Here is a 115,343-nt window from a genome sequence, read left to right on the forward strand (position 1 = left end):
GGCTCGTCCGAGGACGAGGTGCAGGGCGAGGTCGACCGCTATTGCTCCTGGCCGGGCCAGGCCTGCGGCTACAAGGTGGGCCACACCGCGATCAACCGCCTGCGGACGCAGGCCAAGACGGCGCTGGGCGACAAGTTCGACTTCCGCGCGTTCAACGACGCGCTGCTGCTCGGCGGCAATGTGCCGATGACGGTGCTCGGCCATGTGATCGACCGGCATATCGCGCAGCGGAGAGGTTGAGGCGCTCCACTCCAACCGTCATCCCGGCGCAAGCCGGGATCCATTGGGGTCGCCGTCACGGCTCTTGCTGAAAGGGAGAGGCGAATGGATCCCGGCTTGCGCCGGGATGACGTCAGCGGGTGTGACTGGGGTTCCACCCGTCAGGCGTGGCGCCAGCGCCAGAGCAGCATCGGCCGGGCGAGTGCCAGGCCTAGCAGGAAGCCGCCGATATGCGCCCAGATGGCGACCGTCACGCCACCCTGCAGGAACGCGAAGCCCATCAGCAGGTTCACGCCGACCCAGGCGGCGGCCAGCCAGGCGACGTGGACGACCTGCGCGGGGATCGCCCCGATCGCCTTGGCGCGCTGGCGCCCGTAGAGCAGCGAATAAGCGCCGACCACCGCCGAGCTCGCGCCGCTCGCCCCGATCATCGGCGCGGTCGACATCGGCCCGGCGAGCCACTGCGCGCCGCACGCGGCATAGGCGCCGATCAGGTAGAGGGCAACGATCCCCTTGGCGCCGATCGCCCGCTCGGCCTCGCGCCCGGTAAAGCCAAGCATCAGCATGTTCATGCCGAGATGGGCAAGGCCGCCATGGATCAGCGCCGAACTGAGCGGCGTCAGCCACGCCGGCACCACCAGGCCGGACAGGATGAGCCCGCCGGAAAGCCGCGCCGGGATGAAGCCCGCCGCATATTGGATCTGCACCGCATTGGGCGCGAAATTGGCGATCAGGCTCACCGCCACCGTGACGGCGACGATCACCGTCGTGGCGCTAAGCTTGGGCATCGCTGGCCTCAGATGAATTCGACCTTCGATACCAGATAATAGCGATCGCCCGCCGGCACCGAAACCTCGACCTCTTCATCGACCTTGCGGCCGATCAGCGCACGGCCGATCGGCGAATTGTACGAGATGCGCCCCTTGCTCGCATCTGCCTCGGTCTGGCCGACGATCTGGTACTTCACCGGCTTCTCGTCCTCGTCGAGCAGCGTCACCGTCGCGCCGAACACGATCTTGTCGCCCGAGAGCTCCTTGGGATCGATGATCTGGGCGCGGCTCAGCTTGTCTTCGATGTCGTTGATCGTGGCTTCGACCTGACCCTGCCGCTCCTTGGCGGCATGATATTCGGCGTTTTCGGAAAGGTCGCCGTGCGCGCGCGCTTCCTCGATCGCGTCCACGATCAATGGCCGCTCGGCCTTCAGCCGCTTCAGCTCCTCGCTGAGCTTCTGATAGCCTTCCGCCAGCATCGGCATCTTCTCGACGGTCGCCATACGCCCTAGTCCTTCAATACGCCCCCGGGACCGACCGTCGTCCAGGAACGACGTCCGCACATTCACATCGGTTGGGGAAATCCATTGTGCGAACGCGAATAGTAAGATGCGGGGCGAAAAACATCAAGGCGGGGGGAGGAAAACGCAAGATTTGGTTTGCGGATCAACCTTCAGCCCCTCCTCCTGGGAGGAGGGGTTGGGGGTGGAGGGATTCCAGAACCTTGGTTGGTCCCGGTGAGACACTGCCCCACCCCAACCCCGCATCAGGTGAACAGCGCCCCGCGCTGTTCAGGCGCTGCTGGGAGCAGCGCCGACCTGATGCGCCTGAAGGGGAGGGGCTTAGAAGCAAACCTCACCCGCGCGAGGCGAAATACGCCTGGATCGGCTGCACCTCGAAGGCCTGCGCCCGCATTGCCGCGATCGCGCGCGCCGCCGCGACGCTGCCCGGTGCCGTGGTAAAATACGGCACCTTCTGCGCCAGCGCCGAGGCGCGGATACTCATCGAGTCCTTCAGCGACTGCCAGCCCTCGGTGGTGTTGAAGATCAGCGCGACATCGCCGTCCTGGATGCGATCGACGATGTGCGGGCGGCCCTGCGCCACCTTGTTCACCGTCTCCACGTCGATCCCCTCGGCGGCGAGGAACTCCGCCGTGCCGCTGGTCGCGATGATCTTGAAGCCGAGATCGGCAAGGATCTTCACACCCGGCAGCACCACCGCCTTGTCGCCCTGCTTGACGCTGACGAACACCGTGCCGCCGTCCGGCAGGATCGTGCCGGCACCAAGCTGCGACTTGGCGAACGCCGTCGCGAAGTCCTTGTCGATGCCCATCACCTCGCCGGTCGACTTCATCTCCGGCGACAGCACCGGATCGACGCCGGGGAAGCGCGCCCAGGGGAACACCGCTTCCTTCACCGCGATATAATCGATGTCGCGATCGATCTTGGGCAGGTTGGCCAGCTTCTCGCCCGCCATCACCCGGCTGGCGATCTTGGCGATCGGCGCACCGATCGCCTTGGCGACGAAGGGCACGGTGCGGCTGGCGCGCGGGTTGACCTCGATCAGGTAGACCTCGCCGTCCTTGACCGCGAACTGGATGTTCATCAGCCCCTTGACCTTGAGCGCGCGCGCCAGCGCCACGGTCTGGCGCTCGATCTCGGCGATGATCTCGGCGGGCAGGCTGTAGGGCGGGATCGAGCAGGCGCTGTCGCCCGAATGGACGCCGGCTTCCTCGATATGCTGGAGCACGCCCGCGACGACCACATCCGTGCCGTCGGCGATCGCGTCCACATCGACCTCGATCGCGTCGCGCAGATACTGGTCGATCAGCACCGGCGAGTCGCCCGAGACCTGCACCGCGGTCTGGATATAGTCGTCGAGCTGCTGGAGGCTGTCGACGATCTCCATCGCCCGGCCGCCGAGCACATAGCTCGGGCGCATCAGCACCGGATAGCCGATCCGCTCGGCAACGCGCACCGCTTCGTCGCGGCTGCGGGCGATGCCGTTGGCGGGCTGCTTGAGACCCAGCTTGGCGACGAGATCGGCGAAGCGTTCGCGGTCCTCGGCCAGGTCGATCGCGTCGGGGCTGGTGCCGAGGATCGGGATGCCCGAATCCTCCAGCGCCTTGGCGAGGTTGAGCGGGGTCTGGCCGCCGAACTGGACGATCACGCCGACCAGCTCGCCCTTCGACTTCTCGACCTCGAGGATCTCGAGCACGTCCTCGGCGGTCAGCGGTTCGAAATAGAGCCGGTCCGAGGTGTCATAGTCGGTGCTCACCGTCTCCGGATTGCAGTTGACCATGATCGTCTCATAGCCCGCATCGGCCAGCGCGAAGCAGGCGTGGCAGCAGCAATAGTCGAACTCGATGCCCTGCCCGATCCGGTTCGGCCCGCCGCCGAGGATCACGATCTTGCGGCGGTCGCTCGGCTCGGCCTCGTTCTCGGGCTCGCCGAAGGTCGGTGCCTCATAGGTCGAGTACATGTACGGCGTCTTCGCCTCGAACTCGGCCGCGCAGGTGTCGATCCGCTTGAACACCGGGCGCACGCCCAACCGGTGGCGCAGCTTGCGCACCTCGGCCTCGGTCACCCCGCCGGAAATGGCGTTGGCGATCTCGCCGATCAGGCCCGAGCTGCGCGCCATGGCTTCGCTGCCGGCGCGCAGATTGACCGACTTGAGCGCGAGATACGCCAGCCGCTTGTCGCTGAAGCCCATCGCCTTGAGGCGGCGCATGCCCACCGCGTCCTGCGGCAGGCCGTTGGTCGCGACATCCTTCTCGGCGTCGAGGATCTCGGCGATCCGCTCGAGGAACCAGGGGTCGTAGCTGGTGAAGCGCTGCACGTCCTTGACGCTGAAGCCCTCGCGCATCGCCTGCGCCGCGATCAGCAGCCGGTCGGGCGAGCGGACGGTCAGCGCCGCCTCGATCACGTCGCGCGGCGCGCCGACCAGCCGGTCGACATCGTTGAAGCCGCTCAGGCCGGTTTCCAGCCCACGCAGCGCCTTCTGCAGCGATTCGTGGATCGAACGGCCGATCGCCATTACTTCGCCGACCGACTTCATCGCCGTGCCCAGCACCGCCTCGGCGCCCTTGAACTTCTCGAAGGCGAAGCGCGGGATCTTGGTGACGACGTAATCGATCGTCGGCTCGAAGCTCGCCGGGGTGGCACCCGTGATGTCGTTGTCGATCTCGTCGAGCGTGTAGCCCACCGCCAGCTTGGCCGCGACCTTGGCGATCGGGAAGCCGGTCGCCTTGGAGGCGAGCGCCGAGGAACGGCTGACGCGCGGGTTCATCTCGATCACGATCAGGCGGCCATCCTTCGGATTGACCGCGAACTGCACGTTCGAACCACCTGTTTCAACACCGATTTCCCGGAGACACGCGATCGATGCGTTGCGCATGATCTGGTATTCCTTGTCGGTCAGCGTCAGCGCCGGCGCGACGGTGATCGAATCGCCGGTGTGCGTGCCCATCGGATCGATATTCTCGATCGAGCAGACGATGATGGCATTGTCGTTCCGATCCCGGACGACCTCCATCTCATATTCCTTCCAGCCGAGCAGCGACTCCTCGATCAGCACCTCGGTGGTCGGCGACAGGTCCAACCCCGAGCGCACGATCGCGATGAATTCCTCGCGATTATAGGCGATGCCGCCGCCCGAGCCGCCCATGGTGAAGCTGGGCCGGATGATCGCCGGCAGCCCGACATAGTCGAGCCCGGCCAGCGCCTCGGCCTCGGTGTGCGCAATCGCCGAGCGGGCGCTTTCGAGCCCGATCTTGGTCATCGCGTCCTTGAACTTCAGCCGGTCCTCGGCCTTGTCGATCGCATCGGCATCGGCGCCGATCATCGTGACGCCGAACTTCTCCAGCGTGCCGTCGCGGAACAGCGCCAGCGCGGTGTTGAGCGCGGTCTGGCCGCCCATCGTCGGCAAAACGGCGTCGGGCCGCTCCTTCTCGATGATCTTGGCGACGACGGCGGGCGTGATCGGCTCGATATAGGTCGCGTCGGCCAGCTCGGGATCGGTCATGATCGTCGCCGGGTTCGAATTGACCAGGACGATGCGATAGCCCTCTTCCTTCAGGGCCTTGATCGCCTGCGTGCCCGAATAATCGAACTCGCACGCCTGACCGATGACGATCGGCCCCGCGCCGATGACGAGGATGGAGGAGATGTCGGTGCGCTTGGGCATCAGTGTTTCATTCCAGTTTCTGCGACGCAGCCCCAGCCGTCATATTCCAGGCCGAAATACGCCTCTATCCGCAGGCAGGTCTCGGTTAGAGCGCGTATCGATGCTTCGTCGGTGCGTTGTTCACGTTCAAGGAAGAGCCAAAGGCTTCCGTCTTTGCTTCGTTCGTCGCCGAGGACGGTGAAACCCAGGTCTTCCGCAGCCTCTTCGAGCGCGGCAAGCGCCTTGCCCGAGCCGTGGAAACTGACGTCCACGGGGCGGGCAATCGCCGGGTTGTCACCGTTGGCAGCGAGATTCTGCAGCACGTCCTGATCCTTCTCCCACTCTTCGTCGAAGCGGGCGGGATCGAACGGCGGCAGGTTCACGCCATCATCCCCACGAACCGCTCGAACAGATAGAGGCTGTCCTGCGGGCCCGGGCTGGCCTCGGGGTGGTATTGCACGCTGAACGCCGGGCGGTCGGTGAGTTCGATGCCGGCGTTGGAGCCGTCGAACAGCGACACATGCGTCTCGCGGGCATTGGCCGGCAGGCTCTCGCGCTCGACGGCGAAGCCGTGGTTCATGCTGGTGATCTCGACCGCGCCGTCTTCCAGCCGCTTGACGGGATGGTTGGCGCCGCGATGGCCCTGGAACATCTTGGTGGTCTGCGCACCCACCGCGAGGCCGAGCAGTTGGTGGCCGAGGCAGATGCCGAACAGCGGCTTGCCGGTCTCGAGCAGCTGGCGGATCACCGGCACGGCATATGCGCCGGTCGCCGCGGGATCGCCCGGGCCGTTTGAGAGGAAGAAGCCGTCCGGATTGAACGCCATCACCTGCTCGAAGGTCGCGGTGGCGGGCAGCACGGTCACGTCCGCGCCGGCCTGGACCAGGTTGCGGAAGATGTTGCGCTTCGAACCATAGTCGATCGCGACGACCTGCGGGCGCTTGCTCTCGCCGCGGGTGTCGTCATAGCCGGCGCCGAGCTTCCACACGCCGCCTTCCCAGCCGAAATGCGTCTCGCACGACACGGTGATGGCGAGGTCCATGCCCTCCAGCCCCGGCCAGCCGCGCGCCTTTTCCAGCAGCGCGTCGAGGTCGAACTTGCCCTCCTTCGAGTGCGCGATCACGCCGTTCGGCGCGCCGCCCAGGCGGATACGGCGGGTGAGCGCGCGGGTATCGATGCCCGACAGGCCGATGCGGCTGTGCTTCGCCATCCAGCTATCCAGATGCTCGGTGCTGCGGAAGTTCGACGGCTCGGTCACGTCCTCGCGGACGATCATGCCCAGCGCATGCGGGTCATCGGCTTCGATGTCGTCGGGGTTGGCACCGACATTGCCGATATGCGGGAAGGTGAAATTGATGATCTGACCGGCGAAGCTCGGGTCGGTCATGATCTCCTGATAGCCGGTCATCGCGGTGTGGAAGCAGACCTCGCCGACGGCATCGCCTTCGGCACCGAATCCTCGACCCCACAATATCTCCCCGCTCGCCAGAACCAGAACGCCCGTGGCTCCAACGGGCATGGACAAGGGTTTGGCGTCGGCCATTTGGGGCGGGCACTCCTGCTTTGGGTTTGCGATGTTGCTAAGGGCCGCCCGCTAGACCCCGATGGCCGCAGCGTCAATCTGTTAAGTTTTGCGTGCGTCCGCTATGGTTCCCGGCTTCCCGTAAAAAGATCGAGAGAAACGATGATTCGCGACGACATCAAGGCTGCGCTGGTGACTGCCATGAAGGGCGGCGACAAGGCGTCGACCGCCACGATCCGCCTGATCCAGAGCGCGATCAAGAACCGCGACATCGAGGCCCGCACCGGCAAGGCGCCCGAGGACGACGACGTGCTGGTCGTCGAGGTGCTGCAGAAGATGGTCAAGCAGCGCCGCGAATCGATCGACATGTACGTGAAGGGCAACCGCCAGGAGCTCGCCGACAACGAAGCGGCGGAGATCGTGGTGATCGAACGTTTCCTGCCGACGCAGATGAGCGAAGCGGAAACCACATCCGCAATCGAGGCGATCAAGGTTGAACTGGGCGCGGCCGGCATGAAGGACATGGGCCGGGTGATGGCCGAACTGAAGGCGCGCCACGCAGCGCAGCTCGACATGAGCAAGGCGAGCGCGCTGGTGAAGGCGGCGCTGAGCTGAGCTGATGAAGCGCCCCGCCCCGGGTTTTCGGCGGCGGGGCTGCGATTTTTACCCGATCCTTGCAGCCAGCCCTGCAACGCCGCGAAGCTCGCCAGAGTTCCGCAATTGGCGAAAAAATATCTAACAGAACATAAACTTACGTGGTCAATTGTTGACGGCGACTCGCGCCAACAGGGGACTAAAGCATGAAACACATCGCACTTTTTACAGCTGCGGCTGCCATCGGCCTTGGGATTTCCGCCCCCGCATCTGCGGATCCGTTCCAGTTCGTGATCACCGGCAACTACAGCGCGTCGTTCGTGCTGGATTCCAATCCTTCGCCGGACGCGGCCTTTACCGGTTCCTATTTCACGCTGTGGGACGTTTCAGGTTTCCCGGATGCTGTTGCGGGTGTCGCCGACGTCAGCTTCTTCAACGCATTCAATGGCGGCGGGCTGGCGATCGAGGACTTTTACGGCTTCAACCTCCTGCTCCTCACCGATGGGCCCCAGCTCTATTCGGGTACCGAAGCCAATCCATTCTTTAAGACGGGTACCTTCGCCCTTTCCGAATATCAGGGCACGGGCAGCTATTCGCTGACCATCTCGGCCGTGCCGGAGCCGGTCTCCTGGGGCCTGATGATCACGGGCTTCGGCCTGGCGGGCGCAGCACTTCGCCGGCGTTCGTACAAGCAGGGCAAGATCAGCGTCGCCTACGCGGCCTGACCTGACGCTCGCTCGCGGCGGGGAACGGCTTTCCCGCCGCGAGTAAGGCCCCTACAACGGGATGGATGTATCCAGCGATCCGTTCTGACCCCGACTTCCCGCATTCCCACGGTGGGTACTCCGCGTGAGCCTTACCCCCGCCTTTCTCGACGAACTCCGCGCCCGCACCACGCTCTCCACGCTGATCGCGAAATCGGTGAAGCTGCAGCGCGCGGGCAAGGAGTTCCGGGCCTGCTGCCCGTTCCACAACGAGAAGACCCCCAGCTTCTACGTCAACGACGACAAGGGCTTCTACCATTGCTTCGGCTGCGGCGCGCACGGCGATGCGATCCGCTGGATGACCGACCAGCGCGGCCTGCCGTTCATCGATGCCGTGAAGGAACTGGCGCAGGCCGCCGGGCTCGACATGCCCGAGCAGGACCGTCGCGCCGCCGAAAAGGCCGAGCGCGCCAAGGGCCTGCACGAGGCGATGGGCGACGCTGCGCAGTGGTTCACCGATCGGCTGAACGGCATCGAGGGCGCCGAGGCCCGCGCCGTGCTCCAGCGCCGCGGCATCACCCCCGAGATCGCCCGCAGCTTCGGCCTCGGCTTCGCGCCCGATTCGCGCGGCAAGCTCAAGGAAGCGCTCAAATCCTATGGCGACGCGATGCTGGTCGAATCCGGCATGCTGATCGCCGTCGAGGGCAAGGAGCCCTATGATCGCTTCCGCGGCCGGCTGATGATCCCGATCCGGGACGTGCGCGGCCGGACGATCGCGTTCGGCGGCCGCATCATCGGCGAGGGTGAGCCGAAATATCTGAACTCGCCCGAGACCCCGCTCTTCGACAAGGGCCGCACGCTCTACAATCTCGATCGCGCCCAGGCCGCCGCGCGCAAGGCCGATCGGGTGATCGCGGTCGAGGGCTATATGGACGTGATCGCGCTCGCCCAGGCCGGGTTCGGCGAGGTCGTCGCGCCGCTCGGTACCGCGCTGACCGAGCATCAGCTCGAACGGCTGTGGCGGCTGTCCGAAGTGCCCCTGCTCTGCTTCGACGGAGACAGCGCCGGGCAGAAGGCCGCGCTGCGCGCCGCCCACCGCGCGCTGCCGATGCTGGCGCCGGGCCGCAGCCTCGCCTTCGTGACGCTGCCGCAAGGGCTCGACCCCGACGATCTCGTCCGCGCCCAGGGCCCGGCCGCGTTCGAAGCGCTGCTCGGCCGGCCCGAGCCGCTAGTCGATCGGCTCTGGGCGAGCGAGGTAGCCGCCGGCCCGCTCGACACGCCGGAGCAACGCGCGGGCCTCAAGCGCCGCCTCACCGAACTTGCCGAGCAGATACAAGATTCGAACGTAAAGCACGAATATCTAGCAGAATTTCGTGCGCGCGCCGACCAGCAGTTCGGCCGTGGCCCCCGCGAGTTCCGCAAGGACCAACGCGGCCCCGCCCCTGCCCGCCAGCAGCGCGGCACCCGCAATGCGCGCGGCGTCTGGCAACCGCCCGAGCCGCCACCCTCGCAGCTGATCCGCGACGTGCAGGCGAGCGGGCTCGATCCCATATTGGCACGCGCGGTGCTCGCCGGGCTGATCCGCCACCCGGTGGAAATCGCACGGCACATGGAAATTCTCGGCAGCCTCCGCAGCGCTTCGGGTGCGCTGGGGCGACTGTTCGAAGCGGTGGTGGAGGTCGCCCTCACCAATCCTGCTTCCCGTCAACTTGATAGCGAGGATTTCCTCACCATATTGGTGCGGTCCGGTTTCGATTCAGTGGCAAGCGAGTTGCTTCGCACAGACACGCTCCCCTTCTCCTTCACGCGGCCTGCGGCCGACGTGACGAAGGCGCGCGAGGATCTGGGCGAGGCGATCGCGGTGATGGCGGCGCAGCCCGCCGTCGATGTGGCGCTCGCGGAGGCGACCGCCGCCCTGATGCGCGACGGAACGGAGGAAGCGTTCGCCCGCCAGGTGGCGCTTTCGCGGCAACGGCAGGAGCTTCAGGATCGGCTTGCCAATCTGATGCTTGCGGAAGACGGCGTTTTTGAGGAATAGAGGCGGTGTAAAATTGCCGCCATCTGAGTTTCGAGGATTTTGATGGCGAAGGCGAACATGGCAGACGTCACTGACACGACCGACACGAGTGACGCGCCGCTGATCGATCTGAACGAAGGTTCGATCAAGAAGCTGGTCGCGCGTGCGAAAAAGCGCGGCTACATCACCGTCGACCAGCTCAACGAGATGCTGCCGCAGGACCAGATGTCCTCGGAGCAGATCGAGGACGTGATGGCCGCGCTCAACGACATGGGCATCAACGTCGTCGAGAATGAGGACGCGGGCGAAGATTCGGAGGCCGAGGACGATTCGGCCGACGACGCCGAGACGGCGGACAGCAGCGACGATTCCGCTCCCGCCTTCGAGATCGCGAAGAAGAAGGAAACCGTCGATCGCACCGACGATCCGGTGCGCATGTACCTGCGCGAGATGGGCGCCGTCGAGCTGCTCAGCCGCGAGGGCGAAATCGCGATCGCCAAGCGCATCGAGGCCGGCCGCGACACGATGATCCTGGGGCTCTGCGAGTCGCCGATCACGTTCAACGCGATCATCGGCTGGTCGACCGCGCTCAACGAAGGCACGATGCAGCTGCGCGAGATCCTCGATCTCGATGCGATGCTGTCCAAGGGTCCGTCGGCCGAGCAGGTCGAAGGCGCCGAGGACGACAATGGCGAGATCAGCGAATCGAGCACCGGCCCGACCTTCAAGGAAGAGGAAGAGCCCGAGGAAGTCGCGTCGGACGAGGACGACGAGATGACCGAGCGCCGTGCGCGCCGTCCGTCGGACGAAGAGGAGGAGGACAACACCCTCTCGCTCGCCCAGATGGAAGAGCAGCTCAAGCCGCAGGCGCTCGAGAAGTTCGCCAACATCACGTCGATCTACAAGAAGTTCGGCAAGGTGCAGCAGCAGCGGCTCGACACCATGTCGGCCGGCGGCGAGTTCCCGGCTTCCGAGGAGAAGAAGTACAACAAGCTCCGCGAGGAACTGACCGCCGAGGTGGAGAGCGTCCAGTTCCACCAGGCGAAGATCGAGTATCTTGTCGACCAGCTCTACAGCTTCAACCGGCGCCTTACCGCGCTGGGCGGGCAGATGCTGCGTCTTGCCGAGCGCCACAAGGTGAGCCGCAAGGACTTCCTCGACCGCTATGTCGATCACGAGCTGGACGAGAACTGGCTGCCGACGGTCGTCGGCGTCGACAAGAAGTGGAAGGCGTTCGTCGAGAACGAAGGTAGCGCCGTCGACCGCATCCGCACCGAGATGAGCGAGATCGCCCAGCAGACGGGCATGACGCTCACCGAGTTCCGCCGCATCGTCAACATGGTGCAGAAGGGCGAGCGCGAGGCCCGCATCGCGAAGAAGGAGATGGTCGAGGCCAATCTCCGCCTCGTGATCTCGATCGCCAAGAAGTACACCAATCGCGGCCTGCAGTTCCTGGATCTCATCCAGGAGGGCAATATCGGCCTGATGAAGGCGGTGGATAAGTTCGAATATCGCCGCGGCTACAAGTTCAGCACCTATGCGACCTGGTGGATCCGCCAGGCTATCACCCGCAGCATCGCCGATCAGGCGCGCACCATCCGCATCCCGGTGCACATGATCGAGACGATCAACAAGCTGGTGCGCACCAGCCGCCAGTTCCTCCACGAGCAGGGCCGCGAGCCCACGCCCGAGGAAATGGCCGAGCGCCTGAGCATGCCGCTCGAAAAGGTGCGCAAGGTGATGAAGATCGCGAAGGAGCCGATCTCCCTCGAAACGCCGATCGGCGACGAGGAAGACAGCCATCTGGGCGACTTCATCGAGGACAAGAACGCGATCATTCCGGTCGACGCGGCGATCCAGGCGAACCTCAAGGAAACGGTCACCCGCGTCCTGGCGAGCCTCACCCCGCGCGAGGAGCGCGTGCTGCGCATGCGCTTCGGCATCGGCATGAACACCGATCACACGCTGGAAGAAGTCGGCCAGCAATTCTCGGTGACGCGCGAGCGCATCCGCCAGATCGAGGCAAAGGCGCTTCGCAAGCTGAAGCACCCGAGCCGCAGCCGCAAGATGCGCAGCTTCCTCGACCAGTAAGCAGCTTCCGCTCCGAAATGAAGAACGGCTCCGGCATCCGCCGGGGCCGTTTTTATTTGGGACGATGCGCGATGGAGAGCCGAAATCCTGTCTTTCAAGATTAATTTCGGCGTAACCATCTTTCTACGCGCTTCGGTATGTTCGCTATGCGATCTCCTTCTGGCCGGCCGATGACGGACGGCGCTGTCCAGATGAGGAAGGTCATGCTCTTGGATACCGCACCGATCGAGCATTTGTCGGGCGCTTGGGGCCCGATGGGGGCGCTGGCGGGATCCGACGGCAGCGCCCAGCATCTCCATCTGCGCGCGCTCCGCACCGCCGCCCTGCCCCGCCGCGACCTGGCGGATGCCGTGCATCATGTCGCGCGGCTGCATGGCCGCCATCCCGGGCTGATCGACTATGCAGCCGGCCATGCGCAGCGCCCGGTCGAATGCGAGTGGCTCGAAGCCGCCGCGGAAGCCTTTGTGGTGGAGCGCGCCTATCTGGTCCGCCTGGTGGCCGCGGCAGGCCCCCTGCCCAGCACGCCCGGCCATGCCGAGAGCGAAGCGGCCGCGGCGGCCCAGCGCCATGCGCTCGACATGCTGGCCCAGTCCGATCGCGCCGGCTGCGCGACCGGCGCCGCCATTGCGCTGGCGATCGACTGGATCGCCATCCGCGCCGTGCTGGATCGCGCCGCCGCCAGCTTCGGAGTCGAGCCCGTCGCCGCCCGCCTCCCCATCCCCGAAGAGACGGTCAGCGTGGTCGATGCGCTGGCTCGCGAAGCCGCGCACGAGCGCGCGATGCTGTTCGGCGCGCAGCAGGTCTTTGCCCAGCATCGCGGCCTGTGGGACCTGCTCGAAGCCCGCGCGAGCGCCCGCAGCCGCAGCTGACCTGTCCCCCGAGGTGGGTTGCATCCCGCCACCTTTCGGCCCACCTTTCTGGCATGCGCTTCGAAGGCACCCAGAGCTATGTCGCGACCGCCGACCTGAAGGTCGCGGTCAATGCCGCCGTCACGCTGCGGCGCCCGCTGCTGGTCAAGGGCGAGCCGGGCACCGGCAAGACCGTGCTCGCCACCGAGATCGCCAAGGCGGTCGGCGCGCCGTTGATCGAGTGGAACGTCAAGTCGACGACCAAGGCGCAGCAGGGCCTGTACGAATATGACGCAGTGGCGCGGCTGCGCGACGGGCAGCTCGGCGATCCCCGCGTGCACGAGATCGGCAACTATATCCGCAAGGGCAAGCTGTGGGAGGCGTTCACCAGCCCCACCCTGCCCGTGCTGCTGATCGACGAGATCGACAAGGCGGACATCGAGTTCCCGAACGACCTGCTCCAGGAACTCGATCGCATGGAATTCCATGTCTACGAGACCGGCGAGAATGTCCGCGCCGCCGAGCGCCCGATCGTCGTGATCACCTCCAACAACGAGAAGGAACTGCCCGACGCGTTCCTGCGCCGCTGCTTCTTCCACTATATCAAATTCCCCGATCGCGACACGATGCAGGCGATCGTCGACGTGCACTTCCCCGGCATCCAGAAGCTGCTGGTCAGCCGGGCGATGGATCTGTTCTACGAGATCCGCGAGGTGCCCGGCCTCAAGAAGAAGCCATCGACCAGCGAACTGCTCGACTGGCTCAAGCTGCTGCTCCACGAGGACATGCCGCTGGAGGTGCTCCAGTCACGCGACCCGACCAAGGCGATCCCGCCGCTCCACGGCGCGCTGCTCAAGAACGAGCAGGACGTGATGCTGTTCGAACGCCTCGCCTTCATGGCCCGGCGGCAGAAATAGCGATGCGGCGGACGGGCAGCCTCCGGCGGTCAACGTAATGGACGCGCGCCATCCCGCGGGCCTAGTCTAGGTCCATGTTCCTCGCCTTTCTCGACGAGCTGCGCGCCGCGGGCATTCCCGCCAGCCTCAAGGAACATCTGCTGCTGCTCGAGGCGCTCGACGCGCAGGTGATCGAGCCGACGCCCGAGGCCTTCTACTTCCTTGCCCGCGCCACCTATGTGAAGGACGAAGGGCTGCTCGACCGGTTCGACCAGGTCTTCGCCAAGGTCTTCCGGGGGATCGCGAGCCATTACGGCGTCGCCCCCGCCGAACTCCCCGAGGAATGGCTCCGTGTGATCGCCGAGAAATATCTCACCGGCGAGGAAAAGGCGGCGATCGAGGCGCTCGGCTCGTGGGAAAAGCTGATGGAGACGCTCCAGCAGCGCCTCGCCGAGCAGCAGGAGCGGCATCAGGGCGGCAGCAAATGGATCGGCACCGGCGGCACTTCGCCGTACGGCAATGGCGGCTACAATCCCGAAGGCGTGCGGATCGGCGGCGAAGGCAAGCACCAGCGCGCGGTGAAGGTGTGGGAGGCGCGCGACTTCCGCAATCTCGACTCGACCCGCGAACTGGGCACGCGCAACATCAAGGTGGCGCTGCGCCGCCTGCGCCGCTTCGCCCGTGAAGGTGCGGCGGAAGAGCTCGACATCGACGGCACGATCGCCGGCACCGCAAGGCAAGGCTGGCTGGACGTCAGGATGCGGCCCGAACGCCACAATGCGGTGAGGCTGCTGCTCTTCCTCGACGTCGGCGGTTCGATGGACCCGTTCGTCAAGCTCTGCGAGGAGCTTTTCTCGGCCGCCACCGGCGAGTTCAAGAACCTCGAATTCTTCTACTTCCACAACTGCCTGTACGAAGGCGTGTGGAAGGACAATCGTCGCCGCTTCACCGAACGCACCCGCACCGCCGACATCCTCCACAAATATGGCCACGACTATAAGGTGATCTTCGTCGGCGACGCGTCGATGAGCCCCTATGAAATCACCCATGTCGGCGGCTCGGTCGAGCATATGAACGAGGAGCCGGGTGCCACCTGGCTGCAGCGGGTGGTAGATACCTACCCCGCCACCGTCTGGCTCAACGTGCTGCCCGAGGCGCAATGGAGCTATTCGCACTCGGTGACGATGATCCGCGCGCTGATGCGCGACCGGATGTTTCCCCTCACGATTGCAGGGATCGATGCAGCGATGCGCGAGTTGAGTAGAAAGCGATGACCACGATCCGCGACATGCTCTACCGTTGGCGCCGGCGGCTGTTCGGCAGCTACACGATCGCCGATCCCCGGCCAATGGCCGAGGCTGCGCCCTACACGTTCTTCCTGCCCAGCGAGAACGAGGTGCTGGCGCTGCGCCTGGGCGATCTCGCCAAGCTGATCTTCCAGTCCACGCCCGCGTCGCGCGACTATGCCGCCGAGCGGATGTGGGTGGAGATCACCCGCGCCGAGGGCGACCGGCTGTGGGGCCGGCTGGACAATGTGCCGCTCGACATGCCGCAACTCCGTCCCGGCCGCGAGATCGCCTTCCGCCGCGGCGACGTGATCGACCTGCGCTGGGGCGAGAACCGGCCGGTGCGGCCGCCCTCGGCGCCGGCGCGGCGCCACTATGACGCGCGCTGCCTGGTCGACAGCTGCGTCCTCGAACAGGGTGCTGCGGTCCATTATCTCTACCGCGAACTGCCGCTGCCCCCGGGCATCGGCGACGAACCCGACAGCGGCTGGCGTATCCGCGGCGATTATCGCGGGCTCGAAGACGAGGCGATCGGCGCCCGCGCGATCGAATGCGTCGCGCTCGGCCGCGTGCTCAACATCGACGACAGCTGGGTCCACCTGATCGATGCGCCCACTGGCTCGGCCTATGTGCGGAACTGGGAGAAGGATGTGTTCGAGCCCGAGTCCGCGGCGGCGGACTGACGAAACCGTGAGTCGGCTGTCGCCCAAAAGCGGACATTGCATCTAGCTGTCATAGACGTTCGAGGGGAAACGATGATGGCGCTGTCCTGGGCTACTTTGATAGTTGGCGGAGCAGTCCTTTTTGGCCTGCCCCCTGCGGTCTTTTGGCTGAACACCCGCAGGCGAAACGCAGGATGGTGGGTGCTGCTGGCGGTGATCGCCTTGGTGTTCGTAGGAAACGCTGCCGAGAAACTGACGACCGGAAACTCACCGCTTTTTTGACAACCACAGCTCCCCACCATTGCCGGCCACCCGACTACATGGCCGAATGCCGACGCTAGTCCGCTAGCGCTCCGCTCAGAGCTTCTCGACCGCCTTGTCGATCCGGCGCAGCAGCGCGCCGTCCTGGGCGCTGCGCCGCACCGCCTCCTCGGCAAGCCCCATCAGGCCGGTCGCGCCGAAGCTGCCCGCCAGGCTCTGCAGCCGGAGCGCGGCGCCTGCCCATTGCTCGGCGCCCTTGGACGATTTCATCATGTCCACCGAACGGTTCACGCTCTCAAGGAACGCGTCGCGCAGCTCGGCGATCAGCGCCGGATCGTCGCCCACCGCAGCTGCCAGGCTCGTATCGATTGCACCGGGATCATAGGCCATGGCGCGATCGTAGCGGCATGATCGTTAACCGTTCGTTGCCAACCCGGTATTGGTCCGCGCGGCAAAGCTGGTACAGTGCCCGGATGACTGGGGGCTCCACCGCTGAATCCGCCGTACCGTTCGAAACCCTGCCCGCCGAACCGCCGGTGCTGGCGGAGAGCCTCGTGATCGACGATCCCGCGCCCGACGCGGCGTCGGACGGGGATGCCCCGTCGCAGTTCGGCTGGGTCGCGCCGTTGCTCGCAATCGCCGCCGGAGTGGGGGCCACCTATGGCATGGCGACGCTTGCGCTGCCCGCCTTGCGAGAGCCGATCAGCGACTTCCAGCGCGTCCAGCTGCTCGCCTCGCTCTGCGTGCCGGGGGCGCTCGTCGCGCTCCTTTACCTGATCGTCATGCGCACCAGCACCCGCGAGGCCCGCCGCTTCGCCGACACCGCCCGGGCGATGCGGGCGGAGGCAGAGGCGCTGGAGACCCGCACCGCCGCGCTCATCGATCGGATGGTGGCGCAGCGCCGCGCAATCGCCGAGCAGGAGAGCGGCCTGTCGGTGCTCAGCGACGCCGCCAGCGAACGCCTCGCCCACGCCGCCGCGAGCGCGCAGCGCCAGGCCGAGACGATCGCCGCGAGCACCCAGCAGTTGAGCGCCATGACCAGCGCCGCCGAACACAGCATCGCGGTCGTCCTCGCCTCCTTGCCCCGAGCACATGAGGAAATGCGTGGGCTGGCCGATCGCGTCGACGCCGCGGGCCTGCAGGCGGGGCAGACCGCCGCCGCGCTCGACATCCAGCTGACCGTGCTTGCCGAGCGCGGCCGCGAAGCCGATCGTATCGCAAGCGGCGCCGCCGAGCGGCTGGCAGCCCACATCTCCCGCATGGAAGCGACCAGCGAGGCCGCGAGCAGCCGCCTGGAACAGGTGACCGACCAGATGTCGGCGCAGGTCGACGCCGTGCTCGATCGTGCCGCCGCCGCCGTCGACCAGTCGCGCCAGGGCATTGCCGCGCAGGGCGAGGCGATCCTCGCGATGCTGAGCGCCAACCAGGCCGCGCTCGAACGCGCGAGCGAGGACAGCAGCGCCGCGATGGCCCAGCGCATGGCGCTGATCGAGGATGCGATCATCCGCATCTCGGCGCGACTGAGCGAGGAGCAGCGGCGCAGCGACGCGCTGTTCGCCCGTCTCTCCGAGGGCGCGAGCGAATTCGACCGCGAGCTGGAAGTACTCCACGCCGCCGGCACCCGCCGCACCGAGGCGCTGGCGACCGCCATCCACAGCCTTCACCAGTCGATGGACGGGATGACCCAGTCGATGCGCACCGGCGAATCGACCGCGCGTGGGGCGATCGCCACTTCCGAGGAACTGCTGACCGCGCTCGACGCCGCCGCGCGCGAGATCGACGAGACCATGCCGGCCGCGCTGGAGCGGCTCGACGAGCGGATCGACACCACCCGCAAGCGCATCGCCGCGTCCAAGCCCGAACTGCTCGGCCTGGTCACCGCCGCCGAGGCGACCCATGACGCGGTGGAGGGCATCGCCGCATCGGTCACCCAGCAGCAGGCCGCGCTGGAAAGCGGTCGCGCCGCGCTCGCCGAGACGCTGGCGACCGCCGCCGAGCAGGCGGAGACGCTGAGCCGCGCGGTCGACGGCGCGATCGTCCACGCCAAGAGCTTCACCAGCGACGCCGCCCCTGAGCTGATCGAAACGCTGCTGCGGGTACGCGACAGCGCCAACAAGGCCGCCGACCATGCGCGCGAGGCGATCGACGGCATCGTCCCGGCGGTCAATCGCGTGCTGCAGGACACCACCGACAGCGTGATCGAACGCGCGGTGGAGCTATCCGTGCGCCAGCAGGTCGACATGCTGACCAAGGCCGCCGATGCCGCGATTGGCGCGGCCGCCCGCGCGGCCGAGCATCTCCGCGCGCAGATGACGGTGCTGGAGGACGCCAACCAGCTCGCCGAGGCGCGCATCGCCGAGGCACAGGATGCGCAGGAACGCGCTGACGGCGATGGCTTCGCGCACCGCATGGCGCTGCTGATCGACGCGCTGCACTCGACCTCAATCGATATCGCCAAGACCTTCTCGACCGAGGTGACCGACGGTGCCTGGGGGGCGTACCTGAAGGGCGATCGCGGCGTGTTCACCCGCCGCGCGGTGCGGCTGCTCGCCCCGCACGAGGCGCGCGAGATCCACCGGCTGTACGATCATGACGACGTGTTCCGCGACCATGTGCATCGCTACGTCCATGATTTCGAGACGATGCTGCGCCAGGTGCTCGGCCTGCGCGAAGGCAATCCGCTGGCGGTGACCCTGCTCTCGTCGGATGCGGGCAAGCTCTATGTGGCGCTTGCCCAGGCGATCGAGCGGCTGCGAAGCTGAGGGTTTGGGGGCCTGATACGCCCCCCCCAAAGCCGTCATCCCGTCGAAAGCCGGGATCCAGACGCCATTCGCTTTCCGCAGGAACCGCGCCGGCGACCCCAATGGATTCCGGCTTTCGCCGGAATGACGGTTGTAGAGTCCGGGGCGTTACCGTGCCGGCGGCCGGCGGGTGGAGTCCCGCACGATCAGCGTCGAGGGCAGCACCACCGGCTCGGTCGAGGCAGGCGGGCGGCCCGCGCAGGCGTCGATGATCCGCTCGACCGCCTTCGCCGTGATGTCGGCGATCGGCTGGGACACGGCGGTGAGCGCCGGGCTGGCGAACCGCACGATCGGCGTGTCGTCGAAGCTGACCAGCGACACGTCCTCGGGCACGCTGAGCCCCCGCCCCCGCACCGCCGCCAGCGTCGCCAGCGCCGTCTGGTCGTTGGCGGCGATCACGGCGGTCACGTCGGCGCGGTCGAGCAGGGTCCGCGCCGCGATCAGCCCGGCATCGTAGGAAAAGTCGCCGGTCTCCAGCAGCCCCTCGGACGCAAGCCCGGCCGCCGCCATTGCCGCGCGCCACCCCTCGACGCGCCAGGCGCTCAGCTCGTACGAATCGGGCCCGGCGATGAAGCCGATGCGACGATGGCCGAGCGCCAGCAGATGCTCGGTCGCCAGCCGCGCGCTGCCGCGATCGTCCTGCACCAGCATGTGCCCGGGGCCCGCGGCGACCGAACCGATCCGCGCGATCTCGATCCCCTTCTCGGCGAGCAGACGCAGGATCACCGGGTTCTGCGAATGCGGCGGGGTGAGGATCGCGCCGTCGGGCTGGAGCGCGGCGATGGCGGCGTTGATTTCGCGCTCGATCTGGTCGCTCTGGGTGTCGACCAGCTCGACGATCATCCGATAGCCATGCGCGGCGCAAGCGAGCATGCCGCCGAGCAGCATCTGGTCGACCCAGTCGCGCCCCTCGCGCGCGCGCCAGTCGGCGATGGTCCGCTCGCGATCGTTGAGCGCGAGGATCAGGTACGAACGCGATCCGCTCATCCGCTGCGCCGCCAGAGAAGGGACGTAGCCGAGCTTGGCAATCGACGCCTGCACCCGGTGGAGCATCTCCGGCCGCACGCCGGGCTCCTTGTTGATCACCCGGCTCACCGTCTGCAGCGAGACGCCGGCATCGGCCGCGACATGGCGGATCGTCACGGACTGGCGCCTACGAGACATACGGTTTCCTCACCCCTTCTTCTTCGCTCAGCGGCTCAGCTGCCGCAACAGATAGGCACGCAATTGTCCCGCCGTCTCGGGCGTTAGCGGATCGAGCACGCCCCGCGCCCCGTCCGGGATATGCGCGGTCAACGTCTCGCCGGGTGCGAAGACATAATTGTCGAAAACCTGCCGCCAATGCGCGCGCGCCTCCGCCGGCAGGTCGCGGATCGCGAGCAGCGCCGCGAGCAGCGCGTCGTTCGGCTCGGCGAGCCAGGCAGGGCGGGTCCGCCACCAATAGTTGATCATCACATTGAAGCGATCGAGCGCCTCGACATGGTGCCACCACAGGCTGGGGATGCGCAGCGCGTCGCCCGGCGCCAGCACCACCGTACGAGCGTGACGGAGCGCCTCGCGGAACCGGGGGAAGCGCGCGAAATCCGGCGCATGGAAGTCGACCATGCTGATCGCGCGGCCGCCGGGGGTGTTGTCCAGCGGGCCGAGATAGAGATTGGCGAACTGGTCCGGCGGAAACAGCGTGAAGCGGCGATGGCCGACGGCGGTGCACACCAGATTGTCGGGCTCGTCGAAATGCGCGGCGACGCGCGTGGCGCTGCCGATCCAGATCGTCGCAGCCAGGCCCTCGCGGGGACCCAGCGGCATCGCATTGGCCTCGGCCAGGCCCGGGAAGAAGCGCGGCACGTCGGTGGAGGCGATGTAGCGGAGCGGCGCATCGGCCTGGCCCTCGCCTGCTTCCATTTCCGCGAAGATCGCGGCGATGCGCGCGCGGCGGGTGCGATGGTTCATCGCCATGGTGTCGTCGTAGAAGATTCGCTCGCCGCCGCCGGGTACGCCCTCGGCATAGGTGAAATCGGTGTCGCGGGCGAAGCCGAAGAGATAGGTGCGCGCGCTCGGCGGCCCTTTCGCACCCGCGGCGACGAGCGGCCAGTCGGCGACCAGCCCGCGCACCACGAACGGCTCGGCCGAGGCGGCCAGCGCGTGGTCTAGCGCCCAGCAATCCGCCACGGTGATCGCCGAGACTGGCCGCAGCCCGTCGAACAGGTCGGCAGGATCAGGCATCGGTACCCCGACGCTGCTGCCGCACGATCAGCGACGGCAGGTTGGCGAGCGATGCCAGCGCCATCGTGATCGGCAGCAAATGGTGCTCGCGGTGCAGCTCGCCCAGCGCGTCGCCGTCGAGCGCGGCGAACCGCTCTTCGTGGATGCCGTGAAAGTCGACGATTTGCCGGGCATTGCCGTCGGCATCGTCGAAGCGGATCGAGACGGGCTCGAGCAGGTCGTGCCGCTCCAGCGCGTCGAAGAAAGCAGGGGCAGCGCGGTAACCGCGATCGAGCTCGCCGAGGCCGTCGAGCACGGCGGCGAGATAGGCGCTCGGGCCTCCGTCGGCGTCGAACAGCGGCGAGGCTTCGTCATAGCCGAGATCGCCCGGTACCAGCACGCGCGGGCTCGCGCCGGCCAGATGGAGCTGGGGGACGTCCCCGCCCCTTGCCGGCGGGCCGATCAGGAAGGGCCGGGTCGCCATCGCCAGCGGCAGATAGGGCGCATCCCAGCGATCGCCGTCGAGATACAGGTTCTCGTCCGGCGCGAAGCCGAACAGCGCTGTCGCCTGGAAGCCGTCGCGCGCTGCGGTGCGCTGGAACAGGATCGGATAGGCGTTCTGCACCTGGCGGAACTCATCGGGCACAATGAGGCAAAGCTGGACGGCATCGCCCAGCGCGGCGCCGCGCCGCCGGTCGATACGGACCGCGCGATGATCGTCGATGGTCACGAGCGGATGGTCGGTCATGTCGGTCCCCCTTCCCCGCCGGCGGCGTTCGCACGCCGCGCAGCGGGGCGGAAGGGCCTTGCGGTCGTGCAACCGCAAGGCCCCGGTGTTCAGAAGCGGTAGCGCAGGCCCACCGTGTAGCGGGCATAGCCCGGCGCGGTGACGCCGACATACTGCTCGGTCCGCTGGTGCGTGCGGCGGCCCTCGCCCGTCAGGTTGATGCCTTCGAAGAACAGGCTGGTCCGCGGGCGCACTTCCCAGCTCGCGCTGGCATCGATCTGGCCATAGGCTTCGGTGTAGCTCGGGTTCGATCCCGCGCCCGCCAGGAACTCGGCGCGCCAGTTATAGGCGACGCGCGCCTGAATGCCGTTCTTGTCGTAATAACCGATCACGTTGGCCGTGTCGCTCAGGCCCACCAGCGCGAACTGGTTGACCGTCGCCGGCACGTTGTTCCTGTAATGCACGTCCCCGTCGACGATCGTGTAGTTGAGGATCATCCCCAGACCAGTATCCCAGAAACCGTGCTGGATCGCGAATTCCCAGCCATGGACGTTGGCGGTCTGGCCGTTGTTGACCGGTGTGTTGACGGTGAACAGCACCGCATTATCCTCGGGCAGGCCGAGGATGTCACCGGTATAGGCGCCAGGCGTCCCGCCGGTGATCTTCACCGAACCTGGATAATTGGCGAAGATATACTGGCGGATGTCGTTCGAAGTCGCGCCTGCGCCCAGCGCCGCGAGCGCCGCCTTGTAGCGCGGGCCGTCGGCCGGGTTGGTCAGGCCGAACACCGGCTTCTTCACCTGGCCGGTCCCGATGAAATTCACCACCGACTTGTGGAAATAACCGACCGAGATGTAGCTCTCGGGCTGGTAGTACCACTCGGCCGAGAAATCGAGGTTCTTCGATTTGTACGGCAGCAGCCCCGGATTGCCCTGGCTGCCGGTGCCGCCATCGACGCGGAACAGCGAGTCGATCGTCTGGCCGCCCTGCAGGCTGCCATAATCTGCCCGCGCGATGGTGTGCCCGTACGATGCCCGCAGCTTGACGTTCTTGAGCGGCGAGATGTCGAAGTCGAACGAGGGCAGCCAGTTCTGATACGAACCGCTGAGCGTGGTATAGTCGCTCTTGCCCGAGTAGACGACGTTGAGCTCGTTCGCCGCGACCCACTTGGTCCCCGTGGCAACGGGCACCAGCGCCGAGGAGTCGATCCAGGTCTTCTCGTAGCGGACCCCGGCATAGAGATGCGCCGGGCGGCCGAATGCATCGAACTTCACGTTCGCCTGGAGGAACGGCGCGAGCGTCTTTTCCTGGATGTGGCGATCGACGGTGTACTGCGCCAGGCAGGTATCGGGCGCGAGCGGCGTGCCGCTCTGCGGCTTGGAGCACATCTTGTACAGGCTCTCGAGATTGCCGACCAGGCTCTCGAAATTCTTGGTGTAGATCTGCTGGATCAGCAGGCTGCCGTCGGTCTTCAGGCCCGGATATTTGTCGGGAACCGTCGCCAGCGTGAACAGGCTGTCCGGCAGGTCCGACGCCGGGCCGGCGCCGCCCCAGGTGTTGTTCTGGAGGAAGCCATAGGCCGAGCGGACCTTGTTATCGACATAGGAGATACCGAAGTCGACGCTGTCGAGCAGGCCGCCATGCTCGTACCGGCCCTTGAACTGGGCCTGGTTGATCTCGTCGCGGAACAGGCCGTTGCGGAACGAGTTGCCGGTCGCCTGAATGCGCGACGCGTCGATCAGGTCGATGCCCGGCTGCATCGTGATCGACAGCACCGGCATATAGTGGCTGAAGTCGATGGTCTGGCTCGCCGCGCCGAAGATGGCGGTGCTGACCGAGGTGCTGGTGCCATATTTGTTGGTCGGGCCCGACCGCGCGATCGAGTGGTGGCCGTCCAGCTCGAACGAGAATGCCCCTTCGGGCTTCCACTGGAGGTTGCCGCCGATCGAGTTGTTCTCGCTCTGGTTGGCGCTGAGGTTGCTGACGTAGGAAACGTCCTTGCCCTCGCTCGCCTTGAATCGCTCGGTGTAGAAGATCGGGCTCGCCACCGCGCCGCCAGTCCAGCTGCTGACGGTATCGTTGTTGTTGAAATAGACGCCGATGCTGTTGCTGCGCACCGTCACGCGGTTGCGCGAATAGACATAGTCGATCGTGCCGGTCAGCGTGTCGGACGGCTTGAACTGCAGCACCGCCTGGCCGTTGATCCGCTCACGCGCGATGTCGTTGATGCCGATGCCGGCATTTTGCGGCACCGTGTAGATCTGGTCGCCGGTCGGGCGGTTGGTGATGTTGGCGGCGCGGGGATCGCCCGGCTGAGCAAGTTCGCCTGCCTTGTCCGATCCGGTGCGGCCGTTCTTCCAGCCGACATAGGCTTCGTTGTTGCCCGCCTTGCGCTTCTGGTAGGTGCCGGCGATCAGGATGCCGATGCGGTCGTCGGCGAAGCTGTCGCTGATGATTCCGGAGAGCTCGGGCGTGATGGGCGTCTTGCGGGCGTTGCTCGACGAATCATACATGCCTGAGACGGCGACGCTGCCGTGCAGGCCCGGCTTGTCGAGCGGGCGCGGCGTGCGAATGTTGATCGTCGAGCCGATGCCGCCCGATTCGATGTCGGCGCGGCCGGTCTTGTAGACCTCTACCGCCGCGATGCCGTCCGAGGAGAGATTGGCAAAATCGAACAGGCGCGACGTCGGCGCGGTGGCGCCGCCGTCCAGCGTCGAAGTGGGCATCTGGCGGCCGTTGAGCGTCACCAGATTATAGTTCGGCCCGAAGCCACGGACGGTGACGGTCGAGCCTTCACCGATTGAACGGTCGATCGAGACACCGGTGATGCGCTGCAGTGATTCGGCCAGGTTGGTGTCGGGGAACTTGCCCATGTCCTCGGCCGTGATGCCGTCGACCACGCCCTGCGCGTCCCGCTTGAGCGCGAGCGACTCGCGCAAGCTGGCGCGAATGCCGGTGACGACGACGTCGCCGTCGGGTCCGGTGGCTGCAGACTCGACCCCGGTCTGCGCCGCAGCAGTTCCCGACATCGCCAGCAGCGCGAGCGAGGAAATCCCCGCGCACAAAAGCATCATCGTCCTTGCATGTTCACGCGTCATATTGGCTCCCCGCCATTTCCATGATCATGGCCCCTCCATGATGTGAACGTTCACTTAGCGGCGTTCTTTTGCGGGTCAATAAGTCACATTTTCGTAGTATTTTGCGTAGGAATCGTTCTCAAAACTGTCATCTACACGACGTTTCATGCGGAAGCGCGAAAAGCCGGCGCAACGCTTGAAACCACGTTGGCACGACAAGTCGCACGCTCTAATCGAGCGCTCGCATGACCGCGTCTTCAACCCCTGCCGCCGTCGCCGACGGAACCGCACGACACTGGCGCTTCCTGCTTGTTTTCGCGCTGGCCAACGCCGGCGGCACGATCGGGTATCTGCCCTTGTTCACCGTATTCCTGCCGATGAAGGTCGAAGCGGTGGCCGGCCCTGACCGTCTCAACCTCTTCACGCTTGTCGCCATGGTCGGAACGGTGGCGGCCATCGCTGCCAATCTCGGCTTCGGATGGCTGAGCGACCGGTCGGCAGCGCGGGGCAAGGGCCGCCGCCGCTGGTTGGTGGTCGGGGTGATCGGCCTCGCGGTCGCCTATGCACTTTTCGCCCGCGCGCATTCCCCCGCCAGCGTGCTCCTCGCAGTGGTCGCGGTACAATGCGCCGCCAATGCCGTGCTGGCGCCGCTGATGGCGCTGATGGCGGACGAGATCCCCGACGGCCAGAAGGGATTCACCGGAGGCCTGCTCGCACTGGCAAACCCGATCGGCGCGGCGACGGCCTGGGCGCTGGTGAAGCTGCCCGGGCTGGCCGAGGCCGCACGCCTGGGATTGCTGTCCCTCGCGATCGCGCTGCTGGTGGTGCCGCTCGCCTTCTCCGGCGCGCGGCGGCTGCCACAGCAGGCGGTCGCGCTTCCGCAAACCCGCGCACGGCGCAATCTTGCCGCGGCCTGGGTCGCGCGGCTGCTGCTCCAATCCGCGGGGAATGGCCTAACGCTGTACCTCTATTACTATTTCGCCGACCTGCCGCCGCGCCGGAGCGCGCTGGACGCCGCCGATTTCGTAGGCCGCACGCTGGTGCTCGCCTATCTGCTGCCCCTGCCGTGCACGCTGCTGCTAGGCCGCCTGTCGGACCGAATCGGACGCCGGAAGCCGTTCCTGCTCGGTGCGGCAGCGATCACCGCCGGCGGCCTGGCGGTGATGGCCCTCGCCGTCTCCCGGCCCGTCGCGGTGACCGGGTTCCTCGTCTACGGCGTAGGCGCACAGCTGTTCATGGCGATCCACGGGGCGTTCTGGATGCAGGAGCTACCGAGCGCGCAGCACCGCGGCCGCGACCTTGGCATCCTCAACCTTACCAATACGCTGCCGGCGCTGGTCGGCACCGCCATCGCCTGGGTGGCGGCGACGCCGGGCAGCTTCGCCCCGCTGCTGTTCCTGCTGTCCGGCCTCACCCTGGCGGGCGGGCTGGTGATGCTTCTCGTCCGAGAGCCGTCCGCCGCCGATCAGGGATAGGCGCGCAGCCGCTGCAACGTCGCCCCCGGCCGCGCCGCCGCGCCGGTGTCGTTCACCAGATGCGCGATCGTGCCCACCCCGCCACCGAGCGACATCGTGGTGACGTGGCGAAAGCGCACCCCCGGCCGCCCCGGCGCCTCGATCGCGCTGTCCAGCACCACCTGCGGGTTGGTGCGGAAATAGACATACACGCCCAGCGCCACCGCCTCATGCTCACGCACGGTGTCGTCGACCTTGTATGCCGCCCAGCCCCGCGTACTGCCCGCCATCCAGGCAGCCTGGGCCGGGGGATCATAGGGCAGCTCGTTCTGGTAGAAATAGGTCCGGCCCCGATTTCCCCGCCACCAGGTCTGGTACCGCTGGAAATGCTCGACGAACAGCGCGTGGACCGTCACGTCGTCGCCGTTCACCACCAGCCCGTGGTCGCCCGTGCTCTCGTCCCAGCCGACATGCACGCGGGTGCCGTCGACATCGCCGTGATCCGCGCGCCAGATCCAAAGATGATCGGCCAGGACATGGTGGCTGTTGATCTCCAGGCAGGTCTCGACCCTGCCCACCTCGACGCCGCCGACCCGGAAGAACAGATCGGCGAGCAACACCGGGTTGCCGCGATGATCGCCGTCGCTGCCGCGCGGGCCGACCTGGACCAATACCGGCGAGCGCTCCGCCCCCGCATCGATCATCAGGCCGGCCACGGTGACGCCGGGCACGTCATCGATCTCCAGCACGGCAGTGCCGTTCACCGCCTGCAGTGTCGCGAGGCCGATGCCGAGCAGCACGCGATTGGCCGCGGCCACGCGGATCGGCGCGTCGAGCCGATAGACGCCGGGGGTGAACAGCAGGTGCTGGCCGCGCGCGAGCGCGGCGTTGAGCGTCGCGGCGTCCGTCTCCGGCCGGGCGAGAAAGAAGTGCTCGATCGGCAAGGCGCTGCCCGCCGCTGGCCCGTCCGCCCAGCTCGTGCCCACTGCGTCGCGCCGCAATGCCGGCACGAAAACCGACCAGCGGCCCGCCGCATCGACCTGCAGGAACGGCTTCTCGCGAAGCAGCGGCACCCGCAGCAGCGTCGTGACCGCAGGGTCGGGGAAGGTGGTCGCGGGCGCCCCCTCGACGCCCTGGAACATCATGTTCCAGTTCACGCCGTGCCAGGCCCCGATGCGGCTGCTGCGGCTATACCATTGCTGCTGGCTGCCGGCGCGGATCGTGCCTTCGATCCGACAATCGGCGAGGAAGCCGCCGCTCGACGAACCGCCGTCGTCGAGCACCAGATCGCCCATCATGTGGATGCGGCGATAGGGCGCTGCCTGCGAGACGGCCCAGCGGTTCCAGCTCCCCGGCGGACGCACGGTCAGGTTCTCCGCGCCACGCCAGAAATTGGCGAGCGCATTCCCCTGGAGCCACCCGGCATCGACGCGGACATGGCCGTCGATCGTCACCGCCCCCGGCATCGCCCCGAGCCCCAGGACCTGCGTGAAGAAGCCGACGCGCACGTCCGCCGTGTACCGGCCCGGCCGGAACAGGATGGCGAAGCGGCGATCGGTGAAGTGCGCCCCCTCTTGCTCGGCGAAGATCGCGTCGATCGCCGCCTGAACCTCCCCGCCGGGCATGGACGGATCGAGTACCAGCACGCTCGGCCCGAAATCAGGTGCTGCTTCCGCCTTCATGATCGCCCCCGCGCTTGCCTGCAGCGGCGCCCCCGCCGCTGCCACCGCCATCGCTGCAAATCCGGCATCGCCGGCGCGGCGGATCACCGTGCGCCGACCTGCATCAACCGGGCAGCTTCCCTGCTCCTGGTGCAACCCGCGTCCCCGTCAGGCAAAGTCGAGCTGGGGGCGGCCTTGGGAGACGATCGCGGTGCGCGCGGTCTTCACCGGCGCGCCCGGATCGGTGACCTGATCGACGGTGCGGAACTGCGCCTGCCACTGGTCGCGCGTTACCTCGCACAGCAGATAGCCGCGGCGGTCGTTCATGTACTTCAGGTACGGATTGCGCCCGAGGATCTTGTCGCTGCCCGCGCGGACATCGGCGCCGTCGCCGCCCGAGCTGATCGAGGTGGAGACGAATTCCACCGCCACGGCCTCACCCTGACCGGCGCGGGTGCGCAGCTCGCCGGCGTAATTCTGGTGCTCGTCGCCCGTCAGCACCACGACATTGCCGTGGCCGGCGAACGTCGAGAGCAGCCGCTCGCGCGGCAGGTCGTAGCCTCCCCAGCTGTCCATGTTGCGGATCGGCGCGGGCTCGTCGCCCATGCGGCGGTCGAGCGGCATCATCATCACCTGCTGCGCGACCGCGTTCCAGCGCGCCCTGCCCTCGGCAAGGTTTCGGCCGAGCCACGCCTCCTGAGTGCCGCCAAGCACCTGCGCATCGGCGGCATCCCAGCCCGCGCACCTCGGCTTGAAGCCGTCGTCGCAGGGTTGATCGGTGCGGAACTGGCGCGTGTCCAGCAGGTGCAGGTCGAGCAGGTCGCCGAAACGTGCGCGGCGATAGGCCTGGATCGAGTCACCCTTGGGGATCGAGCTGCTGCGCACCGGCATATGCTCGTACCAGGCCTGGAAGGCGGCGGCACGGCGCAACAGGAACGCCTCGGGCGGGGTGCCGTTCTGGTCGCGGTCGCTCACCCAGTTGTTCTGGATCTCATGGTCGTCGAAGGTGGCGTACCAGCCGGTCGCCGCATGTGCCGCCTGCAGATCGGGATCGGTCTTGTACTGGGCGTAGCGGCGGCGATAGTCGTCGAGGCTGAACGGCTCCTCGCCGACATGCGCGCGGATGATCTTCCTCGGATTGCCGCCATAATCGAACGCAACCGGGGTAGCGCGGCCCTCGTAAATATAGTCGCCATAGTGGAAGAGGAAGTCTGCCTCCTCGCGCGCGGCATGCGCATAGGCGGTATAGAGCCCCTGTTCGTAATGCTGGCAGCCGGCGACGAGGAACCGCGCCTTCGTCACCGAAGCACCAGCGGCGGGCAGCGTCTTCACCCGGCCGCGCATCGAACGCTCGCGGCCGCAGGTGAAGCGGTACCAGTACGGGCGGTCCGGCTGCAGCCCGGCCACCTCGACGTGCACGGCATGGCCGAGCTCGGGCCGGGCTAGCGCCTCGCCCTTGGCGGCGATGGTCTTGAAGGCAGGATCGGAACCGACTTCCCACTGCACCGCGATCGGCGCCATCGGCATGCCGCCATGCGGCTCCAGCGGCTCGGGAGCGAGTCGCGTCCACAGCACGAATCCGTCCGACGACGCATCGCCCGCGGCGATGCCGAGCGTGAAGGGATAGGCGCGGAAAATCTGCTGCGCCCGCACGACCCCGGGCGCGCCGAGCACCAGCATCGAACCGGCAGCGCCCAGCAGAAGCTCGCGTCGTGTAGTGTGCATCATCTGTCTCCCTCGCGCGGGGCGGCAGGCACCCGCCCCCCTTTCAGCGGCGGGATGCGCCCCGCATTCGCACCGCATGGCAAGCGAAGATGACAGAAATGTGAACGTTCACATAGCGGCGGCAAAATGGGGTGTGAGCACCGCTGCCTCCCGCGCCATTTCACGCCGCAGCGCCGCCCGCATCGCTGCCGAGGCCCGGACATAGCCGGGCCAGTCCGCCACGACCTGGCGCAGCGTCCAGGTGCCGATATGGCTGCTGGAGGTCGCGCGCGAAAGGTTGGTCGAGTCCCGCAGCGATCGCAGCGCCGGGTCCGCTGCGCCCGCATTGATCAACCGCTCGCACAGCGCGACCACCTCTCGCCGCCGCGCGCTGCTGGCCCGGGTGAGGCGATAGCGAACCGCCATCACCGCCTTGTCGTCACAGCTGGGCGACTGGGTGAGCTGCTCCAGTTCGTCGATGGCGGCGAGCATCTGAGCGTGGTGTCGGCGCAGGTCTTCCATCCCGCTCTTATAGGCAGCCAGAGCACCCTTTTCCGCACAAATGCTTATTTTGCTGGTAGTTATCGCGTCCAGTCGAGCATCTCGGCGGTCACCCAACCATAGACATAGTTGAGGTAGAAGGCAGCGAACAGCACCGCCGACAGGATCGTGGTGCGCACCACGATCCGCGTCGGGTTGAAGCTGTGCGGCGCGCTCGGCGCCTGGCCGGGGACGAGCGGAACGCCCGCCTCCTCGCTGGTCCTGACCCCGAAGGGCAGCACGAAGAACACCGACATCGCCCAGAAGAGCGTATAGATCGCGAGCGCCGACTGCCACTTCATGGTTGCGAGGTTACGCCTCGATCAGCAGCACGTCCACTACCGGCTTCTTGCCGGTGAAGCGCACCGCGACGCGCCGCACCGCGAGGCGCAGCGACTCGCGCAGCTTTTCGCGATCGCGCCAGTCCTTCTTCACCGCCTCGACGGCGGCATCGGCGGCGGCGGCGATCAGGTCGTCGCGGTCCTCTTCCACCGGCACGCCCTGGATGCGGATCTGCGGTGCCCCAAGCAGCTTGCCCTTGCGATCGATCGCCACCGCGACCGACATCTGGCCGTAGAGCGCGATCCGGCGGCGTTCGCCCATGGTCGCGCCGTCGGCGGGCAGGATCACGTCCCCGTCGAGCACCAGCCGGCCGACGGTCGCATGGCCGATCTTGGCCGGACCGTTGGGCGCCAGGCGGATGATCTCGCCATTCTGCTGCTTCACTGCCTTGGGCACGCCCTGCGAAAGCGCGAAGCGGGCCTGCTCGTGCATATGGCGGATCTCGCCATGTACCGGCACGATGATCTCCGGGCGGATCCACTTGTACATCTCGGCCAGTTCCGGGCGCCCCGGATGGCCGGAGACGTGGACGAAAGCCTGGCGATCGGTGATGATGTCGACGCCCTTGTCGGCGAGCGTGTTCATGATCTTGCCGATCGCGATCTCGTTGCCCGGGATCTGGCGCGAGGAGAATACCACCAAGTCGCCCTGGTGCAGCTTCAGCACATGGCTGCCCTCGGCGATGCGGTTGAGCGCAGCGCGCGGCTCGCCCTGGCCGCCGGTGGCGACGATCAGCACGCGCGAGGCAGGCAGCGTCATTGCCTTGTCGAAATCGATCAGCTCGGGGAAGTCACGCAGATAGCCGGTCGCCTTGGCGACACGGATGATCCGGTCGAGCGAACGCCCCGCCACACACAGCTCGCGGCCGGTGTCGCGTGCGACGTCGCCCAGCGTCTGCAACCGCGCCGCGTTCGAGGCGAAGGTGGTAACGAGCACGCGGCCCTTGGCGGCTGCGACCACCTCGTCAAGGCCGGTACGCACGTCGGCTTCGGATCCCGAGGCTTCGGGATTGAACACGTTGGTCGAATCGCACACCAGCGCCAGCACGCCCTTGTCGCCGATCGCGGTCAGTTCCTCGGCCGTCGCGGAACCGCCCAGCGAGGGCGCTTCGTCGAGCTTCCAGTCGCCGGTATGGAACACCTTGCCATAGGGCGTCTCGATCAGCACCGCATTGCCTTCGGGGATCGAGTGCGCCAGCGGCGTGTAGGTGATCTTGAACGGGCCGAGGTCGAATGGCCCTTCTTCCTTCACGACGTTGAGCTCGACGCGGTCGTCGATGCCTTCCTCGGCGAGCTTGCCGTGGATAAGCCCGGCGGTGAACGGCGTCGCGTACAGCGGCACGCCCAGATCAGCCGCGAGATAGGGTAGCGCGCCGATATGATCTTCATGCCCGTGGGTCAGCACGATGCCGAGCAGGTCGTCGACCCGATCCTCGATGAACTGCAGGTCGGGCAGGATCACGTCGATGCCAGGGTAGCTGGCGTCGCCGAAGGTGATGCCGCAATCGACCATCAGCCACTTGCCGTCGCAGCCATAGAGATTGACGTTCATGCCGATCTCGCCCGAGCCGCCGAGGGCGAGGAAGAGCAGTTCGTTTCTTGGAGTCACTTAATTTCCTTGCTGGCTGCGTTCCCACAGCATCGCCAAGCCCTGAATGGTAAGATCGGGCTCGATCGTATCGAACACTGATGTATGCTTTTCAAAGAGAATCGCCAGCCCACCCGTCGCAATAACCCTGAGCGGCCTGCCCACTTCGGCCTTCATCCGTGCGACCAGCCCCTCGATCATCGCGATATAGCCCCAATAGATGCCGATATGCATCTGATCGACGGTATTGCGGCCGATCACGCTGGCACTGTCCGGCGCGGTGATCGCGATGCGGGGCAGCTTGGCGGCGGCGGTCACCAGCGCGTCGAGCGACAGGTTGATGCCCGGCGCGATGATCCCGCCCTTGTAGGCACCGCGATAATCGACCACGTCGAAAGTGGTGGCCGTGCCGAAATCGATGATGATCAGGTCGCCTTCGTGCCGCGCATGGCCGGCGAGCACGTTGAGTGCGCGGTCGGCGCCCAAATTCTGCGGCTCGTCCACGTCGAGCGGGAAGCCCCAATCGGCGCTGCCCTTGCCCGCGATCACTGCCTCGGTCCTGAAGTATTTGCTGGCGAGCACCTGCAGGTTGTGCAGCGCCCGCGGCACCACCGTGCCGACGATCACCCCGCTCACCGCGCTCCGGTCAAATCCCTCCAGCGCGAGCAGCTGGCTTAGCCACACCGCATATTCATCCGCCGTGCGGCGCGGATCGGTGGCGATGCGCCAGCGGGCACGGATCTCGCCGCCATCCACCAGCGCGAACACGACATTGGTATTGCCGGCGTCGATCGCGAGCAGCATCGCCCTTCCCTCTCCTCGTTACAGCAGGAACACGTCGCCCGCGTGAATGGCACGGCTGGTGCCATCGGCCAAGCGAAGCATCAACGCACCGCTCGAATCGAGCCCGCCGAACAGCCCGTCGACGCTGGTGCCGTCGGACAGGCGCGCGGTAAGCGCCGTGCCCTCGGGATGCGCCTTGGCGAGCCAACGCTCGCGCACCGGCCACATCCCCTCGCCCCGCCAGCGTTCGAGCCAGCGGCCGAAGCTCTCGGCGAGCACCTCGGCGAAGATGTCGGGAGCAACGGTCACGCCCCGCGCGGCGAGGCTCGTCGCGGCGCGATCCAGACCCTCGGGCGCCGCCGACAGGTTCACGCCGATGCCCACCGCAATCGCATCCCCTGCCCGCTCGAGCAGGATGCCGGAGAGCTTGGCGCCGTCCACCAGCAGGTCGTTGGGCCATTTCAGCATCGGCTGCACGCCGAACGCCCGCACCGCTTCCTCCAGCGCAACGGCGGAGAGCAACGCCAGCGTCGCCGGCGAAGGATCGGTCGGCCGAACGCGGACCAGCGTCGAAATGTAGAGATTGCCCGCAGGCGAGACCCAGGCCCGCCCCTGCCGGCCCTTGCCGGCGGTCTGGCGTTCGGCCCGGAGCCACAGCCCCTCCCCGGCGCCCGAAAGCGCCAGGGAGAGGATGTCGGCATTGGTAGACCCCGTCTCGGCGACGGTCCGTATCACAGGCGTCAGAACAGCGCCTTCGCCGCGACCAGCGACCAGGTGCCGAGCGCACCGAACACGAGCCAGCCGATCGGCGAGATGACGACGGCGCTGATCGCAATCAGCCCGCCTTCGACCAGGTCGGTCTTGCCCGCAAATGCAGGCGCCGGCTCATCGAAGTACATCGTCTTGACGATCTTGAGGTAATAGAAGGCACCGATCGTCGACGCCGCGGCGCCCACCGTGGCGAACGCGATCAAGCCCGAATGCATGGCCGCGATGAACACGCCCAGCTTGGCGAAGAAGCCGAGCAGCGGCGGGATGCCCGCCAGGCTGAACATGAAGATCGCCAGCGCCAGTGCCAGGCCCGGTCGCGTACGCGACATGCCCGACAGGCTCGCGATCGTCTCGACCTGCTCGCCCTGCTCGTCGCGCATCTGCAGCACCACCAGGAAGCTGCCGATCGTCATGACGACATAGATCGCCATGTAGACGAGCACGCTCGCCACGCCTTCCTCACCGCCGGCCGCGAGCCCGATCAGCGCGAAGCCGACATTGTTGATCGACGAATAGGCGAGCAGCCGCTTGATGTTGGTCTGGCCGATCGCCGCGACCGCACCGAAGATGATCGACGCGAGCGAGGCGAAGATCACGATCTGGCGCCATTCGAGGATTGCCGGACCCATCGCATCGACCGCCACACGAACCGCCATCGCCACTGCCGCCACCTTGGGCGCCGATGCGAAATAGGCGGTGACCGGGGTGGGCGCGCCTTCATACACGTCCGGCGTCCACATGTGGAACGGCACGGCCGAGATCTTGAAGGCAAGACCGGCGAACACGAACACCAGGCCGAACAACAGGCCGGTATGCTGGCTGCCGCCAGTGCCGGCGCGATAGGCGTCAGCAATACCCTCGAACAGCGTCGTGCCGGCGAAGCCGTACACCAGGCTGATACCGTAGAGCAGGATGCCCGAGGCCAGCGCCCCCAGCACGAAATACTTCAGGCCCGCTTCTGCCGAGCGCGTGTCGCGCCGCATGAAGCTGGCAAGAATGTAGGCCGAAAGGCTCTGCAACTCGAGGCCGACATAGAGGCTCAGCAGGTCGCCCGCCGAAACCATCATGCCCATGCCGACGGTCGAGAGCAGGATCAGCACCGGATATTCCGGACGCAGATCCTCGCCCGAGGTGCGCTGAAAGAACTTCGGCGCGACGAGGATCGAAACCGCCGCGGCGGCATAGATCACCACCTTGGCGAAGGTTGCAAAGGCATCCGCGCGGTACAGGCCGCCAAACGCCACGCCGCCCGTCGAGGACGGACCGGCCAGCGCGATCCCGGCACCGGCGAGCAGCGCCACCGAGGCCCAGCTCACCAGCTTGGTAGATGCCTGGCCGCCCCAGGCAGCCACCAGCATCAGAACGATCGATCCGGCCGCGAGCACCAGCTCGGGCAGCGTCATCATCAATTGCATTGAATAGGACATCAGTGCGCCTCCCCGTGCGCGGAGGCTTCATGAGCGGGAGCCGCCTTGGGCGAACCCGGCGTGGGCTTGGAGTCGCTGATCGACGCGGTGTGCGCGGCGCCGTCGAGGCGCTGCGTCAGCCGTGCGACATCGGCACGCATCGGTGCGGTGAAGCTGGTCGGGTACACGCCCATCCACAGCACCACGGCAGCCAGCGCCACGAGCATCGCGACTTCACGAGCGTCGAGATCGGGCATCGCCTTCACATCGTCCTTGGTAAGGTCGCCCCACACCACCCGACGGAACAGGTAGAGCATATAGGCGGCGCCGAGGATGATGCCGGTGGTGCCGATCAGCGCGGTCCAGGTCGAGACCTGATAGACGCCAGCGAGGCTGAAGAATTCGCCGACGAAGTTGCTGGTGCCCGGCAGGCCGATCGAGGCCATGGTGAACAGCAGGAACAGCACGGCATAGCGCGGCATGTTGATCGCCAGGCCGCCGTAGCGGTCGATCTCGCGGGTGTGCAGGCGATCATAGATGATGCCGACGCACAGGAACAGCGCGCCCGAAACCACGCCGTGGCCCAGCATCACCATCATCGCACCGTCGATGCCGTTCGCGTTGAAGGCGAACAGACCCATGGTGACGATCGCCATGTGCGCGACCGACGAATAGGCAATCAGCTTCTTCATGTCGCTCTGCACGAGCGCGACGAGCGAGGTGTAGACCACCGCGACGCACGAAAGCGCGAACACCAGGCCCATGAACTGCACCGACGCGACCGGGAACATCGGCAGCGAGAAGCGCAGGAAGCCATAGCCGCCGAGCTTCAGCAGCACGCCCGCCAGGATCACCGAACCAGCGGTCGGCGCCTGCACGTGCGCGTCGGGAAGCCAGGTGTGGACCGGCCACATCGGCATCTTCACCGCGAACGAGGCGAAGAAGGCCAACCACAGCCAGGTCTGCCAGCTGGCCGGGAAGTCATGCGCCATCAGGTACGGGATCGAGGTGGTGCCGGTGCTCAGCACCATCGCGATCATCGCGATGAGCATCAGCAGCGAGCCGAGCAGCGTGTACAGGAAGAACTTGTACGACGCGTAGATGCGGTTCACGCCGCCCCAGATACCGATGATCAAATACATCGGGATCAGGCCACCTTCGAAGAAGATGTAGAACAGGAACAGATCCTGCGCGGCGAAGGTGCCGATCATCAGCACTTCGGTCGCGAGGAACGCCGCCATGTACTCCGGCACGCGCTTGGTGACCGAGAGCCAGCTGGCGCCGATGCAGATCGGCATCAGGAACAGCGAGAGCTCGATCAGCAGGAAGGCGAAGCCGTCGATGCCGAGCGCCCAACGGAAATCGACGCCGCCCAGCGTGAACAGCGTATGCTGCTCGACAAACTGCCATTGCGGGGCGCCGTCGCCATGCTGGAACTGCGTCCAGAGGAACACGCCGAGCGCCAGATTGACGAGCGTCGCGAGGAGCGCGGTCCAGCGGGCGCCCTGCGCGCCGACGAACAGGCAAAGCACTGCGGCAATCGCAGGCACCGCAAGCAGGACGGAAAGGATCGGAAAGCCGGTCATTGTTCCATCACCTCGCAATGACCCAGGTGAGCGCGGCCGTGAGCCCGATCAGCATGACGAAGGCATAGGTGTAGAGATACCCCGATTGCAGCTTGACGGCTCCGAAGCTTCCGAACTGCACCAGGCGCGCCGCGCCGTTGGGGCCGAACCGGTCGATCGTCTGCTCGTCGCCGCGCTTCCAGAACAGCCGCCCGATGGCGAATGCGGGACGCACGAAGAGCAGGTTGTAGAGCTCGTCGAAATACCACTTGTTGAGCAGGAACAGATACAGCGGACGCACCTGCTCGGCGAAGGCCGCCGGGAAGCCCGGCGAAACGATATATGCGAAGATTGCCGTGCCAAGACCCAGCAGCATCGCCACCGTGGCCGAGAGCTTCACCCACACCGGAACTTCATGCATCGCGTGCATCAGATGCTCGTTGAAGGCCAGCGCGCCGTGCCAGTAGGTCTCGCCCGCGCTCGGCTCGATGAACGCGCCGTGGAAGACGAAGCCGGCGGCAACCGCACCGATCGACAGCAGAATCAGCGGGATGAGCATGACGAGCGGGCTCTCATGCGGGTGGTAGCCCGCCGTCCCGTCGCCATGATCGTGCGCGTCGTGATGGTCATGGCCATGCGCGTCGTGCGCAGCATGCCCGTGATCGTCATGGCCGTGACCGTGCGCATCGTGCACCGCGTGCTGGATATGCTCGGAAGCGGCCCAGCGCGGCTTGCCGTGGAAGGTCAGGAACACCACGCGCCACGAGTAGAAGCTCGTCAGCAGCGCGACGACCACGCCGACCCAGAACACGCCGGTGTTGCCCGAAGCGAACGCCGCCTCGATGATCGCGTCCTTCGAATGGAAGCCGGCGAAGCCGAACGCGGTCGGATTACCGAACAGCGCGGGGATGCCGACGCCGGTGATCGCGAGCGTGCCCGCCATCATCGCCGTGTAGGTCAGCGGGATCTTCTTCCACAGGCCGCCATAGTAGCGCATGTCCTGCTCGTGGTGCATCGCATGGATCACCGAGCCGGCACCGAGGAACAGCAGCGCCTTGAAGAAGGCGTGCGTAAACAAGTGGAACATCGCCGCGCCATACGCCCCGACGCCTGCCGCGAAGAACATATAGCCGAGCTGCGAACAGGTCGAATAGGCGATCACGCGCTTGATGTCGGTCTGCGTCGTGCCGACGGTGGCGGCGAAGAAGCAGGTTGCCGCACCCACCACCATCACGACGTGCATCGCGACAGCGCTCTGCTCGAACAGCGGCGACATGCGGCAGACCATGAACACGCCCGCGGTCACCATGGTCGCGGCGTGGATCAGCGCCGACACCGGGGTCGGGCCTTCCATCGCGTCCGGCAACCAGGTGTGCAGGCCGAGCTGCGCCGACTTGCCCATCGCGCCGACGAACAGCAGCAGGCAGAGCACGGTGATCGTGTCGAAACGATAGCCGAGGAAGCCGATCGTCGAACCCGCATGGTTCGGCGCCGCCGCCAGGATCGTGGTGATGTCGACCGTGCCGAACACCAGGAACACGCCGAAGATGCCGAGCATGAAGCCGAGATCGCCGACGCGGTTGACCACAAAGGCCTTGATCGCGGCAGCATTGGCGCTGGGCTTGCGGAACCAGAAGCCGATCAGCAGGTAGGACGCGAGACCCACGCCTTCCCAGCCGAAGAACATCTGCACCAGGTTGTTCGCGGTCACGAGCATCAGCATCGCGAAGGTGAACAGGCTCAGGTACGCGAAGAAGCGCGGCTGATCCGGCTCCTCGCTCATATAGCCCCAGCTATAGAGGTGGACGAGCGCCGAAACGCTGGTGACCACCACGAGCATGACCGCAGTCAGCGCGTCGACGCGCAGCTCCCAGGCGAAGCTCATCGTGCCCGAGGTCATCCAGTGCAGCACCGGCGTGACGCTCGGCGCGGCATTGCCGCTCAGGTACGAGAGGAAGATCGGCCAGGAGAGGCCGCACGCCACGAACAGCGAGCCCGTGGTGAGGATCTTAGGGACCGCGGCGCCGAACGATTTGTTCACAAGCCCCGCAACGGCTGCCGCGAGGAGCGGCAGGAATACGATGATCAGAATGGACGACATCAGCCCTTCATCCGATTGACGTCGTCGACCGAAATCGTGCCGCGACCGCGGAAATAGATGACCAGGATCGCGAGGCCGATCGCGGCCTCACCGGCGGCGACGGTCAGAACGAACATCGCGAACACCTGGCCGACCAGATCGTTCAGGAAGGACGAAAAGGCGACGAAATTGATGTTCACGCTGAGCAGGATGAGCTCGATCGCCATCAGGATGACGATCAGGTTCTTCCGGTTCATGAAGATGCCGAGCACCCCCATGGTGAACAGGATGGCCGAGACGACCAGATAATGGGTTAGCGAGATCACAGATCCATCCCCTGCCCGACTGCCGGGTTCATGTTACGGGTGGCATCCTTGGCGCGGCGGGCGTTCTGGCGGCCGACATTCTGCGGCCGCACGTCGCTGCGCTTGCGGTAGGTCAGCACGATCGCACCGATCATCGCGACGAGCAGGACCAGGCCGGCGCCCTCGAACACGAACAGATAGCGCGTGTAGAGCAGCTGGCCGATCGCTTCGATGTTCGGCACGCCGTCCTGCACCGGCGCAAGGCGACGACCGAGCGCAAGCTTGCCGGCGCTCCAGGCGCCGACCGCGACGATGATCTCCGCGACCAGCGCCAGTGCGAGCAGCGCGCCGACAGCGGCGTACTTCATCACGCCCGCGCGGAGCTCGGTGAAGTCGATGTCGAGCATCATGACGACGAACAGGAACAGCACCGCAACGGCACCGACATAGACGATCACCAGCAGCATGGCGATGAATTCGGCGCCCACGAGCACCATCAGGCCCGCGGCGTTGAAGAACGCCAGGATGAGCCAGAGGACGGAATGTACCGGATTACGCGACAGGATCGTGAGCGCCCCGGAGAGGCACACGATGGTCGCGAACAGGTAAAAGGCGAGAAGCTGGATCACGGAATCGGATGGCCCCTATGGATGGTGCGGCGCTTAACGGTACGGCGCGTCGGCGGCAAGGTTCGCCGCGATGGCGCGTTCCCAGCGGTCGCCGTTCGCGAGCAGCTTATCCTTTTGATAAATCAGCTCTTCCCGCGTTTCAGTGGAAAATTCGAAATTCGGCCCCTCGACGATCGCGTCGACCGGGCACGCTTCCTGGCACAAGCCGCAGTAAATGCACTTGGTCATGTCGATGTCGTAGCGCGTCGTGCGGCGGCTGCCATCGTCGCGCGGTTCGGCCTCGATCGTGATCGCCAGCGCCGGGCACACCGCCTCGCACAGCTTGCACGCGATGCAGCGCTCTTCCCCGTTGGGGTAGCGGCGCAGCGCATGCTCGCCGCGGAAGCGGGGCGAGAGCGGGTTCTTCTCGTACGGATAGTTGATCGTCGCCTTGGGCTTGAAGAAATACTTCAAGGTCAGGGCATGCGCCTTCACGAACTCCCACAGAGTCCAGGTGCGAATGAAACTTCCGACGCTCATGCGGGCACTCCAACCCGGGTCAGCATGAGATACCCGGAAACGAGGAAGACGAAGAGAAGCGACAGCGGCAGGAAGATCTTCCAGCCCAGGCGCATCAGCTGGTCGTAGCGATAGCGCGGGACGGTAGCCTTCACCCAGCTGAAGCAGAAGAAGAAGAACAGCATCTTGGCGAACAGCCACAGGATGCCCGGCACCATGTAGAGCGGCGCCCAGTCGAACGGAGGCAGATAGCCGCCCCAGAACAACGTGGCGTTGAGCGCACACATCAGGATGACGTTGGCATACTCACCGAGCCAGTAGAGCGCGAAGGCCATCGACGAATATTCGGTCTGATAGCCGGCGACCAGCTCGGACTCCGCTTCGGTGAGATCGAACGGCGCGCGCTGCGTCTCGGCAAGCGACGAGATGAAGAACACGATCGCCATCGGGAAGAGCAGCGGGTTGACGAAGTTGCCGTTGATGAACCCGTAATAGCCCTTCTGCGCCTCGACGATGCCACCGAGGTTGAAGGTGCCCGCCCAGAGGATGACCGAGATCAGCACGAAGCCGATCGAGACTTCGTAGCTCACCATCTGCGCCGCTGCGCGGATCGCCGAGTAGAACGGATACTTGGAGTTCGACGACCAGCCGGCGAGAATGATGCCGTACACGCCGAGCGAAGAGGCCGCGAGCACGTAGAGCAGGCCGACATTGATGTTCGACAGCGCGACGCCCGCCTGGAACGGCACCACCGCCCACACGATCAGCGCGACGGTGAAGGTGATGATCGGCGCGAGCAGGAACAGGCCCTTGTTCGCGCCCGACGGCACGATCGTTTCCTGCAGGAACACCTTGAGGCCGTCGGCGAAGGACTGGAGCAGGCCGAGCGGGCCGACGACGTTCGGACCACGACGCAGCGCCATCGCCGCCCAGATCTTGCGATCGGCATAGATGATCATCGCCACGGCCAGCATCACCGGCAGCGCGATCACGAGGATGTCCATCACCGTGGCGACGGTCCAGGCCAGACCGTACGGCAGGCCGAGATAGGTGAACCAGGAGGTCATTCTGCGGCCTCTGCGAAGTCTTCGCCATGGAGCAGTTCGGCCGAGCAGCGCTGCATCGTCGGCGACGCACGGCAGATGGCGTTGGTGAGATAGAAGTCGGCGATCGGATAGGTCACCGGACCCGAGGCCTGCGAAGCAAGCGACGGCGGGTTCCACGCGTACTCGGCAAGACCTTCCTCGCCAAGCGCCGGAACCTCGCTCGCCATCGCGGCGCGCAGTTCGTCGAAGCTGTCGAACGGCAGCGTGCGGCCGAGCTTCTCGGAGAGCGCGCGCAGGATCGTCCAGTCCTCGCGCGCCTCACCCGGTGCGAACACCGCGCGATCGGCGCGCTGCACGCGGCCTTCGAGGTTCACATAGGTGCCCGGCTTCTCGGCATAGGTGGCGCCCGGCAGGATCACATCGGCATGATGCGCGCCCTGGTCGCCATGGTGACCGATATAGACCTTGAAGCTGCCGGCGAACTTCGCAAAGTCCACCTCGTCGGCGCCCAGGAAGAATGCGAGCTTCGGCGCGGCCGCGACGATGTCGGCAATGCCGCCCTTCTGCGCATAGCCGAGCATCAGCCCCGCCATCCGCGCCGCCGCGGTGTGGACGACGTTGAAGCCGTTCCAGGCCGCATCGGTCTCGGTCGCGGCGCGCTGGAAGGCGCCGGCGACCGCCAGTGCCGCACCATGGCCGTTCTTGAGCGCACCGGGGCCGAGGATCAGCGCCGGCTTCTTGGCATTGTCGATCGCCTGGGCGAGGTTTTCCGGCAGGCTGTTGAGCAGCCCCAGATCGTCGCCCAGCCATTCGACCTTGTAGGTGAGGTCCACCTGCGGCCCGATCGCGAACACCTTGGCGCCGCGCTTGATCGCCTTGCGCACGCGGGTGTTCACCAGCGGCGCTTCCCAGCGCAGGTTGGTGCCGACCAGCAGGATCGCATCGGCCTCTTCGAGCGCAGCGATGGTGGTGTTGAACGCCACCGCCGACAGGCTCGACGTGTCATAGGCCATGCCGGTCTGGCGGCCTTCGAGCAGGTCCGAACCGAACGCCTTCACCAGCGCCTTGGCGGCGTACATGGTCTCGGCATCGAGCAGGTCGCCGGCGATCGCCGCGACGCTCGAACCGGCATTGGCGGCCACCGCTGCAACGGCGTCGAACGCTTCTTCCCACGTCGCCGGGACCAGCTTGCCGTCCTTGCGGACGAACGGGCGGTCGAGACGGCGGCGGACCAGCGCGTCGACATGGTAGCGGGTCTTGTCGTGCGCCCACTCCTCGTTGACGTCCTCGTTGATGCGCGGCAGCGCGCGCATCACCTGCCGGCCACGGCTGTCGAGGCGGATGTTGGTGCCGACCGCGTCCATCACGTCGATCGACAGGTTCCGCTTGAGCTCCCAAGGGCGATATTCGAACGCGACCGGCTTGTGGGTCAGCGCGCCGACCGGGCACAGGTCGGCGACATTGCCCGAAAGCTCGCTCTTGAACGCCTTTTCGAGATAGGTCGTGATCTGCATGTTCTCGCCGCGATAGATCGCGCCGATATCCTCCACGCCGGCCACTTCCTCGCCGAAGCGGACGCAGCGGGTGCACTGGATGCAGCGGGTCATCACCGTCTTGATGATGGGGCCCATATATTTCTCGGTCACCGCGCGCTTGTTCTCGGTGTAGCGCGAGCTGCCGCGGCCATAGGCGACCGACTGGTCCTGCAGGTCGCACTCGCCGCCCTGATCGCAGATCGGGCAATCGAGCGGGTGGTTGATCAGCAGAAACTCCATCACGCCTTCGCGCGCGGCCTTCACCATCGCGCTGTCGGTGCGGATTTCCTGGCCCTCGGCGGCCGGCAGCGCGCAGCTCGCCTGCGGCTTCGGGGGCCCGGGCTTCACCTCAACCAGGCACATGCGGCAATTGCCGGCGATGCTCAGCCGTTCATGATAGCAGAAACGCGGAATCTCCTTGCCCGCGGCCTCGCAGGCCTGGAGCACGGTGGCGCCCTGCGGCACCTCGACTTCGATTCCGTCAACCTTGAGCTTGGGCATTACTCTGCCGCCTCTTGCATGGTTTCGAGGCCGCCCGAACGGCGCTCGTTGATACGGCGCTCCATCTCGGGGCGGAAATGCTTGATCAGGCCCTGGATCGGCCACGCCGCCGCGTCGCCCAGCGCGCAGATGGTGTGGCCTTCGACCTGCTTGGTCACCTGGTGCAGCGTGTCGATCTCGCTGATGTCGGCGTCGCCGGTGCGCATCCGCTCCATCACGCGCCACATCCAGCCGGTACCTTCACGGCACGGCGTGCACTGGCCGCAGCTCTCATGCTTGTAGAAATAGGAGAGACGGCTGATCGCACGGACGATGTCGGTCGACTTGTCCATGACGATCACGGCGGCGGTGCCGAGGCCGGAGCCGACCGCCTTTAGGCCGTCGAAATCCATCGGCACGTCCATGATCTCGGCTGCCGGCACCAGCGGCACCGACGAACCACCGGGGATCACCGCCAGCAGATTGTCCCAGCCGCCGCGAATGCCGCCGCAATGCTTCTCGATCAGCTCGCGGAACGTGATGCTCATCGCCTCTTCGACAACACACGGCTTTTCGACATGGCCGCTGATCTGGAAGAGCTTGGTGCCCTTGTTGTTCTCACGGCCGAAGCTGGCGAACCATTCAGGGCTGCGACGCAGGATCGTCGGGGCGACCGCAATCGACTCGACGTTGTTAACCGTGGTCGGGCAGCCATACAGGCCCGCACCCGCCGGGAACGGCGGCTTGAGGCGCGGCTGGCCCTTCTTGCCTTCGAGGCTCTCGATCATCGCGGTCTCTTCGCCGCAGATATAGGCGCCGGCGCCGCGGTGGACGAAGACGTCGAAGTCATAGCCCGAACCGCAGGCATTCTTGCCCAGCAGGCCGGCGGCATAAGCCTCGGCGACCGCTGCGAACAGCGTCTCGGCCTCGCGGATATATTCGCCGCGGATGTAGATATAGGCCGCACGCGCGCGCATCGCGAAGCCCGCGACCAGCGCGCCTTCGATCAGCAAGTGCGGATCGTGGCGGATGATCTCACGATCCTTGCACGAACCGGGCTCGGACTCGTCGGCGTTGATGACGAGGAAGCTCGGACGCTCGGGCGTCGGGTTCTTCGGCATGAAGCTCCACTTCATGCCCGTCGGGAAGCCGGCGCCGCCACGCCCGCGCAGGCCCGAAGCCTTGATGCGGTCGATGATGGTATCCGGCCCCAGCTCCAGCAGCGCCTTCGTGTTGTCCCACGCGCCGCGCGCACGGGCGGCGTCGAGGTGCCACGACTGGTAGCCGTAGAGATTGGTGAAGATGCGGTCCTTGTCCTGAAGCACCTTAGCGTCCCTTCCCGACCAGCTTCTGTACGAACAGATAGAAGACTACGGCCAGACCGATCAGGACGAGCGTCCCGATCAAATTGAATGCGAGCTTGAGCACCCAGCCGAGCACGACGATGCCGCCGATGATGGCCAGGATGGTGACGATCAGGCTGTTGCCGCGCATCACCATTCGCCCCGATAGTCGTGGTTCTCGTTCACCATCGCGGTGAGCGAGGTCGGTCCGCCCAGCGGCTCGACCGTGTGACGGCCCGGCTCCTGCGTGCCGGTCTTGGGGCTCTCGCCCTTGGCCAGCGCGTCGAGGACCGCGAGCGTGCGATCATAGTCGAGATCTTCGAAATTGTCGTCGTTGATCTGCACCATCGGCGCCGACGAGCAATTGCCCATGCACTCGACCTCGGTGAGCGTGAACAGCCCGTCCGCGGTGGTGTGGCCCTTCTTCAGACCGCGCGCCTTGCACGCGGTCATCACGTCGTCCGAACCGCGCAGCATGCACGGCGTCGTGCCGCAGACCTGCACATGGTAGCGGCCGACCGGCACCAGGTTGAACATGGTGTAGAAGGTCGCGACCTCGAACACGCGGATATAGGGCAGGTCGAGCTGGCGAGCGACGAACTCGATCACCGGAACCGGCAGCCAGCCTTGCGTGTTCGTCTCGGCACCCACCTGGCGCTGGGCCAGATCGAGATAGGGGATCGTGCACGACATCTGGCGACCCGCCGGATAGCGCGCCATGATCTCGCGCGCCTTATCGGCATTGGCCGGCGTCCAGGCAAAATTGCCCCAGCGCGCGCGGACTTCCGCTTCGTCGGGGAGTTGGGGTGCGTCAGCCATCAGCGGATAAACTCCACCCGATCGACCTTGTCGTCGGAGAACGTATAAATGGACATCACCTCGAAGGGCTCGGCCTCGGGCGAGCGCGACACCTTCTCGTGCAGCACGACGGTCTCGCCGAGCGCATAGGAAGAAAGGATGTCGGCGCGGTTCTGCGGAAACTCGGCGAACATCGCCTTCAGCCCCGAGCGCACGCCTTCGCGGCCCTCGCGCAGCACGGCGCCGCGATAGGTCGCCTCGCAGGCGCCGTCGGTCATCAGTTCGACATAGCCGTCGGCATCCTGCGCGTTGTAGCGCGCGATCATCGCATGCGTGGTGGCGATACGGGCGTCGCTCACCGGTCGCACTCCCCGAACACGATGTCCATCGCACCCAGAATGGCGGTGATGTCGGCGAGCATGTGGCCGCGGGACATGAAGTCCATCGCCTGCAGGTGGCTGAACGCGGTCGGGCGCACCTTGCAGCGATACGGCTTGTTGGTGCCGTCGCTCACCAGATACACGCCGAACTCGCCCTTGGGGCTTTCGGTCGCGACATACACTTCGCCCGCCGGCACGTGATAGCCTTCGGTGAAGAGCTTGAAGTGATGGATCAGCGCTTCCATCGACTGCTTCATCTCGCCGCGCTTCGGCGCACCGACCTTGCGGTCGAGCGTCAGGACCGGGCCTTCCGGCATGTCCTGGATGCACTGCTTGATGATGCGGGCCGACTGATAGACTTCCTCGACGCGGACCATGAAGCGATCATAGCAATCGCCGCGGGTGCCGACCGGGATCTCGAAGTCGACGCGGTCGTACACGTCATAGGGCTGCGAACGGCGGATATCCCAGGGGATGCCGGCGGCGCGGATCATCGGGCCGGAGAAGCCCCACTTGATCGCGTCCTCGCGGCTCACCGTCGCGATGTCGACGTTGCGCTGCTTGAAGATGCGGTTCTCGGCGACGAGGCTGATCGCGTCGCCGAACAGCCGCGGCAGGCGCGTGTCGAGCCATTCCGCGATGTCGTTCAGCAGCTTGACCGGCACGTCCTGGCGAACCCCGCCGACGCGGTAATAGTTCGAGTGCATGCGCGCACCCGAAGCCCGCTCGAAGAAGTTCAGGCAGTCCTCGCGGATCTCGAACATCCACAGGTTCGGCGTCATCGCGCCGACGTCCATCACATGGCTGCCGAGGTTCAGCATGTGGTTGCAGATGCGGGTCAGCTCGGCGAACAGCACGCGGAGATACTGGCCGCGCAGCGGCACCTCGAGATCGAGCAGCTTTTCGACCGCGAGCACATAGCTGTGCTCCATCGCCAGCGGCGAGCAGTAATCGAAGCGATCGAAGTACGGCAGCGCCTGGGTGTAGGTCTTGTACTCGATCAGCTTTTCGGTGCCGCGGTGGAGCAGGCCGACATGCGGATCGATGCGCTCGATGATCTCGCCGTCCAGTTCGGTGACGAGACGGAGCACGCCGTGCGCCGCGGGGTGCTGCGGGCCGAAGTTGATCGTGTAGTTCGCGATCGAGGTATCGCCCGTCGCCGGGTCGATGTCGCGCTCCATGATCTTGGCTACGGTATCGGTCATTTGTTCTGCCCTTCGCCCTTGGTCGGGACGACGTCCGGATCCTTGGGCTTCTCGCCGGGCTGGTTGCCCGGGTGCGGCTGGCCGGCACCGGTCTGGGCCGTGCTCTCGGTGGTCTTGCTGTCCTTGCCCTGCGCAGGCTGGCTAGCGGCGGGCGCGGAGTCGGCCTTGGCGACCTGCGCGGCGGTAGCCGGCGTCGGCGCGCCCTTGGCTTCCGGCTGCGGCGCCTTCTCGTCGCCGGGGAGGACGTATTTGGCGCCTTCCCACGGGCTCATGAAGTCGAAGTTGCGGAAGTCCTGGGCCAGGCTGACCGGCTCATAGACCACGCGCTTCGCCTCTTCCGAGTAGCGCACTTCGACATACCCGGTCATCGGGAAGTCCTTGCGCAGCGGATGGCCCTGGAAACCGTAATCGGTCAGGATGCGGCGGAGGTCGTCATTGCCCTCGAACAGCACGCCGTACATGTCGTACGTCTCGCGCTCGAGCCAGCCGGCGACCGGCCAGATGCCCGTCACGCTCGGCACCGGCTTTTCCTCGTCGGTGGTGACCCGAACCCGAATGCGGTGGTTCCGGGTGAACGAGAGCAGCTGATAGACCACGTCGAAACGCTCGGCGCGCTCCGGATAGTCGACACCGGCGATCTCGCTGAGCTGCTGATATTCCAGGCCCGGCGTGTCGCGCAGCGCGAGCATCGCGTCGCACAGCTTCTCGCGGACGACGGTGAGCGAAACCTCGCCCACGGCATCCTTCGCCTCGACCAGCAGGTCACCGAGCGCAGCCGTGGCCGCCTCGATCACGCCGTCGTTCGCGGCATAGCGGGGAGCCGGCGCCCTCACCGGTCCAGGCTCCCGATGCGACGGATCTTCCGCTGCAGCTGCATCACGCCGTAGAGCAACGCCTCGGCGGTAGGCGGGCAGCCGGGAACATAGATGTCCACGGGCACCACGCGGTCGCAGCCGCGCACGACGCTGTAGCTATAGTGGTAATAGCCGCCGCCATTGGCGCAGCTGCCCATCGAAATCACGTATTTCGGCTCGGACATCTGGTCATAGACCCGGCGCAGCGCCGGGGCCATCTTGTTGCAGAGCGTACCCGCGACGATCATCACGTCCGACTGGCGCGGGGATGCGCGCGGCGCGGCACCGAACCGCTCCATGTCGTAGCGCGGCATGTTGACGTGGATCATCTCCACCGCGCAGCACGCGAGACCGAAGGTCATCCACCACAGCGATCCGGTACGGGCCCACTGGAACAGCTCCTCGGTGGAGGTGACCAGGAATCCCTTGTCCGAAATCTCGGCGTTGATGTCGTTCAGGAAGCCGACGTCCGGGAGCGTACCGGCCGGAGGCGGCGCCGAAAGCTCTACTCCCATTCCAGGGCTCCCTTCTTCCACGCATAAACAAGGCCGAGCGCCAGCTCGGCGACAAAGATCATCATCGAAATCCAGGCGGTCCAGCCGAGGGTGAACACGCTCACCGCCCAGGGGTAGAGGAACGCTGCCTCGAGATCGAACACGATGAACAGGATGGCGACGAGGTAGAAGCGCACGTCGAACTGGCTGCGCGAATCCTCGAAGGCGGGGAAGCCGCACTCATATTCGGTGAGCTTTTCCGGCGACGGCTTGTTCGTGCCGGTGAGGCGCGACACGAGCATCGGCAGGAACACGAACGTGCCCGAGAGCAACAGGGCGATCCCGAGGAATATCAGGATCGGCAGATATTGTGACAGGTCGACCAATGGCCTTCTCTTCTCGCGACTGCGGAATCTTGAGGGGCTTCTAGGACCATGATCCCAGTGCGGCAAGGCCTGGAACCGGTGAGAATCATTCGCAATTGTTAACGTGTGATGACCGGCTGCGCCGCCCCTTCATCCAAGCGTATGAATTCGGATCGAATGCGCCGTGCCGTCGATCGTTGCAGGTATGAACAATGCGCCCGGATTTCCCCCTGGTACAGGCAGCGCGGTGGTGTTCACGATGGTTGCCAGGCGCTGGGCGAGAAACCCCCGCGCGCCCTGCCCTTCCTGGTCGCGGGCGATGATCAGCAGCTTGGCCGTGTCCGGATCGCCGCCCTGTTCCAGCGCATAGACGGAAACCGGCGCCCCGCGGTGGTCGGTAAGTCCGCAGAGCCCCGCATAATCCTCGACTCGGGACGAAAGGCCGCGAAACGGGACGACTTCCCGGATCGCTTCCAAGGGCGTCGCGAGAAGGCGCTCCCCGGTGTCAAAGACCAGGAAGGGATTGGTCGAGCCCCCCTCGCCGCGGGCCGAAGCGATGGATCGGCCGTCGGACTGCGCGGGTTCGCGGCACAGCGCAGCCATCGCCCGGATCGCCGGATCAGCGCGGACCGCATCCGTGTCGATCACCAGATTCTGCCCCCCCGCCGGATCGGTCGCCGTTCCGCCGAACAAGGTTGCGCGGCCCATCAGCCCCGTCGGCAGCGGCCCGAGCTTTTCGTCGGCGATCCGGGCCACGCTGCGCACGCTTTCGACATGCCAGCCTACCAGTTGGCCCGGCGCGATCCGCAACAGGATCACGGGGCCCTGCGATTCCTCCGCAGTCGCGCCATCCAGCCCCAGCGTCGCCAGCTGGTCGAACACGCGAACGTCGCGACCCAGATAGTTTACCGAGCGCGCCCATCCTGGCGCCGGCACTGCACAGCGCCGCAGGCTCACGGCGGGCGCCGTGCTTTCCACCAGATGGCTGTCGATGGCGATCTGGACCCCGGCCACCGTGACCAGCACGAACGGCCGCGCTCGGCCGATCGATGCGCCGTCCTCCGCGCGCCCATCACAGCGGACGAGCGGCAACCCCGGCATCGCGAACAACGCCTCGGGATCCACGATGCCGACCAGATGCTCCTCGCGGACGAACGCGCGGTCCACGAGACGCGCGGCGCCTGCGGAGTCGACCAGCTCCCGCACCGAAACCACCGGGATTCGGTACAGGCCGGATACCGTGTCGATGCGCAGTCCGAGCAGCATCTCGTCGCGCCGGAGCACGACCACCGTGCCGCCCGCGCCTGTCGTCTCGGCGAAGCCGAGCAGGACGCTGACGTCGATCACCGGGATCACGTCGCCCCGTACCCCGATCGAGCCGATCAGCGCCGGGTGACTACCGAAGCAGGGTCCCAGCCTGGCCGGACACGGCACCACCTCGCGCACCCAGTCCACCGGCACCGCCAGTTCGATGCCGCAAAGGCGCAGCAGTCCCACATCGATGTGCCGCCGCCCCGCCTCCCCGAGCGGTGCGGCGAGCTCTGTCACCGCGTTCATGGTCAGATGGTGCTGTTGGTGGAGGTCGCAAGTTCGCCGATCATCGTAACCACCTGCCGCGAGGTTTCCCGCTGGGCGCCGACCGAGTGGGCGATCCCGGAGATCGCGCCGGTGGTCTTGTCGACACAGCCGGCGATCGCCGCGAACGCATCGCGCGCCGAGCGCGAGCGATCGGTGCCCTGGGCGACACGTTCGGTCGATTCGCCGATCAGGCGGTTGATCTCCTCGGCGGCGGAGGCGCTGCGCTCGGCGAGCTTGCGCACTTCCTCGGCGACGATGGAGAAGCCTACGCCATGCTCGCCTGCCCGCGCCGCTTCGATCGCGGCATTGAAGGCAAGCAGGTTGGTCTGGCCGGCAAGGTCGCCGATCACATCGACGATGCTGGCGATCTTCTTCGACGAAGCCGCCATCAGTTCCATCGACTCGATCGTGCCCTCGATCGCGCTGGTGCCACGATCCGCCGCCGCCTGGGTCTCGCTGGCAAGCCCCGTCGCGCTGCAAGCGCCTTCGCTGATCGTTCGAATAGCTTCCGAAATATTGCCGACAACTGCCTGCATTTCCTCGGTCTTTGCGGCGATCTTGCGCTCCAGCATCACCTGGTCGGTGACGTCATAGGCGTATTTGATCACCCGCGAAGGATTGCCCTGCAGATCGAACACCGGCGAATAGCTCGCCTGGATGAATACGTCGCGATCGTACTTGCCGATGCGATGGAAGCGCCCGGACTGCCCCTCGCCACGGGCCAGCGACCGCCAGAAATCGCCATATTCCTTCGATTTCAGATGCGCCGGATCCACGAACATCGAATGGTGGCGCCCCTGGATCTCGCGCAGGGTGTAGCCCATGGTCGAGAGGAAGTTCTCGTTCGCGGTGAGGATTTCGCCTTCAAGGCTGAACTCGATCGTCGCGAGGCTGCGATCAACCGCCTGGGCGCGGCTCTTGGTCTCGATCGCATCCTTCTTCCGCGTGGTGATGTCGTGGGCAAACTTCACGACTTTCACGACGTTGCCCAGGCCATCGAAAATCGGGTTGTAGGTTGCGTTCAGCCAGATTTCCTCGCCCGCCTTGTTGCGACGACGGAAGTCGCCGGCAATATATTCGCCGTGCGCCAGGTCGGTCCAGAAGCGTGCATATTCCTGCGAGTTTACCAGTTCGGCATCACAGAACATCTTGTGGTGCTTGCCCACCACGTCGTCGCGCCGATAGCCGGTGGCGCTGAGAAAATTCTCGTTTGCCTCGAGGATCATGCCTTCGGGCGTGAATTCGATCACCGCCTGCGCGCGGTTGATCGCCGCCACCTTGCCCTCGGCATCGGCGGCGCGCTGGTTCTGCTCGGTGATGTCGTGCGCGTATTTCACCACCTTGATCAGCTTGCCGTCGGCATCGACGATCGGGTTGTAGGTGGCGCGGATCCATACGCGACGACCGTCCTTGCCGACGCGCGGGAAGACGCCGGCCTGGTACTCGCCGGCCGACAGCGCGCGCCAGAAGTTGTTGTAGTCCTCGGTCTTCACATAGTCCGGATCGCAGCAGGTGCGGTGGTGCTTGCCGATCAGTTCGCTGCGCTCATATCCCATGGTCTGTAGGAACATGTCGTTCGCGGCGACGACATGGCCGCTGGTGTCGAATTCGATGACGGCGGTGGAGCGGTCGATCGCCGCAAGCTTGCCAGCTGCCTCGGCGCTTTCGAGCTGCGCCTTCGTCACGTCCATCGCGAACTTGACGATCTTCACCGGGAGACCCTGGTGGTCGAGAATGGGATTGTAGGTCGCCTGGATCCACCGGTCGGTGCCATCCTTCGCCACCCGCTTGTACAGCCCGCCGTCGAACTCGCCACGCCCCAGTCGTTCCCAGAACTGGCGGTAGGCGGGCGACCGGGCGTATTCGGCCGTGCAGAAGATGCGATGATGCTGGCCGACGACCTCTTCGGCCTTGTAGCCGAGCAGCTCGCAGAAATTCTCGTTGGCGCCGAGCACGCGGCCCGAGAGATCAAACTCGATCATTGCAGTGGCGCGGCTGAACGCATTGAGCACGCTGCGGTTGAGCGCCGCCTCGATCTGTGCGCCGCGCACGTCGCGGGCGATCAGGATGACGCTCTGAACCTTGCCCTTGGCATCGGTGACCGGCGCATAATGGCCGGCCAGCCAGGCGTCCTTGCCCTCGCAACCGTTGCGACGGGCGGTTTCGTCGATCGTCTCGCCTGCGCGCAGCCGCTCCCAGAACGCGGCATATGCGGGGCTGGCAGCGTATTCGGCGTCGCAGAAGAAGCGGTGGTGCTCGCCGACCACGGTCTCGAGCACGCACCCCATCGCATCCAGGAAGTGCTGGTTGGCCCTGGTCAGCGTACCGTCCGGGCTGAACTCGGCAACCGCGTAGAGGCGGTCCAGAACGCTGCCGACATCCTGGCAGAACGCTTCGTCCGCCGCGGCGCCGCCTCTCCCGTTGCCCAGGCCCGTCACTTCCATGTTCATACGCCAACCGTCCCAGTTCGCCCGGCCTGATAGCCAATCGCGTTTTTTAGGACTTATAGAAAGCAAACGTCAGGAAATCGGCCGAGATACGGTTAACTTTGGGGCTCCGTACTCGTACGGACCGCCTCAGCGCAGGGCGTTGGCGACCAGCTTGTGGAGCTTGGAATGCAGCCCGTCACTGGCGGCGAGGAACTGGTTGCGCTGCATCGCCATGTCCTGCCCGCGATAGTCGGTGACGAAGCCACCGGCTTCCTTCACGAGCAACATGCCGGCAGCAACGTCCCACGGCTTCAGGTCCGATTCCCAATAACCGTCGAACCGGCCCGCCGCGACCCAGGCCAGGTCGAGCGCCGCCGAGCCCAGCCGGCGGATGCCGGCCACTTCCGGGGCGACCGCACCGAAAATGCGGCTCCATTCCGCAAAATTGCCATGGCCCATGAACGGGATACCGGTGGCGATCAGCGATTCCGAAAGATCGCGGCGCGCCGATACGCGCAGGCGCTGGTCCTGCAGCCAGGCGCCGCGGCCCTTTTCGGCCCAGAAGCTCTCGTCGGTCAGCGGCTGGTAGACCAGGCCGTGGGTTATCTCGGGCTTGCCCTGGCTGCCGTTCGGATCTTCGACCGCGATCACGATCGAGAAATGCGGGATGCCGTGGAGGAAGTTGGTCGTGCCGTCGAGCGGGTCGACGATGAAGCGCGGCTTGTCGGGATCGCCCGGCAGCTCGCCGCCCTCTTCGGCCAGGATCCGCCAGTCGGGCCGCGCCTTGCGCAGTTCCTCGATCAGCGTCTGCTCGGCGCGCTTGTCGGCCATGCTCACGAAATCGGCCGGGCCCTTGCGGCTGACCTGCAGGTGCGTGACCTCGTTGAAGTCGCGACGCAGGCGGGGTGCCGCCTTGCGTGCGGCACGGTCCATGACGGTGAGAAGGCCGGAATGCGCTGCCATATCAATCTCTCTCCCTGCCGCTGGTGCGGGGGACTAAGGAAGGCCTGACCTGAAAACGGGAAAAGGGGACGCAGGCCTGCCGTCCCCTTCCCTAGCATTGGTTCGGCCGAAGCCGGCAGATCAGTCCGCGCGGCGGACGTAGGTCTGCTCGTACACGTCGACGACGATGCGCGTGCCGCTGCCGATATGCGGCGGCACCATCACGCGCACGCCATTGTCGAGCACGGCGGGCTTGTACGAGGAGGAAGCCGTCTGGCCCTTCACCACCGCGTCGGCCTCGACGATCGTCGCTTCGATCGTGTCGGGCAGCTGGACGCTGATCGCCTCTTCGTCATAAAGTTCCATCACCACGTCCATGCCGTCCTGCAGGAAGGCAGCGGCCTCGCCGAGCAGGTCGCGCGGCAGCGTGGTCTGGTCATAGGTTTCCTTGTCCATGAACACGAGCATGTCGCCTTCCGGATACAGGAACTGGAAATCCTTGGTGTCGAGGCGCACGCGCTCCACGGTCTCGGCCGAGCGGAAGCGGACGTTGTTCTTGCGGCCGTCGCGCAGGTTCTTGAGTTCGACCTGCATATAGGCACCGCCCTTGCCGGGCTGGGTGTGCTGAATCTTGACGGCGCGCCAGATGCCGCCCTCATATTCGATGATGTTGCCGGGACGGATGTCCACGCCGCTGATCTTCATGGATCGTGCCTGTATGTGAGAAAGAGCCGAGCGGGGCCCTTTAGCTCCCGATGGGCTTTCCCGCAAGCAGCGGATAGGGATCAACGTTGGCGCCCTCCCACCAGCGCTCGCCGGTTGCCATCCGCTTCACCTCGAAATGGAGGTGCGGCGCCCCGCCATCGGCGCTGCCGCTGGCGCCCACCGTAGCGATCGGCTGGCCCTGGCGGACGGTCGCGCCCTCGGGCACGCCGACGGTATCGAGATGGGCGTAATAGTGCACCGTCCCGCCATCGGACGTTCGGACGTACAAGGTGTGGCCGCCGAGATCGCTCTCGAACTGCTTCTCGACTGTGCCGGCGGCGGCAGCCAGCACCGGCGTGCCCTTGGGCGCGAGAATGTCGATCGCGTGATGTTCGCGCTCGCCCTCGCCGCGCGGCTCGCCCCAGTTGCTGCGCAGCGCGGAGGCGGGAACGCCCTGGACGGGAATGACCAGCCCGGTGGCGGAAGGCGGCGATGCCGGCGGCGGGCCGACACCCTCGACTCGCAGCGCCTGGCCGGCCGGCAGGAACCGAACGCGCGACACGAGCAGCGCCAAGAGTGCCACCACGACCAGCCCTGCGATCAGGCCCGTGCGCCGCATGCGGCTATTCCTGGAAGACCGCCGGGGTGCCCGGCTTCACCATCAGCGCGACCCGCGCGGCGTCCCAGTTGGTCAGCCGGATGCAGCCATGGCTTTCGGTGCGGCCGATCGTCTGCGGCTCCGGCGTGCCGTGGATGCCGTAATGATCCTTGGACAGATCGATCCAGACGACGCCGACCGGACCGTTCGGCCCCGGCGGCAGCATCGCCGGGTCATCGCCCTTCTTGGCGTCCCAGAACAGCTTGGGGTTGAAGTGGAACTTGGGGTTGGTATCAACCCCGTAGATTTTCCACCGGCCGATGGGCAACGGGTCATGCGCGCTGCCCATCGTGGCGCTGAACTGTGCGACCAGCCGGTTGCCGCTGCCATAGACCTTCAGCACGCCCTCCGACTTGTCGACCACGAGATGATCGGCCTGGGGCTGGCGGGGATCGACGTTGAGCATGTTCAGTGTCTGACGCCATTCGGGCTTCCACGCGGCCGGATAGGCACGCGAGCCGGGCAGCGCGTTGGGCAGCCGCAGCATCGTGCCGGTGCCGATCCTGGTCACGCCGGGATTGAGCGCGCCGATCACCTCGGGCGTGGTGTGGAACATCTCGGCGAGCTTCTCGGTCGGGTTGCGATAGCCGATCGACGACAGCTTGGCCTGCTGCGTCAGATCCTTGGGGATCGGATCGACGAACGGACCGCGCATCGTCTGTGCGCCCACCGCCAGCGTCCGCACCGGGCGCAGCGCACGATACCGGTGGAGCACCGCCAGCGTCGCCGGATCGATCACCCCGGTAACCTTCAGCCCGCGCGCCTCCTGCAGCCCGCGCACGGCCGCGGTCAGCGACTGGCCGGCGCGCCCGTCGAGGATGCCGGGACCGAAGCCGAGATGCTCGAGGATCACCTGCGCGTGGAGGATGTTCAGATCGATCTGCGGCTGGGGAGCAGGCGCCTGGGCCAGCGCAGGCGTGGCGAGCAGACCGGCAAACAACCCGAAGCATTTCCGCACACAGTCTCTCCCGGTCGTTGGTCTCACCCGGGCTAAACGTTCGCATGGCGGATGGGGTTGCGACTGCGGCAAACCCCGATGGACAAGCGGTGCATCCCGTGCCCTTATCAACGCGATGCGGGGGATTCTTTCAGAAGCGGAACAAGTACTCGGCTCGCCGACGCGCAACCTGGTTTCGATCCTGCTCTTCGTGCTCACGGTCGCGGTGCTGGCGACGATCGGCTACATGGCGGCGGGCTGGAGCTTCGCCGATGCCAGCTACATGGTGGTGCTGACGATCTACACCGTCGGCTATGGTGAAATCCGCCCGATCGACACCCCCTATCTGCACGCGGTGACCATGGGGACGATGGTGCTGGGCTGCACCGGCATGATCCTGCTCACCAGCGCGCTCGTCCAGTTCTTCACCGTCCTGCAATTGCAGAGTATTTTCGGAGCAACCCGCATGCAGAGCCGCATCGACAAGCTCAGCGACCATGTCGTGATCTGCGGCTATGGCCGGATCGGCGTGATGCTCGCCCGCGATCTCTCCCGCGCTGCCGTACCCGTGCTGGTGATCGAGCGCGGCCCCGAACGCCGCGCCGAAGCCGAGGCTGCGGGCCTGTGCACGCTTTCCGGCGACGCCACCGAGGAGGAGGTGCTGATCGCCGGGGGAATCCAGCGCGCCCGCGCGCTCGCCACGGTGCTGCCCGACGATGCCGCCAACGTGTTCATCACGCTCAGCGCGCGCAATCTCAACGCCGGACTGGAGATCATCGCCCGCGGCGAGGCACCCACCACCGAGCGCAAGCTGATCCATGCCGGCGCCGACCGCGTCGTCTTCCCCACCCATATCGGTGCCGAGGCGATGGCGCGGATGATCCTCTATCCCCATCGCGAGCATGTGCAGGGCGACGAACAACTGGCGCGGCTGCGGCGCGAACTCGGGGCGCTGGGGCTGGAGGTCGAGATGGTGGAAGTCGCGAAGGGCGCCACCATGGCCGGGTTGAGCGTCGAGGAAGCCGAACGCCGCGCCGAAGGCAGCATCTTCATCGTCCAGATCGACCGTGCCGACGGGCGCTCGATCCCCCGGCCGGCGCGCGACGAACGGCTTGAGGGGGGCGACAAGGCGGTGGTGGTGATGCGCGACGTCGCTGCCGGCGCGCGGGCGCTGTTCACCTCCCGCGCCGAGATCCGCGCCGGGCGGAACAAGTTTTGAGGTGTATCCTCCTCGATCCCCTTTCCTTCAGGGGACAGGTCGGGGTTGGGCATGTCTCACCGAGACCAGCGCAGAGCCTGGAATCCCTCCGCCCCGCCCCTTCCTTGCGGGAGGAAAAGCTTGGATTGTCGCTCCCCTTCACCGCAGCTTCAGCTCCCTCCGGATAAGGGCTTCGAATGGCAACGCCTGCCCCCTCCCTTCGCACCAACCGCCGCGCCTGGAAGCGCTGGCTGGCAGCCCTTGTCGCCCTGCTCGCCGCCATCGCCTTCGGGGTCTATTGGAGCGCGGGCTTCCTCGATCGTGATCCGGTCCATCTCTACGGCATGCCCGAACGTCCCGGCACCATCCCGGTGGCGGCGGTGTTCCTGTCCGGCGACATGGGCATCCGCTATGGCATGGGTTCCCATGTCGTCGAGGCGCTCGCCGGCGCCGGCGTGCCGGTGTACGCCGTGGCAAGCTCCACCGCGTTCGCGCACCGACAGACCCATGCGGAGGTGCAGGCGCTGCTCGCCAATGCCGTCCGCGAGGCCCGCCGCCGCTCCGGCGCAGCCAAGGTCGTCGTCATCGGCCAGTCGTTCGGCGCCGACATGGCACGGGTGGGGATGGCGTCGCTCCCCGCCGATCTGCGGTCCAGGGTCGCGGCGCTGGTGCTGGTCGTCCCCGGCACCACCGCCTATTTCCGTGCCGACCCGCTCGGCTTCGCCTATATCGGTGCGCCCGATGCAGACGCGGCATCGGCGAAGAAGCTCGACTGGCTGCCGGTGACCTGCATCCGCGGCGCCGAAGAGACCGACAGCCTCTGCCCCAGCCTGCTCGCGCCGAACGTCCGCCGCATCACGCTGCCAGGCGGGCACTTCCTGCGGATGGACCATGACCTGCTGGTCCGCACCGTGTTCGCCGCGCTGGCGCCCGTCCTCGGCACGCACCTCGACGCCCCTGAATCCTAGCACCTCTGAATCCTAGCACCTCTGAATCCTAGCACCTCTGAATCCTAGCGCCTCCGAGCGGCAGCGCGTCCGCTTGATTGCTAGCCGTGCGCGGCGACGGTAAAGGCGGCGGCGGCGCGCACGGGGAAGGCGTCGGCTGGGGGATGGAATGCAGGGCGCGGAGCCGGACGCAACGGCGAAAGAGACAAGTTCCTCGGGCGGGCTCGGCCGCTGGTTGTTCGCGCATCGCCGGCCAATCCTGATCCTGCTCGCGCTGGCGCTCACGCTGCTGGGGTTCGAGGCGGTGCGCGCGATCCTCCGCGAGGTGCACCTGCGCGACGTGCGGCATGCGTTGCACCAGATCGACGCCATCCGCCTGGCGCTGGCACTGGGACTCACCACCGCCTCCTATCTGGCGCTGACGCTGTATGACTGGTTCGCGGTGCGCGCGATCGGCCTCCGCCTGCCATGGCGGACGGCGGCGCTCGCATCGTTCACCAGCTACACGATCAGCCACAATCTCGGTCTCGCGCTGCTGACCGGCGGCACCGCGCGACTGCGGGCCTATGGCGCGGCCGGCCTCGACTTCGCCGATGTCGCGCGCGTGACGCTGATCGCCAGCGGCACCTTCTGGGGCGGGGTGTTCGCGGTGACCGCGATCGCCCTGCTGGGGGCGCAGCATCCGCTGCTGCTGGCGGGGCAGATGCTCTCGACGCCCCTGCTCCACGGGGCCGGTGCCATCGTGGCGCTGGCCTTTGCGGCGTTGTTCGTTCTGCGGCTACGAGGGCTGACCGACCTGCGCATCGGGAACGCCAGCCTGCCGCTGCCGCGTGCACCGCTGATGGCGGGACAGATCGGCATCGCCGCCCTCGATCTCGCCTGCGCGTCCGGCGCGCTGTTCGTCCTGATCCCGCACGCCGATCCCGCGCTGATCGGCACCTTCTTCCTCGCCTATGCCCTTGCGATCGTCATCGCGCTGATCACCCATGTTCCAGGCGGGATCGGTGTGTTCGAGGCGGTGATGCTCGCCCTGGTGCCGATCGGCCGAACCGACCTGTTTGCGGCGCTGCTGCTCTACCGGGTGGTCTATTATCTGCTGCCGCTGCTCGTCGCGGGCGCGCTGCTCGTCGCGATCGAGGGCCGGCGGCTGCGCCACCCGATCGCGGCGGGGCTGAGCGTCGCGCATCGCATCGGCCAGGCGCTGGTGCCGCCGCTGCTGGCGCTGCTGGTGTTCGGCGGCGGGCTGGTGCTGCTCGTCTCGGGCGCGCTGCCGCCGGCGCATGGCCGGATGCACCCGCTGCACGGCATCCTGCCGCTGCCCTTCGTCGAGGGGTCGCACTTTGCGGCCAGCCTGGTCGGCAGCGCGCTGCTGCTGATCGCCCCGGCGGTGCAGGCACGGCTGAAGAGCGGCTTCCACGCCGCCCGTCTGCTGCTGGTGGCGGGTGCGCTGTTCTCGCTCGCCAAGGGCATCGATTTCGAGGAAGCGACGGTACTGCTGATCGTCGCCGGGCTTCTCCAATATGCCCGCCCCGGCTTCTATCGCAGCGCCGGGATCGGCTCGGCGCCGGTCGCGCGCTGGTGGTGGGCGGCGGCGCTGATCGCACTGCTGCTCAGCGCCTGGGCCGGCTTCTTCGCCTACAAGCGCGTGCCGTACAGCGATGACCTGTGGTGGGACTTTGCCTGGCGCGGCAACGCTCCGCGCTTTCTCCGCGCCACGCTGGGGGCGACGATGCTGCTGGTCGGCTGGGCGTTCTGGCGACTGATGTCCGCCGCGCCCCGCGTCCGCGAGCACCAATCCCTCGACGCCGAGGTCGCCGCGCGCGCAATCGCCGTCGCCAGCCGCGCCGATGCCATGCTCGCCTATACGGGCGACAAGGACTTCCTCGTCTCCACCGCAGGCGACGCTTTTCTGATGTACCGGGTGCAGGGCCGCACCTGGATCGTGATGGGGGATCCTGTCGGCCCGGAAGAGGCCTGGTCCGAACTCATCTGGGAAATCCGCCGCCGCTGCGATGCGGCCCGCGGGCGACTCTGCCTGTTCCAGGTGAGCGCAGCGATGCTCCCGCTGGTCGTCGAGCTGGGCCTCCAGCCGCTCAAATATGGCGAGGAGGCGGTGGTCGATCTCCGCCAAGGCTATGACCTCAAGGGCGGACCGTTCAAGTCGCTTCGCTATTCCGTCAAGCGCGCGACCAGCGAGGGGCTGATCTTCGAGGTGGTGTCGGCGGCAGAAGTGCCCGCTCTGCTCCCCGAACTCCAGCGCGTCTCCGACGCCTGGCTTGCCGGGAAAACCGGGGCGGAGAAGCGCTTCAGCCTCGGCCGCTTCGATCCCGACTATCTCTCCCATTTCGATTGCGCCGTGTTGCGCCTCGACGGCCGGATCGTCGCCTTCGCGAACCTGTGGGAGACCCCCAACCGCGAGGAAATCTCGGTCGACTTGATGCGGCATTTGCCAAACACGCCCTATGGGGCGATGGACCTGCTGTTCGTGCGGCTGCTGCAATATGGCGCGGCGCGGGGGTTCGCGCGGTTCAACCTCGGCATGGCGCCGCTCTCGGGCCTCAAGCCCGGCCCGCTCGCGCCGATCTGGTCGCGGCTGGGCGCGGCGGTCTATGGCCATGGCGAGCGGATCTACGGCTTTTCCGGCCTGCGATCGTTCAAGCAGAAGTTCGGCCCCAGCTGGGTACCGCGCTATATCGGCACCACCCCCGGCGTCTCGGTCCCCCGGGCATTGATCGACGCGGCGGTGCTGATCGGCGGATAGACCCTTGGGTTCGAAAGCCGGCACCCCACATGCGGCGCCGCAACCAGGGAGACACGCATGGACCTCGCATTTCTCGGCCTCGGGCAGATGGGCATCGGCATGGCCGGGGCACTGCTCGATGCCGGACACACGCTGACCGTCTGGAACCGTTCGCCCGACAAGGCGGCACCGCTCACCGAGCGCGGCGCCCGTCTCGCTCGCACGCCGCGCGAAGCCGCCGACGGCGCGCAGGCCGTTCTGACCATGGTGGCGGACGATGTCGCGCTCGCCGCGATCCTCGATGGAGAGGACGGCGTGTTGGCCGGCATGGCACCCGGCGCGCTCCACTTGTCGCACAGCACCATCGCCGTCGCGACCGCCGACACGCTCGCCGCCCGGCACGCCGAGGCGGGCCAGTTGTTCGTCTCCGCGCCGGTGTTCGGCCGCCCGCCGGTTGCCGCGCAGGGCAAGCTCGCCATCGTCGCGGCGGGCACCCCCGACGCGATGGAAGCCGCCGCGCCGATCCTCGACGCGCTGGGCCGGGTCACCTTCCCGATGGGCGACAAGCCCTCGGCGGCCAATCTGGTGAAGCTCGCCGGCAACTTCATGATCATGGCGACCGTCGAGGCGTATGGCGAAGCGATGTCGCTCGGCGAGAAGGGCGGCGTCGCGCGCGAGAAGATGCTGGAGGTGTTCTCCGGCACGATCTTCGACGGCGCGATCCACAAGGTCTACGGCCCGCCGATCGCCGAGCGTCGCCACCGCCCCGCCGGCTTTGCCGCGCCGCTGGGCCTCAAGGACATGCGCCTTGCCGGCGAGGCCGCCGACGCGGTGGGCGCCAGGCTCCCGCTGCTCGACCTGGTCCGCGCGCATCTCACCAAGACAGTGGCGACCGAAGGCAGCGACGTCGACGTGACCGCGCTCGCGGAGACGATCGCCAAGCTCTGACCGTCCGAAGGGCGGGGCATTTTGACGGCACCCGCCCTTCCCAGCGCAGCCGATCGCGCGTACATTTCCCACATGATCACTCGGCTTTTCCTCGCCCACCCCCGCAGTGTCGGCGAAAGCTATGGCGAGCATGCCGCGACGGCGGCGCGGTTCGGTGTCACCATGATGGTGGGCGGTGCCGCCTGCATCGTCCATGCGGTGCTGCCGTTCCTGTTCGTGCGGACGGCGAGCGATTCGGTGAAGCGGCTCTACGCCCAGATGAAGGCGCGCCAGCCCGCCTTTGCCGAGCAGCAGCCGGCCTTCCGCCAGCCCGAGTGGCAGCTCGACTACGAAATCTGACACCAGGCTTGGGGGGCCGCACCATGATCGAACACGTCGCCATCATCGGCGCGGGCTTTTCGGGCACGCTCCAGGCGATCAATCTCATCCGCCATGAAGGACCGCGCGCGACGCTGATCGAGCGCGCGCCGGTGGCGGGCACCGGGCTGGCCTATGGCGCCGCGCATCCTTCGCACCTGCTCAACGTCCGCGCCGCGAACATGAGCGCCTTCCCGGACGATCCGGGACACCTCGTCCGCTGGCTGGAGGGGCGCGGCGTCGAGCATGCCGCCGCCAGCTTCGTGCCCCGGCGGGTCTACGGCGAATATCTCCGCGAGATGCTGGCGCAGGCGCTCGCCCGCTATCCAGACCGTCTGCGCCTCGTTCGCGGGGAAGTGGAGGACGTTACCTTCGACGCGGACGGCGCGACGCTCCAGCTTTCGGACGGCACGCTGCGCGCCGATGCCGCGGTGCTCGCGGTCGGCAACCTGCCGCCGCACGATCCGCCGGGCCTCGACCCCGCCGCGCTCTCGCCCACGCGCTACAAGGGCGATCCGTGGGACCCGAGCGTGCCGGAGGGCCTGTCGGACGACGATACCGTGCTGGTGATCGGCACCGGCCTCACCATGGTCGATGTCGCGCTGCTGCTCGAGGCGCGCGGGTTCGGCGGCAAGATCATCGCGGTGTCCCGCCGCGGCCTGCTGCCCCGCCCCCACGCGGCCGGGCAGGACTGGGACAAGATCCGTGAGCGGCCGCGCACGCAAGCATCGTCGCTCGTCCGCGCGGTCCGCACCCGCGCCGAGCAGGTCGGCTGGCGCAACGCGGTCGACGAGCTCCGCCCCTTCACCCAGCCGATGTGGGCCAATGCCGCCGAGGACGAGCGCGCCCGCTTCCTGCGCCATCTGCGCCCCTGGTGGGACGTGCACCGCCACCGCCTCGCGCCCGAGGTCCACGCCCGGCTGCAGGCACTGATCGATCGCGGACGGTTGGAGGTGCTCGCCGCCAAGACGCTGGGGTTTGCCGAGGGCCCGGCGGGGATCGCGGTCACGTTCCGCCCGCGCGGGGGCGACGCGACGAAGACGATCACCGCCCAGCGCATCGTCAACTGCACCGGCCCGCTCGGCGATCTCGCCCGCACCCGCGAGCCGCTGCTCCAGCGCCTCGCCGAGCGCGGGCTGATCCGCCCCGATGCCGCGCATATCGGGATCGACGTCGACAACCAGGGCCAGACCATCGCCGCCAATGGCCGCGCCAACGCCAATCTCTACGCGCTCGGGCCGATGACCCGCGGCGCCTTCTGGGAAATCGTCGCGGTGCCCGATATCCGCACCCAGACCTGGGCAGTCGCCCGTCGCCTCTCCAACGCGCACTGGGTCGGCGGCGAAGGCTTATGACGAACTGGTAACATTTGACACTAAATTGGAAAGTGCGGTATCAGGTCGTCCATGACCGATACCGCCAATCCGCTCGGCCTCAACGGCTTCGAGTTCGTCGAGTTCACCTCGCCCGATCCGGACGCGATGGCGCGTCAGTTCGAGCAGCTGGGCTTCGTTGCCAGCCACCGCCATCCCCGCAAGAACATCACGCGGTACAAGCAGGGCCGCATCAACCTGATGCTCAACCGCGACGATGCCGGCCGCGTCGCCGCCTTCCGCGGCGAACACGGTCCTTCGGCCAGCGCGATGGCGTTCCGCGTGGCGGACCCGAAAAAGGCGATGGAATGGGCGCTCGCCCACGGCGCCAAGCCTACGGATGAGGACGATACCGTCATCCAGGGCATCGGCGGCTCGTACCTCTATTTCATCCAGGACGAGACCGACCTCTATGCCGACTGGGCCGAGTTCCCCGGCTGGCGCGAGGCGGAGGCGGCGAACAGCGTCGGGCTCGACCTGCTCGACCACCTCACCCACAATGTCCGCCGCGGCCAGATGCGGGTGTGGAGCGAGTTCTACCGCACGCTCTTCGGCTTCGAGGAGCAGAAGTATTTCGACATCAAAGGCAAGGCGACCGGCCTGTTCAGCCAGGCGATGATCGCGCCCGACAAGGCGATCCGCATCCCGCTGAACGAGAGCCAGGACGACAACAGCCAGATCGAGGAATTCCTCCGCGAATATAATGGCGAAGGCATCCAGCACCTCGCGCTGACCACCGCCGACATCTACGACACGGTCGAGCGCCTGCGCGCCCGCGGCGTGCGGCTGCAGGACACGATCGAGACCTATTACGAGCTGGTCGACAAGCGCGTCCCCGGCCACGGCGAGGACCTGGAGCGCCTGCGCAAGAACCGCATCCTGATCGACGGCTCGGTGGAGAAGGACGAGGGCATCCTGCTCCAGATCTTCACCGAGACGATGTTCGGGCCGATCTTCTTCGAGATCATCCAGCGCAAGGGCAATGAAGGCTTCGGCAACGGCAATTTCCAGGCGCTGTTCGAGAGCATCGAGCTCGACCAGATCCGCCGCGGCGTGATCAAGGTCGACGCCTGACAAGTTCGGAGAGGGAGAGAGCCGGGGGTGCCGCCGCAGGAACACGATGGCATACCCCGGCCCCACCGAACGAAAACCTTCGTGATGGCATGGCTACCGCAGTTGCCCCGTCGTCCCCCTCACCCTTCCGCCGCTTCGCGGCTCCCTCCCTCTCCCACAAGGGGAGAGGGAACAGTACGCCCCGACTCCCTCTCCCCTTGTGGGAGAGGGAAGGGGCCCGCCGCCGGAGGCGGTGGGAAGGGTGAGGGGGACAGCGGTTCGAATGCGACACCCCTGCGTCAAGGGGGAGGAGGATGGAGTAGGATGCGATCGGCATGACCCAGTATTTCCCCGGCTTCGGCAACCACGTCTCCACCGAAGCGGTCCAAGGCGCGCTGCCGATCGGCCGCAACAGCCCGCAGCGCCCGCCCTACGGCCTCTATGCCGAGCAGCTCTCCGGCACCGCGTTCACCGCGCCGCGCGCCGAGAACCGCCGCAGCTGGCTGTACCGCCTGCGCCCCAGCGCCGAGCATCCGCCCTACCAGCCCTATGACCGCGCCCCGCTCTTCTCGCCGCACACGCCGCGCACGCCGCTCGCGCCCAACCGCCTGCGCTGGGACCCCATCCCCGCCCCCGCCGCGCCGGTCGACTGGATCGACGGCATGGAGACGATGCTCGCCACCCGCGATCCCGCCGATCTCGAAGGCGTGGTCGTCCACCGCTACGCCGCCAATCGCGACATGGACCATCGCGCCTTCGTGAACGCGGACGGCGAGCTGCTCTTCATCCCCCAGGCCGGTGCGCTGGCGCTGCTCACCGAACTCGGCCGGATCGACATCGCCCCCGGCCAGATCGCGGTGATCCCGCGCGGCGTGCGCTTCCGCGTGCTGCTGCCCGAAGGCACCGCCGCCGGCTATGTCGCCGAAAATTACGGCGCGCCCTTCCGCCTGCCCGATCTGGGGCCGATCGGCGCCAACGGCCTTGCCAATCCGCGCGATTTCGAAACGCCCGCTGCCTGGTTCGAGGATCGCGACGAAGCGTTTGAGCTTGTGCAAAAGTCGTTGGCAAGTCTGTGGATAACGTCGCTGCCCCACAGCCCGCTCGACGTCGTGGCATGGCACGGCAACCTCGCGCCCTATCGCTACGATCTCGCCCGGTTCAACACGATCAACACGGTGAGCTTCGACCATCCCGATCCGTCGATCTTCACCGTACTGACCTCGCCCAGCACCGTCGCCGGCCGCGCGAACGCCGATTTCGTGATCTTCCCGCCGCGTTGGATGGTCGCCGAGGACACGTTCCGCCCGCCCTGGTTCCACCGCAACGTGATGAGCGAGGCGATGGGCCTGATCCACGGCACCTATGACGCCAAGGCGGAGGGCTTCGCGCCGGGCGGCCTGTCGCTCCACAACCTGATGGCCGGCCACGGCCCCGACGTCGCCAGCTGGCGCGGCGCGAGCGAGGCCGAACTCAAGCCGCACAGGATCGAGGGCACCATGGCGTTCATGGTCGAGACCTGCTGGCCCTATCGGCCGACCGAGCATGCGCTGGCGCACGCCCAGCCGGATTACGACGCGGTATGGGAAGGCTTCCCCAAGGCACAGCTGCCGTGAACGGGGCCGGTCACAGAAAGCTTGTGCAAGTCGGTCCGCGTCCCCCTCACCCTTCCCACCGCCTTCAGCGGCGGGCCCCTTCCCTCTCCCACAGGGGGAGAGGGAGTTGGAGGCCCCTGCTCCCTCTCCCCCTGTGGGAGAGGGAGGGAGCCGCGAAGCGGCGGAAGGGTGAGGGGGACGAAGGGCGGGATGCGATATCCTTTCCCCTCCCGGGGAGAATCTGACGTGGACCGCCTCACCGCCACCCCCGCCGGCGTGCAGCTCGGCCCGCTGGACCTGATTGCCGACGGCACCGCCCGCAACTTCGTGCTGGAGATGCGCGCGGGTCGCTTTCACGGCTTCGTCGTTCGCCGCGGCGCCCAGGTCTATGGCTATGTCGACCGCTGCGCGCACATGCCGGTGCCGCTCACCCAGGCACTCGACGCCTATCTCACCCCCGATGCCGCCCATATCCAGTGCAGCTGGCACGGCGCGCTCTACACCGTGGAGGAGGGCCGGTGCGTCGGCGGCCCTTGCGTCGGCGCGCGACTGCTTCCATGGCCCGTGACAACAATCGACGGCATGATCGTGACCGTTGGAGAGGACACAAAATGACCCCGGACTTCGATTTCGCCCTCGGCGATTCCGCCGACATGATCCGCGATACCACCGCGCGCTTCGCCCGCGACAAGATCACCCCGCTCGCCGCGCGGGTCGATGCCGAGGACTGGTTCCCGCGCGACGAACTCTGGGCGGCAATGGGCGAACTCGGCCTGCACGGCATCACCGTCGCGGAGGAAGATGGCGGCCTGGGCCTCGGCTATCTCGAACATGTCATCGCCTGCGAAGAAGTCGCCCGGGCCTCGGCCTCGATCGGCCTCAGCTACGGCGCGCACTCGAACCTCTGCGTCAACCAGATCGCCCGCTGGGGCAATGCCGAGCAGAAGGCCAAGTATCTGCCCAAGCTGATCTCGGGCGAGCATGTCGGCAGCCTTGCCATGTCCGAGGCCGGCGCCGGCTCCGACGTGGTCTCGATGAAGCTCAAGGCCGAGAAGGTCCAGGGCGGCTATGTGCTCAACGGCACCAAGTTCTGGATCACCAACGCGGCGTACGCCGACACGCTGGTCGTCTATGCCAAGACCGGGGAAGGCTCGCGCGGGATCACCACCTTCCTGATCGAGAAGGGCATGCCCGGCTTCGCGATCGGCCAGAAGATCGACAAGATGGGCATGCGCGGCTCGCCCACCGCCGAGCTGGTGTTCACCGATTGCGAGGTGCCCGAGGCGAACATCATGGGCCCGCTCAACGGCGGCGTCGGCGTGCTGATGAGCGGGCTCGATTACGAGCGCACGGTGCTGGCGGGCATCCAGCTCGGCATCATGCAGGCCTGTCTCGACGTGGTGCTGCCGTACCTGCGCGAGCGCAAGCAGTTCGGCCAGGCGATCGGCAGCTTCCAGCTGATGCAGGCCAAGGTCGCCGACATGTATGTCGCGCTCAATTCGGCGCGGGCCTATGTCTATGCCGTGGCGCGCAGCTGCGATGCCGGCAAGACAACCCGCTTCGACGCGGCGGGCGCGATCCTGCTGGCGAGCGAGAACGCCTTCCGCGTCGCCGGGGAGGCGGTGCAGGCGCTGGGCGGCGCCGGCTACACCAAGGACTGGCCGGTCGAACGCTTCCTGCGCGACGCCAAGCTGCTCGATATCGGCGCCGGGACCAACGAAATCCGCCGCATGCTTATCGGCCGCGAATTGCTGGGGGCGGCGTAATCCACGATGTCCGCTCCGGTTCTCCCCACGCAGGTCAACCCTGACAGCGACCAGTTCCGCGCCCAGGCGGCCCACCACCGCGCGCTGGCCGAGCAGCTCCGCGCCGACGTCGCGCAAGCCGCGCTCGGCGGCAGCGAGTCCGCCCGTGCCAAGCACACGGCGCGCGGCAAGCTCCTCCCCCGCGAGCGGGTCGAGCGGCTGCTCGATCCCGGCAGCCCTTTCCTCGAAATCGGCCAGCTCGCCGCGTTCGACCTGTATGACGGCGACGTCCCAGGCGCGGGCGTGATCGCCGGCATCGGCCGCGTCTCAGGCCGCATGGTCATGATCGTCTGCAACGATGCCACCGTGAAGGGCGGCACCTATTACCCGATGACGGTGAAGAAGCATCTCCGCGCGCAGGAGATCGCCGAGGCCAACCGCCTGCCCTGCATCTACCTGGTCGACAGCGGCGGCGCCAACCTGCCGCACCAGGCCGAGGTATTCCCGGACAAGGATCATTTCGGCCGGATCTTCTTCAACCAGGCAACCATGTCCGCCAAGGGCATCCCGCAGATCGCCTGCGTGATGGGCAGCTGCACCGCCGGCGGTGCGTATGTGCCCGCCATGTCCGACGAGAGCGTGATCGTCCGCAGCCAGGGCACGATCTTTCTCGCCGGCCCGCCGCTGGTGAAGGCCGCGACCGGCGAGGAGATCAGCGCCGAGGATCTTGGCGGCGGGGACCTCCATGCCCGCCGCTCGGGTGTGGTCGATCATCTGACCGAGAATGACGAACATGCGCTGACCATCGTCCGCGACATCGTCAGCCACCTGCCCGCCGATCGCCTGCCCGATATCGCGCTGAAGGATCCGCGCCCACCGAAATACGCGGCCGAGGAGCTGTACGGCATCCTCCCCGCCGATGTGCGCGCGCCGTACGACGTGCACGAGGTGATCGCCCGGCTGGTCGACGGCTCGGAATTCCACGAGTTCAAGGCGCTCTACGGCAGCTCGCTGGTGTGCGGCTTCGCGCATATCTGGGGCATGCCGGTGGCGATCCTCGCCAATAACGGCGTGCTGTTCTCAGAGAGCGCGCAGAAGGGCGCGCATTTCATCGAGCTCGCCTGCCAGCGCCGCATTCCCTTGCTGTTCCTCCAGAACATCTCCGGCTTCATGGTCGGCGGAAAGTATGAGGCGGAAGGCATTGCGAAACATGGCGCAAAGCTGGTCACGGCGGTCGCGACCGCGAGCGTGCCCAAGCTCACCGTCCTGATCGGCGGCAGCTTCGGCGCGGGCAATTACGGCATGTGCGGCCGGGCCTATTCCCCCCGCTTCCTGTTCAGCTGGCCCAATGCCCGCATCAGCGTGATGGGCGGCGAACAGGCGGCGAGCGTGCTGGCGACGGTTCACCGCGACGCCGCCGGCTGGTCGCCGAAGGAAGCCGAGGCGTTCAAGGCGCCAATCCGCCAGAAATACGAGGACGAGGGCAATCCCTGGCACGCCACCGCGCGGCTGTGGGACGACGGCATCATCGATCCGGCGCAGACCCGCGACGTGCTGGGCCTGGCGCTGGCGGCGACGCTAAACGCGCCGATCCCGGAGCGGCCGCAGTTCGGCGTGTTCCGGATGTGAGAATGCAAACAGGGGGAACTATGGATCGGAACTACGGGGACGTCGTCAATCGCGCATTGGAACTCGAGGCTGCAGACGCATCGACAAGGGTTGACGGCAAGCAGCGATATGACGACGCCATCGACGTCTTGGCGATGTCGTTCGTCGCGGAGTACCACGCGCTACCGAAGGCCAGCGCCGCCGTCACCAGCGAAATCGAGGACATCGCCCGCCTTTCCGAAGCCGATATGCGGCCCGTGCTGGACAAGGTCCGCTATGACCTGATCGGCCGGATCGAGGAGGAACTCGGGCCCAGCCGCGCGCAGACTGCGATGCGGACACGCCTTCTCGGCCTTAGCGCAGTCGCAGGGATAGTGCTCGTCCTGGCAGGTGCCGTTGCCCTGCGCCAGTATAATGCCATCCCCATTTCCGCGGCGCTCGATACGCGGCCGGGCATCGAACAGCGCGCTGCGGCGCTGGCCAAGGTCATGCGCTACGACGATTGGAACCCCGGCAGCGGCGGCCTCCGCAGACTGCTCGGACAGTTCGCCCTATGGCCGTTCGAGCCGTCCGAGGCTGAAATTCAGGGCGCACGCGAACTCGCGGGCGCGATCGCCAATTCGGCAGAGCAACTGCGCGATGCAGGCCAGGCCTGCAAGCTGCCCGCCTTCGGCGCTCCGGTGACCGACGAGCAGATCGCATTCCTCGCCAAGATCGTCGCCCGCCTCCGGAACAAGACCACGACATGGGGCAATCCGCCGGCGGCGACCGTATTCAACGCCATCCGCACGAGTTATCCATGCTGACACCCTATCGCCGAGCGGTTGCGCACGCGACGCCTCGCCGCCAACCCCATGCCTCCAATTCGGGCTGACCCATGCTCCTGTCACTCTTCACCCTCGCCCTGAGTGCCCAGACCGCCGGCCTCCCCCCGCCCGCGGCCAACCCGCCGCGCAGCGTGCCGGCGCCGACCAAGCTGCCGCCAGCCAACCCGCTCGCCCCGCCCGACGGCAGCGACGAGCGCGCCGTGCTCGCGACGGTCGACCGGATGCTGGGCGGGATCAACACCCGCGATGCCGCTGCGATCGCCGCGACGCTGCGGGCGGAGGGCGGCGCTACGGTGGTGACCGAGGCTGCGAGCGGTGCTGCCACTGTCCGTTATATGGCTTGGCCCGAACTGCTCGCCCGTTTCCAGCCGGGTGCCGAGCGCTTCGACGAGCGCATCTCCAGCCCGGCGGTGGAGATCGACGGCGACATCGCGATGGTGTGGGCACCCTATGTCTTCCGGCTGAACGGCGCCGTCCACCACTGCGGCACCAACCATATCAGCCTCGTCCGCGAGGCCGGCGCCTGGAAGATCGCGAGCCTCGCCTGGAACCAGCGCACCACCGGATGCCCGGCATGAGCCGCGACACGCTGTTCGTCCTCGACACCGACTGGGCCGACCCGGCTTATGGCGGCGCGCGCCGCTTCTACTGCAAGGACTGCATCACCGTGGAGGGGCTGCTCGCCGCCTTCCCGGAGCGCGCCGGCGCCATCGAGGTGGTCCGCGTCCCATGGCCGCGCCCCCGTGGCCCAGTGGTCGACCGGCTCGGCGAAGCGAACCAGAACCTACCCGCGCTCGCCTTTGCCGAGGGTGGGTTTGCGAACGACATCGAGGGCGTGCTCGCCGCGCTCCACACCCGCCACGGCTTTCCGGAGCGCCACCCGTGATCCAGTCCCTGCTCATCGCCAATCGCGGCGAGATCGCCTGCCGCATCCTTCGCACCGCCCGCGCGATGGGCATCCGCACCGTCGCGGTCTATTCGGATGCCGACGCGAATGCGCTGCACGTCCGTCAGGCCGACGAAGCCGTGCATATCGGACCCTCGCCGGCACGCGAGAGCTATCTGGTCGGCGAAAAGATCCTCGCAGCGGCCAGGGCCACCGGCGCCGAAGCGATCCACCCGGGCTATGGCTTCCTCTCCGAGAATGCCGAGTTCGCCGAGGCGGTGATCGCCGCCGGGCTGGTCTGGGTCGGCCCCAAGCCGGACAGCATCCGCGCGATGGGCCTGAAGGACGCCGCCAAGGCGCGGATGATCGCGGCCGGCGTACCGGTCACCCCCGGCTATCTCGGCGAGGACCAGCGCCCCGAGCGGCTCCAGGCCGAAGCCGATGCGATCGGCTATCCGGTGCTGATCAAGGCGGTCGCCGGCGGCGGCGGCAAGGGCATGCGGCGGGTGGAAAGCGCCGCCGACTTCGCCGACGCGCTCGCCAGCTGCAAGCGCGAGGCGGCCTCGTCCTTCGGCGACGACCGGGTGCTGCTGGAGAAATACATCCTCTCGCCCCGGCACATCGAAGTGCAGGTGTTCGGCGACACGCATGGTCAGGTCGTCCACCTGTTCGAGCGCGACTGCTCGCTCCAGCGCCGCCACCAGAAGGTGATCGAGGAAGCCCCCGCCCCCGGCATGGATGCCGGGACGCGCGAAGCGATCTGCGGCGCAGCCGTGCGCGCGGCCCAGGCGGTCGACTATGTCGGCGCAGGCACGATCGAGTTCATCGCCGATGCCAGCGAGGGCCTCCGCGCCGATCGGATCTGGTTCATGGAAATGAACACCCGGCTCCAGGTCGAGCACCCGGTGACCGAGGAAATCACGGGCGTCGATCTGGTCGAATGGCAGCTCCGCGTGGCGAGCGGCGAGCCTCTGCCCAAACGGCAGGACGAGCTGTCGATCAATGGCTGGGCGATGGAAGCGCGGCTCTACGCGGAGGATGTCGCCGCTGGTTTCTTACCGTCGACTGGACCGTTGAAGCATTTTGCCATCCACCATCATTCCAGAGGCGGAACGCGCATTCGGATTGAAACGGGTGTGGAGAAGGGCGATACCATTTCGCCTTTCTACGATCCGATGATCGCAAAGCTTGTGGTAGGTGCTGAGGATCGGCCGACTACTATCGCTGCGCTGACGCGGATTTGCGAAAAGGTTGTGTGCTGGCCTGTTCGCTGCAATGCCGGTTTCCTGGCCAAGCTTCTTGGTGAGGAACAGTTCCAGTACGGAATGGTCGATACCGGATTGATCGCACGCGAACTAACTCGCCTAGTTCCCAGCACCCAACCGAGCGAGTTGGCACTTCAGTCGGTTGCGTCGGTTGTTGTGGACAGGGCAATGGGTGGAACTGCTACTACGACGCGGGATACATATATTCAGCGACCAGCCTCGCCCTGGAGCTGGCTACGTGGCTTTCGCGCCTGCAGCGATCCTAAGCAAACCAACGTGCGATTGACTGACAGTAAGCACGAATACGATGTCCTGTTCGACGAGATCATGCCGAACGACAGCCTGTATGTTTCCCTCGAGGATGATGGTTATCTGGTTTCAGAGGACGGCACCAGTTTCGTTCTCCATGAGGCGAGGTTCAATCCGAACGCGACCGGCACCCCCGCCGACGGCGCCCTGCTCGCCCCCATGCCCGGCCGCATCACCGCAGTGGACGTCGCCCCCGGCGCGCAGGTCACCAAGGGCCAGCGGCTCGTCACGCTGGAGGCGATGAAGATGGAGCACGCCCTCACCGCGCCGTTCGACGGCACGGTCGCAGAGCTGCCGGTCACCGCCGGCGGGCAGGTCACCGAAGGCACGCTGCTCGTCCGCGTGGAGAAGGCGGCGTGATCTTTCGCGATGCCGCCCTCGCCGACCTCCCCGCCATCGTCGCCATGCTCGACGACGACGATCTCAGCCGGGGCCGCGAGGATGCCTCGCTGCCGCTCGATCCGCGCTACGAAATGGCGTTTGCCGATATCGATTCCGATCCGAACCAGCGGCTGATTGTCGCAGAACGGGACGGCGACGTGATCGGCACGATGCAGCTCAGCTTCCTGCCCGGCATCGCCTTTCGTGGCGCGTGGCGCGGACAGATCGAGGCGGTACGCATCGCCTCTTCCGTTCGTGGACAAGGGCTTGGCAGGCAAATGATAGACTGGGCGGTAGCAGAGTGCCGCGCGCGAGGCTGCCGGATGGTGCAGCTCACCTCGATGCGCGACCGGCTGGATGCCCACCGCTTCTACGAAACGCTCGGCTGGACCAAGAGCCATTTCGGCTTCAAGCTGAAATTGGAACAGGATCAGGGCTGAATGGCACGTTTTTTCGACGAATGGCAGATCGGCGACCGCATCGAGCATGCGCTGCGCCGCACGGTGACGGAGACCGACAATCTGCTGTTCACCACGCTGACCCACAATACACAGCCGCTGCACCTCGATGCGGAGGCGGCGCGCGCGTCCGAATTCGGCCAGATCCTCGTCAACGGCACCTACACGTTCAGCCTGATGATCGGCATCACCGTGGCGGACACCACCGCCGGATCGCTGGTCGCCAATCTCGGCTATGACAAGCTGACCATGCCCAAGCCGGTATTCCTCGGCGATACGCTGCGCGCGAGCTCGGAAGTGGTGGAGCTGCGCCCCAGCAAGTCGCGCCCCGGCCAGGGCATCGTCACTTGGCGCCACCAGATGCACAACCAGCGCGACGAACTGGTGTGTGAATGCCTGCGATCGGCATTGCTGCGCAGCCGTTCGGCCTGACGCGCGTTTCACCATCGATGCAACAATTTGACGTGATCGTCGTCGGCGGTGGTGCCGCCGGTATCGGCGCTGCCCGCAGCCTTTCGGACGCAGGCAAGGACGTGCTGCTGGTCGAGGCCGACACGCGCCTTGGCGGTCGCGCGCGCACCGAGCATGTCGAGGGCATGGCGCTGGACCTCGGCGCAGGCTGGCTGCATTCGGCCGAGCATAACCCATGGGTGGAAATCGCCGCGCTGCATGGCTTTGCGCTCGATCGCACCCTGCCACGCTGGCGCGAACAGTGGCGAGAAGCAGGCTTTTCCCAGCTGGAACAGCGAGATGCCGGCAAAGCCTATGATGCATTCGAAAGCCGGTTGCGCAACGACCCGCCCCCTGGGGACCGTGCAGGCGCAGCCCTGGTACCGAACAGCGCGTGGAGCGTGTGGATCGACACGATCAGCGGCTTCGTGAACGGAGTCGACACCGCCAAGCTCTCGATCGCCGATTATCTCGCCTATGAGGATGCCGCGACCGAGACCGACTGGCGCGTGCCCGCCGGCTATGGGGCGCTGGTCGCTGCACAGGCGAGCGGGCTGCGCACCGCCCTTGCGACGCCGGTGACCGCGATCGACCGTTCCGGCGCGCGGCTGATGCTGCAGACCCCCCGCGGCACGCTGGAGGCGGAACAGGCGATCGTGACCGTCTCCACCGACGTCCTCGCCCGCGGCGACATCGCGCTGAGCGGCCATGACGAGGTGCTTCACGCTGCCGCCGCCCTGCCGCTGGGGCTTGCGGACAAGCTGTTCCTCGCGGTCGACCAGGGTGCCGACGAGCTCGAGGCCAACGCCCACCTGCTCGGCGACCCGCGCAGCGCGATCACCGCAAGCTACACGCTGCGTCCTTTTGGCAGTCCGGTCATCGAGGCGATGTTCGGTGGCGAAGGTGCACGGGAGATGGCGGCGCGCGGCCTGCACGGCGCGGCGGATTTCGCGATCGAGGAGCTTTGCGGACTTCTCGGCGGCAAATGGCGCCGGCGGTTGCGGTTACTCGCCGGCTCCGCCTGGAGCCGGGAGACGCACATTCGCGGCGGCTACAGCCACGCGCTGCCCGGGCGCGCAGGCGCGCGGCAGGTACTGGCGACGCCGGTGGACGCCCGCATCCGCTTCGCCGGCGAGGCCTGCTCGGCAAATGAATTCTCGACCGTTCACGGCGCCTACAAGGCCGGCGTCGCCGCGGCCCGCGCCTTGCTCCGCTAGGCGGCCTGCCGCACGGCGGGCTCGGGATTGGAAAAGACCATCTCGTCATCGACGCCGCCGAACTTCAGCGCGAGCAGGTCGCGCGTATAGCTCTGGTGCACCTTCCACGGCTTGCGGTGCCCCTGTCGCGGCAGCAGGCCGAGGGCGCGCTGCACATAGCCCGAAGTGAAGTCGAGAAAAGGCTCCGGCTCCACCGGCGCGGCCGGTTGCGGCGTCACCTGCCGCATGCCCCGTTTCGCCATCGCACCCAGCAGCCGGGTGACATAGGCCGCGGTAAGGTCGGCTTTCAGCGTCCAGCTGGCATTGGTGTAGCCGAAGGCGATCGCGAAGTTCGGCACGCCGGAGAACATCATGCCCTTGTAGGTGAACCGCTGTGACCAATCGACGCGCTCGCCGTCCACCGTCACCGGCACGCCGCCCATCAATTGCACCTCCAGGCCCGTCGCGGTGACAACCAGATCGGCATCCAGCTCGCGGCCGGATTCGAGCTTGAGGCCAGTGGAGGTGAACCGCTCGATCCGATCGGTCACCACCTCTGCCCGGCCCTCCCGGACCGCAGCGAACAGGTCGGCATCCGGCACCAGGCAGAGCCGCTGGTCCCACGGGTCGTAGCGCGGTGTGAAGTGCGTCTCGACGTCATAGTCGTGGCCCAGCTCGCAGCGAACCATCTCGACCAGCCGTGCCTTGGCCTTGGCCGGATGCTTGCGGGCGAGCGCATAGAAATACTGGCCGATCAGCACGTTCTTCCACCGTGTGAGCGCATAGGCTGCCTTGGCCGGCAGATACCGCCGAAGCCAGTTGGCGATGCCGTCCTGCGAGGGGCGCGCCACGATATAGGTCGGCGAGCGCTGCAGCATGGTGACGTGCGCCGCCTGCCGGGCGAGTTCGGGCACCAGCGTTACTGCGGTGGCGCCGCTCCCGATCACGACCACCCGCTTCCCGGCATAGTCGATGTCCGGCGTCCAGAATTGGGGATGGACGATGCGACCGTGGAAATCGGCGCGGCCGGGAAAGTCCGGCAGATGGCCGCGCTCGTAATTGTAATAGCCCGCGCACAGAAACAGGAAGCTGCAGCTGAAATGCCGCACACGTCCGGCCGCTTCCACCGTCACCGTCCACAGCGCCTCGCTGCTCGACCAGGCGGCACGGACGACCTTGTGGCGATAGCGGATGTGGCGGTCGATCCCGAATTCCCGCGCGGTATCTTCCAGGTAGCGCAGGATGGCATCGCCGTCGGCGATCGCCTTCGCGTCGGTCCAGGGGCGGAAGGAGAACCCCAGCGTGTACATGTCGGAATCGGATCGGATGCCGGGGTAGCGGAACAGGTCCCAGGTTCCCCCCATCCGCTCGCGGCCTTCGAGGATCGCATAGGTGCGCCCGGGGCAGTGCGTCTGCAGGTGATAACCCGCACCGATCCCCGACAGCCCTGCGCCCACGACGAGAACGTCGAAATGTTCGCGCATCTTTTTTGCCTCTCCGGGAGGCATGGTTGCACGACTATGGGGCTCGCGCCACCTCAATAATCCCGCGAGTAGCGCAGCGTCGCGCCCGATCCGCCGAACGAACTCGTCTGCGAAAGCACGCTCAGCGCCCGCGACAGCGAGACTTCCAGCTGGGTCGCGGTGAAGCCGCGGGCATCGGTGATGATCTCGATATAGATATTGTTGGTGATGTACTTGCCCGCCGCCAGCGAGGTGCCGCGCCCGGTCGTGTCGTCGGCGCCCAGTACGCGGAGACGATCGATGCCCGTCGCCGACTTCAGCTGGCCGAGCGGATTGAGTCCGCCGCCGGTTGCGCGGAGCGAGTTGAGCGCCGCCGCCAGCTGGATCGCCTCGGTTGCCGAAAGATTGGTCACGTTGGTGCCGAAGAACAGCCGCGACAGCACTTCGTCCTGCGGCAGCGCCGGGTTGGAGGTGAAGGCGATCTGCGGCTTCTGCGCGGTCCCGCTGATGTTGAGGATCGCCGTCACGCCCTCCGCCGTGGTGTTCGCCGAGATGTCGATCGTCGGGTTGGTCAGCTCCGCTCCCTGGAAGCTGATGATGCCCTTGGTCAGGTCGAAGCGGCGGCTGGCGAAGCTGTAGGTGCCGCGCACCACCTCCATCGTACCGCGGACCTGCGGATTGAGCGTGGTGCCGCCGATGGTGATGTTCGCCTGCCATTCGGATTCCAGGCCCATGCCGCTCACCATCAGGCGGTTATCCGCCCGAACGCGAATGGCGAGATCGAAATTGCCGAAGGCGCGCGCCGGCTTCTTCGCCTGCGCCTGCTGGTTCGGATCGACATCGCCCTTGCGCCGCACGCCGGTCAGCTCCGCGATCTCGGCCGCACCCTGGCGGATGATCTGGTAATTCGCCTCCGGGATGTTGATCTGTCCCTCGATCTTCTGGACGTCGGCGCTCTTGGTGATCGCGAGCGTGCCGCTCGCCGTCGCTCCCAGCGCTTCGCTCCGCGCGAGCCGGGCATTGTCCAGCTTCACGTTGATCGCCATCGGAAAGCCGTCCGCCGAGGACAGGCCTACCCTGCCGCTGGCGCTGACGCTGCCCTCGCCGGCACGGGCGCTCGCCTGGTTGAGCACGAAGGCGTCGTTGGAGAACTGGCCGTCGATCTTCAGGTTGGTCAGCCGTGTGCCGGTGCCTTCATTGTCATAGGTCAGGTTGTCGGCACGGACGACGCCGTTCAGAGACGGGCGATCGACCCGGCCGGTGAAGTCCGCCGCCATCCCGATCGCGCCGGTGAGCTGCTGGTTGGGCAAGCCCGCAAAGGCGAAGGGCAGTGCGGCGGGTCCGTTGTAGCGGATGCCGCCCGAAAGCGGCGCCGCCATCAGCCGCTCTGTCCAGCTGCCGGCACCCGGCCCCAGCGGGCGCAGCGTGGTGACCACCCGCCCGATCGTGGCATCGCCGCGGCGGATCAGCGCGCGCAGGTCGCCGCCATCGGGGAGCAGCTTGCCGACCATGCCGATGTGCACGGGCGTCGACACGCGGACGAGGCTCGAGCGGGTGAGATCGTCGACCTCAAGCCGCAGATCGGCGCTCGGGAACGCGTCGGGTGCGGTCTGGGCGAAGTCCAGGCTGCCGGTGGCAGTCCCGCCGATGCCGAGATCGGTCACGAAGGCGTTGATGATGGCGAGGTCGAGCTTGTCCAGACGCGCCTGCAGGACGGTACCGTCGCCATAACGCCCGGCCAGCCGCACGCTGCCCTGGTCGAAGTCGATCTGCGTCGGCAACAGGCGATAGACGCCCTTGTCGATCGCGATCCGCGCGGCCTGCGGCGTACGGAACTTCACGCCGCTCGCCTGGCCCTGCAGGGCCGCCGTCCACAGCGCCGACGTCATCCGGCCGTTGAGCGCGATGTCGAATGCCACACCCGAGGAGCCACTCGCCACCGCCTGCACGGTGCCGTTGCCGCCCTGATAGTCGAGCTTGGCGCGGGCCGTGCGCAGCAGGAACTCGCCGCGCTTCAGGTTGGCGATCTGGACGTCGGCGACGATCTGCGGCTGCTCCGCGAGCACGATGCTGGCGTTGGCGATGGCGCGACCGATGGTGAGCTCGGCAACGCCGGGAATGGCTGCATTGTCGGCGGTGGCCCGGATATCGGCGCGCTGGAACTTGCCTTCGGCACCGAGCGTGGCGAGGCCGTCAATGCCGGAACCACGGAAGCTCAGCTGGCCGGCGAACGGCCCGGCGGGCGTCGCCTGGAGCTGGCCGGCGATGTCCATGCCGGCGAATCGCGCGGCGTTGACCTGGATCGCCAGCGCACGTCCAGTGCGGACGAGCACGTCTGCGTTGAACGGCCCGTAATTGCTCTCGCCGGTGGCGGTCACGGCATAGGCATCACCGCGCCCGACCACCTTGGCCTCCACCTTGGCGAGGCCGACGCCCAGCCCCGGCTTCTCGGCGCGCAGCAGCAGCTGCGGCGCGTTGAGCGTGCCGGTCACGCGGGCGCTGAGCGGGCCATATTGATCGGAAACCGCATCGGCGGTGATCCGGATCGGCCCGGCGGGATCATAGGTACCTTGCCCCCGCAGCACGCGAAACTGCGGCGCGCGCAGGCGCACATCGGCGATGCCGATCACCCCGCGCGGATCGAGGTTCAGCCGTGCCGACGCGACCGTATTGCCGCCCAGGAAATTGCGAACGCCTTCGTTGAACAGCTTGCGGCTGCGCCCGGCGACCTTGCCGCGAATGCCCCAGCCGCCGCCGGGGGCGGTATAGAGCTCCGCATCGGTGTTCAGGTCGACAACGCCGACGCCGGCGATAGTATAGTCGTTGATCCGGCCCTTCAGCGCACCGGTGTAGCGGCCCTTGGCCATGTCCGCGGCGATGATTGCGGTCGCATCGATCTTGTCCGACTTCAGCCGGAGATTGTCCGAGAGAATGCGGCTGCCCGAAATGGCAAGATCGCCGTTCACCGTGACGTTGGTGACGAGACCGCCCGCCGCCGCATTCAGACCGGAAACCCGCACGGCCCTGGCGCGCACGGGCACCAGGATGCGGTCCGAGTCCACGCGCGCGCGGCCCTCGGCATAGAGCTGCTCGACCACCGTCTCGCCGAAGCCGATCGCCCCGGCCGACAGCTTGTAATCGACCATCGGCGTCGCGAAGGCGCCTTCCAGCGCGAGCGAGGCGCGCACCGAGCGCCCGACCAGCTGCGGCGCGATCGTGCCCGGCTTGAGCAGCAGCGCGTCGACATGCACGCCGTGGAACTGGTTGTTGCCGAGATCGACCAGCCCCTGCGCCTGCGCGGACAGGGCGTCGGACTTGAGCTTTATCACGCCGTCCGCCTTGCGGTCCGCCCAGCGGAAATCGGTATCGAGGCGGAGGCCGGGCGCGGTGAGCCGCTCGACCGGCCCGTCCAGGTAGAGGCCCGGATGCGTCATCCCGCGGATCTGGAAACGGCCATTGTCCGCCGTCACATCGAGATCGGCGAGGCTCCCGCCGCCCAGCGTCGCGATGCCCTTGCCGGCCCAGTGCTTCCAATCGCCCGCGCCCTGCACCGTCGCGATCAGCGGCGCCTGCAGCTTGGCGAGACCGGCAACAAGGCCGCCCTTGGGCGCGTTGAGACGCAGGTCGAGGTCGAGCCGGTTGGCCTGCGGCACCGCGTCGAGCTTGAGGAATACGCGGTCGCCGCCGGCGACGCCCCGTGCCGCGATGGTGCCTGCGTCGGCGACGAGCTGCGCGCGTCCGTCCGAAAGATGCGCCGAGCCGCTCAGCCGCGCGATGTGGCGCTGGCCGTCCACGGCGGGCGCGATGTCGATCCGGGCGACGTTCAGCCGGGCGACGTCGATGTTCAGGTCCGGCAGCAGCGGCGCATCGGGATCGCCGGAGGGCTTCAGCTCGGGCAGGCGCGCGAGGCGGATCTCGGGACTCTCTAGGTTGCGGATATCGATCCGGTTCTTGAGATAGGAGAGCGGACGCCAGTCGAGCCGGATCTCCTGTGCGGTGGCGAACACGCCCTTGGTGTCGCTCACCCGCACGTCGCGCAGGATCATGCCGCCATAGATGGAGCCGTCGATGCGACCGATGCGGAAGCCCAGGCCGGATGCCAGCTTGAGCCGCGCCAGCTGGTCGACGATCAGCCGCCGTCCCGGCTGGGTGTCGAGCCCCAGCACGGCAAGGCCGGCCAGCGCCGCGATCGATACCAGACCGACCGCAATCCATCCGACGATCTTCACCCACAGCGGCCTGCCGGCACGTACCACGGTAACGGTCTCGGTTTCAGGCACGTCGTCCGCCATCAGAATGCCTGTCCGATCGAAATATAGAGTGCGATTTTCGACTCGTTCTTCTTGCGCGCGATCGGTGTCGCCACGTCGATGCGCAGCGGCCCGAAATTGGTGTAGAGGCGACCGCCGATGCCGGCGCCGAAGCGCAGGTTGCGACCCGTGGGCGTGGTGCCCTCATAGACCTGGCCGGCGTCGAGGAACGGCACGATGCCATAGTTGCCGAAGCGGTAGCGCGCCTCGATCCCGAACTCGTTGAACGCGCGACCACCCACCGGCTTGTCGTCGGGCGAGCGCGGACCCAGCTCCTGATAGCCGAAGCCGCGGACCGATCCGCCGCCGCCGCCATAATAGCGCCGCGAGGGCGGCAGGTTGTCGCGCGACACGCCACTGATCGAGCCGACCCGCGCCCGACCGGCGAGCACGATGCTGCTGGTGATGGGGTAATAGCCATCCACTTCCAGCATCATCCGCGCATAGGGCCGCACCGATCCGCGTACGGATGTCTCAGCGCTGAGGTTGCCCTTGATGCGATAGCCGCGCGTCGGGTTCAGCAGGTCGTCGGAAGTGTCATAGCCGAGGAAAGTCGGGACCGCCGCGATCAGCCAGGTACCGCGATCGCGCCTGCCGAGATCGAAATTATAGCGGTCCTCGTTCGAACCGACGAGCTCGGCGCCGTAGTAATAGGTCCAGCGCTTCTGCCAGATCGGCGTCGAATCGCGCGAGATGCGTGCGGACAGCGTGCTGGTGAACGCCTCGAACGCGTCATAATCCTGGTGGTTGAGCGATGCGGTGACCAGGAAGGTGCGGTCCCGCTTGCCAGCGTTGGAGCGCCGGAAGGTCGTGGTCAGCGCCTGTTCCTGGGTGCCGATGATGCTGCTGACGGTCAGCGCACCCTCGGGCGGGAAGAGATTGCGATGCGCCCAGCTCGCCTGTGCCTTGATGCCCTGGCCGGTGCTGTACCCCAGCTCCCCGGCAAGCGTGCGCGCCTTGCCCGCAACCTGCCGCACCAGCAGATCGACCTGCTCGGTCCCGTCCGGCCCCGCCCTGCCGGTCCGCTGCGGCTCGACCGAGACGGTAGAGAAGAGGCCGGTGGCGATCAGCGCCTGGCGGAGGTCGTCCACCTTGCGGCTGTCATAGACCTGCCCCTCACGGTAGCGGCGGAAGATGTTGATGTGTTCCGGCGTGAAGACCTGGCGCCGGCCCGCCGTCTGGATCTGGCCGAAGCTCGCACGCGGCCCGAGCGTGACGGGCAGCGTATAGTCCCCGGTGTGGGTCGCATCGTCCAGCACGACATCGCGCTGGCCGAGCTCGATGAAGGGGTAGCCCTGCTGCGGCATGCGGAGCGACACATTGGCCTCGGCGCCGAGCACGCGATCGGCCTGGATCGGGTCTCCAGGGTTCAGGTTCAACTCGCGGTCGAGCAAGCCCGGCGGCACGGTGGGATCGCTCTCGATCCGCACGCTGCCGAGCCGGTAGAGCTTGCCCGGCGATGCGGTGATCGTCGCGCGGAGGCTCCCGGAATTGGGCGGGTTCTGCGCGATCGAGGACGACGCGGTCGCGTCATAATAGCCGAGCGACTTCATCAGCCGCAGCGCCAGCTTCTCGTCCTCGCGGGCGCGGGCGGAAACCATCGCCGCGTTGGCTGCCTTGCCCTTGCCGTGCTGGAGCGCCGAGAGGCCGCGGAATTCGTCGGCGAGCCGCAGCGCGTCAAGGCCGACCAGTTCGGTCGTGTAGCGGATGGAAGGAGACTTGTCGTCCTCCTCCGCCGTGTCGGCGACCGGCTCCACCTTGAACGCGGCAAGCGGCGGCAGCGGCGCCAGCATCTCGGGCGTTTCCGGCCCGGCCGGGGCGAAGCCCTGCTCGTCCGCGATCGGCGGCACTTCCGGCTGTGTCCCTACCGGCGCGGAGGTGGCCGGGGCCGTGGGTGCGGCCGGGGCATTCGGCGCCTGCGCCGGTTTCTGGAAGCCGCCGAGTGGCTCGAGCGGCGCGTTGATGTCGTCGCTCAGCTTGGGCAGCGCGTCCTCGAACGTCTTGTCGGGGACGATCGGCGCATCCTGCTGCTCAGCCGTTCCAGCGGGCCGGTCAGGCGACGGAGAGGCAGACTGGGGGGCGCCCTGCCCCGGCTTCGGATCGTTCAACTGGGCATGTGCAAGCGCGGGCACGAAGCCCGCCCCTGCCAGCGCGGCGACCCAAACCACCCGAACCCCTTTACCCACGCGCCTCCTTCGGGAGCCGCGATGTCTTCCGGCCCGCCCGCTTCCGTAACGGTCCGTTACGGATTTTGCTCCCCCGATGCGTCGCTCCAAGCAATGCGTGCGATCAAACGCAAGGCTCGAGCGCTTTTGCGCGCGCTCGAAAGCGGTGAAGCAACGGTTCGGTATAGCCGTTCGGCTGGTCGATGCCCTCGAAGATCAGGGCACGCGCCGCCTGGAAGGCAAGGCTCTGCGCCTCTCGGCCGGCCATCGGCTGATACAGCGGGTCCTGCCCGTTCTGCGCGTCCACCTTCGCCGCCATGCGCCGAAGCGCCGCATCCACCTGCTCCGGCGTGGCGACACCGTGCAGCAGCCAGTTGGCGATATGCTGCGACGAGATGCGCAGCGTGGCGCGGTCTTCCATCAGGCCGATGTCATGGAAGTCGGGCACCTTCGAACAGCCGATGCCCTGGTCGATCCAGCGCACGACATAGCCGAGTATCCCCTGGGCATTATTGTCCAGCTCGCGCTCGACCTCCTCCGCGCTCCAGTTGCGCCCGCCGGCGAGCGGCACGGTCAACAGCTCGGCGAGCGGCGGCACCTCGGCCGGCAGCGCGCGCTGGCAAGCGGCGACATCCACCTCATGGTAATGCGCCGCGTGCAATGTCGCCGCGGTGGGGCTCGGCACCCAGGCGGTGGTGGCGCCGCTCTTCGGATGCGCGATCTTCTGCGCGAGCATGTCCGCCATCCGATCGGGCGCGGCCCACATCCCCTTGCCGATCTGCGCCCGTCCGGCGAGGCCGCAATCGAGCCCGATGCGAACGTTCCGCGCCTCATAGGCGGCGATCCAGCGCGCCGCTTTCATCTCGCCCTTGGGCACCATCGCGCCGGCGCGCATGCTGGTATGGATCTCGTCGCCCGTGCGATCGAGGAAGCCGGTGTTGATGAAGAACAGCCTGTCCTTCAGCGCATGGATGCACGCGGCGAGATTGGCGGAGGTCCGCCGCTCCTCGTCCATCAGGCCGATCTTGATCGTGTTCGGCGCGAGACCGAGCAGCGACTCCACCGCGCCGTAAAGCCGGTCGGCGAAGGCGCATTCCTCAGGCCCGTGCATCTTCGGCTTGACGACATAGATCGCCCCCGCCCGGCTGTTGCGGAAGCGGCCGAGCCCTTTCAGGTCGTGAAGCCCGATCGTCCCGGTGACGATGGCGTCAAGGATGCCCTCGGGTGCTTCGCTGCCGTCCGGCAGCAGCACCGCGGGGGTGGTCATCAGGTGCCCGACATTGCGGACGAGCAGCAGCGCCCTCCCGGGCAGGGTCGTCCCGTTCGCCAGCATCCTGTCCGGCGCCAGCGTTCGCTCGAGGACGCGCCCGTTCTTTTCGAAGCTTTCCGCCAGATCGCCGCGCATCAGGCCGAGCCAGTTGGCGTAGCCAAGCAACTTGTCCTCCGCATCCACGGCCGCGACCGAGTCCTCCAGATCCACGATCGCCGTCAGCGCCGATTCGAGCAGCACATCGGCGACATGGTCGGGATCGTCCTTCCCGATCGGATGGGCGGGATCGCGCACCACGGCGAAGTGCAGCCCGTTCGCACCACGGTAGTAGATCGTCTGGCGGGTGCCCTCGGCCGTGCTCCCGATTTCCGTGGCGGCAGGCAGCACGTGCGCGAGGAAGTCGCGTGCCCAGGCGATCACCTGCGCGCCGCGCGCGGCGTCATAGCCTTCCTTGCTGGTCGGGCCCGGAATGGCGTCGGTGCCGTACAGCGCATCGTAAAGGCTGCCCCAGCGCGCATTGGCGGCATTGAGCACGAAGCGTGCGTTGAGGGCGGGCACCACCAGCTGCGGCCCGGCCAGAGCCGCAATCTCCGCATCGACATTCTCGGTGCTGATGGCAAAGGGCGCGGGCTCGGGAACCAGATACCCGATCTCGCGCAGAAATATCTCGTCCGCCGCGCCTCCGTTCTCGAGCCGGGCGTCGATGGCAGCCTGCAGCGCGTCCCGCTTCGCCAGCAGCGCGCGGTTAACGGGCGCACATTCCGTGAAGATCGCAGCGGCGCCGGACCAGAAGGTCTCGGCGTCCAGGCCCAGCGGCGGCAGCACCGCCTCTTCGACGAAGCGCACCAGCGTCGTGGCAATTTTCAACCCGGCGCGATCGGCATAGTCAGTCACGGAGTCCTCCTTGCGGTTCTTCGCTACACGCCTGGGGAGGGCACGCCTTGCTTACTCGAGGGCGCCCGCTGCGATCAACCCCCGTCCAAAGCCGTAGCCGCCGCTTCGATCCGCTCCAGCATCGCCGCAAGCTGTTCCTTCTCCGCATCGGAGAAGCTCGCGAACAGCCGCCGTTCCAGTTCCAGCGCCTTGGGGGCCACCTGCTCGTACAATTGCCAGCCCTCCGGCGTCAGTGCGACCAGATGCGAACGCTGGTCGATCGGATTGGCCGCACGCGCGATGAGCCCGCGCTCCACCAGGCCGATGGCGGCGCGACTCACCGTCACCTTGTCCATCCGCGTCCGTCCGCACAGCGCCTGCTGGCTCATCGCCCCGCCCTCCGCCAGCACTGCCACCAAGCGCCATTCGGGGATGCGCAAGCCGAACAAGGTTCGGTACGCACTGGCAACCGCGTCCGACACCACATTGGACGCAATCGACATCCGATAAGGCAAAAAATCGTTCAATTTCAATGCGGTCATCTGTCCCCCTTAGATGCGATTAACCTTGACGCATGTGACAACGCTGGCAGGTTGCATTTTTTGCAATGATACCGGTAACAGTTCGCACTTGCAGCAGATCCTCGTGCGGTGCAGAAAGATCGGGCCTTTCAGGCATCCTCTCCTAAGACTTTCAAAGGCCGTCCTCCGGGGCGGCCTTTTTTTTGCGCGTTTTCAGCGGCGGCTCAATGCTCGCCGTACGTGATTTGCAATTCGAAGGGCTGCCCGGGAGGCATCGGCGGCTGTGGTGGAAACAGCTGTGCCCCGATCCAGACGGCCCAGGAGCCGGCGGCCAGCATCACGCCGAAGGGCAGCCGGTCGGTTCCGCGAACGCGGCGCCCCGCGCTCATCATCCCCAGAACGGCGGCAAGGCCGATCAGGCTGGCCGCGAGCAGCACCATCGGCAGATCCTGCCACCCCAGCCAGCACCCGATCGCGCCGAACAGCTTGGGGTCCCCGCCCCCGAGCCCCTGCCGCCCCCGCACTGCCTTGTATCCCCGTGCGACCAGCCAAAGGACGGCAAAGCCGCCCGCGCCGCCGATCATCCGATCGAACAGCGGCGGGGCCAGCCCCAAGGCTCCGACGACCAGCCCCCCGGCCGCCAGTGCCGCATTGAGCGCATTCGGCAGCCAGAAGGCCGCGAGGTCCAGCGCCGCCAGCGCCAGCAGCAGCCAGCCGAACGCCGCGCCTGCGACGCCGCCCCATCCGGGCGCGACGATGCCGGCGACGATACCGATCGCCAGCCCGGCGACCTCCGTCACCCAATGGCTGGGCGCGATCGGCGCGCTGCAATGGCGGCAGCGACCGCGCTGTATAAGGAAGCTCAGCACCGGCATCAGTTCCGGCGCTGCCAGCGTTTCGCCGCATGCATCGCACGCCGATCGGCCGCGAGCGACGCTCCGCCCTTCGGGCCAGCGAATTGCGATGGTGGCAATGAAGCTGCCGAACACGGCGCCCAGCACCCCGAGCAGGACCGCCCAGCCCCAAGGGTCAATCGCTGTCACGCGGCTTGCGCTTGCGGGTCAGATGGCGGTCCCCGCCGAACGGGTCGATGCGGAACGGCACGAGCCTCCCGGCCCAGGGCGGCGCGTCGCCAGTCATCGGCGCGCCGCCGATGCAGCAGATGCTCGATCCGATGAACGGCAGGAACCTCCATCCCTTCACGTGTCGGCCGAGATCGAGCGTGACGGGAAAGACAGCGACCATGCTGCTGATCGAGGCGCTCCATTTCAGGATGTCGGCAAGGTTCACGCACGGCCCCCTAGTGCGGGAGCCCGCAGCCTTTTGCAAACCTGCGGCCGACCTCCTAGATCGTCGGCAAATACCCGAGAGGAGCCTGTATGTCCGCCGACCCCATCGTCATCCTGTCCTATGCCCGCACGCCGATGGGAAGCTTCCAGGGAAGCCTTGCCGAAGCCTCCGCCACCGATCTTGGCGCTACCGCAGTGGGCGCGGCAGTCGAGCGGGCGGGGCTGAAGGGCGAGGCGATCGAGCGCATCTATATGGGCTGCGTGCTCCCCGCCGGGCTCGGCCAGGCGCCTGCCCGCCAGGCCGCGCTCAAGGCCGGGCTGCCCCAGCACATCGAGGCGACGACGATCAACAAGATGTGCGGATCGGGCATGCAGGCAACGATCATGGCGGCCGAAGCGCTCGCCGCCGGATCCGTCGACCTGCTGATCGCCGGCGGCATGGAGAGCATGACCAACGCGCCCTATCTGTCGATGCGCCACCGCAGCGGCGCGCGGATCGGCCATGACGTGCTCAAGGACCATATGTTCCTCGACGGGCTGGAAGACGCCTATGAGCCCGGCCGGCTGATGGGCAGTTTCGCGGAAGAGACGGCGAAGGAATATCAGTTCACCCGCGAGGCGCAGGACGCCTTCGCCATCGCCAGCCTGGAACGCGCCCGGGCGGCGCAGACCAGCGGCGCTTTCGATCGCGAGATCGTCCCCGTCGAGCTGCAAACTCGTAAGGGGGTGACGACGGTGGCGCTCGACGAGCAGCCGACCAAGGCCGATCCGGCGAAGATCCCGACGCTCAAGCCCGCCTTCGCCAAGGACGGCACGATCACCGCCGCCAACGCCTCGTCGATCTCGGACGGCGCCGCGGCGCTGGTGCTAGCGCGCGCCTCGGTGGCGGAGAAGTTGGGCCTCACGCCGATCGCCCGGATTGTCTCCCACGCGGCCCACGCCCATGCACCGGCGCGCTTCACCACCGCACCGGTGTTCGCGATGCGCAAGGCGCTGGAGAAAGCCGGATGGCAGGCCGGCGACGTCGATCTGTTCGAGGTCAACGAAGCGTTCGCCTGCGTGACGATGATCGCGATGCAGGAACTCGGGCTCAGCCATGATGCGGTGAACATCCACGGCGGCGCCTGTGCGCTCGGCCATCCGATCGGCGCAAGCGGCGCGCGGGTGCTGGCGACGCTGCTGTCGGCGCTGGAGACCAAGGGACAGAAGCGCGGCCTCGCCTCGCTGTGCATCGGCGGGGGCGAAGCGACCGCGGTCGCGGTGGAACTGATGGACTGACGCGCACGCCGGGGTCTCCGCTCGACATCGGAAAGGGTTGTTGCCATCCCTTTCCGATGCTCCCCTATTTCGACGCTTGGCGTGCGCTGTCGCGCCGACAGCTCGCATCCCTCCTCGTCCTTGCCCTTGCCGTTGTCCTGGCGAACATTCGGCAACCCTATCCGACGATCGCGCCGCTACAGCATGTGCCGACCGTGCTGCTGATCGCAGCGGCCCCTTTGCTGTTGCGGCGCTGGCCGATTTCCGATTCGGCGGTCCTCGGGCTGCTCCTGTTCTGGCTGCTGCACACGCTAGGCGGCCGCTATACCTACTCGAACGTTCCATATGACCAATGGGCGGTGGCAGTTACCGGGCATGGCATCAGCGATGCGCTTGGCCTCACCCGCAACGGCTATGATCGCCTGGTGCATCTGGCATTCGGGCTGTTGTGGGTCGCCCCCTTCGCCGAGGCCATGCGCCGTCATGCCGGCATGGGATCACAGGCAAGCGTCTGGACCGCATTCCTGTTCGTCGGCGCAGTCAGTGCCTTTTACGAAATCTTCGAATGGCTGCTGACCATGCTGGTCGCGCCCGGACTGGCCGACGAATATAACGGCCAGCAGGGTGACGTCTGGGATCCGCAGAAGGACATGGCGATCGCCATGCTCGGCGCTGCAATTGCAGTTCTCTGGGTAAAGCCAGGCAGCAAGAAGCGGCAAATATGATCAGCGCGCCGTAGGGCGCGCGCTAGCGGACCGTCTCGCCCGGCTCCGTTCCCCAGATCCGCGCCTGCTCGACATAGCCGGCGCGCCCGCCGGCATCGAACCAGCACCAGCCGCTGCTGCATGCGCTGATCTTGCCCACCACGCCCGGCGCCGCCCGCCAGCTGATGTGCGAATCGCCCGACGGGCTGCTGTGCAGCTCCGCCACACCGCCGGCGACGATCGCGGTGCGCTTGTCGTCGAGCAGATTGGCCTGCATCCAGCCCTCCGCCCCGTCCGGATCGCGAACCTTCACCCACGCGCCGTAGCTGGCGAGCACTTTCACCGGCAGCCCGCGCCGCTGGTAGAACCAGTTGGTCGGATAGTTACGCCCCGGCCCGGTCCGCATCCGCGCCTTGCTCGCCTTCAAAGAGGCATAATAAGGTGGCTTGCGCTCCGCCTGCGCAGGGGTGGCCAGGGCGACGAGCGCCAGGGCGGTGATACCGATCGAAAGACGCCGATGCTGCATGCTCCGTCTATCGACCAGCGCGCCGCGTGCTTCAACCGTTGACTGTATCCGCGGCACCGGCCAATCCCTTGCCATGGCCGATCCCACGCGACCGTCCCGCCCCCGGGTGATCGTCACCCGCGCGCTGCCGCAAGCCAGCGAGGCGCGGATGGGGGAGCTGTTCGAATCGGCTCCCAACCCCGACGATACCCCGATGGACGCTGCCGCGCTGACCGCAGCCATGGCCGAGGCGGACGTGCTGGTGCCCACCGTCACCGATCGCATCACGGCAGAGCTGATCGCCGCCGCCCCCGATCGGCTGCGGCTGATCGCCAATTACGGCGCCGGCGTCGGGCATATCGATCTCAAGGCGGCGCGTGCGCGCGGCGTCGTCGTCACCAACACGCCGGGCGTGCTGACCGACGACACCGCCGACATGGCGATGGCGCTGATCCTCGCCGTGCCGCGCCGGCTGGTGGAGGGCGACAAGCTGGTCCGCTCGGGCGAATGGCGCGGGTGGAGCCCCACCAGCATGCGCGGCCACCGCATCGGCGGGCGCAAGCTCGGCATCCTCGGCATGGGCCGGATCGGCCAGGCGGTGGCGCAGCGCGCCCGCGCGTTCGGGCTGCAGATCCATTATCACGGCCGCCACCGGGTGCATGAGGTGCTCGAGCACCAGCTGGGCGCGACCTATCATGACGATCTCGATGCGATGCTCGACGCAATCGACATCCTGACGATCCACACGCCGCACACCGCCACGACGAACGGCCTGATCGACGCCCGACGGCTCGATCTGCTGGGGCCGGAGGGCTGGCTGATCAACACGGCGCGCGGCGAGATCGTCGATCCGGAAGCGCTGGTCGCGGCGTTGCAAGCGCGTCGCATCGCCGGCGCGGGTCTCGACGTCTATGTCGACGAACCGAACGTCGATCCGCGGCTGATCGCGCTGGAGAATGTGGTGCTGCTGCCGCACCTTGGCTCGGCGACGTTCGAGGCGCGCGAGGCGATGGGAATGAAGGTCATCGCCAATATCCGCAGCTGGGCGGATGGGCACCGCCCGCCGGACCAGGTGTTCGAGGGGTGGTTGTAGGCCGCTCTGCTTAAGCCCCTCCTCCTGCGAGGAGGGGCTTAGCATCGTACCATCAATCCCCGGTCAGGATCCGGTCCACCAGCTGCTTCACCGTCGGCACGAACCCGTTCGAATAGAATGGATCGCGCTTGAAGTTGTACGCGGCATGGCCGGCGAACATCAGGTTCTGGTCGGTATCGCCACCATGGGCGATGTCCTGCAGCGTCTTCTGGATACAGAAACTGCGGGGATCGGCGAGGCGGCCGGTCGAATTGGTCTCGGTATCCGCCCAGGACGAGAACTGGCACTGGCTGAGGCAGCCCATGCAGTCGGCCTGGTCCTTGCGGATGATCTGCTGGTCCTCGCTCGTCACGAACACCAGCGTGTTGTCCGGCGTCTTGAGCGCGCTGGTGAAGCCCAGGCCGAACCATTCGCGGGCGCGCAGCAGGTCGTTGCGCGTCACCCAGAAATTCTTGCCCTTCACCCCCACGTCGAGCTGGAAGGTGTGATCCCCCGCCGCCTCGGTCGAGTAGGGAATCTGGCGCTCGCTGCGGGCTTCGAGATGGCGCAGGAACGGGTTGCGCACCGCGCTGGAATAGAAGCCGGTCGGCGAGAAGCGGTGCAGCAGCACGTCGCCTTCCTCGATCTCCATCAGCTTGGCCTTCCAGCCTTCGGGGATCGGGCTTTCCTGCGTCAGCAGCGGGCGCGTGCCGAACTGGAAGGCGATCGCGCCGAGCTCGGGGTTGTCGATCCAGTCGTTCCAGTCGCGCAGGTACCAGACGCCGCCGGCCATCACGATCGGCACGCTGTCCGGCAGGCCGCCCTCGCGCATCACCTCGCGCAGCGCCTTGACGCGCGGATAAGGGTCCTGCGGCGCGCGCGGGTCCTCGGCGTTGGACAGGCCGTTATGGCCGCCGGCGAGCCAGGGGTCTTCATAGACGACCGCCGCCAGCCATTCCTGCGCCTTCGAGTATGCCCGCTTCCAAAGCGCGCGGAAGGCGCGGCCGGAGCTGACGATCGGCAGGTAGCTCACCTCGTGGTGCGCCGCGATCTCGCTGAGCTTGTACGGCATGCCCGCGCCGCAGGTGACGCCCGCCACCATGCCCTTGGTACGCTCCAGCACGCCCTGGAGGACGCGCTGCGCGCCGCCCATTTCCCAGAGCACGTTGATGTTGATCGCGCCCTTGCCGCCGGCGATGTCGAACGCGCGCTTCACCTGCTGGACGGCGCCTTCGATCGCGTACTGGATCAGCTCTTCATGGCGTTCGCGGCGCGTGAGGGCACGGTAGATCTGCGGGATGATCTTGCCATCCGCGTCATAGCTGTCGGCGTTGACCGCGCTCACCGTGCCGATGCCGCCGGCGGCCGCCCAGGCCCCCGCGCTGGCATGGTTGGTCGCTGCGACGCCCTTCCCGCCCTCGACCAGCGGCCATACTTCACGACCGTTGTAGTTGATGGGCGAAAGACCCTTGAACACATTGCCTCCACAAAAATTGCCGCGCGATGCTAGCCGGAACGGCCGCAACAAGCGAGTAACAAATAGGACCGGACCGGTCTCAGCCCAGCACGCCCGGCCGCCCCATCGCCTGGGCGTAGAGCCGCGCATAGGCCGCAACCATCTCCGCCTCGTCATACAACGCCGCGGCGCGCAGTCGGTTCGCCTGGCCCACGCGTTCCCGTTCTTCGGGGTGTTGGGCAAGGATGTCGAGCCGGTCCCGCAACGACACTTCGGTCCGGTCCGTCGAGAGATACCGCCGATTGGATTCGGAGACCATCGCCGCAATATCCCCTACCTCCGGCGCCACGACCGGCAAGCCGGCCGCCATCGCCTCCAGTACCGAAATCGGCGCCTGTTCGCTTTTCGAGGAAAGCGCGAACAGGTCGAACAGGCCCAGATAGCGATACGGATTGGCGACGAAGCCAGGCAGATACACCTGGTCTTCCACCGCCATGGCCTCGGCCTGGTCCAGGATCGCCTGCCGCTCGGGCCCCTCGCCCAGGATGACCAGCTTGAACCGTGAGCTCATGCCGGCGACGGCGCGGACCAGCATCGGCAGGTCCTTTACCGGGCGCAGCCCGGCGAGGCAGCCGATGAACACCTCGCCCTTGCGGCGCTTCGCCAGCATCGGGAGAAGCTTGGGGTCGAGCTGGCCGGTAAAGCGGGCGGTCGGCACACCGTTGGCGATGCGCACCAGCCGCTCGGCCGGCTGCTTCCAGAATTTGGTCGCGACCTGCTCGAGCTTCTCGGAGGGGACCACCAGCGCATTTGCAGCCGGCAGCGCCATGCGGCGATACATGTTGCGGACGGTGCTCAGCTTCTCCGCCTCGTCGGCGTTGAACCCGTCCTCATGATGGATGATCGGCGGCAGGCCCTTGCCGAACACGCGCGCCGCCATCACCCCGTCGATCGCGCCCCAGTTATAGGTGAGCACCAGGTCGAAGCGCCGCATAAACCGGGCGATCTGCTCGTACCGCTTGACCGAGGGCTTGCCGGTGAGCGGCGGCGGATCGAGCGCAATCTCGTATTTGATGTGCCTGTCGATCGCCTCGCGGGCGCCGAGCTGGTCGGGCATCGCCGAGACGATGGTGTGCCGGGCGCGGTCGCCGAACGCGTTCATCAGCTGCACCGCCCGCGCTTCTTTGCCGCCGAGCGCGAAGGTGGAATGTAGATGGAGGATGTGGATCGACATGGGGGCCGGGGTTTAGCGGGGGTTTGCGATCACCGCCACCTTCCCCAGCAGCCGCTCGATCCCCGCCACCGCCGCCGGCTCGTCGAGAGTCGGAGCATGGCCCACCCCCGCCACCGTCACCAGCTCTGCGCCCGGCACCCGCGCGACCATCTTTTCGGCCGTCTCGGCACGCAGGATGTCGGATCGCTCGCCGCGCACCACCAGCAGCGGCCGGCCGGCAAGTGCGTCGATCGTCGGCCACATGTCCGGTCCCGCCTCGTTGCCCGGCACGCGGAACGGCTCGGCGATCTTCATGTCATAGTCGAGCACGATGCGGCCCTGGCTGTTCACCCGGTGCAGCCGCTTGGCCATCGCCAGCCAGTCCTCGATCGCATAATCGGGATACACGTCCGCATTCGCCTCTGCGACGCCGCGGGCGGCGTGCATCCAGGTCGGGTACCAGACCTGCTTGCCGACATAGCTGCGGATGCGCCCCAACCCTGCCGGGTTCAGCTCCGGCCCGACATCGTTCAGCACCGCGCCGGCCAGCTTGCCGCCGTCGGTCGCCGCGAGCAGCATCGTCACGATGCCGCCCAGCGACGTGCCCACCGCCACGAACTTCTCGATCTTCAGCTCGGCGAGCAGCGCTTCCACGTCCTGCAGATAGACGAGGGGTGCATAGGTCATCGGATCCTTGGCATAGCCGCTCTCGCCGCGTCCGCGGAATTCGACGCACAGCACCCGCCATTCGCCCGAAAACCGCGCGGCAACGTCCGCGAAGTCGCGCGCGTTGCGGGTGAGGCCCGGGAAGCAGAGCAGCGGCGGGCGGTCGGCGCGGCCCGGATAGTCGCGATAATGCAGCCGCAGGCCGTCTTTCGACCACCAAACGCCATCGGAGTAGTTGCGCCGAGCATCCATCGCGCCCCATATCGCCGCATGGCCTTCGCTCCGCAACAGGCGATCCTCGACCTCGGGGATGGCTTCTACGATCCGGTGGCGCCCGCGCGCTTCCCCCAGACCATCCTCCGCTTTCGCAACGACCGCGCCGCTGCGGCCGTGGGGCTGGAGGGGCTGAGCGATGCCGAATGGCTCGCCCATTTCGCCCGCTTTGAACCGCTGCCCGGCAGCCTGCCCGAGCCGCTGGCACTGCGCTATCACGGCCACCAGTTCCGGGTGTACAATCCCGAGATCGGCGACGGTCGCGGTTTCCTGTTCGCGCAGATGACCGACGACGCCGGCAGGCTGATGGACCTCGGTACCAAGGGATCGGGCCAGACGCCCTATAGCCGCTTCGGCGACGGTCGGCTGACGCTCAAGGGCGGCGTGCGCGAGATCCTGGCGACCGAGATGCTCGAGGCGCTGGGCGTTACCACCAGCCGGACCTTCTCGCTGGTCGAGACCGGCGAATCGCTCCATCGCGGCGACGAGCCCTCCCCCACCCGTTCCTCGGTGCTGGTCCGGCTCAACCACGGCCATATCCGCATCGGCACCTTCCAACGGCTCGCCTATTTCCAGGACGAGGAAGGGCTGCGGAAGCTCACCGCCTATGTCCTCCACCATTATTACGGCGAGCAAGACGGGCCGGACGCGCCGGAACGCCTGCTAGCCCATGTCGTCGCGCGCACTGCACGGCTGGCGGGCCAGTTCATGGCCGCCGGCTTCGTTCACGGCGTGCTGAACAGCGACAACATCAACGTGACGGGCGAGAGCTTCGATTACGGTCCCTGGCGCTTCGTGCCGAGCTGGGCGCCGAACTTCACCGCCGCCTATTTCGACCATGCGGGGCTCTACGCCTTCGGCCGCCAGCCCGAGGCGATCTATTGGGACGCGATGCAGCTCGCCATCTCGCTCCGACTGATCGCCGAGGAAGCGCCGCTGATCGCCGCGCTGGAAGGCTTCGCGCCGGCCTATCACCGCGAGGAGGCGAATGCCGTGCTCTGGCGCCTCGGCGTCCAGCCGCGCGACGAAGCCGGCGACCGCGCGCTCACCGAAGCGGTGGAAGTGGCGCTGAACCAGACCGGCACGCTGCTCGACCGCTTCTATTTCGACGCGTTCGGCGGCATCCTGCCCGACAGCTATGGCAGCGACTTCGCCGAGGTCCGCAGCCGCCTTGCCGACTACCGGCCGCGCAAGGCGCGCGACCATGGCTATTGGCGGGGCGAACCCTGTTCGATGCTGATCGAGGAGGTCGAATCGCTGTGGTCCGCCATTTCCGAGCGCGACGACTGGGCACCGCTCACCGCCAAGGTGGCCGCCATCCGCGCCATGGGCGAGGCTCTGGCCTAGCGCCGGGAAATCGGGCAAGAGCGATAGTAACAGGGGCAACGAACCAGAAACAGAAGGCCCATGCCGGACCAGGAACTCCTTTCGACCGAACCCGCAACCGGCGCCGTGCTTTGGCGCCACCCGATCGGGGATGCGGATACCGAAGTTGCCATCGCCCGCGCCAGCTGGGCCGGTTGGGCCGCGCGTCCGCTCGCCGTGCGGATCGAGGCGCTGCGCCGCTTCGCCAATGTCGTCCGGCAGCGCGCCGACGCCTTTACCGACTTGCTCGCCCGCGAGACCGGCAAGCCGCTCTGGGAAGCGCGCACCGAAGTCGAGACGGTGATCGCCAAGGTCGACATCTCGGTCACCAGCTATTCGGAACGCACCGGCCAGCGCCGCATCGAAGCGCCGATGAACACGCGTCTCGCGCTGCGGCACAAGCCGCACGGCGTGCTCGCGGTACTGGGCCCGTACAACTTCCCGGCGCATCTGCCGAACGGCCACATCGTGCCTGCGTTGCTCGCCGGCAATGCCGTGGTGTTCAAGCCTTCGGAGAAGACGCCCGCCAGCGGCGCCTTCCTCGTCGAGTGCTTCCACGCCGCCGGCATCCCCGAAGGCTGCATCCGCCTGCTGGTCGGCGGCCCGGATCAGGGCAAGGCGCTGGCCAGCCATCCGGACATCGACGGCCTGCTCTTCACCGGCTCGGCGAATACCGGCATCGCGCTCAACCGCCAGTTCGCCGCGCGGCCGGAAAAGATCCTTGCGCTGGAAATGGGCGGCAACAACCCGATCGTGGTGTGGAACACGCCGGACCTCTATTCGGCCGCGGTGCTGGTGGTGCAGTCCGCCTTCACCACCGCCGGCCAGCGCTGCACCGCCGCGCGCCGGCTGATCGTCGACGAGAAATTGTTCGAGCCGCTGATGGCCGAGCTCAACAAGCTGATCGGCCGCCTGATCATCGGCGAGCCGCATGCCGACCCCCAGCCCTTCATGGGCCCGGTGATCGACAACAACACCGCCGACATGCTCACCGAAAGCTTCCTGACGCTCTCCACCATGGGCGGCCGTCCGCTCCGCCACATGGAGCGGCTGATCGAGAACCGCCCTTTCCTCACCCCCGGCGTGGTCGACATGACCGAGGCGCGGGAGAAGGTGGACGTCGAGCTGTTCGGCCCGATCCTCCAGGTGTTCCGCAAGGCGAGCTTCGAAGAGGCGATCGCCGAGGCGAACGACACCCGCTACGGTCTCTCGGCCAGCCTGGTGAGCCAGGATCCGCGGCTCTACGACCAGTTCTGGGCGAACATCCGCGCCGGCATCGTCAACTGGAACAAGCCGACCAACGGTGCCTCCTCGGCGGCGCCGTTCGGCGGCGTCGGCTGGTCGGGCAATCACCGGCCGAGCGCCTATTATGCGGCGGACTATTGCGCCTATCCGGTCGTCTCCTCGGAATCCGAACAGGCGCGCGCGGCGATGGGCGTGGGGCTGCGCGACGCCTGAACCCTGCGTTAGGCTTTTCGAAACCGTGCCGCTTAACGACGGTTTCAGGCCCAAGCCTTCATGGTGCCCGCCTTCGGACGGGACAACAACATGGATTCGGGGCACACGTCCGCGACGATCTTCAGCCTGACGCATGATCTTCCGGCACCGCGTTCGCCGATCGCGGCGCCGGGGGGCGGCCTGGATGCGGGCCGGCTCGCCTGGGGGCATGAGACCGCCGATTGCGGCATCCACTGGATCGGCCAGGCAGGCGCGCGGCTTAGAATCGCGCAGGAAATCTCCGAGAAGACGCCAGTCCATCTCCACCTTGACGGTGCCGCGCCGCTGATCGGCCGCACGCTCTGGAGCGACGGGAGCGAGGCCGGCCTCGCCTTTGATGCGCCGGTGGACGTGCTGGGCATGGTCGCCCGCAACCTGGCGCGCGCGACTGCCGAACGCCGACGCCTCCCCCGCATCGAACTGCGCCATACGGTGGGCGTGCACCGCGGCGGCGATGTCGAGCATCTGCGCACCCGAGACATCTCGCAGGGCGGCGTCGGCGTCGAAGCCCGGGGGCTGGCGGTGGACGAGGCGGTACAACTCACGTTCGACGGTCTCCGCCCGCTCGAAGGCGCAGTCCGCTGGATCGCCGGCGACACTGCCGGCATCGTCTTCGCCGCGGAGCTGGGATGGCAGACGCTGTTCCCTTGGCTGCGCGGCATCCAGCAGGCGCCGGCTCGCCAGGCCGGGGGCAGCGAGCTGGATGGACTGCTGCAGGACAAGCTGGCGCTGCGCCTGGACCTCCCGGGCCGCGTTCGCGAAGGGGTGCGCTGGTGGAACTGCCGCATCCACGCGCTGACCGCGCAGCAGGTGGAATTCGAGGCGCGGCAAGGTTTCGATCCCGGCACCCCGCTATGGGTCGCGCTACCGGAGATCGGCGGCGGCCCGGCGCGGGTGGTGCGCGCACGGCATGGCCGGACGCTTGCCGAATTCCGCATGCCGCTGCGCGACAGCGACCTGCGCCTGCTCACGGCGAGCCGCCGCGGCGCCTGAAGCGGCTTGCATCGGCGGTCGCCCGACGCCAAGCCGGAGGGATGGCGCTCCTTCCCATTGCCGAGGCCCAGGCGCGGCTCCTCGCACTCGCCGGCCGCACGCCCGTCGAAATCGTCCCACTGGCCGAAGCCGTCGGCCGCTGGGCCGCTGCGCCGGTGGCCGCGCGTCGCACCCAGCCCGAAACCGACCTGTCGGCGATGGACGGATATGCGATCCGCTTCGGCGATCTTCCCGGCCCTTGGACGGTGATCGGCGAGAGTGCCGCCGGGGCGGGCTTTCCCGGTACGGTCGCGCCAGGCGAGGCGGTGCGCATCTTCACCGGCGCGCCGATGCCGGCAGGCGCGGACACGGTCCTCGTCCAGGAAGAAGCCGCACGCGAGGGCGACGTCCTGTCGCTGGCTGGGGAAGGCCCCGCCTATCCTGGCCGGAACACGCGCCGCCGCGGTCTCGATTTTGCAGAGGGAGACGCGCTGATTGCCGCGGGAGAGCGGCTTACGCCGGCCCGGATCGCGGTCGCCGCGATCGGCGGCCACGCGACGATCGCCGTACACCGCAAGGTCCGGGTCGCCATTGCCGCGACCGGGGACGAGTTGGTGCCGCCGGGCGCACCGATCGGCCCCGCCCAGCTTCCCGAATCGAACCGCACCATGCTCGCCGCGCAACTCGCCGACCTGCCGGTGGAAATCGTCGACCTCGGCATCCTGCCCGACGACCTCGACGCGCTCACCCAGGCATTCTCCACGGTGGAGGCCGATCTGCTGGTGACGAGCGGCGGCGCCTCGGTGGGCGATCACGACCTGGTCCGCCCCGCACTCGAAGCCGCCGGCGCTACCATCGACTTCTGGCGGATCGCGCTGCGGCCTGGCAAGCCGATGATGGCGGGACGGCGCGACGAGATGATCGTACTGGGCCTGCCGGGAAATCCGGTCTCGGTGTTCGTTACCGCCTTGCTGTTCGCCAAGCCATTGATCGCGCACCGTTCCGGCGCCGCCCATCCGTTGCCGCCGCGGCGCTCGGCGCTCCTGGGCGAACCGCTGCCCGCCAACGGCCCGCGGACCGACTATCTCCGCGCCGCGCTGATCGACGGACGCGTCCATGCCTCGGCGATCCAGGACAGTTCGATGCTGCGGACGCTCGCGCGCAGCACCTGCCTGATCGTTCGCGAACCGCATGCCCCGCCGGCAAATATCTCCGACTCGGTGGAAATCCTCGACATCGCTTGACAGCACGTCGGAACATTGCATAAACGTTCCCAGTCTGTTCTAGACCCGGAGGATTGGATGCTCACGCGCAAGCAGCACGAGCTGATCTGCTTCATTGCCGACCGCCTTGCCGAGACCGGCGTGTCGCCCTCGTTCGAGGAAATGAAGGAAGCGCTCGACCTCAAGTCGAAGTCGGGCGTGCACCGCCTGATCAGCGCGCTGGAGGAACGCGAGTTCATCCGTCGACTGCCGAACCGCGCGCGTGCGCTCGAAGTGCTGCGCATGCCGGAACGCGGCGAGCGCAAGCCGTCCCCGAAGGCGGCAAAGCCGGCCGCGGCAACGCCTGCTTCGCTGCCGGCGCCCGCAAACGACGTGGTCGAGATCCCGCTGCACGGCCGCATCGCCGCCGGTACGCCGATCGAGGCGCTCGAAGGTTCCACGATGCTGCCGGTGCCGGCAGCGTTGCTCGGCGCGGGCGAGCATTACGCGCTTGAAGTGGCGGGCGACTCGATGGTCGAGGCCGGTATTCTCGATGGCGACTATGCGCTGATCCGCCGCACCGAAACCGCGCGCGACGGCGAGATCGTGGTGGCGCTGATCGACGATGCCGAGGCGACCCTGAAGTATTTCCGCAACGAAGGCACGATGGTCCGGCTGGATCCGGCAAATCGCGACTATTCGCCCCAGCGCTATCGACCGGATCAGGTGCGGGTGCAGGGTCGACTAGCCGGGCTGTTGCGGCGCTATTGATCCAGCGCCAGCGCGGGAAGACGGAAGCCTGACGGTCCCGTCGGGCTTTCCGGCTTTCCGGCTTTCGAACTTGCCGCACGTCGCAACGTTCTGCGCGCAAGCGTGAATTCGTTTTCTATTGCGGTCGCTTGTGGCATGCTCTGCGCGAAACGTGCGTGGGAGGGCGGATCGATGGGCGGCTGTCGGTGGGCGATCATCGCGATGTTCGCGGGCATCGTGTGGCCTGCTGCGGTCTTGGCGCAACAAAGTACGCCGGGTGCCGAGGCTTCGCCGAACATATCCCCCCAACCCGCCGGCGATCCCATCATCGTCACCGCACGGCCGCTGCCGCCGAAGGACGAGATCAAGTCACTGTCGCGGTCGATCACGCCCTATGTGTCGGGAGGGTCGCTGCCGCGCTTCAATGCCTCGGTCTGCTTCGGAACTAGCGGTCTTGCGCGTCGCACGCTCGAACAGGTCGGCGCTCGGCTGGCGCTCGATGCCGACCTCGCCGGTCTCGAGCTCGCCGGGGACGGTTGCAAGCCAAACGTGTTCGTCCTGTTCGTCGATGGCGTGGGGGACCAGATGGCGAAGCTGGTCGAGCGCAAATGGTGGGTCTTCGGCGAGCGTTCGCCCGCCGAAGTCCGCGATATCCTCCGCCAACGGGGACCGGTGCGCGCATGGAGCAACAACGAGTTACGCGGTGCGGACGGTCAAAGGGTCGGCGCGGACGGCCTGCTGCGCGTGCCAGTGGCGACGCGGATCGCGCCGGCCGTCCGCCACGACATGCTGGCCGCCATCGTGGTGATCGAGCGCTCCGCCGTAGTAGGCAAGACGCCCAGTCAGATCGCGGACTATGTCGCCATGCGCGCGCTTGGCGGGGTGCGGCCACCCCGCACCGGCAGCAAGGAGACCATCCTCGCGCTGTTCGATAGCCACGTTCTCGAAGCGCCTGCCGAGATGACGGCATTCGATCGTGGCTATCTGCGCGGCCTCTATGATTCGAGCACCGCCGAGTTCGCCTCCGTGACGCAGGGGCGGATCGCACGCAGGATCATGAAGGAGAAGGATGCCGAACTCGCTCAGACCACCAGGCAGGCGCCGCCGACCGCGCCCTAGTTCGCGCCCTGCGCCTTCAACGCCGTGTCGAACGCCTTCTGCGCGGCGTCCACCCGGCGCCCGAGTTCGCCCGGATCGACAAACGCCTCCGCATCCCCTGCGAGCTGCCTGGCGCGCTTGGCCGGCAGGTCGAACTGCTCGGCATGGAAGCTCAGAAACACATCGGCCTGCGTCGCGCGCAACTTGGCAAAGGTTGCGCGGAAATCGGCGGCCGCGGAGTCATAGCCATGGCCGGGTGTCAGCGGCTGGTCTGCGACGCTCAGGCTGCAGGCGAACAATACCGTCAGGCTGTCGCCCCCGGAGGGGACCTGCAGGGTGAAGCTCGTGCAGCCCTTGGTGTGCCCCGGCGTCAGATGCGCGACCAGCGTGTTGGTGCCGAGGCGGATCTCCTCGCCGTCCTTGATCTGCCCGTCGACCTTCACCGGCGGCGCGGCGATCGAGATGTCCGGGCGATAGTCGGCCCTGCCCGCTTCCAGCGCCGGCGTGTCGGCCGCGCTCGCCAGCAGCCGCGCGCCGGTGCGGCGCTTGAGTTCGGCAAGGCCGCCGTCATGGTCCCAGTGCGCGTGGTTGATCAGCAGGATCTTCACGTCGCCGAGCTTGAAGCCCAGCTTCTCGATGGCGGCGGCGATCAGCGGCGCGCTTTCGGGCATGCCGCCATCGATGAGGATATGCCCCTGCGGGCTGGTGATCAGATAGGCGGCAACGCCGGCCGTGCCGACATAATGGACATTGCCGAGGATCCGGAACGGCGCCACCGGCTGGTTCCATTCGGCGCGCACCTTGGTCCAGTCAGTACCTTGCGCAAGTGCCGGGGAAGCCAGGCCAAGTGCCGAGGCTGCAAGCAGAATCCGGATCATCATCGATCTCCCTTCGCGGCGCTGAATGGCGGTCGCACGGTAGGCGGGTCAAGCCAAGGATGGCGGCCCTGGTTCCGGACGCGACGTATCGTGCCGCCGGCGAAGGTCAGCGCAATCCCGCCCGTCTGGGTGAGGCTCCCACGATCGAGCCGCAGCCAGCGGGGATGACAGGCGCGCGGCAGGCGGCGCTCGCTCACCACCACGTCGCTCGCCGCGCACACCGCCACGAGCGCGCGCCACGCGACCGGATAGGCGCTGCGCGTCGCGACGATCCGCCAGTGCCGCCCGCCCCGGATCACCTCTGCCACGCACAGATCGGGGCTGCACCGCGCATCGGGACGGTCGGCCAGCGCGGCCAGGGCATCCGCCTCCACGCCGCCATTCTCGCTCAGCACCTGGCGCGTGAAGTCGCCGGCACGGTCGCGCAGCAACGCGAAGCTGCCATCGGCCATGCGCAGCGCGGCGTGGCGACCATCGCCCGTGACCAGCAGGTCCGGCCCCGGCGTGATCGCCGCCCAGAGCGCGCCGATGCACAGCGGCACCAGCCCCAGCATCCGCACCCGCGTGCGCCAAAGACCGATCCAGAGCCCGCCCGCGACCATCGCCGCAAAAGCACCCGCGGGCATGACCGGAAGCGCCGCCACCGAGCCCGGCGCGTTCGCGACCGCATGCGCGATCCACAGGAGCACCGCCATTGCCTTGCCCGTGAGCCACCAAAAGGGCGTACCCGCGCCGACCAGATCGGCCACCAGCGCCAGCGCCTCCAGCGGCATCGCCACGAAGGTGGTGAGCGGGATGGCGACGATATTGGCCACCGCACCGTACAGGCCGCCCTTGTGGAAGTGGAACAGGCCGATCGGCATCAGCGCCAGCTCGACCAGGATGCCGGTAAGCAGCAGCGACCCCGCCCCGCGCGCGATACGCAGCGCACGCCCTTCCTCGCGCGCTTCGAACCACCGGCGCATATGCGGGCTCTCGTGCAGAGCGACGATCGCCGCGACGGCCGTGAAGCTTAGCTGAAAGCTCGGGCCCGCCAGCGACTCCGGCCAGAGCAGCAGCACCACCATCGCGCCCGCCGCGACAAGCCGCAGCGTCAGCGCCTCGCGCCCGAAGCTCAGCGCCACCAGCACCAGCAGCGCGGCGACGCAGGAACGGATCGTCGGCACCTGGCCCCCGGTAAGCCAGGTATAGCCGATCGCCGCCAGCGCGCCCGCCCCCGCCGCGACAAGGGGCAGCCGCACCCGCAGCGCCAGCCAGGGGCTCAGCGCGAGCAGCCGCAACACCACCAGCATGGCCGCGCCGGTGACCGCCGTGACATGCAGTCCGCTTACCGACAGCAGATGCGCAAGCCCCGCCCGCCGCATTGCTTCGCCGTCCGCCTCGCTGATCGCGCCCTCGTCGCCCGTGGCGAGGGCGCTGGCGATGCCGCCTGCGCTGCCCGGCAGACGCGACTCGATATGGGCGGACAGCGCCGCGCGGAGATCGTGGCCGCCACGCGCCGGCGCGCGACGCAACGTGATCCCGTCCAGCACCTTGCCCGTTGCGCCGATGCCGTCGAACCAGGCGACCCGGCGGAAATCATAGGCGCCGGGCACGGAAGGTCCGGGCGGCGGCACCAGTCGCGCCCGCAGCGCGATCCGAGCGCCCGCCGCGACTCCGGCCGGAACGCCGGTCGCCTCCACGTTCACGCGCAGCTTGGGCGGCAGGTCGGCCCGCCCGACCGGCGCGAGCACCAATCGCACCAGTCCGCGCGCGGTCAGCGCGTCAACCCGCACGACCTCGGCATCGAAGGCGACGACCTCCGGGCGCGCCAGCACCGGCGCGGAAACGCTCTCCGCCCGCCACCAGACCGATCCGCACCCACCGGCAAGACACAGGCCGACGACCAGCAGCGCCCGCCCCGCCCTGCCCGGCAGCAGGGCCCCAACGAGCGCCAGCCCGATCGCTGCAAGAAGAAAGCCGATCCATTGCCGTGCATCGTCCAGCACGAACCAGGCGGTGACGCCGCCCCCGAACGCGATCGGCAGCCATAGCGGCAATTGCCCCCGCTCCGCCTCCAGCCAGCGTTCGATTGCCCCCCGCCCCTTGGGGAATCCCCAGCCCGCCCCCATTTGAAGGCCCGGAAACCCCGTGCTAGGGGCCGCGGCGGCTGAACTGGCCATCGAGACAACAGACTGGGAGCATGCGCGCTTGAGCGCAATACAAGAAACCACCCCCGCCAAGCCCGTCGTCACGCGCTTCGCCCCTTCGCCGACCGGCTTCCTCCATATCGGCGGGGCGCGCACCGCGCTGTTCAACCTGCTGTTTGCCCGCCACCATGGCGGCAAGTTCCTGCTGCGCATCGAGGATACCGATCGCGCGCGCTCGACCCAGCCGGCGATCGAGGCAATCCTCGATGGGCTGCGCTGGCTCGGCCTCGATTGGGACGGCGACGAAGTCTATCAGTTCGCTCGCGCTGCCCGGCATGCCGAAGTCGCGAACGAGATGATCGCGCGCGGCGCGGCCTATCGCTGCTACCTCACCCAGGACGAACTCGCCGCCATGCGGGCCGAGGCGGAAGCCGCCAAGAAGCCGCTGCGCATCCGCTCGCCCTGGCGCGACCGGACCGATGGGGACCTCGCCGTGCCGCACGTCGTCCGCCTCAAGGCGCCGACCGAGGGTTCGGTGACGATCCGCGACCAGGTGCAGGGCGACGTGACCGTGCAGAATGCGGAGATCGACGATCTCGTGTTGCTGCGCTCGGACGGCACGCCCACCTACATGCTCGCCGTGGTGGTCGACGACAACGACATGGGCGTCACGCACGTGATCCGCGGCGACGACCATCTCAACAACGCCTTCCGCCAGCTGCCGATCTATCGCGCAATGGGCTGGGACGAGCCGGAATATGCCCATATCCCGCTGATCCACGGCGCGGACGGTGCCAAGCTCTCCAAGCGCCACGGTGCGCTCGGCGTCGACGCCTATCGCGACGAACTCGGCCTGCTGCCCGAAGCGGTGTCGAACTATCTGCTCCGCCTCGGCTGGGGGCATGGCGACGACGAGATCATAAGCCGCGAGCAGGCGATCGAATGGTTCGATCTGGCCGGCGTCGGCAAATCACCAAGCCGGTTCGATCTCAAGAAGCTCGAGAACCTGAACGGTCACTACATCCGCCAGTCGGACGACGCCCGGCTGGCCGATCTGGTTGCTGCGCGCCTGCCCTTCGAAACCAGCGACTCGCAGCGCGACCTTCTGCGCCGCAGCATGGCCGCGCTAAAGCCGCGTGCCGCCAATCTCCTGGAACTGGCGGACGGCGCAGGCTTTCTTTTTCGCACTCGCCCACTGGAAATGGACGAGGCGGCAGCCGCTCTGCTAGAGGGCGACGCGCGCACTCTGCTGGCCCAGTTGCACACCGCGCTTGACGGATTGGCAACGTGGGATACGGAGGCGCTCGAAGCGGCGGTACGCACCGTCGCGGATGCTGCGGGCGTGAAGCTCGGCAACCTGGCGCAGCCGCTGCGTGCGGCGTTAACCGGCCGCCGAACTTCTCCTGGTATCTTCGATGTCCTGGCGTTGCTGGGACGCGAGGAGAGCCTCGCCCGCATCGCAGATCAGATGCGTACGCCCGCCTGAAAACGGGTCGAAGGAAAGGACGACTATATGAGCGATACCGCCAAACTGCATGTTGCGGGGAAAGACGTCGAATATCCGGTCCTTAAGGGCAGCACCGGGCCGGACGTCGTCGACATCCGCAAGCTCTACGCGCAGACCGGCGCCTTCACCTACGATCCGGGCTTCACCTCGACCGCGAGCTGCGAGTCGGGCCTGACCTTCATCGACGGCGACGAGGGCGTGCTGCTCCACCGCGGCTATCCGATCGGCCAGCTGGCCGAGAATTCGAGCTTCATGGAAGTTTCGTACCTGCTGCTGAACGGCGAACTGCCGACGCAGGACGAACTGACCAAGTTCGAGAACACGATCACCCGCCACACCATGCTGCACGAGCAGCTGGCGACCTTCTATCGCGGCTTCCGTCGCGATGCGCACCCGATGGCGGTGATGTGCGGCGTGGCCGGCGCGCTTTCCGCCTTCTACCACGACTCGACCGACATCACCGACCCGACCCAGCGCATGATCGCCAGCCACCGGCTGATCGCGAAGATGCCGACGATCGCGGCGATGGCGTACAAGTACAGCGTGGGCCAGCCGTTCCTCTATCCGAAGAACGACCTGAGCTACACCGGCAACTTCCTGCGCATGACCTTCGGCGTTCCCGCCGAGGAATATGAAGTGAACCCGGTGGTGGAGAAGGCGCTCGACCGCATCTTCATCCTCCACGCCGATCACGAGCAGAACGCCTCGACCTCGACCGTGCGCCTCGCCGGTTCGTCGGGCGCCAACCCGTTCGCCTGCATCGCGGCCGGCATCGCCTGCCTGTGGGGCCCGGCGCATGGCGGCGCGAACGAAGCAGCGCTCAACATGCTGCAGGAAATCGGCCGTCCGGAGCGTATCCCCGAGTTCATCGCCCGCGCGAAGGACAAGAACGATCCGTTCCGCCTGATGGGCTTCGGTCACCGCGTGTACAAGAACTACGATCCGCGCGCGACCGTGATGCAGAAGACCGTGCGCGAAGTGTTCGCCGCGCTCAACGTGACGGACCCCGTGTTCGAAGTCGCACTGCAGCTCGAGGAAATGGCGCTCAAGGACGATTACTTCGTCGAGAAGAAGCTGTTCCCGAACGTCGACTTCTATTCGGGCGTCATCCTGTCGGCGATCGGCTTCCCGACGACGATGTTCACCGCGCTGTTCGCCCTTGCCCGCACCGTCGGCTGGGTGGCGCAGTGGAACGAGATGATCTCGGATCCCGAGCAGAAGATCGGCCGCCCGCGCCAGCTCTACACCGGCCCGACGCAGCGCGACTACGTGCCCGTCAGCCAGCGCTGAGCGCAGCTTCCGGGTTGGCCCCGGAAAAGGCTTGAAGAAAACGGCGTCCCGCATCCGCGGCGGCGCCGTTTTTTCGTGGAGCGCCGCCCGCTGGACAAGCATGCAGGCCGCGCTCATCCTGCCGCCCAAGCACGCCTGTGCGGGGGAGGACTGCCGATGCTCCGTCTGACACTGTTGGTCGTTGCCCCGCTCCTTGCCGCCCCGCTGGCGCAGCAGTCCGGCCCGCCACCCGGCAAAGGGCATCTGGTACTCGACGAGGAGGCCATCGTCGTCACCGGCACGGTGCCGCGGTGCTGGCCGCGCGCGGACGATCCGCAGGACGCTGTCGATCTCGGCGCGAGCACGGGAACGCGCCACCGGCAGCTGATCTGGCGCGATGCGGCGGCGGCACGCTACGCCCTGGTGCCGGATCATTTCCCCACCGCCGCTCCAACGCTCTGGCAACGGGCCGGCGTGAGGCTGAAGGACTTCGTGTTCCGCGTGCCCGAGGACGGCGAAAAAGTCTGCATCGGCGCGCGCTCCCGGCTGGGAGGCGGCGTTGCCCAATTGCGGCGCGGCTTCGATGCCCGCCCCTATTGGGGCAAATACATGATCCTCACCGCCGACGTCGCCGCCCGAAAGGCAGGCCGTGTCGACATGTGGATCGCCGCCGGTGCCGAGGACCCTCGCCCGATTGACGACGCCAATCTAGGCCGGGATATCGTTGCGGGCGGCTTCAAGCAGGTCCCCATCTCCGGCGACTTTGCCTGGAAGCGGGTGCGGTTCCTGATCGGACCCATGCCCTGCATGGCGGCGCAGATCAGCTACGGCATCCAGCTGCAGGACGGCGGCGATGCCTGGCTGGCGCGACCCCGCTTCACCGAGGTGCCGGAGGAACAACTCTCGCCGTCGATGCGCCGCGTGCTGCACGGGGCGGCAATGCTGCGGAGCGATCCGATCTGCCGCTACCGCCTGCAGAACGCCCCGCTCTACACCTTCCGGGGCAAGCGGGCCGTTCTGCTGGCGCCCGGATCGCCGGTATATCCCGGGATGCGCATTTCCGCACGGCAGCCCAATGGGTCGCTCAGCGGCGTCGACTACCGTAACCGCTTCGCCCCGGGCATCATCGAATTCTGAGTGCGCCCATCGTGACGCACGCTTCCGTCACCCCGCCGCCTGCCGCTCCACCATTCGCAGCGGCGGGCGCGGGCTGAGCCCGAACATCCGCCGCGCGGTACCGGCGACGAAGCGGGGGAATTCGCGCCGCTCGAGCGGGGCATCCAGCCCCTCGGCCTGCAGCGCCCAGAGCCGCTGGAAGGCGCCGCCCGCGCGCAGCAGCGCGAGCGGCGCGCCGTCCTCCACAATATGGCCATGCTCGACCACGATCACCCGATCGAACCCGACGACGGTGGACAGGCGGTGCGCCACCGCCAGCACCGTGCGGTGCGCCATCAGTGCGTCGAGCGCCTGCTGCACCTCGATCTCCGACCCCGTATCCAGCGCCGAGGTCGCCTCGTCGAGCAGGACGATCGGTGCCTTGCTGAGGAACGCGCGGGCAATGCCGATCCGCTGGCGCTGGCCGCCGGAGAGGTTGGTGCCGCGCTCACCGACGATCGTGTCATAGCCCTGCGGCAGCAGCGCGATGAACCCGGCGCAATGCGCCGCCTCTGCGGCAGCCCGAACTTCCGCGTCCGTCGCATCGGGACGGGCGAAACGGATATTCTCCAGGATCGAGCGATGGAACAGCAGCACTTCCTGCGGCACCACCGCAACCGCCTGGTGCAAACTCTCCTGCGTCACCCGGTGGATCGGCTGGCCGTCGATCAGCACCTGGCCCGTCTGCGGATCGTGCAAGCGCTGGACGAGCTGGAGGATGGTCGACTTGCCGGCGCCCGAGGGGCCGACGATGCCGATCTTCTGGCCGGGCGCGACGGTCAGCGACAGGTCGTGCAGCACCGGCCTGCCGGGGTGATGGCCGAAGGTGACGCCTTCAATCCGCACCTCGCCGCGCGTGGCGGCCAGCGGCGCCGCATCGGGGGCGTCGTCCAGCGCGTGTGGGGCGCCTACGATCTCCAGCGTCTCGCGCAGATAGCTGAACTGCTGGCTGGTATCGATCAGCGCCATCGCCAGGTCGCGCGAACCGTTCAGCATGCGGAAGGTCATCGCGCTGACGACCACCACGTCGCCCGCGGTGATCCCGCCTGCGATCCACCGCTCGACCGCCCAGACCAGCGCCGCGCCGACCAGGATCACCAGCGCGACATCGTGGAGGACACGGATCCGCTCGACGAACATCCAGCCGCGCTTCTGCGCCGCCGCCTCGGCCTCGAAGAAGCCGCGCAGCCGCTCCGATTCGCGGCGGCGTGCCCCGAACGACTTGATCGCGGCGATGTTGCCGACCAGGTCGACCAGCTCGCCGCCGCTCTCGCTCGCCGCGCGCGCAAAGGCCTTGTGGTACTTGTCGCCGCGCATGCCGAGGAAGACGAGGCCGGTGCTGGCCGCGACGAAGATCCCCGTGATCGCCACCGCCATGCGCCAGTCGATCGCCAGGAAGATCAGCAGCGCGCCGCCGAATGCGATCAGCGGCGGGGTAATCTCCATCAGGATGCGGTGGGTCAGCGCTTGGAACGAGCCGGTCAGCGCGCCCACCCGGTGCCCGAGCGAACCGCCGCGCTGGTTCTGGAAGAAACCGATGTGATGGCCGGTCAGATAGTGAAACATGTCCAGCCGGATGCGGACGCTGCTGGCGACGGTGATGTTGCACAACAACATTGCCGCGCCGCGGACCAGCCCGTTTTCCAGCGCGACCAGGCCGACAAATGCCGCAAGCGCGAAGTAGACTGCGGCGTGCGAGGGCGCCGCGATCGTCATCGAATCGATCAGCAGCTTCATCGCATATTGCACGCCGACCGCGCTCGCCGCGCCGCCCACCACCAGCAGCGCAAGCAGCGCAAAGGCCAGCGGCCTGCGCGTGACGTAATGGAGCAGGAACCGTGCCGGGCTCTTCAAAAACGGCATGTCGTTCCCCTTCAGGGTTTCCGGGCGCTGCATTGCAACAAACATGCGCCCGAAAAGAGCCGTCGCGGGATGAACGCACTGTGAACTTTCCGGAAAGGGAAGGTCAGTGGAGAAGATGCGTCGGTGAATTGCGGCAGAATCGGGGCACGGTGGCCGCGGCTCAGCGCTCGTGGAGGATAGCCGCCGCGCCCCCGGTTGCTGCGAGGTTGAGCGTCAGCACCGTGTCGGACGCGACGCGGCGGCTGTCCACCTGCACCGCGTCAGGGGCCGCGCCGTCCGTCCAGATCCGCGCCTCTGCGCCGCGCGCGCCGAGGAATGCGAGCGGCACCGCGACGCTGCGGGCCTTCTCGTTGTTCATCGCGCCCAGATACCAGCTTTTGCCCTTGCGGCGGGCAAGCACGATATATTCGCCCGTTTCGCCCGCCAGAAAGCGCGTCTCGTCCCAGCTTGCCGGCACCGCATTGATGAAGTCGAAACCCGTCGGGCTCGCCGCATAGGTGTCCGGGCTGTCCGCCACCGCTGCGAGCGGCGAGAGGTAGACGACGTACATCGCCAGGCCGTGGGCGCGGGTCGTCTGCACCAGCGGCAGGTCATTGCGAATCTGGAAGTTGGCGGGCGCCACGTTACGGAACCCGCCGGGGGTATAGTCCATCGGCCCCAGCAGACCGCGGGTATAGGCGAGCATGACGTTGTTGCCGGCGGTCGCGCGCCGGCTCCACTTGTTGTACTCGGCGCCCATCACGCCTTCCTGGGTCACGAAGTTCGGCCAGGTGCGGGTAAGGCCGCGCGGCGGGAAGGCGCCGTGCAGGTCGACCATCAGGTGGTGCCGCGCCGCCGCCCCCAGCAATTTCTGGTACCAGTTGACCATCCACTGGTCGTCGCGGTCCATGAAGTCGATCTTGATGCCGGCGATGCCGAGCTTCTCGTAGAGCGCGAGCGCATCCTCCATCTGCTCGTCGATCGCCTGCCAGTGCGCCCACAGCCACAGCCGCACCTTCTTGCTGCGGGCATAGTCGGCGACGTCCTGGAGGTTGATCGCATCGGCCCATCGGGTGATGTCGACCCCCGGCCGCCGCACCCCGCCGCCGCCCGCGCCGGCGTACCAGCCCTCGTCGATCATCGTGTAGGGAAAGCCGTTCTCGGCCGCGAAATCGATGAACGCCTTCGCCACCGCGGTCGTCGTGCGCTGGCCCGGCAGCTTGGCGATCACCGGCCCGTTCCACCAGTCCCAGCTTGTAAGGCCGGGCTTGATCCAGCTCGTGTCCTCGATCCGGCTCGGTGTGGAGAGGTTGGTGAGCAGCGTCGATTCGTGCAGCTTGCCCAGCTGGTCGGCGAGCATCACGACGCGCCACGGCGTCACGATCGGGCTGCCGACGCGCGTGCGCACGGCGAGGCGCGAGTCGTCGAGCGAAGGCGAAAGCTTGATCTGCAGCCCCGGCCCGCCGTCGCCGCGGCCGGTGAGATACATGCCGGCGAAGTCGATCAGGTCGGCCTCGGCCAGCGCGAAGGCGGCCTTCCCCGTCTCACAGGCGAAGGGCAGGTCGAACAGATTGTGGTCGCGCAGGCGGGTCGTGTCGACCGGATCGAACTCGCCTTCATGGCTGGAGCCGAAATGGCCGACATTGAAGCCCCAGCACTTCCATGGCTGCGGGAAATAGAAGCCGGTCCGCTCGTACCGGACGATCGCCGCTGCGGTCGCCGCCTGCACCGGCACCACCGTCCGGAACGCGACGCCGTCATCATAAGCGCGCAGGACCAGGTCCATCCGCCGCTTCGCGCCACCGCGTTCCTGGAAATGGATGGTCAGCTGGTTATAGCGGTCGCGGCCCTCGTCGGCCTTGCCGAGCACGATCTTGTAGCGTGTGTCGGCGCTGGTCGCCTCGCTGCCGGTGATCGCCATGCCGAAGCCGATCGCATCGCGATCGAGATCCAGCGCGATCGGCGACGGCGCGAGCACCATCTCCCCCCGTCGCTGGACCAGATAATTGGGCGTGCCCTGGCGATCGAGCGCCACGACAATCCGGTTGGCGCCGTCCGGCGACACCGCCTCCAGCGTCTGCCCGGCGGCCGGAGCCGCGATCAGCAGCGCGACCGACCCGAGCAGCGGCTTCACGCGTGGCGGGCCTTCAGGATCGGCTCGATCACCGTCGCCATCGCGTCGTAGCCGGCTTCGGTGGGGTGGACGCCGTCATAGGCGAGGCCCGGCTTCATCGCGCCCTTCGCGTCGCCCAGGACGGGGGTGTAGTCCACCCAGGTCAGGCGCTCGGCCGTGGCATAGCCCTGCAGCCAGGCATTGATCTCGCGGATCGGCCCGACGACGTCGAGACCGGGGCGCCAGGGGAAATGATCGGCCGGCGGCACCGAGGCGAGGATCACGCCGATCCCGTTCGCCTTGGCGATCTGGGCCATCATGCGGAAATTGTCGTAGCTCTGTTCACGCGTCATCGCGCCGGTATTGCCGGCGATGTCGTTGGTGCCGGCCATGATGTGGACGAAGCGCGGCTTCAGATGCACGACGTCCGCCATCATCCGCAGCACCATCTGCGGCGTGGTCTGTCCGCCGATGCCGCGGCCGACGCGGCCGGGCGTGAAGAAGCCCGGGCGCTTGCCCTTCCAGCCCTCGGTGATCGAATCGCCGAGGAAGACGATGTTGACCTTCTCGCCCGCGGCCAGAATGCGGGCATTGTCCGCGGCGTAGCGGCTCAGTTCGGGAAAATCCTCGTGCAACAGGCGCTCCTTGCGCTGCTCCCAGGTCTCCTGCGTCTGCGCACGCGCGACAAACGGAAGCGCAATCGCGCCGGCAAGCAGCGAACGGCGGCGGACGGACATCACGATTCTCCCCGGGGCAGGTCCTGGTGTTGAGGGCCGAGCGTGGCGCAACGCCGCGAGAGCGTCAAACCTCGCCCGGCCTCGTTTTCAATGCAGCGAAGCAGCACCGCCTGCACGCACCGGCTTGGCGCGGCCGGCGGCGATCGCGAAGCCGCACAGCACGACGTAGCACAGCGCCGGCACGATCAGCGCGAAGGCATAGCCGTGCAGGTCCGCCACCTTGCCGACCAGCAGCGGCAGCACCGCGCCGCCGACGATGGCGGTGCACAGCAAGCCCGAGGTCGCCTCCTCGCTCGCCGCCGAGCGCTCGAGGGTCAGCGTGAAGATGACGGGGAACATGATCGAGTTGAACAGGCCGATCGCCAGCGCGACGAAGCCCGCGCTCACGCCGCCGACCGCGACGACATAGAGGCACATCGCCGCCGCGATCACGGTGAACAGCGCCAGCAGCTTGTCCGCGCGGACGCGAGTGAGCAGCAGCGAGCCGAGCGCACGACCGACCATCGCGCCGCCCCAATAGAAGGCGACGGCCTTGCCGGCCTCCTGGAGCGAGACGCCGTGCACGCCGTCGCTGCCCATCAGCGTGCCGAGCAGCGGCACCCCGAACGGTGCGTCGGACTGGCCCCAGACGCTGTTGTCGTTGAGGAACAGCGCCATCTGCGTGCCGATCGACACCTCGGCGCCGACATAGAGGAAGATGCCCAGCGCGCCGAACAGCGCCCAGCGCGACGAGAAAGCGCCGAACAGGCCCGAGGCAGCGTTCTGCACGGGCGCGGCATCACGAACGACGCGACGGCTGACGAAGAAGAACACCGCGAGCGCCAGGATCAGGCCGCAGATCCACAGATAGGCGGTATCGATCCCCGCAAGCGCCTCGGCGCGGACCGCCGGATCGACCACCGCGCCGGACTTCACCTCGACACCCTTCAGGAACAGGTGCGCGCCGAGCAGCGGGCCCAGGAACGTGCCGAAGGAGTTGAACGTCTGGCTCAGCACCAGGCGGAAATGGCTGCCCTTGGGGTCGCCCAGTGCGGCGGCAAGCGGGTTGGCGGCGACCTGCAGCACGGTAATGCCGCTGGCCAGCACGAACAGGCCGAGCAGCACCAGCCAGTAATTGGCGAGGTTGGCCGCCGCCAGCATGATCAGGCACGCCGCCGCCATGGTGCACAGCGCCAGCAGGATCGACGGCACCGCCTTCAGCCGCGAGACCAGCGCCGCGGCCGGCAGCGAGACGACGAAATAGGCGAAGAAAAAGGCGAAGGCGCTCGCCTGCGCCTGCAGGTTGGTGAGCGTGAAGATGCCCTTCACCGCCGCGACCAGCGGATCGACCAGCGAGGTGATGAACCCCCAGGCGAAGAACAGCGTTGTAACCGCGGCGAATGCCAGCGTGGTGTGCGTTGAACGTGCGGTGGCCAAGCGATCCCTCTCCTGCCCCAATGGCTTAATCGGGCGCGACGCTTCCCGACAACGTTGGCAAAAGTCAAGCAGGAGCGGGTTTTCGCGCTCGCATCTTCACGCCGGCCTCGCCTATAGGCCGATGCGTTGATAAACGACGCGGCGAGTGGAGTATTGCGCGTGGACGAAGTGAAGAAGCTGGCAAGGACGAAAGCGGCATTGACGAAGGGGGTGGCTGCACTGGCGCTGGCAAGCGCGATTGCCTCTCCCGCAGCAGCCCAGTTCCGGCTGATTCCGAAGCCCAAGCCCACCGAGACGCCCGTCGCCCGGCCGGCCCCGACGCCGGCGAGCCAGGCGCAGATCCAAGCGCCGGTAAGGACCCAGACCCCGCGGCCGGCCGCAACGGCGCGCGCGCCGCAGAGCCAGACCCCGGCGGTGCAGACGCCCCGGCCGACGCTCGCCCCACCCCAGGTTCAGCCGACGCCGCTTGTTCCCGCACCGATGGTACAGGCCGCGCCGCTGCCGACGCTGAGCGGCAAGCAGATCGCGGAGCTGCGCCAGCTGCTCACCGATGCGGGCCTGTCGCAGGGCCTGCGCCGCATGACCAGCACGGTCACGCTGCCGGGCGACAGCGACGGCATGGTGCGCGCAGCGCTCGATTATGCCCGCGCGGTTCATTCGGGCCGGCTCGATTCGAGCGACTTCATCAACGACTGGGGCCTGCGCCCCGCCCCCTTTGATCCCGCCCCCGGCTTTGCCGATGCCGTGCGGCGCGATCGCCTCGCCGCCTGGATTCGCTCGCTGCCGCCGCCCTATGCCGGCTATGACGGGCTGGAGAAGGGCCTGGTCGCCTATCGCGCCATTCTCACCTCCGGCGGCTGGGCGAAGCTCGCGCCGGGACCCGATCTCGGCAAGGGCGCGAGCGGCGCGCGGGTCAAGGCGCTGCGCAAGCGGCTCGCGGCCGAGGACAAGCTGGTTGCGACCAGCGGCGACGTGTTCGACCAGGACCTGCAGGACGCCGTGCTCCGCGCGCAGCGCCGCTATGGCCTGCGCCCGACCGGCGTCGTCTCCACCGGCACGCTCGCCGCGCTCAACGTGCCGGTCGAGGCGCGCGTCCGCCAGATCATGGCGAACATGGAGCGCTGGCGC

General features: G+C 67.2%; 99 protein-coding genes (2 of these 99 running past the window's edge). 43 read left to right on the top strand and 56 right to left on the bottom strand.

Annotation, left to right across the window (positions count from 1 at the left end; all coding sequences use genetic code 11):
• Positions 1–240, top strand: the final stretch of a protein-coding gene (locus tag SPI01S_RS03370) for a DUF885 domain-containing protein (RefSeq protein ID WP_066718119.1). 1,581 nt of this gene lie to the left of the window's left edge; 240 of the gene's 1,821 nt are visible here — the last part of the coding sequence; its start codon lies off the left edge, out of view; its stop codon occupies positions 238–240.
• A gap of 140 nt (positions 241–380) precedes the next feature.
• On the opposite strand, the gene SPI01S_RS03375 is transcribed toward SPI01S_RS03370, so the two are convergent.
• The 5 genes from SPI01S_RS03375 to carA form a co-directional block, all read right to left on the bottom strand.
• A complete protein-coding gene (locus SPI01S_RS03375; RefSeq protein WP_066718124.1) occupies positions 381–1,007 on the bottom strand; it encodes a rhomboid family intramembrane serine protease in 627 nt (208 codons plus the stop codon).
• A gap of 8 nt (positions 1,008–1,015) precedes the next feature.
• A complete protein-coding gene (gene greA / locus SPI01S_RS03380) occupies positions 1,016–1,492 on the bottom strand; it encodes a transcription elongation factor GreA (protein ID WP_066718127.1) in 477 nt (158 codons plus the stop codon).
• 352 nt (positions 1,493–1,844) lie between these two features.
• Positions 1,845–5,174 (bottom strand): carbamoyl-phosphate synthase large subunit, encoded by a 3,330-nt coding sequence (carB, locus tag SPI01S_RS03385; RefSeq protein WP_066718130.1) that lies wholly within the window; start codon positions 5,172–5,174, stop codon positions 1,845–1,847.
• Entirely contained in the window at positions 5,174–5,536 is a 363-nt protein-coding gene (locus SPI01S_RS03390) for a ribonuclease E inhibitor RraB (RefSeq protein WP_066718133.1), read from the bottom strand. Before SPI01S_RS03390 ends, carB begins: the two co-directional genes overlap by 1 nt.
• Entirely contained in the window at positions 5,533–6,696 is a 1,164-nt protein-coding gene (carA, locus tag SPI01S_RS03395; protein ID WP_066718136.1) for a glutamine-hydrolyzing carbamoyl-phosphate synthase small subunit, read from the bottom strand. The genes SPI01S_RS03390 and carA overlap by 4 nt, the downstream gene beginning before the upstream one ends.
• Positions 6,697–6,837: 141 nt before the next feature.
• On the opposite strand from carA, the gene SPI01S_RS03400 reads away from it, so the two are divergent.
• The 9 genes from SPI01S_RS03400 to SPI01S_RS22100 all read left to right on the top strand — a co-directional run bounded on the left by SPI01S_RS03400 (position 6,838) and on the right by SPI01S_RS22100 (position 16,055).
• Entirely contained in the window at positions 6,838–7,290 is a 453-nt protein-coding gene (locus SPI01S_RS03400; protein WP_066718139.1) for a GatB/YqeY domain-containing protein, read from the top strand.
• Between the two features lie 185 nt (positions 7,291–7,475).
• A complete protein-coding gene (locus SPI01S_RS03405; RefSeq protein ID WP_157084544.1) occupies positions 7,476–7,994 on the top strand; it encodes a PEPxxWA-CTERM sorting domain-containing protein in 519 nt (172 codons plus the stop codon).
• Between the two features lie 124 nt (positions 7,995–8,118).
• Entirely contained in the window at positions 8,119–10,011 is a 1,893-nt protein-coding gene (gene dnaG, locus SPI01S_RS03410) for a DNA primase (protein WP_066718153.1), read from the top strand.
• A 42-nt stretch (positions 10,012–10,053) separates the two neighbouring features.
• Positions 10,054–12,081 (top strand): RNA polymerase sigma factor RpoD, encoded by a 2,028-nt coding sequence (gene rpoD, locus SPI01S_RS03415; protein WP_066718156.1) that lies wholly within the window; start codon positions 10,054–10,056, stop codon positions 12,079–12,081.
• Positions 12,082–12,284: 203 nt separating this feature from the next.
• On the top strand, positions 12,285–12,950 hold the full coding sequence (locus tag SPI01S_RS03420) for a DUF6975 family protein (RefSeq protein WP_066718919.1): 666 nt from the start codon (positions 12,285–12,287) through the stop codon (positions 12,948–12,950).
• A 53-nt stretch (positions 12,951–13,003) separates the two neighbouring features.
• Entirely contained in the window at positions 13,004–13,846 is an 843-nt protein-coding gene (locus tag SPI01S_RS03425) for an AAA family ATPase (RefSeq protein ID WP_066718158.1), read from the top strand.
• A gap of 74 nt (positions 13,847–13,920) precedes the next feature.
• Positions 13,921–15,099, top strand: coding sequence for a vWA domain-containing protein (locus SPI01S_RS03430; RefSeq protein WP_066718161.1), 1,179 nt, complete (start codon positions 13,921–13,923; stop codon positions 15,097–15,099).
• Positions 15,096–15,794, top strand: a complete 699-nt coding sequence (locus SPI01S_RS03435; RefSeq protein WP_066718164.1) for an immunity protein Imm33 domain-containing protein — start codon at positions 15,096–15,098, stop codon at positions 15,792–15,794. The genes SPI01S_RS03430 and SPI01S_RS03435 overlap by 4 nt, the downstream gene beginning before the upstream one ends.
• Before the next feature lie 72 nt (positions 15,795–15,866).
• Positions 15,867–16,055 carry a hypothetical protein gene (locus SPI01S_RS22100; RefSeq protein ID WP_157084545.1) on the top strand — a complete coding sequence of 63 codons (189 nt, stop codon included), beginning with the start codon at positions 15,867–15,869 and terminating at the stop codon, positions 16,053–16,055.
• 75 nt (positions 16,056–16,130) lie between these two features.
• Here SPI01S_RS22100 and SPI01S_RS03440 read toward each other — a convergent pair whose 3' ends face one another.
• Positions 16,131–16,424 carry a hypothetical protein gene (locus tag SPI01S_RS03440; protein WP_066718166.1) on the bottom strand — a complete coding sequence of 98 codons (294 nt, stop codon included), beginning with the start codon at positions 16,422–16,424 and terminating at the stop codon, positions 16,131–16,133.
• 83 nt (positions 16,425–16,507) lie between these two features.
• Here SPI01S_RS03440 and SPI01S_RS03445 point away from each other — a divergent pair, with 83 nt between their 5' ends.
• Complete coding sequence (locus SPI01S_RS03445; protein WP_066718171.1) at positions 16,508–18,796, top strand: coiled-coil domain-containing protein; 2,289 nt, start codon at positions 16,508–16,510, stop codon at positions 18,794–18,796.
• Positions 18,797–18,943: 147 nt separating this feature from the next.
• On the opposite strand, the gene SPI01S_RS03450 is transcribed toward SPI01S_RS03445, so the two are convergent.
• From SPI01S_RS03450 to SPI01S_RS03465, 4 genes are all read right to left on the bottom strand, one after another.
• Positions 18,944–19,999, bottom strand: a complete 1,056-nt coding sequence (locus tag SPI01S_RS03450; RefSeq protein ID WP_066718174.1) for a LacI family DNA-binding transcriptional regulator — start codon at positions 19,997–19,999, stop codon at positions 18,944–18,946.
• A 27-nt stretch (positions 20,000–20,026) separates the two neighbouring features.
• Positions 20,027–21,058: a cupin-like domain-containing protein gene (locus tag SPI01S_RS03455; protein WP_066718177.1), complete on the bottom strand. Its 1,032-nt coding sequence runs from the start codon at positions 21,056–21,058 to the stop codon at positions 20,027–20,029.
• Positions 21,051–21,785 carry a SapC family protein gene (locus tag SPI01S_RS03460; protein ID WP_066718185.1) on the bottom strand — a complete coding sequence of 245 codons (735 nt, stop codon included), beginning with the start codon at positions 21,783–21,785 and terminating at the stop codon, positions 21,051–21,053. Before SPI01S_RS03460 ends, SPI01S_RS03455 begins: the two co-directional genes overlap by 8 nt.
• An 89-nt stretch (positions 21,786–21,874) precedes the next feature.
• Complete coding sequence (locus SPI01S_RS03465) at positions 21,875–24,862, bottom strand: TonB-dependent receptor (RefSeq protein ID WP_066718188.1); 2,988 nt, start codon at positions 24,860–24,862, stop codon at positions 21,875–21,877.
• 224 nt (positions 24,863–25,086) lie between these two features.
• Here SPI01S_RS03465 and SPI01S_RS03470 point away from each other — a divergent pair, with 224 nt between their 5' ends.
• The gene (locus tag SPI01S_RS03470; protein ID WP_066718191.1) at positions 25,087–26,316 is read left to right on the top strand and encodes an MFS transporter; all 1,230 of its coding nucleotides are present in this window, start codon (positions 25,087–25,089) and stop codon (positions 26,314–26,316) included.
• Here the strand turns inward: SPI01S_RS03470 and SPI01S_RS03475 are convergent.
• The 29 genes from SPI01S_RS03475 to SPI01S_RS03610 form a co-directional block, all read right to left on the bottom strand.
• On the bottom strand, positions 26,307–28,064 hold the full coding sequence (locus SPI01S_RS03475) for a pectate lyase-like domain-containing protein (protein ID WP_245653452.1): 1,758 nt from the start codon (positions 28,062–28,064) through the stop codon (positions 26,307–26,309). The genes SPI01S_RS03470 and SPI01S_RS03475 overlap by 10 nt on opposite strands.
• Positions 28,065–28,124: 60 nt before the next feature.
• Complete coding sequence (locus SPI01S_RS03480) at positions 28,125–29,681, bottom strand: alkaline phosphatase D family protein (RefSeq protein WP_066718197.1); 1,557 nt, start codon at positions 29,679–29,681, stop codon at positions 28,125–28,127.
• Positions 29,682–29,789: 108 nt separating this feature from the next.
• Positions 29,790–30,182, bottom strand: a complete 393-nt coding sequence (locus tag SPI01S_RS03485; protein ID WP_157084546.1) for a hypothetical protein — start codon at positions 30,180–30,182, stop codon at positions 29,790–29,792.
• A gap of 59 nt (positions 30,183–30,241) precedes the next feature.
• Positions 30,242–30,502 (bottom strand): DUF1467 family protein, encoded by a 261-nt coding sequence (locus tag SPI01S_RS03490; protein WP_066718202.1) that lies wholly within the window; start codon positions 30,500–30,502, stop codon positions 30,242–30,244.
• A 10-nt stretch (positions 30,503–30,512) separates the two neighbouring features.
• The gene (locus SPI01S_RS03495; RefSeq protein ID WP_066718204.1) at positions 30,513–32,150 is read right to left on the bottom strand and encodes a ribonuclease J; all 1,638 of its coding nucleotides are present in this window, start codon (positions 32,148–32,150) and stop codon (positions 30,513–30,515) included.
• On the bottom strand, positions 32,151–32,933 hold the full coding sequence (locus SPI01S_RS03500) for a type III pantothenate kinase (RefSeq protein ID WP_066718206.1): 783 nt from the start codon (positions 32,931–32,933) through the stop codon (positions 32,151–32,153).
• 18 nt (positions 32,934–32,951) lie between these two features.
• Complete coding sequence (locus tag SPI01S_RS03505) at positions 32,952–33,647, bottom strand: biotin--[acetyl-CoA-carboxylase] ligase (protein WP_066718208.1); 696 nt, start codon at positions 33,645–33,647, stop codon at positions 32,952–32,954.
• A 5-nt stretch (positions 33,648–33,652) separates the two neighbouring features.
• On the bottom strand, positions 33,653–35,110 hold the full coding sequence (gene nuoN / locus SPI01S_RS03510) for an NADH-quinone oxidoreductase subunit NuoN (RefSeq protein ID WP_066718210.1): 1,458 nt from the start codon (positions 35,108–35,110) through the stop codon (positions 33,653–33,655).
• Entirely contained in the window at positions 35,110–36,675 is a 1,566-nt protein-coding gene (locus tag SPI01S_RS03515) for an NADH-quinone oxidoreductase subunit M (RefSeq protein ID WP_066718213.1), read from the bottom strand. The genes nuoN and SPI01S_RS03515 overlap by 1 nt, the downstream gene beginning before the upstream one ends.
• A gap of 7 nt (positions 36,676–36,682) precedes the next feature.
• Positions 36,683–38,755: an NADH-quinone oxidoreductase subunit L gene (gene nuoL, locus SPI01S_RS03520; protein ID WP_066718216.1), complete on the bottom strand. Its 2,073-nt coding sequence runs from the start codon at positions 38,753–38,755 to the stop codon at positions 36,683–36,685.
• Entirely contained in the window at positions 38,755–39,060 is a 306-nt protein-coding gene (gene nuoK / locus SPI01S_RS03525; RefSeq protein WP_066718219.1) for an NADH-quinone oxidoreductase subunit NuoK, read from the bottom strand. The genes nuoL and nuoK overlap by 1 nt, the downstream gene beginning before the upstream one ends.
• Positions 39,057–39,668, bottom strand: coding sequence for an NADH-quinone oxidoreductase subunit J (locus SPI01S_RS03530; protein ID WP_066718222.1), 612 nt, complete (start codon positions 39,666–39,668; stop codon positions 39,057–39,059). Before SPI01S_RS03530 ends, nuoK begins: the two co-directional genes overlap by 4 nt.
• Before the next feature lie 33 nt (positions 39,669–39,701).
• Complete coding sequence (gene nuoI / locus SPI01S_RS03535; RefSeq protein WP_066718225.1) at positions 39,702–40,187, bottom strand: NADH-quinone oxidoreductase subunit NuoI; 486 nt, start codon at positions 40,185–40,187, stop codon at positions 39,702–39,704.
• Positions 40,184–41,233, bottom strand: coding sequence for an NADH-quinone oxidoreductase subunit NuoH (nuoH, locus tag SPI01S_RS03540; protein ID WP_066718227.1), 1,050 nt, complete (start codon positions 41,231–41,233; stop codon positions 40,184–40,186). Before nuoH ends, nuoI begins: the two co-directional genes overlap by 4 nt.
• Complete coding sequence (nuoG, locus tag SPI01S_RS03545) at positions 41,230–43,248, bottom strand: NADH-quinone oxidoreductase subunit NuoG (protein ID WP_066718229.1); 2,019 nt, start codon at positions 43,246–43,248, stop codon at positions 41,230–41,232. The genes nuoH and nuoG overlap by 4 nt, the downstream gene beginning before the upstream one ends.
• On the bottom strand, positions 43,248–44,552 hold the full coding sequence (gene nuoF, locus SPI01S_RS03550; RefSeq protein WP_066718231.1) for an NADH-quinone oxidoreductase subunit NuoF: 1,305 nt from the start codon (positions 44,550–44,552) through the stop codon (positions 43,248–43,250). Before nuoF ends, nuoG begins: the two co-directional genes overlap by 1 nt.
• A gap of 1 nt (position 44,553) precedes the next feature.
• The gene (locus SPI01S_RS22105) at positions 44,554–44,721 is read right to left on the bottom strand and encodes a hypothetical protein (RefSeq protein ID WP_157084547.1); all 168 of its coding nucleotides are present in this window, start codon (positions 44,719–44,721) and stop codon (positions 44,554–44,556) included.
• Complete coding sequence (locus SPI01S_RS03555; protein WP_066718233.1) at positions 44,721–45,389, bottom strand: complex I 24 kDa subunit family protein; 669 nt, start codon at positions 45,387–45,389, stop codon at positions 44,721–44,723. Before SPI01S_RS03555 ends, SPI01S_RS22105 begins: the two co-directional genes overlap by 1 nt.
• Complete coding sequence (locus SPI01S_RS03560) at positions 45,389–45,727, bottom strand: nuclear transport factor 2 family protein (protein ID WP_066718235.1); 339 nt, start codon at positions 45,725–45,727, stop codon at positions 45,389–45,391. The genes SPI01S_RS03555 and SPI01S_RS03560 overlap by 1 nt, the downstream gene beginning before the upstream one ends.
• Entirely contained in the window at positions 45,724–46,953 is a 1,230-nt protein-coding gene (locus SPI01S_RS03565; RefSeq protein ID WP_066718238.1) for an NADH-quinone oxidoreductase subunit D, read from the bottom strand. The genes SPI01S_RS03560 and SPI01S_RS03565 overlap by 4 nt, the downstream gene beginning before the upstream one ends.
• Complete coding sequence (locus SPI01S_RS03570) at positions 46,950–47,786, bottom strand: NADH-quinone oxidoreductase subunit C (RefSeq protein ID WP_066718241.1); 837 nt, start codon at positions 47,784–47,786, stop codon at positions 46,950–46,952. The genes SPI01S_RS03565 and SPI01S_RS03570 overlap by 4 nt, the downstream gene beginning before the upstream one ends.
• Positions 47,783–48,322 (bottom strand): NuoB/complex I 20 kDa subunit family protein, encoded by a 540-nt coding sequence (locus SPI01S_RS03575; RefSeq protein ID WP_066718245.1) that lies wholly within the window; start codon positions 48,320–48,322, stop codon positions 47,783–47,785. The genes SPI01S_RS03570 and SPI01S_RS03575 overlap by 4 nt, the downstream gene beginning before the upstream one ends.
• Positions 48,313–48,687, bottom strand: a complete 375-nt coding sequence (locus SPI01S_RS03580; protein WP_066718248.1) for an NADH-quinone oxidoreductase subunit A — start codon at positions 48,685–48,687, stop codon at positions 48,313–48,315. The genes SPI01S_RS03575 and SPI01S_RS03580 overlap by 10 nt, the downstream gene beginning before the upstream one ends.
• A gap of 129 nt (positions 48,688–48,816) precedes the next feature.
• Positions 48,817–50,223 (bottom strand): chemotaxis protein CheW, encoded by a 1,407-nt coding sequence (locus SPI01S_RS03585; RefSeq protein ID WP_066718251.1) that lies wholly within the window; start codon positions 50,221–50,223, stop codon positions 48,817–48,819.
• Between the two features lie 2 nt (positions 50,224–50,225).
• Complete coding sequence (locus SPI01S_RS03590; protein ID WP_245653453.1) at positions 50,226–52,688, bottom strand: methyl-accepting chemotaxis protein; 2,463 nt, start codon at positions 52,686–52,688, stop codon at positions 50,226–50,228.
• 132 nt (positions 52,689–52,820) lie between these two features.
• A complete protein-coding gene (locus SPI01S_RS03595) occupies positions 52,821–53,636 on the bottom strand; it encodes an inositol monophosphatase family protein (RefSeq protein WP_066718259.1) in 816 nt (271 codons plus the stop codon).
• A gap of 120 nt (positions 53,637–53,756) precedes the next feature.
• Positions 53,757–54,320, bottom strand: coding sequence for an elongation factor P (efp, locus tag SPI01S_RS03600; RefSeq protein ID WP_066718262.1), 564 nt, complete (start codon positions 54,318–54,320; stop codon positions 53,757–53,759).
• Positions 54,321–54,360: 40 nt separating this feature from the next.
• Complete coding sequence (locus SPI01S_RS03605) at positions 54,361–54,939, bottom strand: M23 family metallopeptidase (RefSeq protein ID WP_066718264.1); 579 nt, start codon at positions 54,937–54,939, stop codon at positions 54,361–54,363.
• Between the two features lie 4 nt (positions 54,940–54,943).
• Positions 54,944–55,936 carry a L,D-transpeptidase family protein gene (locus tag SPI01S_RS03610; RefSeq protein WP_066718267.1) on the bottom strand — a complete coding sequence of 331 codons (993 nt, stop codon included), beginning with the start codon at positions 55,934–55,936 and terminating at the stop codon, positions 54,944–54,946.
• A gap of 115 nt (positions 55,937–56,051) precedes the next feature.
• Here SPI01S_RS03610 and SPI01S_RS03615 point away from each other — a divergent pair, with 115 nt between their 5' ends.
• The 18 genes from SPI01S_RS03615 (at position 56,052) to SPI01S_RS03700 (ending at position 75,269) form a co-directional block, all read left to right on the top strand.
• Positions 56,052–57,134 (top strand): potassium channel family protein, encoded by a 1,083-nt coding sequence (locus SPI01S_RS03615; protein ID WP_066718270.1) that lies wholly within the window; start codon positions 56,052–56,054, stop codon positions 57,132–57,134.
• 176 nt (positions 57,135–57,310) lie between these two features.
• The gene (locus SPI01S_RS03620; RefSeq protein WP_066718273.1) at positions 57,311–58,081 is read left to right on the top strand and encodes an AcvB/VirJ family lysyl-phosphatidylglycerol hydrolase; all 771 of its coding nucleotides are present in this window, start codon (positions 57,311–57,313) and stop codon (positions 58,079–58,081) included.
• A gap of 148 nt (positions 58,082–58,229) precedes the next feature.
• On the top strand, positions 58,230–60,821 hold the full coding sequence (gene mprF / locus SPI01S_RS03625) for a bifunctional lysylphosphatidylglycerol flippase/synthetase MprF (RefSeq protein WP_066718274.1): 2,592 nt from the start codon (positions 58,230–58,232) through the stop codon (positions 60,819–60,821).
• A 57-nt stretch (positions 60,822–60,878) separates the two neighbouring features.
• On the top strand, positions 60,879–61,748 hold the full coding sequence (locus SPI01S_RS03630; RefSeq protein WP_066718279.1) for an NAD(P)-dependent oxidoreductase: 870 nt from the start codon (positions 60,879–60,881) through the stop codon (positions 61,746–61,748).
• A gap of 72 nt (positions 61,749–61,820) precedes the next feature.
• Complete coding sequence (locus tag SPI01S_RS03635; protein WP_010545163.1) at positions 61,821–62,087, top strand: DUF6356 family protein; 267 nt, start codon at positions 61,821–61,823, stop codon at positions 62,085–62,087.
• 23 nt (positions 62,088–62,110) lie between these two features.
• The gene (locus SPI01S_RS03640; protein WP_066718282.1) at positions 62,111–63,460 is read left to right on the top strand and encodes an FAD/NAD(P)-binding protein; all 1,350 of its coding nucleotides are present in this window, start codon (positions 62,111–62,113) and stop codon (positions 63,458–63,460) included.
• Between the two features lie 51 nt (positions 63,461–63,511).
• Positions 63,512–64,552 (top strand): 4-hydroxyphenylpyruvate dioxygenase, encoded by a 1,041-nt coding sequence (gene hppD / locus SPI01S_RS03645; protein WP_066718284.1) that lies wholly within the window; start codon positions 63,512–63,514, stop codon positions 64,550–64,552.
• Positions 64,553–64,866: 314 nt separating this feature from the next.
• Positions 64,867–66,144 carry a homogentisate 1,2-dioxygenase gene (hmgA, locus tag SPI01S_RS03650; RefSeq protein ID WP_066718287.1) on the top strand — a complete coding sequence of 426 codons (1,278 nt, stop codon included), beginning with the start codon at positions 64,867–64,869 and terminating at the stop codon, positions 66,142–66,144.
• 189 nt (positions 66,145–66,333) lie between these two features.
• Positions 66,334–66,738 carry a Rieske (2Fe-2S) protein gene (locus tag SPI01S_RS03655; RefSeq protein WP_066718290.1) on the top strand — a complete coding sequence of 135 codons (405 nt, stop codon included), beginning with the start codon at positions 66,334–66,336 and terminating at the stop codon, positions 66,736–66,738.
• Complete coding sequence (locus SPI01S_RS03660) at positions 66,735–67,889, top strand: isovaleryl-CoA dehydrogenase (RefSeq protein ID WP_066718295.1); 1,155 nt, start codon at positions 66,735–66,737, stop codon at positions 67,887–67,889. The genes SPI01S_RS03655 and SPI01S_RS03660 overlap by 4 nt, the downstream gene beginning before the upstream one ends.
• A gap of 6 nt (positions 67,890–67,895) precedes the next feature.
• The gene (locus SPI01S_RS03665; RefSeq protein WP_066718297.1) at positions 67,896–69,497 is read left to right on the top strand and encodes a carboxyl transferase domain-containing protein; all 1,602 of its coding nucleotides are present in this window, start codon (positions 67,896–67,898) and stop codon (positions 69,495–69,497) included.
• Between the two features lie 20 nt (positions 69,498–69,517).
• Positions 69,518–70,282 carry a hypothetical protein gene (locus SPI01S_RS03670; protein ID WP_066718299.1) on the top strand — a complete coding sequence of 255 codons (765 nt, stop codon included), beginning with the start codon at positions 69,518–69,520 and terminating at the stop codon, positions 70,280–70,282.
• A 71-nt stretch (positions 70,283–70,353) separates the two neighbouring features.
• The gene (locus SPI01S_RS03675; RefSeq protein ID WP_066718302.1) at positions 70,354–70,881 is read left to right on the top strand and encodes a nuclear transport factor 2 family protein; all 528 of its coding nucleotides are present in this window, start codon (positions 70,354–70,356) and stop codon (positions 70,879–70,881) included.
• On the top strand, positions 70,878–71,189 hold the full coding sequence (locus SPI01S_RS03680) for a DUF3088 family protein (RefSeq protein ID WP_169804448.1): 312 nt from the start codon (positions 70,878–70,880) through the stop codon (positions 71,187–71,189). The genes SPI01S_RS03675 and SPI01S_RS03680 overlap by 4 nt, the downstream gene beginning before the upstream one ends.
• Positions 71,186–73,123 (top strand): acetyl/propionyl/methylcrotonyl-CoA carboxylase subunit alpha, encoded by a 1,938-nt coding sequence (locus SPI01S_RS03685; protein ID WP_066718308.1) that lies wholly within the window; start codon positions 71,186–71,188, stop codon positions 73,121–73,123. The genes SPI01S_RS03680 and SPI01S_RS03685 overlap by 4 nt, the downstream gene beginning before the upstream one ends.
• Entirely contained in the window at positions 73,120–73,584 is a 465-nt protein-coding gene (locus SPI01S_RS03690; protein ID WP_066718311.1) for a GNAT family N-acetyltransferase, read from the top strand. The genes SPI01S_RS03685 and SPI01S_RS03690 overlap by 4 nt, the downstream gene beginning before the upstream one ends.
• Entirely contained in the window at positions 73,585–74,034 is a 450-nt protein-coding gene (locus SPI01S_RS03695; RefSeq protein ID WP_066718314.1) for a MaoC family dehydratase, read from the top strand.
• A complete protein-coding gene (locus tag SPI01S_RS03700) occupies positions 73,995–75,269 on the top strand; it encodes a flavin monoamine oxidase family protein (protein WP_084253238.1) in 1,275 nt (424 codons plus the stop codon). Before SPI01S_RS03695 ends, SPI01S_RS03700 begins: the two co-directional genes overlap by 40 nt.
• Here the strand turns inward: SPI01S_RS03700 and SPI01S_RS03705 are convergent.
• From SPI01S_RS03705 to SPI01S_RS03735, 7 genes are all read right to left on the bottom strand, one after another.
• A complete protein-coding gene (locus tag SPI01S_RS03705; protein ID WP_066718317.1) occupies positions 75,266–76,732 on the bottom strand; it encodes a flavin-containing monooxygenase in 1,467 nt (488 codons plus the stop codon). The genes SPI01S_RS03700 and SPI01S_RS03705 overlap by 4 nt on opposite strands.
• Positions 76,733–76,785: 53 nt before the next feature.
• Positions 76,786–81,003 carry a translocation/assembly module TamB domain-containing protein gene (locus SPI01S_RS03710; protein WP_066718320.1) on the bottom strand — a complete coding sequence of 1,406 codons (4,218 nt, stop codon included), beginning with the start codon at positions 81,001–81,003 and terminating at the stop codon, positions 76,786–76,788.
• Positions 81,003–83,207, bottom strand: coding sequence for an autotransporter assembly complex protein TamA (locus SPI01S_RS03715; RefSeq protein ID WP_245653454.1), 2,205 nt, complete (start codon positions 83,205–83,207; stop codon positions 81,003–81,005). The genes SPI01S_RS03710 and SPI01S_RS03715 overlap by 1 nt, the downstream gene beginning before the upstream one ends.
• Positions 83,208–83,310: 103 nt before the next feature.
• Positions 83,311–85,350, bottom strand: coding sequence for a malate synthase G (locus SPI01S_RS03720; RefSeq protein WP_066718323.1), 2,040 nt, complete (start codon positions 85,348–85,350; stop codon positions 83,311–83,313).
• A 74-nt stretch (positions 85,351–85,424) separates the two neighbouring features.
• Positions 85,425–85,871: a MarR family winged helix-turn-helix transcriptional regulator gene (locus tag SPI01S_RS03725; protein WP_084253239.1), complete on the bottom strand. Its 447-nt coding sequence runs from the start codon at positions 85,869–85,871 to the stop codon at positions 85,425–85,427.
• Positions 85,872–86,074: 203 nt separating this feature from the next.
• Positions 86,075–86,893, bottom strand: coding sequence for a prepilin peptidase (locus tag SPI01S_RS03730; protein WP_245653455.1), 819 nt, complete (start codon positions 86,891–86,893; stop codon positions 86,075–86,077).
• On the bottom strand, positions 86,880–87,140 hold the full coding sequence (locus SPI01S_RS03735; protein ID WP_066718328.1) for a hypothetical protein: 261 nt from the start codon (positions 87,138–87,140) through the stop codon (positions 86,880–86,882). The genes SPI01S_RS03730 and SPI01S_RS03735 overlap by 14 nt, the downstream gene beginning before the upstream one ends.
• Before the next feature lie 89 nt (positions 87,141–87,229).
• On the opposite strand from SPI01S_RS03735, the gene SPI01S_RS03740 reads away from it, so the two are divergent.
• Both SPI01S_RS03740 and SPI01S_RS03745 read left to right on the top strand, forming a co-directional pair.
• Positions 87,230–88,417: an acetyl-CoA C-acyltransferase gene (locus SPI01S_RS03740; RefSeq protein WP_066718331.1), complete on the top strand. Its 1,188-nt coding sequence runs from the start codon at positions 87,230–87,232 to the stop codon at positions 88,415–88,417.
• A gap of 56 nt (positions 88,418–88,473) precedes the next feature.
• Positions 88,474–89,121: a DUF2238 domain-containing protein gene (locus tag SPI01S_RS03745; RefSeq protein WP_066718334.1), complete on the top strand. Its 648-nt coding sequence runs from the start codon at positions 88,474–88,476 to the stop codon at positions 89,119–89,121.
• A 22-nt stretch (positions 89,122–89,143) separates the two neighbouring features.
• Here the strand turns inward: SPI01S_RS03745 and SPI01S_RS03750 are convergent, their stop codons facing one another.
• The gene (locus SPI01S_RS03750; protein WP_066718343.1) at positions 89,144–89,626 is read right to left on the bottom strand and encodes an SH3 domain-containing protein; all 483 of its coding nucleotides are present in this window, start codon (positions 89,624–89,626) and stop codon (positions 89,144–89,146) included.
• A 73-nt stretch (positions 89,627–89,699) separates the two neighbouring features.
• Between SPI01S_RS03750 and SPI01S_RS03755 the strand changes: the two genes are divergently transcribed.
• A complete protein-coding gene (locus tag SPI01S_RS03755; RefSeq protein ID WP_066718345.1) occupies positions 89,700–90,698 on the top strand; it encodes a 2-hydroxyacid dehydrogenase in 999 nt (332 codons plus the stop codon).
• A gap of 52 nt (positions 90,699–90,750) precedes the next feature.
• Here the strand turns inward: SPI01S_RS03755 and SPI01S_RS03760 are convergent, their stop codons facing one another.
• The 3 genes from SPI01S_RS03760 to SPI01S_RS03770 form a co-directional block, all read right to left on the bottom strand.
• On the bottom strand, positions 90,751–92,154 hold the full coding sequence (locus SPI01S_RS03760; RefSeq protein WP_066718347.1) for an NAD(P)H-dependent flavin oxidoreductase: 1,404 nt from the start codon (positions 92,152–92,154) through the stop codon (positions 90,751–90,753).
• Between the two features lie 79 nt (positions 92,155–92,233).
• A complete protein-coding gene (locus tag SPI01S_RS03765) occupies positions 92,234–93,367 on the bottom strand; it encodes a glycosyltransferase (protein WP_066718349.1) in 1,134 nt (377 codons plus the stop codon).
• Positions 93,368–93,379: 12 nt separating this feature from the next.
• The gene (locus SPI01S_RS03770) at positions 93,380–94,264 is read right to left on the bottom strand and encodes an alpha/beta fold hydrolase (RefSeq protein ID WP_066718936.1); all 885 of its coding nucleotides are present in this window, start codon (positions 94,262–94,264) and stop codon (positions 93,380–93,382) included.
• Positions 94,265–94,282: 18 nt separating this feature from the next.
• Here SPI01S_RS03770 and SPI01S_RS03775 point away from each other — a divergent pair, with 18 nt between their 5' ends.
• The 6 genes from SPI01S_RS03775 to SPI01S_RS03800 all read left to right on the top strand — a co-directional run bounded on the left by SPI01S_RS03775 (position 94,283) and on the right by SPI01S_RS03800 (position 101,190).
• On the top strand, positions 94,283–95,632 hold the full coding sequence (locus SPI01S_RS03775; protein WP_066718351.1) for a protein adenylyltransferase SelO family protein: 1,350 nt from the start codon (positions 94,283–94,285) through the stop codon (positions 95,630–95,632).
• A gap of 60 nt (positions 95,633–95,692) precedes the next feature.
• Entirely contained in the window at positions 95,693–97,108 is a 1,416-nt protein-coding gene (gene astD / locus SPI01S_RS03780) for a succinylglutamate-semialdehyde dehydrogenase (protein ID WP_066718353.1), read from the top strand.
• Positions 97,109–97,198: 90 nt separating this feature from the next.
• Positions 97,199–98,140 carry a PilZ domain-containing protein gene (locus SPI01S_RS03785; RefSeq protein ID WP_245653456.1) on the top strand — a complete coding sequence of 314 codons (942 nt, stop codon included), beginning with the start codon at positions 97,199–97,201 and terminating at the stop codon, positions 98,138–98,140.
• A gap of 41 nt (positions 98,141–98,181) precedes the next feature.
• A complete protein-coding gene (locus tag SPI01S_RS03790; protein ID WP_066718358.1) occupies positions 98,182–99,363 on the top strand; it encodes a molybdopterin molybdotransferase MoeA in 1,182 nt (393 codons plus the stop codon).
• 57 nt (positions 99,364–99,420) lie between these two features.
• Positions 99,421–100,092 carry a transcriptional repressor LexA gene (gene lexA / locus SPI01S_RS03795; protein ID WP_066718359.1) on the top strand — a complete coding sequence of 224 codons (672 nt, stop codon included), beginning with the start codon at positions 99,421–99,423 and terminating at the stop codon, positions 100,090–100,092.
• A gap of 171 nt (positions 100,093–100,263) precedes the next feature.
• Complete coding sequence (locus tag SPI01S_RS03800) at positions 100,264–101,190, top strand: hypothetical protein (protein WP_066718368.1); 927 nt, start codon at positions 100,264–100,266, stop codon at positions 101,188–101,190.
• Here SPI01S_RS03800 and bla read toward each other — a convergent pair.
• Complete coding sequence (gene bla, locus SPI01S_RS03805; protein WP_084253261.1) at positions 101,187–102,047, bottom strand: subclass B3 metallo-beta-lactamase; 861 nt, start codon at positions 102,045–102,047, stop codon at positions 101,187–101,189. The two genes, SPI01S_RS03800 and bla, sit on opposite strands and share 4 nt — an antisense overlap.
• Positions 102,047–104,158, bottom strand: coding sequence for a ComEC/Rec2 family competence protein (locus tag SPI01S_RS03810; protein ID WP_066718372.1), 2,112 nt, complete (start codon positions 104,156–104,158; stop codon positions 102,047–102,049). Before SPI01S_RS03810 ends, bla begins: the two co-directional genes overlap by 1 nt.
• 79 nt (positions 104,159–104,237) lie before the next feature.
• On the opposite strand from SPI01S_RS03810, the gene gltX reads away from it, so the two are divergent.
• The 3 genes from gltX (at position 104,238) to SPI01S_RS03825 (ending at position 108,089) form a co-directional block, all read left to right on the top strand.
• On the top strand, positions 104,238–105,662 hold the full coding sequence (gene gltX / locus SPI01S_RS03815; protein WP_174539067.1) for a glutamate--tRNA ligase: 1,425 nt from the start codon (positions 104,238–104,240) through the stop codon (positions 105,660–105,662).
• A gap of 27 nt (positions 105,663–105,689) precedes the next feature.
• Positions 105,690–106,973, top strand: a complete 1,284-nt coding sequence (locus SPI01S_RS03820; protein WP_066718374.1) for a citrate synthase — start codon at positions 105,690–105,692, stop codon at positions 106,971–106,973.
• Positions 106,974–107,129: 156 nt separating this feature from the next.
• The gene (locus SPI01S_RS03825; protein ID WP_157084548.1) at positions 107,130–108,089 is read left to right on the top strand and encodes a hypothetical protein; all 960 of its coding nucleotides are present in this window, start codon (positions 107,130–107,132) and stop codon (positions 108,087–108,089) included.
• Positions 108,090–108,116: 27 nt separating this feature from the next.
• Here SPI01S_RS03825 and SPI01S_RS03830 read toward each other — a convergent pair whose 3' ends face one another.
• From SPI01S_RS03830 to SPI01S_RS03845, 4 genes are all read right to left on the bottom strand, one after another.
• Positions 108,117–109,970 carry an ABC transporter ATP-binding protein gene (locus SPI01S_RS03830; RefSeq protein WP_066718941.1) on the bottom strand — a complete coding sequence of 618 codons (1,854 nt, stop codon included), beginning with the start codon at positions 109,968–109,970 and terminating at the stop codon, positions 108,117–108,119.
• Between the two features lie 160 nt (positions 109,971–110,130).
• Positions 110,131–112,083, bottom strand: coding sequence for a glycoside hydrolase family 97 protein (locus tag SPI01S_RS03835; RefSeq protein WP_066718378.1), 1,953 nt, complete (start codon positions 112,081–112,083; stop codon positions 110,131–110,133).
• Entirely contained in the window at positions 112,080–112,799 is a 720-nt protein-coding gene (locus SPI01S_RS03840) for a GDSL-type esterase/lipase family protein (protein ID WP_066718380.1), read from the bottom strand. Before SPI01S_RS03840 ends, SPI01S_RS03835 begins: the two co-directional genes overlap by 4 nt.
• Positions 112,800–112,886: 87 nt before the next feature.
• The gene (locus SPI01S_RS03845; protein WP_066718384.1) at positions 112,887–114,215 is read right to left on the bottom strand and encodes an MFS transporter; all 1,329 of its coding nucleotides are present in this window, start codon (positions 114,213–114,215) and stop codon (positions 112,887–112,889) included.
• Positions 114,216–114,374: 159 nt separating this feature from the next.
• Between SPI01S_RS03845 and SPI01S_RS03850 the strand changes: the two genes are divergently transcribed.
• A protein-coding gene (locus SPI01S_RS03850) for a L,D-transpeptidase family protein (protein WP_174539068.1) crosses the window boundary here: on the top strand, positions 114,375–115,343 show its 5' portion. The gene runs 693 nt beyond the window's last position; the window shows 969 of its 1,662 coding nt (coding positions 1–969); the start codon lies at positions 114,375–114,377; its stop codon lies off the right edge, out of view.

It is taken from the genome of Sphingomonas pituitosa NBRC 102491 (assembly GCF_001598435.1).
In the GTDB taxonomy this organism is placed as follows: Bacteria; Pseudomonadota; Alphaproteobacteria; order Sphingomonadales; family Sphingomonadaceae; genus Sphingomonas; species Sphingomonas pituitosa.

What these genes read in the sequence shown, in the direction of transcription:
- SPI01S_RS03825 (WP_157084548.1), top strand. Translation starts at nt 107,130, where the DNA reads ATGCTCCGTCTGACACTGTTGGTCGTTGCCCCGCTCCTTGCCGCCCCG.
- SPI01S_RS22105 (WP_157084547.1), bottom strand. Translation starts at nt 44,721, where the DNA reads ATGCGCGGCAACAGCCTGATCGTCACCATCCTGGCCATCATCGGCGGC.
- SPI01S_RS03775 (WP_066718351.1), top strand. Translation starts at nt 94,283, where the DNA reads ATGGCCTTCGCTCCGCAACAGGCGATCCTCGACCTCGGGGATGGCTTC.
- SPI01S_RS03770 (WP_066718936.1), bottom strand. Translation starts at nt 94,264, where the DNA reads ATGGATGCTCGGCGCAACTACTCCGATGGCGTTTGGTGGTCGAAAGAC.
- SPI01S_RS03680 (WP_169804448.1), top strand. Translation starts at nt 70,878, where the DNA reads ATGAGCCGCGACACGCTGTTCGTCCTCGACACCGACTGGGCCGACCCG.
- SPI01S_RS03460 (WP_066718185.1), bottom strand. Translation starts at nt 21,785, where the DNA reads ATGACCGACCATCCGCTCGTGACCATCGACGATCATCGCGCGGTCCGT.
- SPI01S_RS03810 (WP_066718372.1), bottom strand. Translation starts at nt 104,158, where the DNA reads ATGGGGGCGGGCTGGGGATTCCCCAAGGGGCGGGGGGCAATCGAACGC.
- nuoG (WP_066718229.1), bottom strand. Translation starts at nt 43,248, where the DNA reads ATGCCCAAGCTCAAGGTTGACGGAATCGAAGTCGAGGTGCCGCAGGGC.
- SPI01S_RS03590 (WP_245653453.1), bottom strand. Translation starts at nt 52,688, where the DNA reads ATGGAAGTGACGGGCCTGGGCAACGGGAGAGGCGGCGCCGCGGCGGAC.
- SPI01S_RS03455 (WP_066718177.1), bottom strand. Translation starts at nt 21,058, where the DNA reads ATGCCTGATCCTGCCGACCTGTTCGACGGGCTGCGGCCAGTCTCGGCG.
- SPI01S_RS03710 (WP_066718320.1), bottom strand. Translation starts at nt 81,003, where the DNA reads ATGGCGGACGACGTGCCTGAAACCGAGACCGTTACCGTGGTACGTGCC.
- astD (WP_066718353.1), top strand. Translation starts at nt 95,693, where the DNA reads ATGCCGGACCAGGAACTCCTTTCGACCGAACCCGCAACCGGCGCCGTG.
- SPI01S_RS03400 (WP_066718139.1), top strand. Translation starts at nt 6,838, where the DNA reads ATGATTCGCGACGACATCAAGGCTGCGCTGGTGACTGCCATGAAGGGC.
- greA (WP_066718127.1), bottom strand. Translation starts at nt 1,492, where the DNA reads ATGGCGACCGTCGAGAAGATGCCGATGCTGGCGGAAGGCTATCAGAAG.
- SPI01S_RS03405 (WP_157084544.1), top strand. Translation starts at nt 7,476, where the DNA reads ATGAAACACATCGCACTTTTTACAGCTGCGGCTGCCATCGGCCTTGGG.
- SPI01S_RS03750 (WP_066718343.1), bottom strand. Translation starts at nt 89,626, where the DNA reads ATGCAGCATCGGCGTCTTTCGATCGGTATCACCGCCCTGGCGCTCGTC.
- SPI01S_RS03800 (WP_066718368.1), top strand. Translation starts at nt 100,264, where the DNA reads ATGGGCGGCTGTCGGTGGGCGATCATCGCGATGTTCGCGGGCATCGTG.
- nuoI (WP_066718225.1), bottom strand. Translation starts at nt 40,187, where the DNA reads ATGAGCGTCGGAAGTTTCATTCGCACCTGGACTCTGTGGGAGTTCGTG.
- SPI01S_RS03430 (WP_066718161.1), top strand. Translation starts at nt 13,921, where the DNA reads ATGTTCCTCGCCTTTCTCGACGAGCTGCGCGCCGCGGGCATTCCCGCC.
- SPI01S_RS03440 (WP_066718166.1), bottom strand. Translation starts at nt 16,424, where the DNA reads ATGGCCTATGATCCCGGTGCAATCGATACGAGCCTGGCAGCTGCGGTG.
- SPI01S_RS03765 (WP_066718349.1), bottom strand. Translation starts at nt 93,367, where the DNA reads ATGTCGATCCACATCCTCCATCTACATTCCACCTTCGCGCTCGGCGGC.
- hmgA (WP_066718287.1), top strand. Translation starts at nt 64,867, where the DNA reads ATGACCCAGTATTTCCCCGGCTTCGGCAACCACGTCTCCACCGAAGCG.
- lexA (WP_066718359.1), top strand. Translation starts at nt 99,421, where the DNA reads ATGCTCACGCGCAAGCAGCACGAGCTGATCTGCTTCATTGCCGACCGC.
- SPI01S_RS03755 (WP_066718345.1), top strand. Translation starts at nt 89,700, where the DNA reads ATGGCCGATCCCACGCGACCGTCCCGCCCCCGGGTGATCGTCACCCGC.
- SPI01S_RS03620 (WP_066718273.1), top strand. Translation starts at nt 57,311, where the DNA reads ATGGCAACGCCTGCCCCCTCCCTTCGCACCAACCGCCGCGCCTGGAAG.
- nuoL (WP_066718216.1), bottom strand. Translation starts at nt 38,755, where the DNA reads ATGTCGTCCATTCTGATCATCGTATTCCTGCCGCTCCTCGCGGCAGCC.
- carB (WP_066718130.1), bottom strand. Translation starts at nt 5,174, where the DNA reads ATGCCCAAGCGCACCGACATCTCCTCCATCCTCGTCATCGGCGCGGGG.
- SPI01S_RS03565 (WP_066718238.1), bottom strand. Translation starts at nt 46,953, where the DNA reads ATGACCGATACCGTAGCCAAGATCATGGAGCGCGACATCGACCCGGCG.
- SPI01S_RS03575 (WP_066718245.1), bottom strand. Translation starts at nt 48,322, where the DNA reads ATGGGAGTAGAGCTTTCGGCGCCGCCTCCGGCCGGTACGCTCCCGGAC.
- nuoN (WP_066718210.1), bottom strand. Translation starts at nt 35,110, where the DNA reads ATGTCCTATTCAATGCAATTGATGATGACGCTGCCCGAGCTGGTGCTC.
- SPI01S_RS03840 (WP_066718380.1), bottom strand. Translation starts at nt 112,799, where the DNA reads ATGTCCGTCCGCCGCCGTTCGCTGCTTGCCGGCGCGATTGCGCTTCCG.
- SPI01S_RS03480 (WP_066718197.1), bottom strand. Translation starts at nt 29,681, where the DNA reads ATGCACACTACACGACGCGAGCTTCTGCTGGGCGCTGCCGGTTCGATG.
- SPI01S_RS03785 (WP_245653456.1), top strand. Translation starts at nt 97,199, where the DNA reads ATGGATTCGGGGCACACGTCCGCGACGATCTTCAGCCTGACGCATGAT.
- SPI01S_RS03375 (WP_066718124.1), bottom strand. Translation starts at nt 1,007, where the DNA reads ATGCCCAAGCTTAGCGCCACGACGGTGATCGTCGCCGTCACGGTGGCG.
- hppD (WP_066718284.1), top strand. Translation starts at nt 63,512, where the DNA reads ATGACCGATACCGCCAATCCGCTCGGCCTCAACGGCTTCGAGTTCGTC.
- carA (WP_066718136.1), bottom strand. Translation starts at nt 6,696, where the DNA reads ATGGCCGACGCCAAACCCTTGTCCATGCCCGTTGGAGCCACGGGCGTT.
- SPI01S_RS03740 (WP_066718331.1), top strand. Translation starts at nt 87,230, where the DNA reads ATGTCCGCCGACCCCATCGTCATCCTGTCCTATGCCCGCACGCCGATG.
- SPI01S_RS03655 (WP_066718290.1), top strand. Translation starts at nt 66,334, where the DNA reads ATGCGATATCCTTTCCCCTCCCGGGGAGAATCTGACGTGGACCGCCTC.
- SPI01S_RS03435 (WP_066718164.1), top strand. Translation starts at nt 15,096, where the DNA reads ATGACCACGATCCGCGACATGCTCTACCGTTGGCGCCGGCGGCTGTTC.
- SPI01S_RS03605 (WP_066718264.1), bottom strand. Translation starts at nt 54,939, where the DNA reads ATGCGGCGCACGGGCCTGATCGCAGGGCTGGTCGTGGTGGCACTCTTG.
- SPI01S_RS03425 (WP_066718158.1), top strand. Translation starts at nt 13,004, where the DNA reads ATGCGCTTCGAAGGCACCCAGAGCTATGTCGCGACCGCCGACCTGAAG.
- rpoD (WP_066718156.1), top strand. Translation starts at nt 10,054, where the DNA reads ATGGCGAAGGCGAACATGGCAGACGTCACTGACACGACCGACACGAGT.
- bla (WP_084253261.1), bottom strand. Translation starts at nt 102,047, where the DNA reads ATGATCCGGATTCTGCTTGCAGCCTCGGCACTTGGCCTGGCTTCCCCG.
- SPI01S_RS03670 (WP_066718299.1), top strand. Translation starts at nt 69,518, where the DNA reads ATGGATCGGAACTACGGGGACGTCGTCAATCGCGCATTGGAACTCGAG.
- SPI01S_RS03660 (WP_066718295.1), top strand. Translation starts at nt 66,735, where the DNA reads ATGACCCCGGACTTCGATTTCGCCCTCGGCGATTCCGCCGACATGATC.
- SPI01S_RS03700 (WP_084253238.1), top strand. Translation starts at nt 73,995, where the DNA reads ATGCCTGCGATCGGCATTGCTGCGCAGCCGTTCGGCCTGACGCGCGTT.
- SPI01S_RS03515 (WP_066718213.1), bottom strand. Translation starts at nt 36,675, where the DNA reads ATGACCGGCTTTCCGATCCTTTCCGTCCTGCTTGCGGTGCCTGCGATT.
- SPI01S_RS03450 (WP_066718174.1), bottom strand. Translation starts at nt 19,999, where the DNA reads ATGTCTCGTAGGCGCCAGTCCGTGACGATCCGCCATGTCGCGGCCGAT.
- SPI01S_RS03745 (WP_066718334.1), top strand. Translation starts at nt 88,474, where the DNA reads ATGCTCCCCTATTTCGACGCTTGGCGTGCGCTGTCGCGCCGACAGCTC.
- efp (WP_066718262.1), bottom strand. Translation starts at nt 54,320, where the DNA reads ATGAAGATCAGCGGCGTGGACATCCGTCCCGGCAACATCATCGAATAT.
- SPI01S_RS22100 (WP_157084545.1), top strand. Translation starts at nt 15,867, where the DNA reads ATGATGGCGCTGTCCTGGGCTACTTTGATAGTTGGCGGAGCAGTCCTT.
- SPI01S_RS03470 (WP_066718191.1), top strand. Translation starts at nt 25,087, where the DNA reads ATGACCGCGTCTTCAACCCCTGCCGCCGTCGCCGACGGAACCGCACGA.
- SPI01S_RS03500 (WP_066718206.1), bottom strand. Translation starts at nt 32,933, where the DNA reads ATGCTGCTCGCGATCGACGCCGGCAATACCAATGTCGTGTTCGCGCTG.
- SPI01S_RS03790 (WP_066718358.1), top strand. Translation starts at nt 98,182, where the DNA reads ATGGCGCTCCTTCCCATTGCCGAGGCCCAGGCGCGGCTCCTCGCACTC.
- SPI01S_RS03585 (WP_066718251.1), bottom strand. Translation starts at nt 50,223, where the DNA reads ATGAACGCGGTGACAGAGCTCGCCGCACCGCTCGGGGAGGCGGGGCGG.
- SPI01S_RS03820 (WP_066718374.1), top strand. Translation starts at nt 105,690, where the DNA reads ATGAGCGATACCGCCAAACTGCATGTTGCGGGGAAAGACGTCGAATAT.
- nuoH (WP_066718227.1), bottom strand. Translation starts at nt 41,233, where the DNA reads ATGACCTCCTGGTTCACCTATCTCGGCCTGCCGTACGGTCTGGCCTGG.
- SPI01S_RS03830 (WP_066718941.1), bottom strand. Translation starts at nt 109,970, where the DNA reads ATGCCGTTTTTGAAGAGCCCGGCACGGTTCCTGCTCCATTACGTCACG.
- SPI01S_RS03485 (WP_157084546.1), bottom strand. Translation starts at nt 30,182, where the DNA reads ATGGAAGACCTGCGCCGACACCACGCTCAGATGCTCGCCGCCATCGAC.
- SPI01S_RS03615 (WP_066718270.1), top strand. Translation starts at nt 56,052, where the DNA reads ATGCGGGGGATTCTTTCAGAAGCGGAACAAGTACTCGGCTCGCCGACG.
- SPI01S_RS03635 (WP_010545163.1), top strand. Translation starts at nt 61,821, where the DNA reads ATGATCACTCGGCTTTTCCTCGCCCACCCCCGCAGTGTCGGCGAAAGC.
- mprF (WP_066718274.1), top strand. Translation starts at nt 58,230, where the DNA reads ATGCAGGGCGCGGAGCCGGACGCAACGGCGAAAGAGACAAGTTCCTCG.
- SPI01S_RS03725 (WP_084253239.1), bottom strand. Translation starts at nt 85,871, where the DNA reads ATGACCGCATTGAAATTGAACGATTTTTTGCCTTATCGGATGTCGATT.
- SPI01S_RS03630 (WP_066718279.1), top strand. Translation starts at nt 60,879, where the DNA reads ATGGACCTCGCATTTCTCGGCCTCGGGCAGATGGGCATCGGCATGGCC.
- SPI01S_RS03595 (WP_066718259.1), bottom strand. Translation starts at nt 53,636, where the DNA reads ATGGCAGCGCATTCCGGCCTTCTCACCGTCATGGACCGTGCCGCACGC.
- SPI01S_RS03705 (WP_066718317.1), bottom strand. Translation starts at nt 76,732, where the DNA reads ATGCGCGAACATTTCGACGTTCTCGTCGTGGGCGCAGGGCTGTCGGGG.
- SPI01S_RS03465 (WP_066718188.1), bottom strand. Translation starts at nt 24,862, where the DNA reads ATGACGCGTGAACATGCAAGGACGATGATGCTTTTGTGCGCGGGGATT.
- SPI01S_RS03640 (WP_066718282.1), top strand. Translation starts at nt 62,111, where the DNA reads ATGATCGAACACGTCGCCATCATCGGCGCGGGCTTTTCGGGCACGCTC.
- SPI01S_RS03665 (WP_066718297.1), top strand. Translation starts at nt 67,896, where the DNA reads ATGTCCGCTCCGGTTCTCCCCACGCAGGTCAACCCTGACAGCGACCAG.
- SPI01S_RS03695 (WP_066718314.1), top strand. Translation starts at nt 73,585, where the DNA reads ATGGCACGTTTTTTCGACGAATGGCAGATCGGCGACCGCATCGAGCAT.
- SPI01S_RS03420 (WP_066718919.1), top strand. Translation starts at nt 12,285, where the DNA reads ATGCTCTTGGATACCGCACCGATCGAGCATTTGTCGGGCGCTTGGGGC.
- SPI01S_RS03490 (WP_066718202.1), bottom strand. Translation starts at nt 30,502, where the DNA reads ATGAAGTGGCAGTCGGCGCTCGCGATCTATACGCTCTTCTGGGCGATG.
- SPI01S_RS03445 (WP_066718171.1), top strand. Translation starts at nt 16,508, where the DNA reads ATGACTGGGGGCTCCACCGCTGAATCCGCCGTACCGTTCGAAACCCTG.
- SPI01S_RS03675 (WP_066718302.1), top strand. Translation starts at nt 70,354, where the DNA reads ATGCTCCTGTCACTCTTCACCCTCGCCCTGAGTGCCCAGACCGCCGGC.
- SPI01S_RS03555 (WP_066718233.1), bottom strand. Translation starts at nt 45,389, where the DNA reads ATGGCTGACGCACCCCAACTCCCCGACGAAGCGGAAGTCCGCGCGCGC.